The organism is Vibrio sp. 1-2 (7-a) (assembly GCF_013048515.1).
GTDB lineage: Bacteria > Pseudomonadota > Gammaproteobacteria > Enterobacterales > Vibrionaceae > Vibrio > Vibrio diabolicus.
This window is the reverse complement of record NZ_VHSQ01000001.1, coordinates 230,685-346,027: the sequence shown is the minus strand read 5'-3', so window position 1 is coordinate 346,027 and position 115,343 is coordinate 230,685. Positions and strand designations below refer to the sequence as shown.

Genomic DNA, 115,343 nt, shown 5'->3' with positions numbered 1-115,343 from the left:
ACAGTCAATCAAGACATAATCATAGTCTTGTGAGACCGCTTGTAGAGCTCGTTTTAAGATCAACCCCATCCCACTGCGATTCCCCATGACACGATCAAGCGTCGCAAGGGACATATGCGCGGGAATGATATCCATCCCTTCCAGTTTTGTCTCTAGGATTAACGGCCTCACCGTTTCACGAGAGAATGTCTTCAACTGGAATAAATCAAACAGGCTCGAAGTTACTGCGTCAGGATCATAACCAAGATAGGTAGTCAGTGATGCGTGAGGGTCAGTATCGACCATCAGTACGCGATGACCTTTTTGACTCAGCAAACCCGCTAATGTCACTGTTGAGGTGGTTTTACCCACGCCACCTTTCTGGTTAGCTACACTCCAAACAATCATGATGAATCCTACGCTAGGCCAACTTCCACCAACATGCGTTCAGCAATGCGGTCAAGCGGTAAATCTTCTGAAGAAATGCCTGCTTTAGCAACAGCTTGGGGCATACCATAAACAACACAACTTTCTTCATCTTGAGCCCAAATAGTTGAGCCTGCAGACTTCAACATACGAGCGCCTTCACGACCGTCTGCACCCATGCCAGTCAGCACTAAAGAGAGAACTTTGTCACCGTATACTTTGGCTGCAGAACCAAAAGTCACATCCACACATGGTTTGTAGTTCATGCGGTCGCCGCCATCAATGATACGAAGACGAGCAGCCCCCGCTCGACCATCCACCATCATTTGCTTACCACCTGGAGCAAGGTATGCCACACCAGGCTGTAAGACATCGCCGTCTTGAGCTTCTTTCACTTGAATCTTACACAAGGTATTCAAACGGCTGGCAAATGCAGCAGTAAAGGTTGCTGGCATATGTTGGATCAATACGATCGGATGCGGGTAGTTCATCGGTAAACGCGTCAGAATTTTTTGCAAAGCAACCGGACCACCAGTCGACGTGCCAATTGCGGTCAGTTGATACTTCTTACCGGAGGCTCGGAACTTTGCCGCAGCCGGTCGAGCAGGAGCTGGAGTCGCTGGCGAAGCCGTTCTTGAACCTAGTGGACGAGCTGCCGCACTGGTACTCGCAGCAGCGCGAGTGATTGGTCGACGCATAAAAGCGCGCTTCGAAGCAATCTGAATAACTCGTTGCTGAAGCAGTGATACCGCTTCTTCGCGGTTACGTGCGATGTCTTCAAACTTTTTCGGTAAGAAATCCAATGCGCCCGCATCTAGCGCATCAAGCGTGGCTTTCGCCCCGTCATGAGTCAGGGACGAAAACATTAGGATTGGCGTTGGAGCCGCTGCCATGATTTCACGCACAGCGGTAATGCCATCCATCACTGGCATTTCAATATCCATCGTGATGACGTCCGGTTTAAGAGATTTGGCTTTCTCAACCGCCTCTCTGCCATTTACCGCAACGTCAATCACTTCTAGGCGCGATTCTGAGTTGATGATTTCGCTCACGCGACGTCGAAAAAAACTCGAATCATCAACGACTAGTACTTTAATCGCCATCTTATTCCTTTTAATAACGTCAGCTTTGCTTAAAGGCGTGAAGCCGCAGCATATCGCTTAAGTAAATCAGGCACATCTAGAATTAATGCAATATGGCCATCGCTAGTGATTGTTGCACCAGCCATGCCCGGAGTGCCTTGCAATAGATTATCGAGTGGCTTAATAACCACTTCTTCTTGACCAATAAGCGTATCCACAACAAAACCAACGCGCTGGTTACCGATCTGTACAATAACCACATGACCGTGACCAGTACGCTCTTCGACGTTTTGTGATTTGGATGCTAACCAGTTCTGTAAGTAAAATAGCGGGATAGATTTTTCACGCACAATGATCGTCAACTGACCATCTACCACGTTTGTGCGACTCAGATCCAAGTGGAAAATTTCGCTCACCGATGCCAGTGGCAGCGCAAACGGATGACCGCCAACACCAACCATCAGTGTTGGTAGGATCGCAAGCGTCAGTGGTACTTTGATGGTGATCTTAGTGCCTTTACCTAGCTCAGAATCGATATCGATTGAACCATTTAAGGTGTTGATCGCCGTCTTAACCACATCCATGCCAACGCCACGGCCAGAGATGTCAGAAATTTTATCTTTACTTGAGAAACCTGGCGCAAAGATAAGGTTGAAGCACTCTTTGTCTGTTAAACGGGCCGCCGCATCTTCGTCCATCATGCCGCGCTTAACCGCGATACCACGCAGTTTGTTCGGGTCCATACCGCCGCCATCATCTACGATGGATAGCTCAATATGATCCCCTTCTTGCGATGCAGACAAAATCACTTTACCTGTGCGTGATTTACCTGCTTTCGCGCGGTCGTCTGGCATTTCAATACCGTGGTCAACCGAGTTACGAACCAAGTGAATCAATGGATCAGCCAATGCTTCTACAAGGTTTTTATCGAGATCGGTTTCTTCACCGCGCATTTCCAACACAATGTCTTTATTTAGGTTGCGCGCCAAGTCACGGACAACGCGTGGGAAACGGCCAAATACTTTCTTGATTGGCTGCATACGCGTTTTCATTACCGCGCCTTGCAGATCCGCCGTTACGACATCAAGGTTGGCGACCGCTTTGGACATTTCTTCATTGTCGCTGTTCAAACCAAGGCTTAATAGACGGTTTCGGACCAATACAAGCTCACCTACCATGTTCATGATGGTATCAAGCGTCGAGGTATCGACACGAACGGTTGCCTCGGCCTGAGGCTTTTTAACCGCTGGCGCTTTCGCCTCTTCTTTCACCGCGACAGGTTTAGATTCTGGTTTTGGTGCTGGAGCCGGAGTTGGCGCTGCTGGTGCTGGTGCTGGCTTAACCGCAGGCTCAGGTTTCGCAGGGCTTTCCTCTACGTTTGCTGATGCCGGCTTCGTTGCCATATCCAGTTCTTCTAGCGTAGGACCTTTGCCCGCACCATGTAGCTCATCGAGTAACTTTTCGAACTCTTCGTCCGTCATTAAGTCACTATCTTGATTTGCTGACGATGCAACTGGCGCAGCTGGTTCTGCCGCTTTAGGAGGTTCTACTGGTGCAGATGCTGCAGCCTCTGCCGCTGATGGACTTTTGCCGACGCCGTGAAGTTCGTCAAGTAGACGTTCAAATTCATCGTCAGTGATATCGCCACTTTCAACTGATGGCGCACTTGATTGAGGGGGCACTGATGGCGTTGTTGGTGTCGCAGGTTCTGAAGCGCCTGGAGCTGAGCCTTTACCATGAAGTTCATCCAGCAGCTTTTCGAATTCGTCTTGGGTAATTTCATCAACAGAGCCGACACTTGACGCTGGCGCGGCAGGTTCTTCAATAACAGGCTCAGGACTGACAGGTTCAGGAGTAACCACTGGCTCTTCAACCACGGTTGCAGCGACTTCATCTTCTGATTCAGGTTTACATAGACGATGAAGTTCTTCAAGAAGGGCAGGATCCGCTGCTTCCAATGGTTCACGATCTTGAACGGCTTGGAACTGGGTATTGACCGTATCCAACGCTTTTAGCATCGTATCCATTAAGTTTTGCGTGACCGTGCGTTGGCCGTTTCGTAAAACGTCGAACACGTTCTCCGCACCATGACAAGTATCGACTAGCTCTGCCAAAGACAGGAAGCCAGCACCGCCTTTTACGGTGTGAAACCCGCGGAAAATTGCATTAAGTAAGTCTTTGTCTTCTGGGTTATTTTCCAATTCAACCAACTGCTCAGAAAGCAGTTCGAGAATTTCCCCAGCCTCAATGAGAAAGTCCTGAAGAATATCTTCGTCTAAATCGTAGCTCATACGTTACCTTTAAAATCCAAGACTGGACAACAAGTCATCGACTTCGTCCTGCGATGAAACCGCATCTTCTCTCAGTTCTGGATGAAGAATCGGGCCTTCGGCTTCGCTTGTTTGTGTATTCTTTTTATCTGCCGGTTCTGACAAAACTTGAATGTGTTCTTCAGGTTTATTTCCAGAGAATACGGTTAGGATTTCCACTAAGCGGCCTTCTACTTCATTTACCAACGTAATTACGCGGCGAATAATTTGGCCAGTTAGGTCTTGGAAGTCTTGCGCCATGAGAATTTCGGTCAATTGACCACGCAACTCAGTGCTGTCACCTTCGACTTGAACTAATAGCTCGTCGATTCGGTGACAAAGTGCTTTGAATTCGCTTAATTCGATGCGCCCGTGCATGAGTTCATTCCATTGAGGACGAACTTTCTGAAGGCAATCATGCAGGTTGTCAGCGATAGGAAGGCAGCAGTCGACTGCATCCATCGTTTTGTTGGCTGCTAGCTCTGTCTTCTCGATCACATAATTAAGACGATCCCTTGCGTTAGGGATTTCGTCTTTCGCAATTTCGGTCATGCGCTGATCGAGACTGAACTGCTTGAGTGATTCGTGAAGGTCTCGAGTTAAGGCTCCAATTTCTTGCAGCATTGGATTCTCGGCACCTTCGTAGATCGAGGCAACAAGCATATTGGCTTGGTCTTGTTCCCCGTTTTCTAGCATTTGAACGAGTGACTTCGCCTGCTCTAGTGAGATCATTCTGAATAGACCCTTTTACGTTTAGTTCTTCTTATCACTTTAAAAACGCTAAACGAGTCATTTAATAGGTATTTAATAATTGGTATGAATGACTCGAATAACAAAGAGAAAAAGAGAGAGTTATAAACGCTCGAAAATTTTATCTAATTTTTCTTTTAATGTTGCAGCAGTAAATGGCTTAACAATGTAGCCGTTTACGCCTGCTTGAGCAGCTTCAATGATCTGCTCACGCTTCGCTTCAGCCGTGATCATTAGAACTGGCAAATGCTTAAGTTCTGCATCCGCGCGGATGTGTTTAAGCAAATCGATGCCTTGCATACCTGGCATGTTCCAGTCAGTTACAACAAAATCGAAGTCACCTTTTTTCAGCATTGGTAATGCGGTTAAACCATCGTCCGCTTCTTGAGTGTTATTGAAACCCAAGTCACGAAGCAGGTTTTTAACAATACGGCGCATTGTTGAGAAATCATCAACAATAAGGATCTTCATGTTTTTATTCAAAATTGCCTCCACTGAATCGTAAAATCAGTGTTTTTAGTCATTTTGTGTCCACGCACTGAGCTTGGTGCGCAAACGTTGCATCGCTTGACTCAGTATTTGACTTACGCGAGATTCGCTTACGCCTAACACATCGCCAATTTCTTTCAAATTGAGTTCTTCATCATAATAAAGCGAAAGTACCAAAGCTTCACGCTCTGGAAGCTGTTTTATTGATTCAACCAGTGCTTTTCGAAATGATTCGTCGGCAACCCCTTTGAACGGGTTACTGTCATCAGTTTCATCTGCAGGTGAAATCACATCATCAGAAACGCCTAAATCTTCAATACCGACTAATTTTGAGCAGTTGATATCGGTCAGAGCACTATGATATTGATCCAGTGTCATACCGAGATGCGTGGCTACTTCAGAATCAGTAGGATCTCTATTTAATTCGCCTTCCAGTTCCGCAATCGCTTGGTTAATCTCTCGATTATTTTTATGAACAGAACGCGGTACCCAATCGCCTTTGCGCATGTCATCTAACATTGCGCCACGAATACGGATACCTGCATAAGTTTCAAAGCTCGCACCTTTAGAACCATCATAATTCTGCTGAGCTTCGATAAGACCGATCATGCCGGCCTGAATTAAATCCTCTACCTGAACACTCGGCGGTAAACGGCCTAATAGGTGGTGAGCAATGCGCTTAACCAACACTGAGTAGCGCTCTATAAACGCTTGCTGGCTATTAAACTTGCCATGTTGGTCATAGGTTATCGCTTTATTCACCAAAAGGGTCCTCTGCGAATTCGGTACGATTTAGCAACCTTTCCACAAAAAATTCCAAGTGTCCACTTGGTGTTTTCGGTAGTGGCCACGTTAACGCTTTGTTTGCTAGTGAGCTGATAGCTAAAGCGGCAGGTGAGCGAGGGAACGCATCAACGACAATTTTTTGTCTTTTTACAGCCTGTCGTACTTTATCATCTAATGGAATACATGCTACGAGTTCAAGGCTGACATTCAAGAATCGCTCTGTGACTAGCGTCAACTTTGCAAACAATTCTCGCCCTTCACGGTAGCTTCTGACCATATTTGCTACAACTTTAAAGCGTTGGACCTGGTGTTCTTTACTTAACAGCTTAATTAACGCATATGCATCTGTGATTGAAGTTGGTTCATCACACACAACCACAACGACGTCTTGAGCTGCTCGCGAAAAACTGATTACCATGTCAGAAATGCCTGCGGCGGTATCTATCAGCAGGACGTCCATTTCGTCTTCAAGACTACCAAATGCTCGAATGAGTCCAGCATGTTGAGCGTGAGAAAGCTCAGTCATGCTCTGTGTGCCAGAAGTTGCAGGGATTATCTTTATACCATAAGGCCCTTCGACAATCGCATCTTTTAGCTCACATTCACCCGCTAAGACATGTCCTAGATTACGTTTTGCACGAATTCCGAGCATCACGTCCACATTGGCCAGACCTAAATCAGCGTCGAGAACCATCACCTTCTTGCCTTGGCGAGCCATACAAATCGCCAGACCCAGTGTTACGTTTGATTTCCCCACACCACCTTTGCCGCCAGTAACAGCAATCACTTTGGTCAACGATGGTTGTGTTAAGCGACGGAGGCCGCTTGCTTGATCGTGTATCATATTCTCAGTCATAGTAGTCCGCCGCCTTAGAGTCCTTCACTGTCACTATTCCAAAAGTGAGGTTCGTTCTCTGTCGACTTCTCTAACAGTTCATTTGCTTTCGCAAGCATATATTTTGGTTGCGCTATCACAATGTCTTCTGGCACGCGCTGACCATTAGCTATGTAAGCCACTGGCATTGCGTTTTGAATCACTACACTGATGAATTCGCCTAGACTTAATGACTCATCAAGCTTCGTCATAATACAACCCGAAAGTGGTATGCGTCGGAAGTGATCCAGCGTTTCTTGTAGAACGCGACGTTGTGCGGTAGCTGGCAAAACAAGGTAGCTGTGAATCACTTCTCCGCTCTCTTGCATTAGAGTATCGAGCTGCTCAGAAAGCCTGACATCTCGTTGCCCCATCCCTGCCGTATCGACCAAAATCAGTCTTCTGTTTCTTAGCTGATATATAACATCGGCTAACTCGTTAGAATCTTTAGCAACTCTTACGGGACAACCCATGATTCTTCCGTAAATTGAGAGCTGCTCATGTGCACCTATGCGATATGTATCTGTTGTCACAAGGGCTACATTGTCGGCACCGTATTCCATGGCGGCACGTGCTGCGAGCTTCGCAACGGTGGTTGTTTTCCCCACCCCCGTCGGACCTAACAGTGCAACCACACCACCACGTTTTAAAATGTCCTGTTTAGGAATATTGATTTGATCCGCCACCAGCGACAACAACGCTTTCCACGCTCGCGCTGGTTTTGTATCTTCCGGGATATAGCACGCCATTTGGTCTGCTAACTCCGGAGAAACGCCCATACGCTCTAAGCGCTTAATCAGCATTGCTCTGAGCGGCTCTCGACGTTCCACTTCCTGCCACATCAGGCCAGATACTTGATGCTCTAAAAGACGACGAATTGACGTCATCTCTTCGCGCATACTCTCCAGCTCATCTGCAGACTCTTCTCGCTCATCACTTGGACGGCGGCGATCATAGCGTGTCGGATCCAACTTCGGCGTTGGACGCTCAAATCGATTATCTTGTGCGATTAACTTCGCCAAAGGTGAATCTGGTTGATATGGCGCTGGCTTTTCTTGGTTGTAGCCGTCGCGATGCTTATTCTGGCGTTGCAATAAAGCAGAGAGCGAATCTTCATTTTCCGCTACATGATCGTCAGCATCTGCTGCACCACCACTATATTGCTTAAGCATGTTAGCGAATCGCTGCGTCATCGAGCCTGTTTTTTCGTTGTTACTGTTATTACTGTTCAGGCTAATTTTATCTTCATCTAAATGACGATCTTGATAACGATCTGCAGAAGACGATGACATTTGACGATGTTCGTTATAGCGATTCGATTGAGAAGCACCGCGATTTTGTTGTGACGCTGCGCTTGCTTGAGACGGGTTAGATTCACTATCTATCGCCGCAACAATCGCCACCCCACCAGCCACTTTCTTGTTTGACATGATCACCGCTTCCGCGCCTAACTCCTCTTTCACTTGGAGCAGCGCCGTTCTCATGTCTTTGGCAAAAAATCGCTTTATTTTCAAACTATGAATCCATTAATGATGCGTGAGATCAGTTACCCACGGCTTGCACAATTCTGATCTGTTTTTCATCCGGGATTTCTTGGTAAGACAGTACCCGGAGATTAGGTATTGTGTTCTTCACAAATTTCGCCAACGTCGAGCGTAATACACCGGAAGTAAGCAGAACGGCTGGCTCACCTTTCAATTCTTGTTCCTGTGTCGCTTGGCTTAGTGAAGACTGCAATCGTTCAGCGAGCCCCGGTTCAATCCCCGCGGATTCGCCTCCTGATGCTTGCATAGTTTGATGCAATATTTGTTCCAGCTCAGGTATCAAAGTAATCACTGGCAGCTCAGGCTCTATACCATTGATTTCTTGAACAATTAGACGTTTCAGACTAATTCGAACTGCTGCCGTCAATATGTCAGCTTCTTGACTCTTACTTGAGTACTCAGCCAAAGTTTGAACAATCGTGCGAATATCGCGGATTGGAATGGCCTCGTTTAACAAGTTTTGTAGGACTTTCACCACCACACCTAAAGGCAACTGATCAGGAACAAAGTTCTCAACCAACTTAGGCGCGCTGCGTCCTAACATTTCTAATAAATTCTCTACTTCTTCATGACCAATCAACTGCGATGCGTTATTAGTCAATAACTGGCTCAGGTGCGTCGCTAATACTGTCGATGAGTCAACAACCGTATACCCTAGCGCCTGAGCATGCTCACGCTGATCTTCGCGAATCCATACGGCTTCCAGTCCAAATGCAGGGTCAATGGTTGGCTCGCCATCAATCATGCCATACACCTGACCTGGGTTAATCGCTAGCTCTTGATCCGGACGAATCTCAGCTTCGCCGACCGCAACCCCCATTAATGTGATTCGATAGCTGTTTGGCGTCAGTTCAAGGTTGTCACGTATGTGAACCGCAGGGATTAAGAACCCAAAATCTTGCGATAGCTTTTTACGCACACCTTTTACGCGCTCTAACAGTTCTCCGCCTTGGTCTCGGTCCACTAGCGGAATCAAGCGGTAACCCACTTCAAGGCCAATAATATCGACTGGCTGGACGTCGTCCCAAGACAGTTCGCGTTGTGATGAAGGCTCTGCACCTTCGTCGGCTTTCGCTGGTAAAGCCGGTTCTTTCGCTTTCTGCTTTTGGCGTTTATCGATGAAATACGCCGCCGCGCCAGCTGCGACCGCCAGACTCAAAAACGCAAAGTGTGGCATGCCCGGTACGATGCCCATCACACCGAGAATAGCTGCGGTAATCATCAGTGCTTTTGGGTTGTCGAACATCTGGAAGACCAGCTGTTCACCCATGTCTTCATCGGTGTTTTGACGCGTCACCATCATCGCCGCTGCAATCGACAGCAATAGCGATGGAATCTGTGCAACTAGGCCGTCACCAATCGTCAGCAAAGTATAGATTTCAATTGCCTCACCGAAACCCAATCCATACTGCGCCATACCGATCGACAGACCGCCGATGATGTTGATAAACAGAATCAAAATACCGGCAATCGCGTCACCTTTTACGAACTTCGAGGCACCATCCATAGAGCCGTAGAAATCCGCTTCTTTGGTCACTTCAAAACGACGAACTCTTGCTTGTTCTTGGTCTATCAACCCGGCATTTAAGTCCGCATCAATCGCCATCTGCTTACCTGGCAACGCATCAAGGGTGAAGCGAGCACTTACCTCAGAGATACGACCCGCACCTTTGGTCACCACCATAAAGTTGATGATCATTAAGATAAGGAAAACCACTAAGCCGACCGCGTAGTTACCACCAATAACGACATTACCAAACGCTTCAATTACGTTACCTGCCGCGTTGCCGCCTTCATGACCATGCAGTAAGACGACACGTGTCGAGGCAACGTTCAGCGCCAAACGCAACAAGGTCGCGATCAGCAGTACCGTCGGAAAAGCGGCGAAGTCCAACGGACGACGTGTGTAAACGGTCACTAACAACACCACCATCGACAACGCGATGTTAAAGGTGAAGAACATATCCAGCAAAAAGGCTGGAATAGGCAGCACCACCATCGCTAAGGTGGCCAAAACCATCACCGGCGCGCCAATAGCTGGCATTTCACGCTGAGGGATTCGTGGCAATTTATCTGCAAATGGCAGGCTTAACTTCATACTACGAGAGATCTCAATCGATTGAAGCGTCACGTTAGCTCTTACTATTAATACGCGACCGCTTTGGCCTAAAAGTTTAGGTATGGTTGATAATTAAGGCGTTTTAAGCAAGCTATGTACCATAATTAACGCCAAAATAATGACTAAACACTCAAGTAGAGTTTAATATCTGATTCAATTAGCCTTTTTAGAATTAGGCTTCTTTTAGCATTAATGCCGGTGTTCTGGCGGGATTGGCAAATCGTAATCCTGAATTTTGGGGCGCTGACCACCTCGCTTTCGGTATTGCTTCAACTGGAATACAAATGCCAAAACCTGAGCCACCGCAGTAAATAATCCATCGGGGATCTCTTGTTCTAGCTCGGTAGTATGGTACAGCGCACGAGCAAGTGGCGGAGCAGGTACAATTGTGATGTCATGCTCTCGGGCGACTTCTCGAATCTTCATTGCCATGTGATCGGTGCCTTTAGCGATCACTACTGGCGCACGGTCTGTCTTCTGTTTATAACGAAGCGCAACCGAAAAGTGCTCTGGGTTGGTAACAATAACATCAGCCTGAGGAACGTCTGCCATCATACGACGTTGAGCCGCTTCTCTTTGCAGCATACGAATACGGCCTTTAACTTCCGGCTTACCCTCAGTCTCTTTGTATTCGTCTTTGACTTCTTGCTTGGTCATTTTTAACTGATCTGCGTGCTGCCAGATTTGAAATGGAATATCGATGGCAACCACGATCAACAGCGAACAGCTGATCAACAAGATAAAGTTCAGCAAAATATCTAAAGCATGGAAGATGTTTTGCGGATACACATCCATACTTAATTGAATCAGATCCGCCTGCGATGCTTGGATCAAATAGATCGCGACACCAGTAACCAAAACCACTTTAAGAATTGATTTGATCAACTCTACCCAGCTTTGCATTCCGACCATCCGCTTTAAACCGCTAAGCGGATTCATTTTCGACAGCTTTGGCATAGCGGCTTGAGCAGAAAAACTGATTCCTCCCACACCCGCAGCACCAATCATGGCGGCAGTAAACAATGTCGCTAGCACCAAAAATAGAGGGAACAACAAATCGGTCATCGCCCCTAAAGCAATGTCAAATAGCTTTGCCGTATCGAAAATCTCTTCTCGTTGAAGATCAAATAAACGGCTCATGATGGAAAACAATGAACGTGCTAACGCCTCGCCAAACCACATCAGTGAAATGGCGCCAACGATCAGTACAGATGCTGATGCAAGTTCTTTAGACCGAGCAACCTGCCCCTTTTCTCTGGCTTGTTGTAACCGTCGGGGCGTGGCTTCTTCGGTGCGTTCCTGACCGTCTGATTCTGCCAATTCTTAGCACTCCAAGCGAATGAGTCGACAAATCTGCGCCTCACCCACCGTCCAGAACATTTCATAATGACTGTAAAGGCCAGCCAGTATGTACCAACACAGTAATAGACCCACCATCAACGCAAATGCAAAACCAAGCGAAAAGATATTTAACTGTGGTGCAGCACGGGTCATTACACCAAACGACAAGTTAATGGTAAGTAGTGCAATAATGCCAGATAGAGACATACTCAGTGCCGTTTGGAACATAATACCAAGCCAGCCTGCCATTTCACGGAAATCAACCGCGTTGAGCGAGCCGGAACCAATCGGCAAGGTTTTAAAGCTGAACACTACCAGTTGCAGCATTTTCAAGTGCCCATCGGTGGCAAGGAAAAACATTGTCGTCAAAAACATGAATAGCTGACCAAGCAATGGCGTGTTCTGACCATTTGCGGGATCAACCATAGAAGCGAAACCCAAACTTGACTGCATACCCAATATTTGTCCCAACAAGACAAAGGTTTGAATCATAAATTGAGTGACCATGCCCATCGCAATACCGATGATCATTTGCTCGGCAATGGTCATAAAACCCCGAAACGAGAGCAACTCAATGTCTTGAGGCACTGCAGGGATCGCTGGCATGACTGCAAAAGTGATGGCTAACCCGAGGTAAAGGCGGATTCGTGGTGAGACAAATCGAGCCCCAGTTACCGTCATCACCATCAGCATGGAAGAGATACGAACGTAGGGCCAGAAATAGTTTGCGATCCAATCTAAGACAACGCTAGTGGGGTACTCCATAGGCGCCTCTAATAAAGCACCTGAGGTAAGCGCTCAATCAAGCCATAGAAATATTCCATCAACATTTGCGTCATCCAGTGACCAAATAGCATTAGAGCCAAAAGAGTGACTATCAAACGCGGCAAGAAGCTCAATGTTTGCTCGTTGATGGAAGTCGCAGCTTGGAAAATCGCAACAATAAGGCCGATAAGCAAACTTGGGATGATAATGGCGCAGACCATGATAAGCACCATCCAAAGTGCTTCACGGAAAAGCTCGACAAACATTTCTGGTGTCATGTCTTATCCTCTATCTGCGCTTATCTAAAGGGCGAAACTGCCCGCGAGTGTCGAAAGTATCAAGTTCCAACCATCGACCAATACGAACAGCATCAACTTGAACGGCAACGAAACAATCATTGGTGACAACATCATCATACCCATTGCCATCAGTACCGACGCTACCACGAGGTCAATAATCAAAAACGGCAAGAAGAGCATAAAGCCAATCTGGAATGCAGTTTTTAGCTCCGAGGTGATGAAAGCCGGAATCAACACCGCCATCGACACATCTTCTGGGTTCTCAACTTGCTCTCCTGACATGGTTACAAACGTCTCCAAGTCTTTGATTCGGGTCTGTTTAAGCATGAACGCTTTCATTGGCGCTTGTGCAGCATCAAATGCTTCTCGAGCCGTGACTTGCTCATTCAAATAAGGCTGAACGGCTTTATCGTTGATTTCGTTCAGGACAGGAGACATAACAAAAAAGGTCAAAAACAGCGCTATACCAATGATGACCTGATTAGACGGCGTTTGTTGCAACCCCATTGCCTGACGCAATATCGACATCACCACCACAATTCGAGTAAACGACGTCATTAAAATCACCATGGCAGGCAAGAAGCCAAGCATGGTCATTAACGCTAAAATTTGTAGCGTAACCGAGTAATCTTCACTGCCATCTGGGTTTGTGGTCATGGTAAACGCAGGGATTCCACCACCACTAGAAACGGACATAGCACGACTGGCGCCAGTATCACTTTGCATCGCCTGAACAGTGACGCTACTTCCATCGGCCAAGTTGTCAGGCAGAGCAGACTCCTCTGCCTCTGCAAACGAAAATGAAGAAAACAGCACGCCGACGAAAAGCAACAACGTGCTCAGGAGCAAACGAATCGGGTTACCCTTTGTCATGTTTTTTGATCAGTTGGCTAAATTGAGTCGCAAAAGCATTGGTCGCCAACTCTTCCTCTTTCAGTGGCTTATCTAACTTGGCTAACGTTTGGATTGATTGGCTGGTAATTCCAACCAAAAACTGCTCTTCACCCACTTGAACTACGGCGATTCTTTCTTTGGTGCCCACTGGCAACTGACTCACAATACGCAAGCCTTTTTGTTGTCCCATCGCCGGCACTTGCATACGTTTAAGTAGCCAAGCCAACAAAAGAATCACGCCGATCACAAGCACAAGCGAGCCCAGTGTCGTCGCAAGATCCAGGTTATTTGGTGCGGCAGCAAATGCATAAGGAGCACTCAGCATTAAGCTCAGTGCTCCGGTGATTTGCTTCAATCGCGTTTTGATTGAGCGGCTCATCTTAACGTAGCTTCTTAATTCGTTCAGTTTGGCTGATCACATCCGTCAAACGGATACCAAACTTATCGTTCACGACCACGACTTCGCCATGCGCAATCAGTGTACCGTTGACTAATACGTCCAATGACTCGCCCGCTAGACGATCCAACTCAACAACCGAACCTTGGTTCAACTGCAATAAGTTCCGAATGCTGATTTGTGAACGACCGACTTCCATCGAAATCGTCACCGGAATATCCATGATGGTGTCGAGTTTACGACGCTCATCTTCGGTAATTGGGCTTGAAGTGTCTTTTAGCTCTTCCAGTGGCGCGGCCAATACTTCATCTACGTCAACAGAAGGTGCAGACGGGTCTTCGCCAAGAGCGGCTGCCCATTCATCTGCTAGCTTTTGATCGTCACTTGGTTCCATTTTTCTATCCTGTGTTAAGCCTTATTTAATGCCAAAGCATGTCTGTTCAATAAGGTATCTTAATCGTCTATATCGTCTTCATTCTCAAGCTCAGACATGATGTCTTTGCCCAAGAAAGCTAAATCTGTTTTGACTACATGTGGGCGCTCAATTTCCTCAGAAATTTGCACCGCTAATTTGTCTTCCGAACGGCCCATTTTTACGCGATAGGTCGGCAGGTCTTCCACAAACATTGTCGCATGTTCTGGCATTTCAATCGGGATGATGTCACCCGGTTGCAATTCCATGAGGTCACGCAAAGAGATGTCTTTTTCAAGCAAGTTAACGCGGAAGTTAACCGGACAATCCATAATCTCTTCACGTAATGCTGAGCTCCAACGGACGTCTGTCTCCATCTTGTCGGACTGAACACCTGCGTCCAACAGTTCACGAATCGGCTCAACCATGGAGTAAGGCATAACGACATGAAAATCGCCGCCGCCACCATCGACCTCAATGTGGAAAGAACTCACGACAATCACTTCTGTCGGGCTGACAATGTTAGCCATACTTGGGTTTACTTCAGAGTCGAGATATTCGAACTCCACCCCCATCACTGGCGACCACGCTTCTTTGTAGTCTTCAAATACAATCTTCAGCAGCAGCTGAATGATACGGCGTTCCGTTGGGGTAAATTCGCGCCCTTCAATTTTGGCATGGAATCGACCATCCCCACCAAAGAAGTTTTCTACCAGAATAAAGACTAAGCGAGCCTCCATGGTGATCAACGCTGTACCTTTTAACGGACGAAAACGCACCATGTTCAAACTGGTTGGCACGTACAATGTGTTTTGGTATTCGCCAAACTTCATCATCTGCACGCCATTAATCGACACTTCTGCCGTTTTACGCAGCATATTAAACAGACTAATACGCATGTGTCGTGCAAAGCGCTCGTTGATAAGTTCGAGCGTCGGCATTCGACCACGTACAATCCTGTCTTGCGACGAGAAATCAAAATTAACGGCACCTTCGTTGTCGTTTTCTATCGGTTCATCGACGTCATCAACATCGTCAACCCCGTGCAATAGCGCATCAATTTCGTCTTGGCTTAATAGATCGGTCACGTTTTACCTATTGAATAACAAAATCTGTAAACAGTACTTTTTCAATCACTGGCTTACCGACCGCAGCGTTTAGCGCTGCTTTGATATCTTCGGAAGCACGATCGCGCAATTCCACTCGTCCCGTTGGAGAACGCAACTGATCAACCGTCGCCGAAGCAAACGTTGATAACAAAGAGCTCTCAATCAGTGGCGAATGGTACCGCGCCAACTCTTCATTCTCTGCGCCGCGAACCATTAACTGCGCTTTAATTTGTACCAGTCTGTCGCGACGGTCCCCAGTAACGTTAAATACAAATGCCTGAGGAAGATTCACGTAGGCAATGGGCGAGGCATCAGATGCCTTCGCTTGAACCTGTTGAGACGCTTCAGCCTGAGCTGGTTCATCAGAGCCCATGAGAAAGAATGCTGCTGCACCACCGCCAAGTAGCAATACCACAACAGCGATTATGATGATAAGTAACTTACCTTTTCCTTTCGGCGCATCGGCCCCTTGTAACTGTTCTTCTGCCATTGTTGTCTCTTATTGTTCTTTTAGGTTACCGAGATGCTTAAGGAAGTCGTTTGGTAACCTTGTATTATTGCCTTTAAACGGCCTGTTAAGCGTAAAAGCTAATTCCATCACGCTTTGAAGCCACATTCAAATCCAGATTGACGTCAGCATCAAAGCTCTCTTCTGATTGTCCAGAAAAACCGCTGCCTTGAGCGCTTTGACCATGTTGCTCAGCAGTATACCTACCTTGCTGCTGCCCGCTGTTTTGTTGCTGAACAGAAGAATCAGCCAATTGCATGCCCTGCTGCGCCAACATCTCTCTCAAGCGAGGAAGCGTCTGTTCAATGATGTCACGCGCTTGCGTGTTGTTCACCGTAAAATGCACATTAGCTACATCGTTGTTCATCGTCATACGAATTTGCATACGACCTAATTCTGGTGGATCAAGACGAATATCGAGGTTTTTTAGGTTCTTCGACATCATCATTTGCACTTTTTCCGCCACTTGCTCATTGGCTAGCTCTTTGGTCAGTTGCAACGGAAGCTGAGCTTGCTGCGCGGCATCAATACGCGCTTGTTGCTGCACGTTTGTTCCTTGTTGACCCGCCATCGCCTGAAGCTGCCCTGCTAAACCATGTTGAAGTTCTGGTTTATCTTGCTTATCCGCAGTCGCTTTAAGTGCACCAGCAACCAATGCGGCATTCACAACTTTCTGGTTAACCTCTCCATCCTTTACGCCTTGAAGCGCCGTCGGTAAATGAGCTGCGACGAACGCATCTGGCATCGGAGACAATGCGACTTTATCTGCACTCTGAACAGCTTGCGGCTGAGCTGATTGAGTCACCAAATGAAGGGCTTGCTGAGACATCCCCATAGGCGCAGCCTGGCGAGCCAAATGATGTTGTACTTGCTGCTCGGCGAGAACCTGTTTAACGTCAGTAGGAAGTGCAACAAACTGGGCAAGATCTTGCTCAGGAATATCGGCAATGACCGTCCCTTTTTTCAACCCTTCTATGATCTCAGTTTCTTGCTGAGTCAGTGGTTTTCCCTGCGCCAGTTTGGTATCTATGAGTTCGAGTTCATCCAAGGAAACACGCTGAAGCGCATCAATTTTAGAGCCATCCAACCCCACCTCCAGTGGCGATAGTTCACCGGCAACCTCATCACTGACCATGCCCTTCTCGGTTGGGTGACTGACTTGTTTAGCCATACCTTGCCAAGTAGCAAACTCAGACGAGAGCTTATCGACATCGATAGGTTGACCATTCTTATCTAAAATTGGCTCTAAGCGTTGCCCAGCCATTGCCTGCACTTGTTCAAGCGATTGAGCTGATGGCATGTCATTCAAAGCAAGTTCATCAATGTCTGTTGTTTGCTCGTTAAACGAGTGCTCTAAACCCGCTCGTTGAGGCAAAACTTTGCCACTATCGATGGATGCATTATTCGCTTTCAAGGTTTGATTCGCTTGTTCAATACGACCAAGCAGCTGTTGTCCTTCACCCATCGCGCTTTTTGCGCCATTAGCAGCTGAAGGGGCGTTCGAGAGTGAACCGACTTTCTCAGTGACATCAGCATCATTTTGCGAGTGCTCGCCTTGTTTGGCTTCCAGTAGGCTTGCTTCATCACTTTGAATGGTGTTCGCATGCTCTGTCAGCATGTCACCAGAGCGGCTTTGCTCTTGAATAGCAGTTTCTTGGCTTTCTTGCGCCAGCAACTCCTCGGCATCGTTACTGCTCGCTTGAGCCACGTCTGTGACCGCTTCTTGACTATCAGCTTTGCCAGACGAAAGCTTGTTAATCTCGGCACTGTTTTGGTCTTCACCGTTTAGTGATTTCGTTGCTACTTTTTCTGACTTTTGTGAACCTGAAAATGCATCCGTCAAGGTTTCCAAAAATCCCTTGTTCTCCGCGTTTTCTGTAGGTGCTTGTGCGGCAGAGTCAGACACTGACGTCTTGCTCGTCGCAGAAACATTGGACAAATTCACATTCATATAGAAATTCTCATTATCAGCAGCTTCGAGCGCTAGGCCGCTGCTAAATTGCACACGGTGGCAAATTTAGGTTATTGGGGTGATCATCTACAAAGTTATCTGCAAAAATTACGCCAATAACAAGCTCATTGCCGCAGTGACAAAACGAGTGTTATAAGTGGAAGCAACGTCAACTTTTAAGTATTAAAAGGCTTCACTCGACGGCTGTAAAGCAACGTTGAAAACTCGTCCATTTGCTTTTGTTCTCGTTTGGCTTCCGCAAGCTGTTTCTCTTTCTCACGCTTTTCGATCATCCACTCATAGGATTTGCGTTCTTTGCGTACTGTTAACCAGTATTCTTGACAGTTTTCTACCTGTTCTTTGAAATGACTTTCCGCTTGTTTCTGCTTAGATAACGTTTCGTCTAGCTGAGTGAGAAAGCGATTTAAATGCCCATATTCGCTTGCCGTTAAGCCAGCCTGGCCACGGTCGATAAGCTGTTGGCAATAATCAAGGCGATACTTTTCGATTTGCTCAACCTGACGGTAATAATCTTCAAGTTCAGAGCGCGCTTTGTTCAGCGCAAGTACGGCTTGATCTTCACGCTCTTTAGTCTGCTCAAGTAGGAACTCCATCGCATTGTTCATGCGCTATCACCCGCCCAAAATGTTTCTAAGCATGTTGACGCACATATCGTATGGCACCGATTCTTTCATGCTCTGCTGTAAGTATTCGTCTAACTTTGGCTTCAATGTAAATGCGCCATCGATAGCAGGATCGGTGCCCGGCTTGTACGCCCCAATCGAGACCAAATCTTGGTTCTTGCGGCAAATCGACAAGACCTGACGTACCGCTTTCGACATCAGAACATGTTCTTCAGTGGTGATTTGCGGCATAACACGGCTAACCGACTTTTCGACGTCAATCGCAGGATAATGGCCTGCATCCGCCATTTCACGGGACAGCACAATGTGACCATCAAGAATTGCCCGCGATGCATCCGCAATCGGGTCTTGTAAATCATCGCCCTCGGTCAACACGGTAAAGAACGCCGTAATTGAGCCTTGTTCGGCGCTTCCGTTACCCGCACGCTCAACCAAAGCAGGTAGCTTGGCGAACACAGATGGCGGATAGCCTTTTGTCGCTGGCGGCTCACCAACAGAAAGGGCGATTTCACGCTGTGCTTGCGCAAAACGCGTCAAGGAATCCATCAATAACAGAACGTCCAAACCTTGATCGCGAAAGTACTCGGCAATGGTTAAGGCGGTTTGACAGCCTTTCAAACGCATCAATGGTGATGCATCGGCAGGCGCAGCCACCACGACAGAGCGACGTCGTCCATCCTCACCTAAAATCTCTTCGATAAACTCTTTAACTTCGCGTCCACGCTCACCTATCAGACCGACCACAACAACTTGTGCGGTTGTACCTCGTGTCATCATGCCAAGCGTGACCGATTTACCCACACCAGAGCCGGCAAACAGACCGATACGCTGACCTTTACCTACCGTCAATAATCCGTTAATCGCTTTCAAGCCCACATCAAGTGGCTCTGAAATTGGCTTTCGAGCCAGCGGGTTGATTGGCTCAGCATTAAAAGAGGCGCGATGATCGGTATACAACGGGCCAAGTCCATCAAGCGGATTACCAACCCCGTCAATCACGCGGCCAAGCAACTCCATGCCAACAGGCAAGCCAGCGTCACTGGTTAATGGCGTCACTCTAGCGCCAGGCAAAATGCCCGTAATTTGCTCGCTTGGCATCAAAAATAGGTTATCACCTGAAAAACCGACGACCTCGGCTTCCATCTGACCGGACATGGTTTCCACTAAGCATAAACTGCCAATTGGCGCGCGACAGCCTGTCGCTTCCAACGTTAACCCAACCACTCGAACCAGTTTGCCAGAGGCAACTGGGCGCGTCGTTAAGCCTTCAACTTTGTAGTTTCTTAAACGGTCAGCCAATGTTTGCATGGATTACTCACCCTCTTGATGACGGTTTGCACCACAAAAACTGTGCAACACGCTTTTGACGCGCTCTTCCATACGGTAGTTAATGCTTGATTCACCTGCCTCAATCTGGACGTCGCCTCGATTGAGTGATGGCTCAGCAACCAACGTCCAGTTGCGGCAATCAAGGTCTTCTTCGCCGTAAGCTGAGCGAATAATCGCAACGTCTTCTGGATTCAGGTGCAAGGTAATGGGATGACCTGATATTGGCAGCGCTTCAACCGACTGCTTAACCGTGTCCAAAATAATCTGAGGGTTGGTTTGTACTTCGACATGCACGACTTCTTTTACTAAACAGAGCACCATGTCTACCAGCTGCTTTTCAACCTGAGCATTCATTAGCTCTAACGGCTGAGCAAACTGGTTCGCTAAGTTCATAAAGGTTTCGACTTGCTGCTGAATATATTCTTGACCTGCGGTCACGCCTTCGGCTTTTCCAAGCTCCAGCCCTTCAGCATGGCCCGCTTGCAGGCCTTCTTCTTTGCCTTTGTCGTAACCTTGCTTAAAGCCGGCTTCTTGACCTTGATACAAACCTTCCTGATAAGCACCTTGCTTGATCAGCTCTATCTGCTCTTCGGTTAGCTCAAGTGCTTGCTCTTCTTCTGGTTCTTCAAGATTCGGTACCCAACCCGGGTCATAGTTAAACGCGGTTTGTTTTGCTTGCTTGGCTTTGGGCTCGCCGTAATCAGGCAACCCCCAACGTTGTGGTTCGATCATCGAATCATCTTCATCAGGACGGATAAATCCACGTTTTCTTTCGCCAGCCATGGGTTACCTATTATGTATTCGATTAAGAAGTGAGGGCGCTCCGCAATAGGATAATCACGGAGCAATAGAGATTATAAGAATTCGTCCGCACCGCCAGACAACATGAGTTCGCCTGCATCGGCCATGCGACGAGCGATCGCCAGGATTTCTTTCTGTGCCGCTTCGACATCCGCCACGCGAACTGGCGGCATCGCTTCGATGTCATCACGCATCATCTCAGCCGCTCGTTTCGACATGTTCTTAAATACCTTCTCACGCAGAGAATCGTCGGCACCTTTAAGTGCTTTTTGCAACACGTCTTGTGGTACATCACGCAGCAATTTCTGAATACCTTGATCGTCCACTTCGACTAAGTTTTCGAAGACAAACATCAAGTCTTGAATTTGCGTCGCCATGTCTTCGTCTTGATCGCGAATCTGTTCCATCAATAAACCTTCGACGTTGTTGTCTAGATAGTTCATGATCTCCGCTGCCGCTTTCAGGCCGCCAATCTTGGCTGCTTGAGCGCCAGCTTGACCCGCGAACTGTTTCTCCATGATTTCGTTCAGCTCTGCCAGTGCCGATGGCTGAACTTCTTCAAGGTTGGCAATACGCATCATCAGGTCCAAACGCACGCGCTCAGGGAACTGAGACAAAATCTCCGCGGATTGGTCTGCTTCTAAATAAGACAATACGATGGTTTGGATCTGCGGGTGTTCGTTGACAATGATGCTCGCCACTTGTCGTGGGTCCATCCATTTCAGCGAATCCAAGCCTTTTGAACCCGTACCAAGTAGGATCTGGTCAACCAAATTGTTGGCTTTGTCTTCACCAAGAGCCGCCACCAGCGCATTACGCATGAAGTCTTCGCTGCCCATGCCGATGTTGGTGTATTTCTGGATGTCCTCCAAAAACGCACGGTGAACGGCCGACACCTTGTCTTGGCTGAGGTCTTTCGCCTTAGCCATCGCACTACCCACACGCTGGACCTGTTTTGGCTCTAGGTGACGAATAATGCCAGCGGCATCTTGTTCATTGAGGCTCAGTAGCAAAATTGCTGCTTTTTCTTCGCCAGTAATGGTTGAGACATCCAGCTCAACTGGCATTCCCGCGGCGTTGTCATCTTGAGGTACGATATCGTTAGCCATTGTCATTCATCCAGTTTTTCACTACTTGAGCAGCAAGTTCAGGTTCATTCGCCACCAGAGCGCGAACCGCTTTCAATACATCTTCATCTTTATGAAGGTTTGGCAAATCAATACTTGAACCAAACTCAAACAGTTCGCTGCTTTCAATGTCGCTGCCAATCAGGCTAGTTTCACCATCCGCACCAATCGGCAAGCCGTCTGGTCCGTACATTTCGTCTTCGTCATCACTGGTAGGGTTAAGCAATTTCTTCATTGCTGGACGAACCAATACCAATACGACAACGATGATCACCAATGCACTTGCGAACCAACGAACCCAGTCACTGAAGTTAGGGTGCTCCCAAATTGGTGGTTCTTCCAGCTGTTCAGCCTCAGGCTCTGCAAACTTCACACTCAGTACATTCAACAAATCACCACGGCCTTGGTCAAAACCGACCGTACCAATTAAGACTTGGCGAATAGCATTAATTTCCGATTCGGACATAGGGGTATAGGTCACTTCTCCCGTATCTGGGTTGACCTGACGACGGTCCTTAATCGCAACAGAAACTGTCTGACGAGCAACCGTCCCTGTCTGCTTACGCTCATGGCTGATGGTGGTATCAAGCTCAAAGTTACGCGTGGATTCTTTACGCACCGAACCCTGTCCCATGACAGAACCGTCTTTCATCTGAGCCACATCTTGCGGAATAGAGGCATCCGCTGGAGGCTGATTACTTAACGCCCCCGGAATACCCGCTACCATATTGCCGTTATTGTAATCTTCTAATGCGTACTCACTGCGGGTTGCAGGGGTATTGGGGTCAAAGCGTTTGCGAGTTTGTTCAACCGCGCTGAAATCCATTTGGATATCGACCTGCGCCGTGTAGTTGCCATAACCTAAAATAGGTAATAGCACTGAATCAATTTTTTCACGCAGCGCTTGTTCCTGGCTACGCTCTAATTCTTGCTCTTTGCGTCGCGCAGCAGAAGCAGGGTCTTGAGAGCCTGAACTGAGCAAACGACCATGCTGATCTGTGACGGTAATGCGGGAAGTTTTCATTCCCGGAACGGCACTCGCCACCATGTCGACGATAGAATCAACTTCTTGCTGTTTGAGGTTCGTACCAGTCGACAGTGTCAAAAATACGGACGCTGATGCTTCTTGGTTATGACGCACAAAAACACTGTGCTTTGGTAGCGCCAATAAGACTCGCGCTTTACGAACTTGCTTCATTTCCTCAATCGCTTGAGCCAACTGACGTTCTCGACTGAGTTTAAGGCGCTCTTGCTCTAAACGTTGTGATACGCCAAAGCCCATATCTTGCAGCAAAATATCATCGCCCGCCTCTGTGGCTTGGTTTACGCCCGAGCGAACCATGCCAAGTTTGATCGAGTTGTATTCGCTCGATTCAACAGAAATGGTATTACCATCAAGCTTGTAATTGATTTTTTGCTGGTCCAGATAATCCAAAACGGGGATCAACTCTTCGGTCTCATACGCTCCAAGCGGGCGCATCTCCGGCTCTTTGACCCAAAAGAACAGCATCACGATCAATGCAACACAGATGGAGATTGACAGCACAAGTACAACTTGACGAAGTAAATCAAGGTCACCCACTGCCATATCAAATTTTGACGCACTGCGCTCCTCTAGATCTGGATTTTGACTCTCCACATCTACGTCGGAACTTGCTACCAGTGCACCATCTGAGCCGCCTTCAGTGACGGTTAAATCTGTAGACTTGTCTGCCACACTTATTACCTAAATTACACTGGCATGTTCATGAGGTCTTTATACGCCTCAACGAGTTTATTGCGAATTTGAACCGTCGCATCAAAAGCGACACTAGACTTGTTACGAGCAATCATAACGTCAGAAAGGGAAACATCGGCATCACCACGATCAAAACGGGTTTGTAAGTCACCGGATGCTTTTTGAAGTGTGTTCACGTTATTGATGGCTTTAGTTAGGAGATCATTAAAATCTGCTCCAACTTTCGCCCCACTTGCAGTAGGAGCAGTATTGGTTGCTTCTACCATCATGGCGCGCATTTCTGCCTGAATACCATCAACTTTCATTAGCACCTCTAAGCCAAAAGATTGACTATTAACAAAACTGATTATTAACACAGCAATTAACGTGCCATAAGACATTAGTTAGCGGTTTGCTTACACTTTTTGTCTTATGGCGATTGCACATATTAATTTGGGATATCTATACCAGCATCACGCATTTTGGCAAGTTTGTAGCGCAAGGTTCGTGGGCTTATGCCCAGTTTCTCCGCCATTTCTTTGCGTCGGCCGTTACACTCCACCAAGGTTTCCAAAATAATGGCGTATTCTTGGTCACGCAGCTCGCTGCCCAAGCCCTCCCCGCCAGATACCGGACGGTTCACACTCTCAGGTTGAGCGACTGGCTTAACATTAGGTACAACCATCTCTGCATTTTGAACCACATGCTGCAAGCTGTTGGCATCTTGCCAATCCACCCCTTCTAGTAAGATGTGCTCAGCGTCGATATCACCATTCTCACTTAAGATAAGAGCTCGTTGCACCACGTTATCCAGCTCACGAACGTTACCTGGCCAAGGGTATTGCAGCAGTTTTTCTACCGCAACGGCTGAAAATTGAGGCACTGGCATCCCCATCTTGCTGCAATGACGCTCAGCAAGATGCTTGGCAAGTGGCGCAATATCGCCTTTGCGTTCGTTCAGTGCTGGCCACGCAATTGGGAACACATTCAGGCGGTAGTATAAATCTTCACGGAAGTTGCCTTCTGAGACGTACTGCTTGAGATCACGGTTACTGGTCGCAAGCACGCGTACATCCAGCTTGATGCTCTTACGACTGCCAAGGCGCTCCACTTCACGCTCTTGCAAAACACGTAATAGTTTCGCTTGCAGGTTTAAGTCCATTTCGCTGATTTCATCCAGCAAGATTGTGCCGCCTTGCGCTTGTTCAAACTTACCCGGACACGCTTGAACCGCGCCAGTGAACGCGCCTTTCTCATAACCAAATAGTGTCGCTTCCAGCATGTTGTCTGGAATCGCCGCACAGTTGATCGCAACGAATGGACCATCTTTACGGTTTGATGCGTTGTGAATATAACGCGACATCACTTCTTTACCTGAGCCACTCGGACCTAGCACCATAACATTCGCATCTGTACGTGCCACTTTATCGGCCAAAGCAAGTAGTCGCAGACTTTTTTCATCAGCCACGACCGCGTCACCATTGTCATCGCTTTTGATCGGTGCATATCGACTGACCATATTTAGCAACACTTCTGGTGCAAATGGTTTCGCCATGTAGTCAATCGCGCCATCTTTCATTGCCGACACGGCATCTTCAATGTTGGCGTACGCCGTCATTAACAGTACTGGTAAGTTAGGCCAATTCTGCTTGATATTTTTGAGCAGAGCCAACCCACCCATACCTGCCATTTGCACGTCAGAAACGACGATATCGACAGTATTCGATTTGAGTTTTAGTAGTGCGTCTTCCGCACAGTCAGCTTCTAACCACTCATACCCTGCCAGAGCCAGAGTATCCACTAGGGCTTCACGAAGACCTTCATCGTCTTCTACGATCAGCACTTTGCTTTGCGCCATTCTGATTCTCCAGTAATTGTTATTACCAGAAGCTGCTTATTGCGCTTCTGGTTGCACTCGCTCTAGCGGAATGCACATGGTAAAGCAGGCTCCATCACCCTGCTCTGAAATAAGTTCCAATCGACCGTCATGGGCACGGCAAACCATTTGAACAACAGCCAGCCCTAACCCGGTTCCTTGAGAACGCGTGGTAAAAAATGGCTCCATAATTTTGGCTTGTAGTTCTTCAGGTACACCCGGTCCGCTGTCTTGCACTGAAATGCGCAACTCGCCATTTACCGGGCGGAAAAAAATATCGACTTGCGACTCTTTACCAGACATCTGAATCGCATTCATGACAAGGTTGCTCAACGCGGATGCAATCGCATTCGCATTGCCTAGCAACTCAGTTTGTTCTTCTTCCACTTCTAGGCAGTAATCAATACCATTATTTTTTAGCGCGGTTTCGACCATCGGCTGATATTCCGCCACCAACTGAGCAATCGTAAATGGCTTAATGACTTTATTATCACCACCTTTAGCAAAAAGCAGCATATCATTAACCTGCTTTTCCAAATCGTGCAGTCGATCCATTAATTTGGTTTGAAAGCGATCCCTTGTCGCTGGTGGAAGGTTTGGCGCTCCCAAATTGGATGCATATAGCATAGCGCTCGATAGCGGCGTTCTTACCTGATGAGCAAGCGACGCTACCATACGCCCTAACGAAGACAAGCGTTGTAAATCACTCACACGAGCTTGAAGTAAGCGAGTTTCGGTTAAATCGGTAATCAGGATCAATTGACCTGTCGTAGAAGCCGAAATGGCTAATCGAACTTTACGACCATTCCGCAGGGAAACTTCGTGACCATCATCCTCACGAGGATCAAACACCGCCTGAATAATGTTGAACCATTTTTCATTAACCAGTGGAATCTCAAGAATTCGGTGCGCCTCTGGGTTTGCTTCACGCACTATGCCGTACGTGTCGAGCAGAATCACTCCGGCAGGCATCACATCAAGCACCTGCTTATAGCGCTCAACCTGATTTTCTACGGAATCTAAATGGGATTGGTTGGTGTTGTTATCCATTACTGCCTGTCGAAATATCGCCGCTAAAACTAAAATAGCTTGGTAAGCAATTAGCGTACCAAGCTATTTTTTATATTTATCATGACGTTAAGTCATCGACAATAAGTTGACACCCTCAGATAACGGTTTTTGGTGTCAGAAAAACGATGCTAAATAGCCCAAATGATTTAGATATCGTCTTAAATCTCAACGTTACCTAGCGTTGTAAGTTATACTTACGCATTTTTTCCACCAACGTTGTGCGTCGCATACCCAGCATATCAGCGGCTCGTGCCACGACCCCACCTTGTGCTTCTAACGCTTGGCTGATCATATTAACTTCTAAATCAGCCAACAGCTCTTTCAGATTTACACCTTCAGGCGGCAGCGCTTGCGGAGCGTTCATGCTGTGGTCAAGATCGTCTTGATCATCAAAACTAAAGTCTTCTGAGAAGATGTCTTGGAACACATCACGCTCTTGTTCTTCAACCGAAATAAACGGATTACTTTCTGGTTGGAACTCCGGGATATCACTGTAGCGATATTTGGTTGGTAAGTGGTTTACATCGACCAAGCTATTTGGGTACAGAATGATCATTCGCTCAACAAGGTTGGCTAACTCACGCACGTTACCCGGCCAGTTGTGCTCCATCAGTGAATTGATCGCACGAGGGGTAAAACAGATAGGCTGGCCACCCTCCGCCTCCAGACGCGTCATCAACTCTTGCAGCAGCAATGGAATATCTTGTTTGCGCTCTTTCAGCGCAGGCATCTCGATTGGAAACACGTTCAAACGATAGAACAAGTCTTCTCGGAACGTGCCTTCTTCAATCATACTTTCTAGATTACGGTGTGTTGCCGCGACAACTCGAACATTGACCTTGATGGTGCTATTGCCACCCACACGTTCGAAACAGCGCTCTTGTAATACGCGAAGTAGCTTCACTTGCATCGACATCGGCATATCGCCAATCTCATCAAGAAAGATCGTGCCACCGTCTGCGAGCTCAAATCGACCTTTACGTGCCGTTAACGCACCAGTAAACGCGCCTTTTTCGTGGCCAAACAATTCACTTTCTAGAAGCTCCGGTGGAATGGCACCACAGTTAATGGGCACAAAGGCACCACTGCTGTACGACGAATGATAGTGAATGTTACGCGCAACGACTTCTTTACCGGTACCAGATTCACCCAAGATCAACACGTTTGCCTCAGTGTCTGAGACTTGCTCGATCAGGTGACGAACTTCTTGAATACCTCTGCTTTGACCAACTAAGCTGCGAAAAAGTGTGTTTTTTCGTGCACTGGCAACGACATTGACCCCTTTTCGACCCAGAAAATCTTTGCAGTGGCGTAACGCCTCACTAAGCTGTGGGTAATTAAGAGGTAGTTCTAGCTCACCTACAAAATTTGGAAGATCATCCACGGGCAACGGAAATCGGCCCATGACTAAAAGTGGGATGTGGTAGGCGCTGTTTAAATGAGAGATAACCGTATTCGCCGCTTGACCTGCTGGAATGTTACCAACAATACAGCACGACCATACGCTAGACCAATCAACATCGCTGAGCTGATCAGAACTGACCGCTTCGCAATTTTCTCCAACAAATTCCAATATATTGCTTAAATTTAAACGACTTGATGCGTCATCATCAATTACAAGCAGCTTTGCCAAACCTTGCATAAGTAAGAATGATTGCCTTTATTTTAGGTGCGTTGCGGCCAAACCTTGATTTGCGCAATTGGGTGCTAAAAGAAGGCAGAACCACCACACTCAATTTACGATAGACAAAATAGGAAAATCAGCAACAAAAAAAGCCATTAGGGCTACTAATGGCTTCTATTTTATTTGAATATAAAAATAAGGCAACCAAGCAATAAAGAGGTGTGAGCTTGATAGAAACTTTGCTACACAACTCGTTGCGCAATTGACAAATATATTCCTCTAATATCTTAACGCGTTGTTTTGGTTATTAAATACCGACTTCAGCTGCTGTAAGATTATGAAACTCTGTAGGGATTTGGTCCCAAGCGGATTTGATCTCACGGATAATGTCGATAACGTCGTCGATCAGTTGAGGATCATTTTGATGGTTAGCAGCTGAAATTTGCGTGATCATAAACTCATAGAGTGAATCTAAGTTTGAAGCAATATCACCACCGTCATCCATCGATAGACAGCTACGTAGCGCAATGATGATGTCTAGCGCTTTACCTAAACGCTCACCTTTTGCTGGAATATTGCCTGCTTGCATGGCCGCTTTACCTTGAATAAGGCGCTCAATCGCACCAGCCATAAGCATTTGAATGACTTTGTGCGGAGAAGCCGCGCTTAGCTGGCTGTCGACTGATACCTTTTTGTATGCTTGCAAAGAACCGCGCATAGTAATCCTCTTTTAAATAAATTTTTTGTACTGCTGAAGCGAACGCTGGCCATAACGAAACTTATGAAGTTCTTTTCCGACCTTTGACGTTTCCGATTGCATCAGCTCGACAATTCTTTTGGTACGAGTAAGCAACGCTTGCCACTCTGCATCCTGCTTAACCAAAGGATTTTGATGAATAATTGGTAACAGGTTCTGCAATAACCGTTCCCTGATATCGACCAAGTGAAGAATTTCTTCAGTATTAAAGTCGACTTTTTCCAATTCTTGCGTAATTAGTTGATCTATATCACTAATATCTATGAGTTCTTTTTGCATTTATTAACCCAACGCACTCATTAAGGCACCTAACTGACCTTGCATTTTGCCAGTCGCATCTTGCATGGCGGTAAACTTCGCGTGAGTGCGCTTTTCTAGGCTTTCCATGCGGCGATCTAATGCCGCTTGATCATCACTCAAACGATAATTTTGTTCTGTGAGACTTTTTTCTCGAGTACGAATGCTGCCTGTAATGCCTGTAATACCATGAATCGCGTCTTCGACTCGTTTAGCAAAACCTGTGTTGCCACCGAAGAACTTTTCTAGCTCGTTGAAGTTGTTGTTCAACTGACGATCCAACATGTCATAGTTGATTTCTAAGGTACCTTGACGCGTGGTAGTAATGCCAAATTCAGTTAATGACTTTAGGTTTTCAGGCGCTTTATCAATTTGAGTGGAAAATACCGATTTTAATCGTGAGTCTGCGCTGCGTACGGTACTGTCACCCGACAACGGTCCTTTTTGACCAGTGACCGGATCCACACTCGCCAACGCTTGAGACGTTTGATAAAACGAGTTATACGCAGCCACAAAGTTTTCGATGTCGTTACGCACACTCTGACGATCGTATTCGACGCCAATTTCAGCAGGTGGCTTGTTCGGTTCTGATTTGCCTTTAAGCGTTAAATCAACACCTTCTATGGCTTCTTCAATCACATTGTTGTGACTAGAAAGCTTTGCTACTCCATCAAGCAGAACTTCTGAATCTTGCCCTGCTTGTACCTCTGTCATACCAAGGTATTCTTCAAAAGCAGATTGCGCTTTTGCGATTTTCGCTTCTGCTTCATCAATTTTGTCTAAACGTTCACGCTCTTGAGGATCCAGCTTAGCGCGATGAATTTGTTTCGCTTGCTCTTCGGTCAATTCACCACGTTCAACTTTTGCGTCTAGCGCTTGTTTTTCACTCGCAATTTTTTGCTCAATTTCTGCTTTTTCTTGCTCAAGAAGCTGCTTGGCCTCTTTCGTCGTAACGTAAGAGTCGGTTAATGTGCCTGATGCCGCATTACTCCAACCCGGTACATCTGGTGCCTTCTCTATTGCTTTCTCGTCGAGTTCGAGCTCTGGCTCTTCATAAGAATCCAGCAAAGTGCCTGACGCAGTTTCTGTCCACCCTGGAATTCGGTCTTCAGGGCGCAAACTCGCGCGTCGGTTGGCTTCATCAATCGCTTCCTGCCCAGCTTTAGCAGCTTCTGCACCCGCAGCAGAGATTGGCTCTTGGGAGCCATCATCTTGTCCATTTTCTGCCGCTTTTTGCTCTTCTGGAGGTAGAGGATTGCCGTTTGCATCCAGTTCCACTGGTTGCTCGGGGAATTGAAGAGGACCTAACACTTCTTCCGCCGCTGAACGAGCTTCTTCAAGCGCGTTAACACGGCCTTCAAGTGTTTGATATTCGAAATATTTTAGAGGGTTGCCTTTGTCGGCCTCCACACTGACTCTGATTTGATGATCCTTACCAGAGAGATTTGAGGCAAGGATAAGGCGTGGTCCTTCAACGTCGTTAATGAGAGATGCTCGAACACCGGGGTTGTCTTTTGAGCCGTTGATGCCGCGTACGACATCTGCGAGCTTGGAGCTCGAACGAACGTTCACGTTGAAGGTGTCATCACCAAGCGAAATCTGCAGCTTACCAGGGCCAAACTTTGCGTCTTCTGGCAGTACGTCAGAAGCGACTTTGTGGCTCTGGGCAAGCTGCAACACATCGATAGCATATTTGCCAGCGATAGCATCTGTGGTTGCCGTAGCAGATACGATATTGTCGTCTGTCGTTTCAACAGTACGAACGGCAAACGCTTTCTCTTGACGAAAGTTCGCCATGAGATTTTTCATCGTATCCAGTGATTCTCTGAGTCGCCCATAGGCACTGATACTGGCATTAATTGTCGTGCGCTCGTTGTCAATGCGTTGCTGCTTTGGTACGCGTTCGGCATCCACAATTTTGCTGACCATGGAATTGATATCCATGCCGCCAGACATCCCCAAAGGGCCTAAACTCATCAAATCACCTCTAAAAACGACTTACACTTTTTCAGTCAACAACCCGCTGTTGGCTGTGTGCTCAGCTAGGCGACGCAATACCACTAGCATTTCTTCATCAGGAATTTGACGAATCACGTCGCCCGTTTTGGCTTCGTAAATCGTCACCACATCTCTCCCGGATTCCTCATCCACTCGAAACGCGACTCCTTTGTTTATGGACGTCACAAACTCATTCATTTGCGCGACCAATTTTTCACGTTCTTCTTTGTTCAGCTCTTGACGGCTTTCTGCCATCTCGATCGCTGCTTGAACAGAGAAGTCGTATTCGGTGTCTTTCGCTTTTTGCGGCGAAACCTCACCATTTGAATTTGCTGGGCTAGACGTGCCTATATCATTGCCATTTTTATTTGCAAACTTTGTGCCACTTGGCGTGCCGTAAGGCTGGATGTTCGATGCGTAGGAGGATATATCCATTACAATCTCCCTTCCACCTTATGGGCTAACGATAGAACCTATCGCTTTGGTGCCCCAGCACTAAGGTATTTACCTCAGGCTGGGTCAACCACTTAGCCCAACAAGCTTAGCGCTGCAGATGGAGACTGCTTCGCTTGAGCCAGGATTGAAGTACTTGCTTGCTGAAGAATTTGCGACTTAGTCATCGCAGTGGTTTCTTTCGCGTAATCAGTATCTTTAATACGGCTGTTAGACGCATTAACGTTCTCGTTAATGTTGTCTAAGTTGCTGATTGCGTGGTTGAAGCGGTTTTGGAAAGCACCAAGTGACGCACGTTGGCTGTCTACTGACTTAAGCGCACCGTCGATAACAGCCACGGCTTCTTGAGAGCCTGCTACTGTTGTTACGTCGATGTCTTTCACTGTTACGTCTTTCGGGCCGCCAAAGCCGATCTCGTCCGCTAGGTTGCCAGAGAACTCAACATCACCTTGAACTTTTTGAGAAGAAGCAAATACTTGTAGCTTGCCATCTTCACCAACAGACGCTTTTACATCATCGTTTTGACCGTTGATGTACGTTGCTAGCTGCTCAATGTCGTCGCCTTGTTTTGCGCTGATCGATAGCTCTTTCTCTTCACCTTGTTTATTGGTGTAGCTCATTTTGAACTCAGTTTTCTCACCAACAGTCCAAGATGCATCTTTACCCTCTTCTGCTGCGTAGCTCTTGCCACCCATTGCAGAAGTGTCTGAGCGCAAGCTACCCATAGAAAGCATCACTGCTTCACCTGAGTCTGCACCGATTTGGAAAGATTGCGTACCGTATGTACCGTTCAGCAACTTGTTACCACCGAAAGAGGTAGTTTCAGCAATACGGTTTAGCTCGTCATTTAGCGCTGTTACTTCTTCTTGGATCGCAACACGTTCTGCTTTTGAGTTAGAACCGTTCGCAGATTGAAGCGATAGGTCACGCATACGTTGTAGGATGTTGGTAGATTCATTCATTGCACCTTCAGCAACCTGTGCAATAGAAATACCGTCGTTTGCGTTTTTCACCGCCATGTCTAGGCCACGGCTTTGTGCATTCAAGCGGTTTGAAATCTGTAGACCTGCAGCATCGTCTTTCGCGCTATTGATTTTATAACCCGAAGACAAACGCTCCATTGATTTTTGTTGACCGTCAGCTGCCTGGTTTAGGTAACGCTGTGCAGTCATCGCAGAAACGTTAGTATTAACGTTAATCGCCATAATTGATCTCCTTAAGGCTTTAGTGAATGTACCGTCGTGTCTCTCACCTCACTTAGGTACATCTCATTTCTCTCAATCCCTTTAACGGCGACCGATGAATATCCTTTAGAAGAAATTTTCAATTTTTTGCGATTATTTTCTTTGGCTTACTGAAATGTGATGAAGCTCTAATGTCGTGATTCGCAGAAATCCTGAGTCTCCAAAAGACAGAAAAAAACCCAGCCGCAGCTGGGTTTACTCGCTCATCTCTCACCACGAGCCAATGAGGTTCTCGTCTTAGGTTTGAAATTAACCTAGCAGACTTAGCGCTGAGTTTGGCGCTTGTTTCGCTTGCGCAAGGATTGAGCTTGACGCTTGCGATAGAATTTGTGACTTGGTCATTTGAGTCGTTTCTTTCGCGAAGTCAGTATCTTTGATACGGCTCTTCGACGCGTTCACGTTCTCGTTAATGTTGTCCAAGTTGCTGATTGCATGGTTGAAACGGTTCTGGAATGCACCCAGCTCTGCGCGGTGGCTGTCTACGTATTTCAGTGCCGCATCGATGATAGCCACAGATTCTTGTGCGCCACCTACTGAGGTTACGTCGATAGTATCTACCGTTACTTTTTTACCTTCGCCCAAACCTAGCTCGCCAGATAGGCCGCCTGAAAACTCGACTTCGCCTTCAACTTTGTTGTTGCCAGCAAAGATTTGCAGTTTACCGTCTTGGTCTACTGAGGCTTTCACTAGGTCAGTTTGACCGTTAATGTAAGTCGCAAGCTCTTCGATATCGTCACCCGCTTTTGCGCTGATGTTGATTTCTTGCTCTTGACCGTAGCTGTCCGTTAGGTTGATTTTTAGGTCGTTCTTACCTTCAGCAACGTTCCAGTCTTTACCTTTACCACTTTCAGCTTGGTAGCTCACACCGCCCATCATTTTGTTGTCTGAACGCATGTCTTTTAGCTCAAGCATCACGGCTTCACCGTTATCCGCACCGATTTGGAACGATTTCGCGCCGTGTGTGCCGTTTAGTAGCTTGTTACCACCGAAAGACGTGGTTTCTGCGATACGGTTTAGTTCGTCATTTAGCGCGGTCACTTCTTCTTGAATCGCCACACGCTCTGATTTCGAGTTTGAGCCGTTTGCTGATTGTAGAGACAAGTCACGCATACGTTGCAGGATGTTAGTTGTCTCATTCATTGCACCTTCAGCAGTTTGTGCAATCGAGATACCGTCGTTCGCGTTGCGAACCGCTACATCTAAACCACGGCTTTGTACGTTCAAACGGTTCGAGATTTGTAGACCCGCAGCGTCATCTTTTGCGCTGTTGATTTTAAAACCTGAAGACAAACGCTCCATAGAAGTTTGTTGAGCTGAGTTTGCGTTGTTTAGGTAACGCTGAGCGGTCATCGCTGATACGTTAGTGTTTACATTCACTGCCATGGTGATTTCTCCAATTGATTTTCCGGTGTAGCGGTTTCCGACGTCTCGGAAAACCAAGTAGTTCTCTCAAAGTTACTTTTATTAACGGCGCATGCCCTGTTTTCTTTAGAGAAAATTTTGGATTTTTTTGAAAATAATTCGTTTGGAGGGGTAATCGTGACAAAGCGGATAAAAAAGCAAAAAAACTTTCATTTTTCGCTAAAGCTTCTTTTCGAATTGTCGATACAGGCAGGTTTTGCGTTAAATTCGGGCAAGGCCGTTCATCAGCCAAGCAAGGTCAATGCTAGGTTTGGCGCTTGTTTTGCTTGTGCAAGAATAGAAGTACTGACCTGCTGCAAGATCTGCTGCTTCACCATTTGCGTGGTTTCTTTCGCGTAGTCAGTGTCTTGGATACGACTGTTGGAAGCGGCTAAGTTTTCGTGGATGTTATCGAGATTATTGATCGCGTGATTAAAGCGGTTTTGATACGCGCCTAACTCAGCACGATGGCTATCAACGTACTTCATCGCAGTATCTAGGACGGCCACGGCTTGTTGCGCACCACCGACAGACGTAATGTCGATGTTATCAACCGCATCGTAACCTTTTAGCTGTAACCCCAGTTCACTCGCTAAGTCACCTGAAAACGATAAAGTGCCTGAAGTTTCTTCTCCAGCCATAAATAGCTGTAACTGACCTTCTTCATTCACCGATGCCGTTACTTTGTCAGTTTGACCATTGATATAAGTCGCAAGCTCTTCGATATCATCGCCAGCTTTGGCATTAATTTGAATGGTTTCCGTCTCACCAAAACGATTCGTAAATGACATACTAAGATCATTCGCACCGTCTTTTACTTTCCAATCAGAGCTTGCACGTCCGTTTGCAATGTAACTAAAGCCGCCCATATCAATGCCATCACTGCGCATCGACTTTAATTCAACTTGCACAGCTTCACCTGACGCTGCACCGATTTGAAATGCCGACTTACCAAAGCTGCCATTGAGCAGTTTACGCCCACCAAAGGAGGTCGTTTCGGCAATGCGGTTTAGCTCATCGTTAAGTGCCGTCACTTCTTCTTGCAGTGCAGTGCGCTCCGCTTTGCTGTTTGAACCGTTAGCAGATTGAAGCGACAAATCACGCATACGTTGCATGATGTTAGTCACTTCATTCATCGCCCCTTCGGCGGTTTGCATTATAGAAATGCCGTCGTTCGCGTTACGTACCGCGACATCCAAACCGCGCATTTGCGATTGCAGACGGTTGGAGATTTGAAGACCTGCCGCGTCATCTTTTGCGCTGTTAATACGCTTCCCTGAAGACAAACGCTCCATGGATTGGTTCAGCATGTCAGTTGCACTGGTCAAATGACGTTGTGCGACAAGTGCTGCAACATTGGTATTAACGGTGATAGCCAAGAGACACAGACTCCAAATAAATTAAGGCTTTGGATACTTATCGACCAAATAATCGAAAGGTTTAGTCTTTTTTGAAAAAGTCTGTGGAATAGAAAAGAAGAAAATAAAAGCCCTCCAATTAGAGGGCTTAAGAAATGAAGTCTGAGAACTTACTTGATGGCTAGCTCTGCGAGCATTTCTTGCGAAGGCGCGAAGAAGTACGCACCAGTTACCGCTGTTGTGAAACGAAGCATTTGGTCTGTTTTACCATCTGTCACGCCGTACATACTTTCTAGCATCACTTTAATGTTATGAAGTGTATTGCAGTAAGAAATAAACAGCAGGCCATGAGGCCCTGTCACCGTCCCGTATGGCAAGCTATGACGAACAATCTTGAGACCTTTTCCTTCTTCTTTAATATCAACACGACCAACGTGTGATGCAGCAGGAACGTCTTCTAGCTCGATAGAATCTGGTTTGGTACGACCAATCACTTTTTCTTGCGCTTTGACATTCAAGCGATTCCAAGCGGCAAGGTTATGTTCGAAGCGTTGAGCCATGACATAACTACCTCCAGCAAATGGGCCCTCTTTTACTAGAGCCACATCAGCGCGAGCCTCCCCTTTCGGGTTTTCTGTCCCATCAATAAAGTCTGTCATATCACGAGCATCAAGGTAACGGTACCCATACGTTTCGTCCACAATGGTGACATCTTCTGCCGTCTCTTCTAGAAACTTACGCAGAACATAAAAGTGCAAGTCGTGACGAGTAGAGTGACAGTGAATCAGCACATCAACATCCGTTGCAGGCGCTACGATGTCTCCTTCGCCAAGTTGAGTAAAATCAATAAGCTCTTCTGGCGCGTCTACATTGAGGTGTTGCCAAAACGATTTTGTGAATGCGATAGAAAGGGTCAGCGCCGCGCCTAGCTGGGTAATATTTAACTCTTCCACTAACTTTGGTAGTGCTTTCAGCTTATCCAATACGTTTTCACGGTTTTGGTTCACTTTAAGTTGAGTGTACAGTGCAAATGGCCCTGCTTCTGGCACGATCGCCGTTTGAGCTTGTGACATTGAGGTTTCCTCTATACTTTGCCCCGGTGTGGGAAGTTATTGTTTTTAATTCTTCGAAGGCTGCTCTTCATTGCGCCCCAATTGTGGCACATGAAAACAGTCTTTTACCCATCTTCCATTTAGAAGATAGATCATAAACCAAGCTAACAAGGTAATGGTAAGGGCGTTTGCCCAGTTGAATACACCATGTTCCAGATACACATGATACATGGTCTGAGCCAGTTGGATACCGCACAAGATCAAAGTGATCTCTCGACCATAGCGAGTAATTCTGTTTACCCATCCTCTATCGGGGTGACGGAGCCCCATCAACCACATGAGAAGCAGGCTTGGAATGCCCATAGCCAAACCCAAATACAGCGTACTTGAGTCTGGGTAAACAATAGCGAGTAGCTTACTGCCACTATCACGACTTACGCCTGCCATCGCAAACACAACCCATGAACGCACAAGAAACATCCATCCAAACCATAAAATAATCGGCGCTTTTAAAAATCCATGGGCGTCATATTGGTCAAACGAGTAGCGCACAACATCTTCTTCTTAATGTGATAAAACGCCACTTTAACCTATCATTTCAGAGTTGCAAGCCAGCAAAGATGAGAACTAAAGTTCATTTCATCATCTTACACAGGTAAACTAAACAAAGATTTACAATGACGTTGATGAGAAACATGAAAAAAAGAACTCCAGCTACCCCAGCGCCTTCTCAAGAAACTCAAGCCGAAGCGATGAGAGTTGCCAAATCCACACAGAAACCGGGGCAAACCAAAGAGCAAACCAAGCTTATCGCTCAAGGTATCGAAAAAGGCATCGCTCAATATAAGAAGCAGCAAAAAGAGCGCAATCGTCAAGCCGATAAAGCAAAGAAAAAACAGCAACGTGAAAAGCAACGTCAGCATGAAGAAGCTATCGAACAAGACAACATCACCAACGATGTGCCAAACTATGCATCAAGCAAACTGCCTTGGATACTGCTCGCTCTGAGCTGGATTGGCTTTGCTGCTTACATAGTATTGGGGAAATAGCTGATGGGACGCCTGTTACTTGGACTTTTTGTCGTACTTCTCTCTGGTTGCACGATGCCTTCTCACCTTACTCATGCTCAAAGCCAAGATGTTCATATTCGCATTGACGCTCAGTTCAACCCTGATCGATGCGAATACAAAGGCGAAGTCACCGGAAGCGAGGGTCATTGGTATAACTACATTTTTATGACTAATGACGCGATGATGCAAGGCGCGATGAATGATTTAAAAAACAATGCCGCGGCTATCGATGCGGACACCGTTTTTATGGTCTCCCCACAAGATTTTATCACCTCATTTAGCGTGCTGGGCTCCGCTTACCGCTGCAATGGATGACGCCTGAATATGAAAAAAGCCAGCAATTGCTGGCTTATGCACGAAATCCAAGACTGCTAGCGATATCTCTCTCCCGCTCTAGAACCCATTGGCTATCAAAAGGCCCCCAATCTGAAAGTTGATAATAGCCGTCATTATGACGTCGGCCATCTTGAACGAATATGAGTTCAATGCCGATCCCAGGTAACGCCTTGAGTACATCTTGAATTGTACGACGAGGCCACCCCGTTTTTTCGATCAACTTTGGCACATTCGGCCTTTCTAGGTTTTCCACCAACAAGGCCAAATATAGCCGCCTTGCAAAAACAGGACTCAATTCCATTGACACCTCCTAAAATTGTGCTGATTCATTATTTCGTTTTTGCTCAGCGAGATGTTGCGTTTGATCAATAACTCGACTTTTCCATTTGATTTAGACGATTTTTTATTCGATTTATAGTGCATTCATCGTAAATAAGTTACGTAACATCAGTTATCTCAATCTATCTGAAAATATTTTCCACCGCATTTTGTCAGTTTGATTGCTTCTTGATAGGATGCTATAGCAGCCCAAATCACTTAAGTGCGTCTTAACCGCGCCAGTGAAAAATAGAACAAAGAAAAAAGGAAACACTATGTCGATTACCATGTTTGGTATTCCCAACTGCGATACGATCAAAAAAGCCAAAAAATGGTTAGAAGCTGAGGATATTAATTACGACTTCCATGACTACCGTAAGCAAGGCGTTGATGTAGCTATGGTAAGCGAATTTTGTCGCGCTTTAGGTTGGGAACAGGTGCTCAACAAACGTGGCACGACCTACCGCCAACTGACACAAGAACAGAAAGACACGCTTAACGAAGAAAACGCGATCGCTCTTTTGGTAGAAAATCCGGCGATGATCAAGCGCCCAATTTTAAAAGTGAATGATCAACTTCATATCGGTTTTAAAGCTGATCAATACGCTACCATTTTCAACTCTTAAATAAAGGAATACTCAAGGATGACAGACAGTCCAGTATTGGCACTTGCTAAAGATCTGATCAGTAGACAATCTGTAACGCCGGAAGACGCAGGTTGTCAGGATTTGATGATCGAGCGCTTAAAAGCACTCGGGTTTGAAATTGAAGTGATGGTGTTTGAAGATACCACGAACTTCTGGGCTCGACGTGGTTCAGAAGCGCCACTATTTGCGTTTGCTGGCCACACCGATGTGGTACCTGCTGGCAAACTGGAGCACTGGGATACACATCCGTTTGAACCAACGATTATTGATGGTTACCTACACGGTCGCGGTGCAGCGGACATGAAAGGGTCGCTAGCTGCTATGGTCGTTGCTGTCGAACGCTTCATTGCAGAGAACCCAGACCACAAAGGCTCAATCGGCTTTCTAATTACGTCGGATGAAGAAGGACCATTTATCAATGGTACCGTTCGTGTTGTAGAAACGTTGATGGCACGTGGCGAAAATATCGACATGTGTATCGTTGGTGAACCATCCAGTACCGAAGTAGTTGGCGATGTGGTGAAAAATGGACGTCGCGGTTCTATCACGGGCGATTTAACGGTAAAAGGAACACAAGGCCACGTGGCCTATCCTCACCTAGCCAATAACCCAGTGCACGAGTCTCTACTCGCGATTCATGAACTCGCAACAACCGAATGGGACAAAGGAAATGATTATTTCCCACCAACCAGCTTCCAGATCCCGAACGTATCGGCTGGCACTGGTGCGTCTAACGTCATTCCTGGCGAGTTCCATGTTCAGTTCAACCTACGTTTTAGTACTGAGCTTAACAATGACGCAATTGTTCAGCGTGTTACCGAAACATTGGACAAGCATGAGCTGGACTACGACCTAAAATGGACATTCAACGGTGACCCATTCCTGACCGATACGGGCGCACTGCTAGACGCAGTTGTAGCTGCTGTTGCCGAAGTGAATGATACGAAGCCAGCGCTACTTACAACTGGCGGTACTTCTGATGGTCGCTTTATCGCTCGAATGGGTGGTCAAGTCGTAGAGTTAGGCCCTGTTAATGCTACGATTCATAAAGTGAACGAATGCGTGAAAGTGGACGATCTAGAAAAGTTGACTGACATGTACGAGAACACGTTGAAACACCTGTTAGCGAAGTAATCAGCGAGAACACCATGACACCAGAGCAACTCACCGGCACCACAGATTCTCATCTGCAATCCACTTTAGTGGGTCAAAAAGCGTTTCTACTCCACCCTGAAGTAGCTGACGATCTGCTAAAGATGATCAAAGCGGCAACAGAAGCAGGTTTTAAAATGGAAATCGCCAGTGGTTTTCGTGACTTCAACCGCCAAAAAGCGATCTGGAACGGGAAGTTTTCTGGTGAGTTGCCAGTTCTCGACGTCAACTCCCGCCCTTTAAACAAAGCAGAGTTAAATGACGAAGAGAAGTTGATGGCCATTTTGCGCTGGTCGGCACTGCCTGGAGGAAGTCGTCATCATTGGGGTTGTGATTTTGATGTCTATGCGCGCAATTTATTGCCTACTGACACCAAACTCAAGCTGGAACCTTGGGAGTACATTGAAGGCCACCAGCAAGCGTTCTACCAATGGTTAAAAGCCAACCTTGGTCGATTCGGCTTCTTCTTCCCTTATCAGCAAGATTTAGGTGGCGTTTCGATTGAGCCTTGGCACATTAGCCACCGCACTGTCGGGCAACAGTGCCTCGCGCAATTGACGCCTGATGTGCTCAGAAACCAGCTGATTCAGCAAAATCAGACCGACAACATTGCAGGGATTGACGTCATACTGAATAATTTGGATAACGTCGTTGCCAAATTTATTCACAATATCACGCCGCCGGAGGCTCTATGATAGAAATACTCACCAATCCTTGGGTCATTATCATTGTAGTGTTGAGCGTGGTCATTGGTAACATTGCCGCACTCAAATACACCGCAAAAATGAAGTTTGGTCAGATGGATAAAAGCCGTAAGAACGATTTAGATAAGCTGAACACGTTGGATAAACAGCGCTCCGCTGACGAGGAAAGCAACAAAGACGAGCCTCGTTAGTTAAACACCTACTTTATCTCGACACGCCGAATATAGGCATCAAAAAAGGGACCACTGGGTCCCTTTTCAATTATTGTGTAAACGTATCGCGTTAAGTTCGCTTTGGTTACTGCTTCACCGTCGCAGCCAATACAGGCGCTAGTGATTTCAAAAACTCTTCTTCTACTGGCTTACCAGAGGAATCCGTAATATTGATAGACGTACGGTTGCCTAAATCACCAAGTAAGAATGTGTACTTACCAGCGTCTAACTCCACTGGTTTAACGCCGATATCGTTCCAGAATTCATCATCCGGAGACGCATATTTCGCAGTGATTGTGCCCTGAGACTGGCTACGCTCTTCAATCTTAAAGCCCATCTTAGGTAGAATATTAGGCAGACGTTGCCAAAGCATGTTGTATTGCGCACGCGCGACAATTACAGGAAGCCCGCTGCGGTCTTTACCCATTGTAATTGGGATCTGTTTAACCAACTCTTGCGCTTTACGTTGTGCTTCTTCACGTACTTCTTGATCGTAGCGAGCGGTTACCAAGTTCGTCATGAACACATTGTAGCGCTCACGGTTGGTCGCCGTTACTTCTTTCACTTGATTGCCTTCACGCCAGTCAATAAGACTCACTTTAAAGCCGTGTCGACCATTTGCTTCAGCACGTACGATCTCATATCGGCTACCAATTTCCAGCTCTTCGTCTGGCGAATCCCAAGTCACCCAACCTGTCTCGATGCGAGAATCTGTTTGGCTTTCAACTGGAATCTCGTTGGCCGCGACCATGTTTTGTACCGTTTGCCAAACCTTGTCTAGTTCATCTTTACGAAGTAGCCAAAGTGTCACTTCACCATCACTACTGCGGTCCAGACGTGCACCAGGAATAAGCTCTAGGACTTGTTGAGGTGGACGAATGTCGACATCTTTACCTACACCACCAGCATAGTTACCCTGAGGGATCTCATAGTTAGGGTAAAACTGAGGCTGTGCACCCTGTGGGACATTCCACTCACCCAAATTGGGGGAGTTCAAATACTCGAAGTCATCTTTTGCTTGACGACGTTGATTGGCACCACCTGAACAGGCAGTCAATACGAATACAGCTAATGAACTTAACACTAACTGGCTTGAAAGCTTCATCTATACTCCTAAAACACCGAGGGCGCTTTGGCCCCCAGTATGAACTTCAATCCTAGTAACTCAATCTTAATAGCTCAATTTTAATAAATACCGGCGTCGGTTAACGCCTGTTCAACGATCGGCTGCGATTTTTCAGAAAGTGTGGTTAAAGGAAGACGCAAACCACCTTCTTCAATTAAACCAAGCTTTTGCGCTGCCCATTTTACTGGGATAGGGCTTGCTTCAATGAAAAGGTTTTTGTGTAGAGTCATCAAGCGTTGGTTAATCGCTTCTGCTTCTTCGTACTTACCTTCACTTGCCAAATGGAACATGTCTGCCATATCTTTAGCTGCAATATTGTTCGTTACCGAGATAACACCATTGCCGCCAAGTTTCACAAAATCGAGACCCGTCGCATCATCGCCACTTAGTAAGATAAAATCTTCGCCACAAAGTTCACGGTGAATTGCAATTCGGTCCAAATCGCCCGTTGCATCTTTTAAAGCCACGATATTATCAAGCTTTGACAAGCGTGCCACTGTTTCTGGCTGCATATCAACAGCAGTACGGCCTGGTACGTTGTATAAAATTAGAGGCACATCACTCGCTTCAGCAATTGCCTTGTAGTGCAAGAACAAACCTTCTTGAGTTGGTTTGTTGTAATACGGTGTCACACTCAGGAAGCCAGCAATACCAGAATCAGCCAGTAATTTGCTAAATGTTACTGCCTCGTGGGTTGCATTTGCACCCGTGCCAGCAATCACAGGGATGCGACCGTCGGCAAACTCAACAGTTTTATTAACGACCTTTACATGCTCTTCAATGGTCAGTGTCGCTGACTCACCTGTTGTGCCTACCGCCACAATACCGTCTGTACCCGCTTCAACGTGGTACTCTACTAGCTTTTGCAGACTGTCAAAGTCTACTTCGCCATCTGCTTTGAATGGCGTAATCAGCGCTACGATACTTCCTGAAAACATGTTTATCTCCCTCATTTAACTCTTTCTGCATGGTACTGTAATGCGATTGAAAAACACAAGAGCGTAAACTCGCTTACAAAGTACAAATGAATGAATAATTATCAGTTGTTAGAGGTCTAGCAACTTAATTGCTCTATTTGGTTTGATTAGCGGCAATATTGATAATCGTGTTGGGCTTTCGAGTGACTTTAGAATCTATCAGTGATTTGGAAAATACTGAAGTGCACAAGCCAAGAAAATATACTCTTGGGTTGCGCTCGCCAAGTCAGACCTGAGTGAATAAAAAGACCAAACAATACGCAAGCACATCATGCAAACGTTTTATTCCCCCAACTCCCTCGTTTACTGCTTGCCTCCAATCGTTCACCTCAAGAGCCAACCTGCTTTTTTGTAAACTAAAAAAAGAACTGACTCGATATTTCTCCGCAATATCTGTGCTAACATCTCTCTATTGAAGAAAGGACAAGAAGCTCATTTATGAAGCAACATCTGGTACTTACAGCAGTTGGAACGGACCGTCCAGGCATTTGTAACCAAGTCGTACACCTCGTTACTCAAGCCGGTTGTAACATAGTCGATAGCCGTATCGCTATCTTTGGAAGTGAATTTACCCTGATCATGCTCCTAACTGGGAACGCCAGCAGTGTGACTCGAGTAGAGACGCAATTGCCCCTACTTGGCCAAGAGCATGACCTGATTACGATTATGAAGCGTACGTCGGCGCACGAATTGCTCGACAACAGCTACACAATGGAAGTGTTTATTGAGTCTGAAGACCGCCCAGGTCTGACTGAAAAGTTTACTAAGTTCTTCGCGGATCAACAGATTGGTTTGGACTCTCTTAGCGCCCAAACTATCAGTAAGTCGAAAATTCAACTTGATGCGGACCAATTCCACATTGCGATTACCGCATCAGTAAGTGCGGATTGTAACTTAATGCAATTACAAGAAGATTTCGATGAACTTTGTCAGTCGCTCAACGTACAAGGTTCTCTGAATTTCATTAAAAACACACTATAAAGTAAAGGAAATCACCATGAATACGCTGACAGCAGGCTCGCCAGCGCCAGCCTTCTCTTTGCTCGACCAAGACGGAAATACAGTTTCTCTCGAAGACTTTAAAGGCAAGAAAGTACTTTTCTACTTTTACCCTAAGGCGATGACGCCGGGTTGTACTACACAAGCAAAAGGTCTACGTGACATCAAAGCTGAATTAGATGCGCACAACGTGGTTGTACTTGGCGTAAGCATCGACCCTGTAAAACGCCTAGGCAAATTCATCGAGCGTGATGATTTAAACTTCACCCTACTTTCTGACGAAGATCATGCCGTTGCAGACCAATTTGGCGTTTGGGGCGAAAAGAAATTCATGGGTAAAGTATACGATGGTCTTCACCGCATTAGCTTTCTAATCAATGAAGAAGGCGTGATCGAACACGTGTTCAACAAGTTCAAAACTAAAGATCACCACGAAGTCGTATTAAATTACCTGAACGAAAACGCATAAGCGCGATCCGTTCTTCAAATAACAAGAAAGCCCAGCAAACTGCTGGGCTTTCTTTTGAGCATCGTACTTTGGTAACGCCTACTCTTGTTCGACTGGTTCGTTTTCTTCCGTACTTGGTAAGGCATGCCATACGGCTTTAACTAGTGTCGCCAACGGAATGGCGAAGAACACGCCCCAAAAACCCCACAAGCCACCGAAGACTAACACTGCCACAATGATGGCAACTGGGTGTAGATTTACCGCCTCAGAAAACAGAACAGGAACCAACACATTGCCATCCAGCGCTTGGATAATACCGTAAGCAAGCAGCAACCAATAAAACGGAGGCGCAAGGCCCCATTGGAACAGACCAACGATGGCGACAGGCACAGTTACAGCTGCTGCGCCGATATATGGAATTAACACAGATAGACCGACAGCTACGGCAAGCAGCGCCGAATAGCGAAGATCTAAAATGGCAAAAGTCACGTAACTCACGCCACCCACGATTAAAATCTCTAACACTTTACCGCGAATGTAATTTGATATCTGCTCGTTCATTTCATGCCAAACTTTATTCGCGAGTTTACGGTTTTTCGGCAAAACACCACTCGCGATTCTTAGCATCTCTTCTTTGTCCTTCAGTAAGAAGAAGATAAGTAGTGGCACTAAAATCAAGTATACCGCTAGCGTCGCAATACTGACTAATGACGCAAGTGAGCCTTTTACTACACTCTCACCAAGTCCCAACGCTTGGTTTTTGGCATTTGTCACCACGGTTTCTACAATTTCTAAGTTTGCTAACTCAGGATGACGTTCTGGTAGCGTGACAATAAACTTTTGTAACCCGTTGTACATGTTTGGAATATCGTTAATTAGATTACCGACCTGAGTCCAAATCGTCGGAACCAAACCAAACAAAGCGATCAACATCAATCCGACGAACATTAAGATCACGATGATGACCGACAAAGTGCGCGGCACGCCCATGCGACACATTTTTACGACTGGCCATTCAAGTAGATAAGCCAAAACGATCGCGACAAGCAATGGCGCAATCAAATGCCCAAAGAAGTAAATGGTGATAAAACCAAACAGCAAGATCGCGACGAGACTTACTGCATGAGGGTCTGAGAAACGTCGTTTATACCAACGACTAACCATTTCAAACATCTTATGCGGATTCCTTATTGAATACAGTCAATGTGTAGTGCTCTGATGTAGATTGGCAATCAACTGAGTACCCTTGGGCACTGAGATAGTTCACAATGTCTCGTTTAGAGCTGTTATCCACCACTTGAATAACAAGTTGATGATACTGCTGCGTTTCTCCTTGAAAGACTTCAGCAGCGTGACGCTTTGCAAGTAATAGTGCCATAGGGCAACGTTGTTCACGCAAATCAAGTAACATGGATTCCATTGTATTGCTCTGCACTTATGATAGGGTTGTATTGTAACGGCTTTTTGAGCTGGTGCTAGTACTTCTGACATGATTTAACCACATGCTGAAATGACTCGGATATAAAATAATTTACGAAACCAATTCATTTATTTCCGGTCTTATTGCTAGCTTATATCCTCGCGGATAACCAAAACGCATGTGGCGCTGTTGAGAGGTTCTCAGCCTCTAACCACATGCTTATGTATTTTGGAGAACCTTTTAAACGTATGTTAAAACGCACTCGCTCGCTAGTTTGCTTATGTCTTGCAGCTGCAATCAGTTCGCCGACAACCTATGCCAATAGCATTGACTTGCCAGACATTGGTACGGCTGCTGGTGGCACGCTCTCAATAGACCAAGAGTTGATTTACGGCGACGCCTATATGCGTATGCTCAGAGCCAGTAAACCTATCGTTAATGATCCTGTTATCAATGAATATATTGACGCTCTCGGGCACAGACTAGTAGCCAATGCGAACGATGTGAAAACGCCGTTTCACTTCTTTATGATTCGCGACCGCAATATTAACGCGTTCGCGTTTTTTGGTGGTTACGTAGCGTTGCACTCTGGGTTGTTTCTTCATGCACGTTCAGAAAGCGAGTTAGCCTCTGTTGTTGCTCACGAGATTGCGCACGTCACACAACGCCACCTTGCGCGCAGCATGGAAGAGCAAGCACGTCGCTCTCCGGCCACATTAGCTGCACTCGCTGGCGCATTACTGCTTTCGATTGCCTCACCAGAAGCGGGGATGGCTGCAATTACGGCGGCAACCGCAGGTAACATGCAAAGCCAAATCAACTACACTCGCGCGAATGAAAAAGAAGCGGATCGCTTTGGTATTTCAACACTGGCAAAAGCTGGTTTTGATGTTCAAGCAATGCCACGTTTTTTTGGCCGTCTTGCAGATGAATATCGTTATGCGAGTAAACCGCCGCCAATGCTACTGACTCACCCACTACCTGAAGATCGAATTACCGATAGCCGTGCGCGAGCAAGGACCTATCCACCAATGCGAGTTGTGCCTTCAATAGACTATCACCTAGCGCGTGCGCGCATTGTGGCGCGGTACGCCGGCATTGACGGACAAGCTGCTTTAGGCTGGTTTGAGCGAACTCAAAAGAAAGCCTCTGCGGACATCACACCTGCTTTTGACTATGGGCGAGCACTCGTACATTTAGACAGCAAACGCTTGTCTCAAGCGGAACCTATTTTGAAAAAGTTGCTGGAGCAGGACCCAAGTAACCCGTTCTACCTGGATGCTATGACGGATTTATATATCGAGAAGAAGCAGCCAGAAAAAGCAACCGAGATGCTCCGTAAAGCGTTATCTCGGAACCCTCAAAATAAAGTATTGACCATTAACTATGCCAATGCGCTACTTGAGGACAATAAAAACGATCAAGCCACGCGAGTTCTTCAAAGATACACTCATGATTATCCTGAAGATACAAATGGCTGGCACCTAATATCGAAGAGCTACCACGCGCTAGGACGTAGTGATGAAGAGTTGGCTGCGCGAGCGGAAATTTTGGCGTTGCGAGCAAACTGGAATAAAGCGATTCAATATTATAGTGAAGCAAGTAAAATGGCCAAGTTGGGCAGCTTAGAGCAAGCTCGATACGATGCCCGTATTGACCAACTCATGATCCAAAGAGATCGATTCATGGCATTACAATAACGAAATGGAGAAAACCATGTCAGTCGTGATTTATCACAACCCTCGTTGCTCAAAGAGTCGTCAAACACTTGAACTGCTTGAGCAAAATGGTGTTACACCGGAAGTCGTCAAATACCTAGACACACCACTTAACGTAGATGAGCTAAAAGCGCTGTACGCACAACTTGGCTTTTCATCTGTACGTGAAATGATGCGCACCAAAGAAAGCGAATACAAAGAACTTGGCCTAGGCGAAGACTCTGTTAGCGATGAGCAATTGTTCGAAGCAATGGCGAAAAATCCAAAATTATTTGAGCGTCCGGTGGTAGTTGCCAACGGCAAAGCGAAAATTGGTCGACCACCAGAGCAAGTGTTGGATATTCTATAAATGGATTGCCAGATCCTTATTTTGTATTTCAGCCGTCACGGCTCGACAAAACAACTGGCAAGACAGATAGCAAGAGGAGTCGAATCGACTCCTCAATGCCAAACAATTTTGCGTACAGTTGAAGAATTGTCACCTCACTCACACTCCCCTTCTGATCCAATTGTTACTCTAGAGGAACTGAAAACGTGCGACGGTCTAGCGTTTGGCAGTCCCGTCTGGTTTGGCAACATGGCTGCGCCTTTAAAGCACTTCTGGGATCAGACTACATCTTTATGGGTCAGTGGTGACTTAATCGATAAGCCAGCTTGTGTCTTTACCTCTTCCTCTTCGATGCATGGTGGTCAAGAAACAACGTTACAAAGCATGATGACCCCTTTGTTGCATCACGGGATGATGGTTTTGGGCATTCCTTATGCCGAACCAGAGTTACACACTACGCAGTCCGGAGGCACTCCGTATGGCGCCAGCAGTGTAGGCCATGAGGCAACTCTCAGCAGTGAAGAGATTCGTCTGGCACAACAATTAGGCAAAAGGCTGGCAACTGCAGCGTTAAAACTAAAAGTCTGTTAGTAAAATCAAGGATAGTTAATCGATGTCTGACTCTTTAGACCAAACACCACTCGGTACACAGGCTAAAACCTATCGTTACCTGGCTTTATTTGGCAACTTAGCCTTATTGGCCTGGGTCGCTATTTGGCAGCTTGCGTTGTCCCCTCACCCTCACCTCAGCAGCACAACACTTGCTATTGCTTGGTGTATTCCGCTATTACTTCCGTTGCCTGGTATTTTGGCCGGCAAGCCTTACACTCATGCTTGGGCTAACTTTGTTCTTATGCTGTATTTCTTGCATGCGCTGACCATCCTTTATGTGGATGGTGGAGAACGTTGGCTTGCGGCAGTAGAGTTGCTCCTGACTTCACTCGGTTTCGCTGGCAATATTTTGTTTGCTAGAGCGAGAGGCAAAGAGCTAGGTCTTAAGTTGAAGCGCCTCTCTCAAGTAGAAAAAGAAGAAAAAGCGAAATTCAATAAATAACGCCAATCGCAATCAATCACTGAGCATTGGTTCGAATACGAATTTAGAAAACAAAAAGAGTCGCTATTGCGACTCTTTTTTACGCTTACCACATTGGTGTTTGATCCTTGCGCTTCACGCTTGGAAAGCTATCAATGCGATTACGATGCCGAGCGCCACTCGTAGATCAAGTCATACTGTTCTCGGACAGGCTCCACAATCATCGGCTGAGTTGGTTGCGTTTCGTCCTTTGCTTCCGCCGCGATATCCGCAGGCACTTCAGACTGCACTTTTTCTACCATAGCTGTATCTTTAGCTTCATTCATCGGAGCAATTGGCTCTGCTTCTTGAGTTAAAGCTGGGGCATCAACTTCACCCAAAGGATCTTCAAAAACCATTAATTGAGAAATAGAAGAAGCTTCTTTCTCAAAAGCTTGTTGAGATGCCAAAAGATGGATGTTGAGCGTCAGCTCATCACCTTGGACACGCTTAATTTCCGTACCCGCAACCGAACTAAGTTGTTTTAACGCATTCTCTAAACGGAAGAAGTCCGTGGCAGACGTTACATTAAGGACTTTCACCGCCAACGCTTTTGAAGATTTTCCAGATACTACCACTGCGCTCTTACTCGCGTAGTAGTCAGCGATGCCATCAACCATCTCAGCAATGGCATTAGCGCCTGATGCGGAACCGTTACGCGGAGAGCGTTGTGCTTCAACAATTCTCATTGGTGATTGATCGTATAACGTCCAGCGAATTTGTTCACCCTGAGCGCGCACAACTAAAACGGCATCCGCTGGGTATCGCTGGCTGGCTTGGCCAATGGGCTCAATAAAGCCGCCCCAAAGATCAGAAACATTAACACCAGTTACATCATCAAAATCACCAACCGGGATCGTGATCGGCAAGCCTCTCGATTTCGCAGCACTGCGAAGTGCTACAACGTTTGAAGAGTCGGAATGCTCCCAAGCAATATTACGATCGTAGTCCTGCTCTTCCACCATCCAAACCAAAATATTGGCGCGATTTGGCGACCAAGATGGCAATTGTGCTTGTGTTAAAAGCGAGCTGATTTGGTCGCTGTTAAACAACATTTTTAAGCTCGCTTTTCCATCAACCTGCCCATAGCTCAGTTGGGAAATGTAACGCGCACTTGAACCAAGTGCCTTTTTAATCACTGGATTGCTTAAAGAGGATTGAGAACCGGTCGCTCGAACAATCACATCCTGCATACCTTGTTGACGAGCCAGAGACTCACCGTCGTTCTGCTCACTGTCGATAACCACTTCGGCACGATAGATATCCACCTGAGTTAATGCATATACTGGTAGGGACAACCAACCTATCAGTAAGAGAGCTAAATAGCGCATAGTTTTTATAATCCTCTGAACAAGAACCCGAATAATAAGCAACTATCAAATCTTGAGCAAGGTAAGTACTGAGTAAATTGTCTGTATTATGACCAGCTTTGTTAACTCGGGTCTCAACGAGCACTCTAGCGTTGTTTTTCATAATAAACTCATTGCTTATCCAGCTATCTCAACAAGTTAGACAGTTCATTTTTCATCGTCACGCAAGACTCGTAAAAGAGGCCAATTTGCAAGCAACTAACTCTCAAAAACGCTATTTATGGGAAAGATTCAATCGAAAGTTTGATCCATGCAACGTTGCAAACGATTGCAGGATGATAGTATTCGCCGGATTTGTCTGCGTATCTTGAAAATAGGGAATTATTATGAAAAACGCGTTACAAGGCGCTCAAATGCTCTTTGTCGCTTTTGGTGCTTTGGTGCTTGTGCCGCTTCTAACTGGCCTTGATCCAAATGTCGCCCTCTTTGGTGCCGGTGTCGGTACTCTCCTCTTCCAATTAATGACTAAACGTTCTGTTCCCATCTTCCTTGCCTCTTCTTTTGCGTTTATTGCTCCTATTATGTTCGGTATCCAAACTTGGGGTATCGGCGCAACGATGGGCGGCTTAATGGCAGCGGGCCTGGTTTATGTGGCTCTAGGGGCGATGATCAAAGTGCGTGGTGTTGGATTTATCCATAAAATTCTCCCGCCTGTTGTCGTGGGCCCTGTGATCATGGTGATTGGTCTTGGCCTTGCTCCAACAGCAGTGAACATGGCGGTAGGCAAAACCGGTGATGGTGCTGCACAGCTTGTTAATGGTGATGCTGCGATCATCATCTCGGCGGTCTCACTGCTCACAACCATTGTACTAAGCGTGTTTGCAAAAGGCTTTTTGAAGCTCGTTCCAATTGTCGGTGGTATTCTTGCAGGTTACTCTGTTTCTCTATTCTACGGGGTGGTTGATTTCACTCCAGTAACACAAGCGGCTTGGCTAGCTATGCCAAACTTCACCGCGCCAGAGTTCAACATAAACGCAATCTTGTTCATGATTCCTGTCGCTATCGCACCTGCGGTAGAGCACGTAGGTGACATGCTTGCTATCTCAAACGTTACAGGTAAAAACTACCTGAAAAAACCTGGCCTTCATCGCACAATCGCAGGTGACGGGGTGGCAACTATCGCAGCTTCGATGGTGGGTGCTCCACCAAACACCACTTACAGTGAAGTTACAGGAGCGGTAATGCTAACCAAAGCATTTAACCCTGTGATCATGACTTGGGCTGCGATCACTGCAATCGTACTTGCATTGGTAGGTAAGCTAGGCGCGGTTCTTCAAACGATTCCAGTACCTGTCATGGGCGGTATCATGATTCTGTTGTTCGGCTCTATCGCCACAGTAGGCCTCAACACACTGATCAAGAATAACGTTGATTTACATAAGTCTCGCAACCTAGTGATCGTCGCCGTAACACTTGTATTTGGTATTGGCGGTATGGCTTTCGGTATTGGCGAGTTCAGCCTACAAGGTGTGAGCCTATGCGGTATCGTGGCAATTATTCTTAACCTTGTGCTACCAAACGATTTAGGTGAAAACCACGTTGTAGATAACGCACAAATGGAAGAAGAGAACGCGAAATAGTGCGTCTGCGCTGCTTTACTGAGTGGCGCATTTTATTCTTCTCGTATTATAGATATAAAAAAGGCTTGGTTTTCACCAAGCCTTTGTTTTTTCTGTTCAGTCGTAGTAATACTTTAAAGAATTACTTAGTACCGAAGATCTTATCACCTGCATCACCTAGACCCGGTACGATGTAGCCTTTGTCATTTAGCTTCTCATCGATTGCCGCAGTGTATAGCTCCACATCTGGGTGTGCTTTTTCTAGCGCTTCAATACCTTCTGGTGCAGCAACAAGTACCAACACTTTGATTTGGTTACAACCTTTCTCTTTTAGAAGATCAATCGTAGCAATCATAGAACCACCCGTTGCAAGCATTGGGTCAACAACAAGCGCAATACGCTCATCGATGTTAGAAGCAAGCTTGTTGAAGTAAGGAACTGGCTCAAGTGTTTCTTCATCACGGTAAATACCAACAACACTGATACGTGCGCTTGGCATGTGCTCAAGAACACCGTCCATCATGCCTAGACCTGCACGTAGGATTGGTACTACGGTTACTTTTTTACCTTTAATTTGGTCTACTTCTACCGGACCGTTCCAACCATCAATGGTCACTTTTTCTGTTTCAAAGTCTGACGTTGCTTCGTAAGTAAGTAGGCTACCGACCTCAGTCGCTAACTCACGAAAACGTTTTGTGCTGATGTCACCTTCTCTCATTAGACCAATTTTATGTTTTACTAGAGGGTGCTTTACTTCAACAACTTTCATGTCCATCTCCGGCTATAGTTGGCAATATTTAAACAAACCTTCAGATTATACATGATTTTTACAGGGATATCAGGATAAATCACTAAAGAAAAAAACAGACGCAAACGTTTGCTATCTGTGTTTAAGCACTGTTAGAATAGCGCCGTTTTCATATCCAACTTAATACCGAGGACTTCCCTGTGAGTGGTAACAACTCTTCTCTTAGCTATAAAGACGCTGGTGTAGATATTGATGCAGGCAACGCGCTTGTGGATCGTATTAAGGGTGCGGTAAAACGTACTCGTCGCCCTGAAGTTATGGGTGGCATCGGTGGTTTTGGCGCGCTATGCGAATTGCCAACCAAATACAAACAACCTGTACTGGTTTCTGGTACTGATGGCGTAGGTACTAAGCTTCGCCTAGCACTGGATATGAACAAGCACGACACTATCGGCATCGACCTTGTTGCGATGTGTGTAAATGATCTTATCGTGCAAGGCGCAGAGCCACTGTTCTTCCTAGATTATTACGCAACAGGCAAACTAGACGTTGATACCGCAGCGGATGTTGTTTCAGGTATCGCGGAAGGCTGTATTCAAGCAGGTTGCGCCCTAATTGGTGGCGAAACTGCCGAGATGCCTGGCATGTATGAAGGCGAAGACTACGACGTTGCTGGTTTCTGTGTTGGCGTCGTCGAAAAAGAAGACGTGATCGACGGCACGAAAGTCGCTGCTGGTGATGCACTTATCGCTGTTGGCTCAAGCGGCCCACACTCAAACGGTTACTCCCTTATCCGTAAAATCTTAGAATTATCAGGTGCAGATAAGAACGAAGAACTAGCAGGTCGCACTATCGGTGAGCACCTACTAGAACCAACTAAGATTTACATCAAATCAGCACTTAAGATGATTGAGAAACACGACATCCATGCGATTTCTCATATCACTGGTGGTGGTTTCTGGGAAAACATCCCACGTGTGCTGCCTGAAGGCACAAAAGCAGTTATCGATGGTAACAGCTGGGAATGGCCAGTGATCTTCCAATGGCTACAAGAAAAAGGTAACGTGGAAACACACGAAATGTACCGTACCTTTAACTGTGGTGTTGGTCTAATCGTTGCACTACCTAAAGACCAAGCGGAAGCCGCGGTTGCTCTTCTTCAAGAAGAAGGTGAAAACGCATGGGTTATTGGTCAAATCGCGCAAGCTGAAGCGAACGAAGAGCAAGTTGAAATCCAATAATTTGCAAATCGAGCTCACAAGATAAAAAGAATGAGGACACTAGATGACTAGGTCCTCATTTTGCTATCTAGAACACTAAAAACCATTCTATTAGTAGGTAGTTTAGAAGCTACATAACTCCAACCTACCATACCAAGGCACTCTCGACATCATGAAAAACCATACCCTAAAAAACATTGTGGTCCTCATCTCGGGTAACGGAAGTAACCTGCAAGCTATCTTGGAAGCTTGCGAAGACAGCATGCCAAACGCACGAGTGGCAGCCGTGTTCTCTAACAAAGCTGATGCTTTTGGTTTAGAACGTGCAAAAAACTTTGATGTAGACGGTCACTTTGTCGACCCTAAAGCATTCGACTCGCGTGAAAGCTTTGATGCAGAGCTAATGAGTCAAATCGATGAATACCAACCAGACGTGATTATTCTGGCGGGCTACATGCGTATTCTGAGCAGCGAGTTTGTTTCTCATTACATGGGTAAGATGATCAATATCCACCCTTCTCTTCTACCAAAATATCCTGGGCTACACACACACCAGAGAGCAATTGATGCTGGCGACAAAGAACATGGTACGAGTGTGCACTTTGTAACGGAAGAACTTGATGGTGGCCCTGTCATACTGCAAGCAAAAGTTCCTGTGTTCGAAGACGATGATGCTAGTGTACTTGCAGCGCGTGTTCAGGCTCAGGAACACCGAATCTACCCTATGGTGGCCAAGTGGCTGGTAGACGAGCGGTTGATCATGAAGGATGGTAAAGCCTATTTAGATGGCGCAGAACTTGGCGCACACGGCTACGCCTCCGATGAGTAGTCCTGAATACTAAACTCCAAACACAAAAGAGCAGCCTGAGAGCTGCCTTTTGTTATTTTGAAACATATAAACTTGATTCAAGAAAGCCGTAGTGAGACTAGAAACCTAAAACCCAACATTCTAAAAAAATCCCATAACCACTTGAGTAACACGACACTCGGAAAGTAGATTCTGAATAGGGCTCGTTCCTCACCGTTCAGAATGACGTGGTGTTTTATGAGAAATTTCTATCAGTTACATCTTTCCGGCAAGCCTTAGCGAGACTAGGAAGCTAGAAAGTATGAAAGTTCACCAGTATCCGCATTCGGTTGAAAACGTATAAAAATAAAGCTCGCGATTAAGCGAGCTTTACGAGTAGTTCCCAATTAACCGCTATTCTAACGGCTCAGTTGGCGCCTGATTGCCCGGTTTCGCCGCTGCAAACGGCACATTCACCAGTTCAGAGGCATTGTTTTTCACTAGTTCACCTAGGTGAAACAAGCCGTACTCGCCAGGTTTCATCCGCTGCCAAGCTTCGTTACCCGTTAAAGGTTGAGTCGCGATCACAGAAACAATGTCATGTGGCGTTGTTTCTTCTTGGAAGTTAATTTCCACATCTTCATCAAGCAAAGCGGCTTTACCAAACGGTGCGCGTCTCGTGATCCAATACAAGTGATTGGTGCAATACGTCATTACATACTCACCATCACTCAGAAGCATGTTAAATACACCCTTCTCTCTTAGCTCATCACAACATTTAGCAACATATAAGAATACCGATTCCATATCCTTTGGCGGCTCAGGATATCGATCTTCCATTTGCTTCAGTAACCAACAAAAGGCCAGTTCACTATCTGTCTCACCGACAGGTCGGTGTCGACCCGTATGTAAGTCTTGATAGCCTGAGAGCTGACCGTTGTGCGCAAACGTCCAATACCTCCCCCACAGCTCACGTGTAAAAGGGTGAGTATTTTCTAAATTAACGCCGCCACGATTCGCCTGTCGGATATGGCTAACGACAGCGCGACTTTTGATGGGATAATTTTGCACTAACTCTGCAATTTGCGACTCACAACTTGGCTTGGGATCTTTGAAAGTTCGAAAACCTTTCCCTTCGTAGAAGGTAATTCCCCATCCGTCACGGTGTGGGCCAGTTCGACCTCCACGCTGCATGAGCCCGGTAAAACTGAAACAAATATCCGTCGGAACATTAGCGCTCATACCGAGCAATTCACACATGATTTAAAAAACTCCCTAACAACACAGCTCGAAAAGGTGGCTGTGAAACGACTATTCCATCTCTTTTTCAATCAACTGAATGATGATATGAATAATCTTAATATGAATTTCTTGAATACGGTCCGCATAACCAAAGTGTGGCACGCGGATTTCAATATCGGCAAGCCCTGCCATTTTGCCGCCATCTTTGCCTGTTAGCGCAATCGTCTTCATGCCTTTCGCTTGCGCCGCTTCAATCGCTTTCAGGATGTTACCAGAGTTACCTGAAGTCGACAGACCAAACAGTACGTCACCTTTTCGACCAACGGCTTCTACATAACGGGAAAACACGAAGTTATAACCAAAGTCATTACTCACGCAAGAAAGGTGGCTTGGATCTGAAATAGCAATACCAGCATAGCCAGGACGGTTTTCTCGGTAACGGCCTGTTAACTCTTCGGCAAAGTGCATCGAATCACAGTGAGAACCACCGTTACCACATGACAGTACTTTACCATCTTGCTTGAATGAGTCAGCAATCATTTTCGCCGCTGCTTCGATTTGCGCAATGTTATGGTCATCGCTTAAAAATTTGTTGAGCACTTCAGCAGCTTCGTTTAATTCACTTCTAATCAGATCATGGTACATAAGACGTTCTCTTTATTATTTCGGCTTCAGTCAGTCCTAGATTCACTGAGCAAATTGTTCTGATACCAATTTGGTATCGGACATTTCATAAACCTGAACTCGGGTTTGATTACTCTGAGTTTACCCACAAACGAGAATTAGTGTCGATAGTGAACCAACAGATTTAGATTGGTGATGGTAATAAACTTGTCAACTTGCTCATGAAACCATCACTCAAATCGCACTTTAGAACTTTAACTCTACTTAGATCACTTTTTATCCAATCTTATGTTTTACATTTCCTTAATATTTTGATTACACTTAAACCAACTGGTTAGACCTCTTACCTAACATACAGACGTACAACACTTATAAAGTCTGAAAAGGAAAATACATATGGACATCTTGCTCTCAATCATCACGATGACGGTCGTGCTAGGCATTACGCTCTACCACCGCATGTCTCTCGTGAAATCTATTAGTTTACTCACAGCAGCTATGTTAGCGCTTACAGTAACAGGCGCGGTTGGCGTTACTGGTTGGACGATTTACGTTCTTGCTGCCGCTGTATTCGCGGTTCCTGGCGTACGTCAGTCTTTGATAAGCCGCAAAGCATTAGCGCTTTTCAAGAAAGTGCTGCCAGCTATGTCTCAAACCGAAAAAGAAGCGTTAGACGCAGGTACCGTCTGGTGGGAAGCCGAACTATTTAAAGGCAAACCAGAGTGGCAAAAGCTACACGCGATTCAAGCACCTAAGTTAAGTGCGGAAGAACAAGCCTTTTTAGACGGCCCTGTGAATGAAGTGTGCGCCATGGTGAGCGATTTCCAAGTGACCCATGAACTCGCGGACTTACCGCCAGAAGTATGGCAATACCTGAAAGATCACAAATTCTTCGCCATGATCATTAAGAAAAAGTACGGTGGTCTGGAATTCTCAGCATACGCGCAATCACTAGTACTACAAAAACTAACGGGTGTTTCTGGCGTTCTATCGTCTACCGTTGGTGTTCCTAACTCTTTGGGTCCTGGTGAACTACTGCAACACTACGGTACTGAAGATCAGAAAAATCATTACTTACCGCGCCTAGCTGAAGGTAAGGAAATCCCTTGTTTCGCCCTGACAAGTCCAGAAGCGGGTTCTGACGCTGGATCTATTCCAGATTACGGTGTGGTCTGTAAAGGCGAATGGGAAGGAAAAGAAGTACTGGGTATGCGCCTGACTTGGAACAAGCGCTACATCACCCTAGCGCCAGTCGCAACGGTACTAGGCTTAGCATTTAAACTTCGCGATCCTGAAGGTTTGCTAGGCGACAAAGAAGATCTTGGCATCACTTGTGCGCTTATCCCAACTGATGTCAAAGGTGTTGAGATTGGTAACCGACACTTCCCGCTCAATGTACCATTCCAAAATGGTCCAACGCGCGGTAAAGACATCTTTGTTCCTATCGATTTCATTATCGGTGGTGAAAAAATGGCGGGCCAAGGTTGGCGTATGCTGGTTGAGTGTCTGTCGGTTGGACGTGGTATCACGCTACCTTCAAACTCAACAGGTGGCATCAAAACTGCGGCAATGGCAACGGGCGCTTACTCACGCATTCGTCGTCAGTTCAAACAACCTATCGGTCACATGGAAGGCGTAGAAGAGCCATTAGCGCGTCTAGGTGGTAATGCTTACGTGATGGATGCAGCAAGCAACTTAACCGTGGCAGGTATCGACTTAGGTGAAAAGCCATCAGTAATCTCAGCTATCGTGAAGTACCACTGTACTCATCGAGGTCAGCAAAGCATCATCGACGCAATGGACATCGTAGGCGGTAAAGGTATCTGTATGGGACCTTCTAACTTCCTAGCGCGTGGTTACCAAGGTGCGCCAATCGCGGTAACGGTTGAGGGTGCAAACATCCTAACTCGTTCAATGATCATCTTTGGTCAAGGTGCGATTCGCTGTCATCCATACGTTCTTGAAGAAATGAACGCAGCGTACTCTGATGCCAGTGACTCTGTAGAGAAGTTTGATAAAGCACTTGCTGGTCACGTGAGCTTTACAATGAGTAACCTCGTTCGCAGTATCTGGTTTGGTTTGAGCGACGGTTTAGGTTCTTCATCACCAACCAAAGATGCAACCAAGCGTTACTACCAACAATTGAACCGTTACAGCGCAAACCTTGCTCTGCTATCGGATATCTCAATGGCAGTGCTAGGTGGCTCTTTGAAGCGTAAAGAGCGTCTATCAGCGCGTCTTGGTGACATTCTAAGCCAGCTATATTTAAGCTCTGCGGCGTTGAAACGTTTCGAGCAAGATGGCCGCCCAGTCGAAGATTTACCACTAGTACACTGGGGTCTACAAGACAGTTTGAAACAAGCGGAAGTGGCGGTAGACGAATTCTTAGCAAACTTCCCGAACAAAGTGATTGGTCGTGCACTGCGCGTGTTAATCATGCCATTCGGTCGTGTACGCAAAGCGCCAAGTGATAAGCTAGACAGCAAAGTGGCGCGCATTCTACAAACGCCAAGTGCAACACGTTCACGCATTGGTCGCGGTCAGTACCTAGAGCCAACAGAACACAACGCAGCAGGTAAGATTGAGCTTGCGCTGTCAGTCATTCTTCAAGCAGAGCCAGTGTTCGACAAAGTATGTAAAGCGCAAGGCAAACGTCGTCCATTCCTACGTTTGGATATGATTGCTCAGGAAGGGCTAGAGCAAGGCTTTATCACGCAAGAAGAAGCCGACCTACTCAGAGAAGCGGAACAGCATCGTCTAGATACAATCAACGTTGACGACTTTGAGCCGGAATTGCTCGCCGCAAAGCCGCTATACCCTCAGATGGATAGCGTTGCCTAACTTTCTAATCTGAAACCATAAAACGGGAGTGACAACTCCCGTTTTTTTATTGCTACCAGAATAGCGTTCATAACACCTCACACCACGAAGAACCTCTGCGCAAGCGCAATAAAATCCACGCACTCCGCCCCTTCCCCCGATTTCCAGTGATAACTAACTCACAGACGTTCCAAGCAAGCGGTGTATACTTTTAAGTAACTCACTCACATATATGGTAAATCCGTTGGCTAAAATATTATTCGCACAGTGGTTCCCAGGGCTTGTTCAGCTTAAGCATTATCAAAAAGAATGGTTTGTTAACGACTTTAGAGCCGCCTTTTCTGTTGTCGCGGTTGCCCTGCCAGTTGCCATTGCTTATGCACAATTAACCGGGGTATCCGCAATTGTCGGTCTGTACTCGTGTGTACTGCCAATGTTGGTGTACGCCATGATGGGCACATCTCGACAACTCATTGTCGGACCCGATGCAGCAACTTGTGCAGTGATCGCTGCTGTTGTAACACCACTTGCCGCAGGTGATCCCACAAAACATTGGCAGTTAGTCATGACCATGACAGCGATGACTGGTATTTGGTGTGTACTGGCCAGTCGTTTCAAGTTAGGGGTGTTTGCAGATTTCCTTTCTCGCCCGATTCTTTTGGGTCTACTCAACGGTGTTGCTCTCACGATTATCGTTGGTCAGTTTGCCAAAGTGGTCGGTTTGAAATACGAACAACGTTATTTGCTGGAACGCTTATGGGAGGCTCCACAACGATTAACCGAGCTTCATTGGCCTACCGTAACTCTGAGTATCGTGACTGTTGTCGTTTATTTGCTCACCAAACGCTACCGACCAACGTGGCCTGCTGCCATGCTGGCGATACTCGTGACTACCGCGTCAGTTTGGTTTTTCCATTTACAAGAGATGGGCGTATCCGTAGTTGGGCTCACTCAAGGTGGTTTCCCTCAGTTTCAAACGCCGGAGTTTGAGCTAGGTGAAGTTCGTGAGCTAGTGGTCCCGGCGCTCAACCTTGCGATTGTCAGCTTTGTTAGCATGATGCTCACCGCGCGCAGTTTCGCCGCTAAAAACGGTTATGATATTGATGCAAATAAAGATTTTCAGGCGTTGGGCTTTGCCAACATTGCCTCAGCGTTTTCGCAAGGTTTCGCGATAAGCGGAGCTGACTCACGCACAGCGGTAAATGATGCAAATGGCGGTAAATCTCAATTAGTTTCGATTGTCGCCGCAATCACCATTGCCATTATTGCGGTATTTATTTATGAGCCTTTACAGTTTATTCCCATCGCATCACTTGGTGTCGTATTGATCATCGCATCCTTGTCGCTGCTCGATCTCAAAGCCATTTGGAAATTAAAATCTCGTGACAAAGATGCGTTCTATCTAGCAATCATCACTTTTATTTCTGTTTTGATCGTAGGCGTAATACCGGGGATCACTTTGGCGGTACTGCTAGGGCTGTTTCAATTTTTACGTATTGTCATGCGACCGAGTGATCAGCTACTTGGCTTGGATGAAAAAGGCACCATTCGGACCATCGACGACTCAGGAAAAGCTTCGCCTATTCCTGGAATGGTGATTTACCGCTTTAACTCGCCGCTGACATACTTCAACGCACCTTACTTTAAACGCAGAGTGTTAGAGCAAGTAGAACATCACAAAGACGCAAGTTGCGTTGTCATCGACGCCGTATCGAGCTTTACTCACTTGGATCTCAGTGTGATGGCAACACTGGCAGATATTCACAATACTTTAAAAAAGAGAGGCGTACGCTTAATCCTCGCAGGAAGGAAACGACGTCTTCGTCAATGGTGTGAGCTTACTGGTATCAGCACCAGTGAAGGAGGCATCTTACTGCGAGCTGATATGTACCTTGCCATTAAACTTAGTGGCTGTTACATCAGTGCTGTGGGTGAGGGACAAATTCCTACTGTTCAAAAAGAGCCTGATTTAGAGCAGCCACCCAAACCAATTCCAGAAGTGGCTTAAATAGAAATTTAATATAGAAAACAGGAAATTAAACTCCTGTTTTCTAGTGCTTATCTTCGCAGCTGAATACGTGTTATGCCTTTGGCTTAAACTTTTTTGTCATCCCTTGGCTTTTAGGAGCCACCAGCCTATAACCAAGCTTTTCGTAAAAAACTGGTTCATCAGCAATCATAGAAACGTAAGAGCCTTCAAGTGCAACAGAAGAAAGATAACCGTCGATGTATTCCATGACTTTTCTACCTAAACCGTTACCTTGATAATCAGAATCAACGGCAACGTCGACAATTTCGAAGTTACACGCCCCGTCACCAACAACCCGACCCATTGCAATGAGCTTTCCTTCATCCCGAACAGATACGCCATATAACGAATTGGGTAGGCCAATTTCAGCAGCTTTCAACGATTTGGGTGATAGCCCGGCTTTTATACGCATATCACAGTATTCTTTCGGGCTTGGCACATGCTCTTCATATCTTATTGTCATTATGTACTACTCCTTTGTATCACCTTGGAGCTTACATAACCAAACTGTATAAATAAACAGTTAAAATTGGAAAGATGTTCCCATTAAGCACACAAAGTATCGGGTCTGGAAAAGAAGCCACCGACAACTCTGACGCCATAATAGATATAAGTTGCTCTGAAGCTAGACATTCCTTTTTCTAAACATGTTTCTCTCAACAACATATCCGCATGCTTTCGAGCACTTTGAGGCAACACCTCTTCCCTCATGAGTTGGTAAAGAGCATCATGAACTAAAGAAGCTTTCATAATGTTTTTTGTGTCTAACGCCGGCCCACTAGCTCCATCCCATGCGTAGCCCTTTTTAATCGTTAACACGCCTTGTTTGGACAAACTAAGAAAAGGGCTGTCATACGCGTTACTCACTGAAATGTGAGTCTCAATTTTTTCTTCAGAATGGAGAGTGTATTTGTACTTCTGACGCTTTTTGTATTTCATCAGAGACCTCGCGTTTACTTATTCTTATTCATCACGCAGAGCTGAAATCTTATCTAAAAACCCTACAAGATCGGATCTTGTAATTATGGCGTACTACTAATTACAAATACCAACTCAATATAAATAGAACTCCATGCAATCAATAAAGCCAGAACGCCCCGACTTTATTGATTACGATTTAACCAAGCATCCTTATTCTGAAGGAAGTTTACTCAATTTTTTATGAATATCTTCTACAAAATTGGCTTGCTCACTTGGAGAAACCTCTAGAACATAATGAAAAAACGGACTTGTATGCTCAGTAATTTTATATTCTTCACTTAACAACTTAATTACTTGTTCATGATTAAACCGTGCCGAGACTAAGCCACTCTCGGTTTCTTGAGTTATAACTATATAGTGAGCGGTTGGAAAAACCGTGAACCTTCCTTCGACAGGAAACCAAGGAGCAAAAGAAACAATTTCGTCATCGATTATGTATGCTTGAGGTTTGCTAACATAAGTGTAAGGGTACTTTTCATCTAAATAGGGTCTTGCTGTATCAAACAAGCCATCGTAATAAGTTGGTATTTCTACTTTTTGGATTTTACTTAAGGGATCGAAAGTGAAAGTATCAAGTGATTTTACATTATTAGTTCCCGCATCTAGCTTATTAATACTATCACCAGTAGAAGAACAACCTACAATTATCACTGCACAAAAAAAAGCTAAAATTTTATTCATTATTTCTTTTATCTTTAGTTAATTATTTTGAAAGTTAGTCACATTAAAAACGTAACCAATTTAGAAGGTAAGAATGATATATTATTTATATGAAATCCCAAACATACATTTGAGTACAGTAAACTCAAATATTCATAATTTTTCCATTTTTCTTCTGCCACTTGGTAACTTGATACAAAAACGGAGCCGATTGGCTCCGTTTCTAGGTTTACGTGTTACTACTATTTCTTTGGCACTTCTAACTGCATCTCTGGCATGGCATCGCGCTTCGCTTTAATTTTGCGCCAGACTATCCATGCAATGATCACAATCAGCAGCATTATCACGTTACCCACCGCGATAATAATCATGCTGCGCTTACGCTCAGCCTCCCGCTCAGCGATAATTTGCTTTTCCATTTCAATACGGCGCTGCTCGGCTAATTCAGCTTCTTTTGCAATTCGAGCGGCTTCTAGATCAACGTCATCAACTACACTGAAAGTTTGCTCTGGAATAGGAAACACCAGTGGACGTTGCGTCGCAAAATCAGTGGCAAATATCTCGCCGCGCCATGCGTATTTACCAAGCTCAGCGTCATTATTGAGGTTCAGCGTGGTTCTCATTCCATCTTTAGAAACCTGGCCTTGGCTATAGCTAACAAAGCCATCGGGTGCATCTTGTTCCACCGTGACTGCGATTGAGCCTGGCGCGATCATACCTTGCTCACCACTCACCACTAATTGGTGTGGTTTGTCGGGATTGCGCGCCTGAATAAAAGTACGAGAAATTGGGTTCGGATAAACCAAGATGACTTGCTCTTGCGCTCGTAAGAATACGCCATTACCAGAGGTGATTCGCGCACGGTACTTACCGGGCTCAACATCTATTGGTAGTTGGACAGTGAACACACCATCCCCTGCTTTTTCATCCAAGCCGCGGCCATCATCAGCAAACTCACCCACAACCATCGGCACTGGACGTGCTTCTTTGATCAACTCATCTTCATTTTCGACAAACTTGGTAAATGTCACGCGTAGATTCACGCGGTCAAGGAAGTCGCGCAGTACAAGAGGTTTGTCGTCGGAGGTTAGGCGAGCTGTAAACTTAAGCGCTTCCCCATTATATAATCGGTTTGGGAACACATCCGTGCTGAGCTTTAAGTGAGAAATTAAGCGGATGTTATTTTTAGGAGTGACTTTCCCCACAGCCTGCCATGGGCCTGGCATAGGGTTGTCAACGGAGATAATATCGAGTGAGGCTTCTTGGTACCAACGTACATTGTCGTAGGCGTCCCAAGCATAGTACTTTTTACCGTCAGGGCGGACTAAAACAACTGGCTGAGAACTTTGCTCACGATAAACTAAAAAAGTGATCTGCTCGATGGTTGGATCCACTCGAAAGCGATTGTCTAACAAAGACATAGCAGATTCACTCGATGCACTCGAGAGACTACTCCATATCGCTAAAAACGCGACCAACAAAGCCCTCAGCATAGCTTCTCCTATTGATGCCAAATACAGTCGTTCACCAACTCTAATCTTTTTTGGTGAGCTTCTAGTTCATCGGCACTTGCGCGCAAAACCTTTAGCGCTTTTCTTCCTTCAATACGGCGAATGGTTTCTACCCCACCCTCTTGTTTATTCGCGTTAAACTCTAGACTCGTTTGACCACCCGTCATAAAGAGGTAAACGTCGGCTAGAATCTCCGCATCGAGCAAAGCTCCGTGGAGTGTACGGTGCGAGTTATCAATACCGTAGCGTTCACATAAGATATCAAGGTTGTTTCGCTTGCCAGGGAAGATTTTCTTCGCCATAGCAAGGGTATCGGTCACCTTGCAGTAGTCGTCCGTTTTGCCGATGTTGGGATCGAGCATGCCAAACTCGTAATCCATAAAGCCCGTATCGAAGGGTGCGTTGTGGGCAACAAGTTCTGCGCCTTTAATAAACTCAAGAAACTCTTGGTGCACGCTCGCGTATTCCGGTTTATCAACCAAGAATTCATCCGTAATACCGTGAACTTCAACCGCTTCTGGTTGGATTTCACGATCGGGTTTTAAATAAACGTGGAAGTGACGACCAGTCAGCTTACGGTTGATGATCTCCACGGCACCGATTTCAATAATGCGGTGTCCCATGTAGTGAGGACCACCCTCGCGGTTCATACCTGTGGTTTCGGTATCGAGAACGACAATGCGGTTATATTCAGAATTGCTGCTGGTATTCATAAGGTTATGTATGTCAGACTATGCTTTATTAAATGTTTCGGCTAATAGTACCAAAAAATATGACCAAACACGTTGAGATTTTCACTGACGGTTCTTGTTTAGGTAACCCAGGACCAGGTGGTTACGGCATTGTATTGCGTTACAAAGACGTAGAAAAGACGCTTTCCAAAGGCTACACGTTAACCACCAACAACCGTATGGAAATGTTGGCGGCTGTCGTCGCGCTGCAGACGTTAAAACAACCTTGCAAAGTCACTTTAACGACTGACAGTCAATATGTGCGCCAAGGTATTACTCAGTGGATCCATAACTGGAAGAAGCGTGGTTGGAAAACAGCGGATAAAAAACCCGTTAAGAATGCCGATTTATGGCAAGCTCTAGACAAAGAAACCGCACGCCATCAAGTTGAATGGCATTGGGTAAAAGGCCACGCGGGCCATCGTGAGAACGAAATTTGTGATGAGCTAGCCCGTACTGCTGCAGAAAACCCAACTGAGGAAGATACCGGTTACCAACCCTCTTAACGAGATTCTTTCCTCATAGTGTTACCCTCTCGATTCATAACCCCAAGTGGTGTGAGCTTTTTCTTCAAGCGCCAATGCGGTTTGATAGGCTTGAGAGGGTATGTTCGTTTCCGTGCCACAATGTAATACAAACTCCCTGCAGGTGACGCCCAATCACCGAGACTGTTTTCCAACCATGTCCACATCGTGCGGTAGCGCTTCATCGGAAACAGTGCGTAACGATCGCAATGAATCACTTGATAATTAAGTAACCCTAACCAGTCGTTGATGCGGTTCGACGTAAACATTCGTCCACTCCAAGGCAAATTATGTTTACGCCAAGGAAGCAAACTCGCTAATCCAGTCAAACTTAGTGGGTTAAATCCAGTGATTATCAAATAACCATCATCCATCATCACTCTATCGACTTCCCGTAGCAAACGGTGTGGATCGCTTGCATAGTCGAGCTGATGAGCGAGAATCACAACATCAAAGCTTTTTTCCAAAAAGGGCAATTCGTAACCATCTGCAATCACATTATGCAACGGGTTCTGGATATCTACGTTGACTTGGTGTTGAATGTTACAATTACAGCTGGTTAGCTCACAGCTCAACCCGCCCAGTTTGAGCATATGGTAACCGAAGAGTTTCGGACACCATTCATCAAGTCGGGTCTGGATTGACTCAAGCACCCACGGACCGTTGTTCATTGCTGACCAAGTCGACGGGTGTGGTATAGTTTTGTTGCTGAGTGCTGGTTTCATTAACCACCTGACTAAAATGGGTGACGGAGAACGAATCGTGTTAGAGATCAAAAGCATACCCGCATTTAATGATAATTACATCTGGCTGATACAAAATAGCGATAAGCGTTGCGCAGTCGTTGATCCGGGCGATGCGAAGCCAGTGTTAGAATACTTGCAGGCTAACGAATTAACTTTAGAAGCGATTTTAATTACGCACCACCACAACGATCACATTGGTGGCGTTCCAGACTTAGTGCGTGCCTTTCCTGAAGTCGCCGTTGTGGGCCCGAAATCTGAGCCAATTCCAACCCTAACCACCCCCATGGAAGAAGGCGACAAACTGGAGTTATTTGGCGAAATCTTTTTGGTGCTAGGTTTACCAGGCCATACCTTAGGTCATATCGGTTACGTTGGAGACGGAAAACTGTTTTGCGGTGACGTGTTGTTTTCCGCAGGCTGCGGTCGTATTTTTGAAGGTACGCCAGAGCAAATGTTTGAGTCACTAAACAAGCTAACGTCTCTACCAGAAGAAACTCAAGTCTTCTGCGCGCATGAATACACCGCGAGTAACGTGGCGTTTGCTTTAGCGGTTGAGCCTGATAATGAGCAGCTCCGTCAATATCGCGATGATGTAAACCGACTGCGAGCTCTAAACATTCCGACACTTCCAACAACAATACGCAAAGAAAAGTGGATTAATCCGTTCTTGCGAACCACCAATCCTGACGTGGTTCAATCTGTTGCTAGTCGCATTAAAAATAGCGATCCATGCTCGGTTTTTACTGCTTTGCGTGAGTGGAAGAACGAATTTTAACCACTTTCTGCTTGTAAGTTTGCAAGACCCCAGTATTATCAGGGGCTGATTTTTCGAGAAGCGCCACTGGCGCTTCTCTTACGTTTGGGGTTGATATAAATCTATTTGAATTTCTCCCCATTGCATAATTTAGAAGCTCTTTGCCTCTATTAATTAGTTAGTGTTTAAAAGATGTCTATTATCTTGCGACTGCCACGCACATTGTGTTGCGCGACAGGCAGGTGAAGATAAAAAGGCCCTAAATAGGCTGAATCCATGCGTTTGAAGTATACCTGGGCGTTGGCGTTGTTATTATCTGGCTGTCAATTGACTCAGTCAGACTCAACGTCTTCTACACCAGAAACCAATAAATCTGAGCAGACTGCAAAACAAAATGCAGCGAAGGCTCAACCGGGCAACACATCGTCTTTAGCAAAAAAATCCGCTAACGACGCGCCTAAAGTTCTTTCCCCTCAGGAACAAGAAGATGTATGGCAACGTATCGCCATGCAACTTGAAATGGATATCCCAAACCATAAGAAAGTGGACTACTACCGTACGTGGTATCTAAAGCACCCGAATCACCTTTACACGGTGTCTAAGCGTGCAACTCCTTTTCTATACATGATCACAAAACGTATCGAAGAGCGTGGACTTCCAATGGAGCTTGCTTTGCTTCCTGTGGTGGAAAGCTCATTCGATGCCTTTGCCTACTCACACGGTAGTGCAGCTGGATTGTGGCAATTTGTCCCTGGCACCGGAAAGATGATGGGACTAGAGCAAAACTACTGGTATGACGGTCGCCGAGATGTGGCAGCAGCAACGGATGCCGCGCTGGACTACCTTGTACAACTAAACGAGCGTTTTGATGGTAGCTGGGAGCATGCAATTGCCGCTTACAATAGTGGTGGTGGCCGTGTTTCTAGCGCAATTCGTAAGAATAAAAAGCTCGGTAAACCTATCGATTTCTTCTCATTGGACTTACCAAAAGAGACCAGCAGTTACGTTCCTAAGCTGCTAGCTTTGGCTGACGTCATCGCAAACCAAGACAAGTACGGACTTAATATTCCTGCGATTCCAAACAAACCTGTTCTAACGCTTGTCGATCCGAAAGAACAGCTTGATCTGGCCATTGCAGCAGATTATGCCGGCATTGGTGTGAAAGAGTTACAAAGTTACAACCCTGCATACAACCAATGGTCAACGGCGCCTGAAGGTCCGCACCAACTTTTGATTCCGGTAGAGAAAAAAGAGGCTTTTCTCACTAAGGTGGAGAAAAACCGTGGTAAAGGTATGAAGGTCGCTCGCTACAAGGTGAAGTCTGGTGACTCTTTAAGTGTGCTAGCTAATAAATACGGCACAACCACAAAAGTGATTCGACGTGCAAACGGTCTGTCGAATAACAATATTCGTATTGGCCAATACCTACTGATTCCGACGTCAACAAAAGACGATGCGAAATACGCACTAACGGCACAAAATCGATTAAGCAAGACTCAATCACGTGCTCGTGGACAACTCAAGCTCACTCATGTCGTTCAGTCTGGAGAAAGTTTGTGGTCAATCGCACGTGAAAATAAAGTGTCGTATAAATCGTTAGCAAAATGGAATGGCATGGGCCCTAAAGATCCATTGCGTGTTGGTCAAAAGCTCGTGATTTGGAAGGACTCAGACAAAGGTGCTGTGATTCGTACCGTTTTCTACAACGTTCGCTCCGGTGACACCATTAGCGGCATTGCAAGCAAGTTCAAAGTAAAAACGAACGACATCGTGAAATGGAACTCGCTACACAAGAAAAAATACTTACAACCAGGTCAAAAACTTAAGTTGTACGTTGACGTAACGAAGGTAAGTGTATGAACCCATCAAGCAACCCACTTGTGATGCTGTTGGACATTTTTCGTTCTCCAACATCTTGCTTTCTAGCACTTTACCAACGCGGCGGATGGGGATGGCAACCGTTCATCTTCTTGATGCTTAGTCCGTTTTTATTCTGGGGCGCTTACTTTTCGAATGTCGATTTCACGTGGCTCAGTGACCAACTTGCCGCGCAGTTTCAGCAAATCGACCCAAAGCAGATTGAGCTATTAGAGCCAAACACGCTAATGGCCAGTGCGATCATCAATGATGTATTCAATCGCTTTGCCACCTTACTGTTGCTTGCGCTTTGGTTCTTTCTTGCAACGAAGGCAAGCAAACAACAATATGGTTACTGGAAGTGGTTTGCCGCGTCGTGTGCAATCTTATTCCCAGCAGTATTGGGCGATATCGCAAGCTACGCGAGTCTGTTACTCAAGCATGGTCAGGTGATGACTTACGCAGCAGATTTAAACAGCCTCAATGGTCTATTAAAACTGCCGCTTACCAGCGAGTGGTCGCATTTTGCCAGCTCACTACCACTACTGCTGCCTTGGTATATTGTATTGGGCTACGGTGTTGTGCTTACTTGGACTGAGTTTGAACGTGGGCAAGCCTTGGTGATTGCAAGCCTGCCATGGGTATTCTTCTACGTTATTTGGGCGCTTTATATTGTGGTGACCTAAGCTAGTCATCTAACGTAAATGACAGTAACAATGGGTTATGATCGGAAGCGTCGCTCTGCGGCGCTTTCGCGTATTTGAGGGTCAGTCCTCGGTAAAATACGTGATCCAACGGTAATCCCGTTATAAACTGGACTCGATGATCAGGCGAGAACGTCACTTCTTGCAAGTCCGCGGCTTTTAAGGCCTGTCGCATCGCATTAACGCGAGATTCACTCCAACTATTGAAGTCTCCAGCGAATAGGATCGGCCCTGTATGATGCTTTAAAAGCATTTCAAGAGCCGTTAACTGAGAGACATACTCTTGCGTGCCAACCGTGAAGTTAATCGCATGTACATTCACCACAGCGAGTCTCTCGCCATTGCTTAATTGATATTGGCTGTATAGTGCAGACTTGGGTAAACGCAGCCAAGGCTCTTTAGACGTATAAGCACAGGCTTTTTCTGGTTGCCCTTGAGCGATACTAATCACACCCGCACCGCTGCCCAGCGCCTTAAAGGCACTCACTTGATTGCTGACCCAGTTGCCATCCACCAACCATTGCTTAAAAGATGGTGTCATGCTGGCTTCTTGCAATAACAGCAGCTGCTTATCAGCAGAGAATTCATTGAGTGCGCTTTGCCAATTAGTCCGGTTCTGTTTGTAGATATTCCAGACAAGTACATTGATTTCACCGCCCTGATCCAGAGCTTTTGAGCCGCTAAATTCGATACACCTAATATCCTGCGTCAGCTCTGAACCTGTTTGAGTAATGATTTGCGGCTGATCTGGTACGGTGAAAATAACCTGGAAGCCGACCAATACCGCCATAATAAGAAAAGCTAACGCCAGAAAAAAACGCTTAAACATACGACAAACCTGAATATACACACCCTAAAACTGGAACAACCAACCTCGGGTTATTGGATTTCACTGAAAGTAAAAAACAAAAAAGGAGCCACTTGGCTCCCTTTTAGCATAATAAATACGAGACAGGTAACAAGAAACCTTAGATCGCGTCTTCGTCTTCTTCACCAGTACGAATACGAACCACACGCTCAACATCAGTCACAAAGATTTTACCATCACCAATTTTGCCGGTTTGCGCGGTTTCAATGATCGTCTCTACGCATTTATCAGCCACATCTTCCGTTACAACGATTTCGAGCTTCACTTTAGGCAGAAAGTCCACCATGTACTCTGCACCACGGTAAAGCTCGGTGTGACCTTTTTGGCGACCAAAGCCTTTCACTTCAGAGACGGTCATCCCTGTAATGCCCACTTCAGCTAGCGCTTCTCGAACATCATCCAATTTAAATGGCTTGATAATCGCTTCAATTTTTTTCATGTTCATCCCTTAAGCTTCAATCGATTGCGCTTATTATCGTTTAGCGTTTCGCAACATTCAATGTTTGTCTCTGATCCACCAGCGAAAATCCAGATAGAGCAAATTAACATGGCGAATATCGTGAGTTGATAAAACCCCGATGAGGACTGCTCAATGCCCAATCGTCCAAGCTTTTTCAGACTCGCGTTTACTTCAAACTTGCGTAGTAAGCCGCTAGATTAGCGATGTCTTCATCAGACAACAGTGAAGCTTGAGCTTGCATAACAGCAGCAAGACCACCTGTTCGCTCTTTGTTTTTATAGGCTTTAATTGAACTGATAATGTATTGCTCGTTTTGCCCTTTCAGGTTTGGGTAACCCGGAATGACAGCAATGCCGTCGGCGCCATGACACGCAGCGCATACTCCTGCCTTTGCTTGACCTGCTGTGGCATCTCCCGCAGCTAGAGCCTGCCCACTGAGTATGGTTAGCGCCACCATTGCGCCCATGATTGTTTTCTTCATTGCTTCACCTAATCAATTATTATTTAAGGATTTTTATATTTTATAATCGACATTGTGGCATGAATTTTCATTACCTGCGCCAAATAAGTTCACAATCTTGACCATTAAACGCCTGATCAACGAACAGATCTGCCACAGCAACAACTCGGTCTTGATACATCAAAATCGGAATTTGACGACGCAGCCAGCTTGGCACATTGTATTCTTGGAACAACTTCTTCAGTTTTCGACTGTGATTACGCGTGGTTGGATGCGCTGATAAGCCTTCCGGATTAAAGGTCACGCGAAGCAATTCTGGCTGACTCGGAAGCGCAATCGTTGCGTTGCTAGAACTCGTCGTTAAGGTCAGCTCCCCTAGCCGCTCTGGAAGCGATAAAACGGTATCGACTTGAATCGTACTTTGCCACTCAGTGACGTCAGCGATTTCCGTTACCCAATAGAGACGATTTCGAAAACGGCGCACTTCACCTTGTTTAAGTTGTAGTTTGGGGTTGGCATCTTGCTGAGCTAATGCGACTTCATTCCAGATAAGATTAAGTTGTACCTGAGTCGGCATACTAGTATTAAGCTTAGCCAGCCACATACGAATCAAGCGCGCACGCGCTAATTCACTGTGCTTAGCCAGTTCTTCAATACTCAAACTTAGATCCGTTTGTAAAGCGCGTTCAAACACCGCGCTCAATAGTTCATCCAATAGCGCTTCTTGTTGAGCACATAAGCTTGCACTGCGCTGAACCGCTTGATGGATACTCGGCCAGCGACCAGACAATTCAGGAATAACACAATGACGAAGAAAGTTACGATCATAACGAGTATCTTGGTTGCTTTCGTCTTCCACCCACTCCAAGCCTAATTTAGTAGCCGCGTCTTCGATGGTCTTCCGCTTGATAGTAAGCAATGGTCGAACTAGGGATCCACCAGAAAACGGCATACTCTCCGCCATCGAAGATAACCCTTTTGGCCCGCTGCCTCGCTTAAGAGCAAGGAGAAAAGTCTCTAGTTGATCATCAGCATGTTGGCCGGTCAACAGTATATCGCCTTCTTGAATGTACTTAGTTAAGGCTTGATAGCGAGCTTCACGAGCAAGAAGTTCAATACTTTCACCATTGCTGATGTCTAAGCTCACTCGCTCAATCGAGCATGATATCCCCACTTGTTTTGCCCAAAGTAGGCATTTATCAGCCCAATCATCGGCATTCGAGCTCAAACCATGGTGCACATATACGGCGTGGCACTCTATCGAATGCGCTTGTTGATAGCGACGGAGTAATTCGAGTAAAAGACGTGAATCCACTCCTCCGCTAAACGCCAAGACAACCTTAGTGCCTGATTGATAGTAGCGGCCGAGAACTTGAGCAAAATGCGGGTAAAGCGATTCCATAAGCGATCCGATAGGTACAAAAAAGGGCTGGACTCTCATCCAACCCTTTCTATTTTAACTGTTATCACTTGAGATATCAGCTAACGCTTAATAGCAATCACCGAAATTAACAGTAACCGTAGCTCATTAGGCGCTGGTAACGACGTTCACGTAGCGTCTCTTCATCCAATTGCTCTAGATCTTCTAGTTGACGAAGTAGTGTCGCTTTCATATTCGCTGCCATTTGAACATGATCGCGATGAGCGCCGCCTAGTGGCTCTTCAATGATTTCATCGATCAGTTCAAGCTCTTTAAGACGAGGAGCAGTTAGACCCATCGCTTCTGCCGCTTGCGGTGCTTTGTCAGAATCACGCCATAAGATTGAAGCACAACCTTCAGGAGAGATTACTGAGTACGTAGAGTACTGAAGCATGTTCACGTAGTCGCCCACACCAATTGCTAGTGCGCCGCCTGAACCACCTTCACCAACAACGTTACAGATTACTGGCACTTTAAGACCAGACATCACTTTTAGGTTTTTCGCGATAGCTTCAGATTGACCACGTTCTTCTGCGCCCACACCTGGGTACGCGCCAGCCGTATCGATAAATGTGATGATCGGCATGTTGAAACGCTCAGCCATTTCCATCAAGCGTAGAGCCTTACGGTAGCCTTCTGGTTTCGGCATACCAAAGTTACGTTTCACCTTTTCTTTGGTCTCACGACCTTTTTGGTGACCAATGATCATCACAGGGCGGCCTTCAAGGCGAGCCATGCCACCCACAATCGCTTTGTCGTCTGCAAACGCGCGGTCACCCGCTAATTCATCAAACTCCTCAAAAGCGTGTTGGATGTAATCCAGCGTGTAAGGACGTAGTGGGTGACGAGCCAGTTGAGCTGTTTCCCATGCACCTAGGTCACTGAAGGTTTTTTTCTTCAGCTCTAAGCTTTTCTTCTCAAGCTGTTCGATTTCTTTATCCAGGTCAATCGCAGAATCACCACCGTGACGAGAGACATCACGTAATGCTTCAATTTTCGCTTCTAGTTCTGCAATTGGCTTTTCAAATTCAAGAAAGTTTAGGCTCATCTATGAATCCTTGTTTACTCAGCGTCTAACATATTGCGCTGAATTTTTAGTTAAATTCGAGTTCTACCTGGCTTTTGCCAAGCAACTGTTTTAAATCGTCGAGTAATGTATCACTTGGCGTAACTCGCCACTCGGTGCCCAATGTTAACCGCGCTCTGGCGTCGGCACGCTGGTAGTATACATTGACGGGTACGGTTCCGGCTTTGTGCGGTTCTAAAATACGGCTGAACTGCTCAAAAAACTGATCGTTGATCTGATTTGCATCTATCGATACCGACAAACCACGAGCGTATTTCTCGCGCGCACTGCCGAGATCCATAACTTCACGCGCCGACATTTTAAGGCCACCGTTGAAGTCATCAAAGCTGACCTGTCCAGAAACGACCAAAATTCTGTCTTTTTCGAGAAGTTCAGCGTATCGATCCAGTGCATCTGAGAACAACATCACTTCCATGCGACCACTTCGGTCATCCAGTGTCATAATGCCAATTCGTGTACCACGCTTAGTCGTCATTACACGAGCGGCAATAACCAGACCTGCCACCGTGACAGATTGGTCGCGGCGAGTGGGCGTTGCGTCTTTTAGTCGACAACTGGTGTATTTGTTTAGTTCCTTTACGTAGGCGTTAATTGGGTGCCCTGTCAAATATAGACCTAGGGTATCACGCTCGCCCTCTAACCACACTTTTTCTGGCCAAGGCGGAACCTGCGTATACTTATGCTCTACTTCTTCAGGTGCATCCGTTAGCACACCAAACATATCCGTTTGACCAAACGCTTCAGCTTGGTGATGTTGACTTGCTGCTTTTACCGCATCATTGAGTGACGCCATCATCGCCGCGCGGTGTGGGCCTAGTCGATCCAACGCGCCCGCGTAAATCAGCTTCTCTATCACTCGTTTATTGACGCGTTTTAGATCAACTCGAGCACAGAAATCAAATAGGTCTTTAAAGTGACCACCTTTATTTCTCGCCTCAAGAATCGCATCGATAGGACCCTCACCTACCCCTTTTATCGCACCAATACCGTAAACAATTGCGCCATTTTCATCAACATTAAAGCGATATAAGCCAGAGTTGATGTCTGGTGGCAGCACGGTGAGCTTCATACGGAAACACTCATCGACCAAGCCAACGACTTTTTCCGTGTTATCCATATCGGCTGTCATTACCGCAGCCATAAATTCGGCAGGGTAATGTGTTTTCAGCCAAAGAGTCTGATAAGAAACCAATGCATAAGCAGCAGAGTGCGATTTGTTAAAACCATAACCGGCGAACTTCTCTACCAAGTCGAAGATTTTCATCGCCAACTCGCCATCGATACCGTTCTTTATCGCACCTTCTTCAAAGATAGCACGTTGTTTTGCCATCTCTTCTGGCTTTTTCTTACCCATTGCACGACGAAGCATGTCCGCACCACCTAGCGTGTAACCTGCTAAGATCTGCGCAATCTGCATTACCTGCTCTTGGTACAGGATGATGCCGTAGGTTGGATCAAGCGTCTCTTTTAGCGACTCGTGTTGCCACTTTTCATCTGGATAAGAGATCGCTTCTCGACCATGTTTACGGTCGATAAAGTTATCTACCATGCCCGATTGCAAAGGACCCGGACGGAAGAGTGCTACCAATGCGATAATGTCTTCGAAACAGTCTGGCTGAAGTCGTTTGATCAGCTCTTTCATGCCTCGAGATTCAAGCTGGAATACTGCTGTCGTTTCAGAGTTTTGCAACAAACGGAAAGAGGCAGGGTCTTCTAACGGTATGGATTCAATTTGAACCGGTTCTTTCCCTTCTCGCTCTAGGCGTGGGTTAATCAGTCCTAACGCCCAGTCAATAATGGTTAAGGTACGTAAACCCAAGAAGTCAAACTTAACTAGGCCAGCGGTCTCAACATCGTTTTTATCAAATTGAGTAACCGGAAAGTGACCTTCAGCGTCTGCATAAATTGGCGCAAAATCGGTAATTGTTGTAGGTGAAATTACAACACCACCAGCGTGTTTACCGGCGTTTCGCGTACAGCCTTCCAAAATATGACACATGTCGATGAGTTCTTTAACTTCCTCATCGGCCTCATACAATTCAGGTAGTGCAGGTTCAGCTTTAAACGCTTTATCTAGCGTCATGCCTGGATCGGGCGGGATCAGCTTTGAAATACGATCAACAAAACCAAATGGGTGGCCCAATACGCGGCCAACGTCACGGATTACCGCTTTTGCCGCCATGGTACCAAACGTGATGATCTGAGACACCGCGTCACGACCGTACATTTCCGCAACGTGGTCAATAACCTGGTCACGTTTATCCATACAGAAATCGACGTCGAAATCGGGCATCGAGACACGTTCTGGGTTCAAGAAACGTTCGAACAGCAAGTCGTATTCTAATGGATCCAGATCGGTGATTTTTAATGCGTAAGCCACCAAAGAGCCGGCACCGGAACCACGTCCAGGACCTACAGGAATTCCATTATCTTTTGACCACTGGATGAACTCCATTACGATCAAGAAGTAACCAGGGAATCCCATTTGGTTGATAACATCTAGCTCTATCTGAAGACGTTCATCATATTCAGGGCGACGACGTTTCCTCTCTTCCTCATCTGGAAATAGGAACTCTAAACGCTCTTCCAAGCCCTCTCGGGATTTCATGACTAAGAACTCAGTCTCTTTCATCCCTTCGGTTGGGAAGGCTGGTAGGAAGTACTCCCCTAAGCGCACAGTCACGTTACAACGCTTCGCTATCTCGACACTGTTTTCTAACGCTTCAGGAATATCAGCAAACAGCTCGCACATTTCTTCTTCTGTACGAAGATATTGCTGCGGACTGTAGTTTTTTGGCCTGCGCGGATCTTCTAATGTGTAACCATCGTGAATCGCTACGCGTATTTCATGAGCATCAAATAGGTCTGGACTCAGGAATACAACTTCATTGGTCGCCACTACTGGCAAGTCTTGCTGCTCTGCCAATTCAACTGCAAAGTGAAGATAAGTTTCTTCATCTGGACGACCGGTACGAAGTAACTCAAGATAAAAGCGATCTGGAAAATGCTGTTTATAAAAATCAACACACCCTTGCACTATTTGACGGTTGCCTTTCAAAAGGCCGCGACCAATTTCCCCGCTTTTACCGCCGGATAATACAATCAGGCCTTCAGACATTTCAGCCAACCAGGCTTTATCAATCACAGGGTGGTGTTGAACATGTCCACGTAAGTACGCTTTTGATATCAATAACGTCAGGTTCTTATAACCCACATTATCCGCCGCAAGCAAAGTCACTTGAGTCAGCTCTTCACCAAACTCGTCCGACTGCATTTTAAAGTCAGCACCGATGATCGGTTTAACACCACTGCTATGTGCCGTACCGTAAAACTTCACCAAACCACATAGGTTGGTAAAGTCGGTCAACGCCATTGCGGGCATACCGAGCTCAGCAACTTTCTTTACGATTGGCGGAACTTTGTTGAGGCCATCCACCATCGAGAAGTCACTATGAACACGCAGGTGGATGAATTTGGGATCTGACATTAACAGGTACCGTGTAACTCTATTTTGTTGGGGATTCTAACCTAAAGAGGTTGGGTTTATAACACCAATTAGATCGTTTGATTATTCTATGCCTAACGCTTTTTTTACTGGCTTGAAACTCTTGCGGTGTTCACTGATCACTCCGTGTTGCTCAATCGCTTCAAAGTGCGCTTTAGTTGGGTAACCTTTGTGCTTCGCGAAGCCAAATTGTGGATGAAGTTTATCCAACTCTTCCATCTCTTGGTCACGCACGACTTTGGCAATAATTGAAGCCGCACTGATTTCGGCAACACGTAGATCGCCTTTTACTACAGCTTGAGCATCCATTGGCAGCTCCGGACAACGGTTACCATCAATCAACACCAAATCAGGTTGAACCTGTAACCCCGCCACTGCACGCTGCATCGCAACCATAGTCGCCTGCAAAATATTCAGTTGATCGATTTCTTCAGGAGAACAACGCCCGACCGCCCACGCCAATGCTTTTTCTTTGATTTCAGGAAGCAGCGCCATGCGTTTCTTTTCGGTCAATTTTTTCGAATCGTTCAACCCTTCAATAGGATTGTTAGGATCAAGGATAACCGCAGCGGTGACGACGTCTCCCACCAAAGGGCCACGTCCTACCTCGTCGACTCCGGCCACAAACTGATAACCTTGTGGATATTCAAACGGAGGGAGTTCAACTTTGGTTTTGGTCGCTTTTGGTTTAACAGCCATGATAAATCTCTATTTTTCAATCAGTTTTAGAACCGCGTTTGCGGCTTGTTGATCCGCATCTTTACGGATCCAATGATGCATTTCCGTAAACTTATCTAACATCGGTTTATTGTCGCTTTCCAATAAGCGAGAAACCTCAGTAAACAAATTGTCTGGTGTGCACTCATCTTGTAGATATTCTTTGACGAGCTCATCATCCGCCAAGATATTCGGCAATGACACATACTTCGTTTTCAATAGACGTTTAGCTAAGAAAGCGGTAAATGCATTCACACGATAACCCACCACCATTGGACGCTTGAGAAGCATACACTCCAACGCTACGGTACCAGAGGCCAGCATCACTGCATCGGATGCGGTGATGACGTTACGTGCGGTGTCATCAACTAACTTGAAGTCCAACTCTGGTGCGAGCTCTTTCCATGCTTGTTCAAACTGCTCACGGCGTTTTTGATTAACAAGTGCGACAACAAACCCCAGTTCTGGAAATTTTTTATGAAGTAACTTGCAGGTTTCAATAAATGGCTCAGAGAGCATTTTTAACTCGCTACCACGACTGCCTGGCAGGACAGCAAGCCACTTTTTATCTTGTTCTAAACCAAGCAACTCACGTGCAGGCGCTTGCTCTGATTCAAGTGGGATGGAATCAGCCAAGGTATGACCAATGAACTCGCAAGGTACATTAAATTTGTCGTAGAACGCTTTTTCAAAAGGAAGAAATGCTAACACCAAGTTCGTTGCCGCTTCTATTTTAAAGATGCGCTTCTGACGCCAAGCCCAAACAGACGGACTCACGTAATGAACGGTTTTAATGCCCGCTTGCTTGAGGTCAAGCTCCAGGCGTAAGTTGAAGTCAGGAGCATCGATCCCGATGAAAACATCAGGCGGATTCTGAGTAAAATACTGAACGAGCTCAGCTTTCACTTTAAGAAGTCTCGGTAAGCGGCCTAAAACCTCGACTAATCCCATCACCGCAAGCTCTTCCATATCAAACAGAGACTCGCAACCTTGGGCTATCATTTTCGGACCGCCAATGCCTACGAACTCAGCGTCTGGATATTGCTGCTTTACTGCTTTGATAAAGCCTTCACCTAGCGTATCGCCAGACAATTCTCCGGCAATGATGCCAATACGTAATGGTCTTTCCATATCTACTTCGCTATTTTTCCTGTGCGCTATGGATAACGGTTTGCCTTATCCATAAAACACAAAAAGATCGTAACCTCAAATTCGGTCACGATCTTTTTATTTATTGGTTCATTCGCCAATTAACGAATAATGCCACGTTCCGTCGTTTCCAGAATATCTGAGAAACGCTTCACAGCCGGCCACTCTTGAGCCATTTCAGCCAGAATAGGCTTCACTTCTTCTAGCGTCTTACCTGAACGATAGATTTCTTTATACGCTTTTTGCAGCGCACGAATCTCTGGTTTCTCAAAGCCGTTACGCTTCAAGCCAACAAGGTTCAAGCCGAAAGGAGTCGCGTGGTTACCTTGCGCGAGTACGTAAGCTGGGACATCTTGCACCACTGCTGAGCAGCCGCCAATGTACGCGTAGGCGCCCACTGTACAAAACGGATGAATCGCAGACAGTGCCATCACACCGGCATAATCTTCAACAGTAACGTGACCACCAAGAATCGAGTTATTACCGATATGAGTATGGTTACCAATAACAACATCGTGCGCAATGTGTGCATTCACACATAATAAGTTGTCATCACCAATGATCGTGGTTGCTTTGTCTTGCACTGTGCCGCGGTGAACTTGGACCGCTTCACGAATGACGTTACGATCACCGATAACCACAGTTGTGTCTTCACCACTATATTTTTTGTCTTGGTTTTCTTCGCCAATGACAGCATGAGGGAAAATACGGTTATCTTTGCCAATAGTCGTATGGCCTTTGATCACAACGTGAGACATCACTTCTGTGCCTTCACCAATTTCAACCGTAGAGGTGATGTACGTAAAAGGACCGACAGTTACGTTAGCACCAATTTTGGCGCCCTCTTCTACCACCGCTGCCGGGTGGATTTTAGCGGTTTCATGAATCATATTAAAACTCTCGACGAGCACACTTCAGTTCTGCAGAACATACCACTTCGCCGTCAACTTTTGCTACACCGCTAAATGCAGCAATGCCGCGACGTTCTTTCAGAAATTCTACCTCAATAACCAATTGGTCGCCCGGAACCACTGGTTTACGGAATTTCGCGCCGTCTACGCTTGCAAAGTAGTACAGTTCATTTTCTGTTGGTGCACCAAATGATTTAAATGCAAGTAAGCCTGTTGCCTGAGCCATTGCTTCTAAAATCAAAACACCTGGGAATACTGGTAGTTGAGGAAAGTGACCTGTGAACTGAGGTTCGTTAACCGACACGTTTTTAATCGCGTGAAGGTACTTCTCTTCTTGGAAGTCTATCACTCGGTCGATCAATAAGAATGGGTAGCGATGAGGTAGTAGCTCTTGAATTTCAGAGATGTTCATCGTTTTCTTTTCAGTAGTCAAAGTCGTCTTCCTATATCAATTTTTTGCCGCCAAGATGGCAAACGTGGCAACAGGTCGTAAAGCCGAATCGCTTTGCAATATACTAGCAAAATACGCACCATCTTGGAGTTAAATCTACTTAGAGCGCGTCATTATAGAAGAAAAAGACCCGCATTTCGCGAGTCTTCGTACAGAATATGGAACTAGAGCCTGTTAGCTTTCACGTTAAATACAGAGCGAAAGATAACTTGTTCTAAATTTCTTCTTTCTGTTCCAGCTGCTTTTCAACCGCTTTCAGGCGCTTATTCATCTCATCAATACGGTGAACTCGAGTTGCAGTTTTACGCCACTCTCTGTTCGTTTGTAGTGGAATACCTGATGAGTAAAGGCCTTTTTCTTCGATACTGCGCATTACCATGCCCATACCTGTAATCGCCACACCATCTGCGATAGTGATATGGCCATTCAGAACAGACGCGCCGCCAATCTGGCAGTACTTACCAATTTTTGTACTGCCCGCGACAATAGTACCACCAGGCATCACGGTACCATATCCGATCTGCACGTTGTGCGCGATTTGAAGTTGGTTATCCAGAATGACATTGTCTTCAATGATAGTATCTTCGAGTGCACCGCGGTCAATCGTAGTACAAGCACCAATCTCAACGCGGTTACCGATACGCACTGAACCAAGCTGAGGAATTTTAATCCACTCGCCTTTGTCATTCGCATAACCGAAGCCATCAGAGCCAATGACGGTGCCCGATTGAACAAGACAGTCATCACCCAATGACACTTCATGATAGATAGTGACATTAGCCCAAAGCTTGGTGTTATTCCCTAGCTTGGCGTTCTTACCGATAAAACAACCAGCGCCCACGCTTACGTTATCGCCGAGTTCCACGCCCGTTTCAATCACGGCGTTAGCGCCGATTGTAACGTTCTCACCCATCTTAACGTCAGCGGCAATCACAGCACTTGGTGCAATATCGTCTGCCGGTTTTGGTGTGGTATCCATCGCTTGGACCACACGAGCAAATGCGACATAAGGGTCCGAAACCACTAGCGCGTTTCCAACGCATTGCTCTTTATGCTCAGCCTTTACCATAACAACGGTAGCTTGGCACTCAGAAAGGTGTTTTGCGTATTTTGGGTTAGACAAGAAGGTTACATCACCTTCTTGTGCTTTATCCATTGGGGCAACACGGCTTACAACGAGAGACTCGTCACCAAACAGCTCACCCCCGGTAATTGTCGCCAATTCGGCTAATGTTAATGTCTTCATAACTTCTTATTTTAGAGCTTTAATTACGTCTTCAGAGATATTGTATTCTGGCTTGCCGTACTGCAAAGCAGAGATATCAATCACAAGATCGTAACCATTTTTGTCTGCGACTTTCTTAACTGCATCTTGAATCGTTTTGAAAAGCTTCGCTTTTTCTTCAGCTTCACGACGCGCACTTGCTTTTTCAAGTGCTTGTGCTTTCACTTTGTACTCGCTGTCTAGCTTCGCGATATCGATACGTAGCTTTTCAACTTCGTCTTGACCCAAAAGCTCGCCGTCACGTTGTAGCTTCTCAATCTTTGTTTTAGCTTGTGCTTGGATTGACTTCAGTTCATCAGCTTTGCTTTTGAAGTCTTTCTGCATTTTTTGTAGTACAACTTCACGTTGAGGAAGAGCTTGGAAAACTTGAGCTGTATTTACATAAGCAATTTTCTGTGCAGCTTCTGCCGCATTTGCAAACATTGAAGAGCTCAGTACAAGAAGGCCAATCCCAGCCGCTTTGATCATTTTATTCAAAATATTTTCCTCTTTAGAAAGTTCTACCGATAGTGAATGTGAAGAACTCTTCATCATCGCCATCAAATTTCTTAATTGGTTTCGCTAGTGAGAATACTAGTGGCCCCATTGGAGACATCCACTGCAACGCCGCACCGTAAGAAGAGCGGTAGTTGGTTGGATCTGAGTAATCGTAGTAGTAACGGTCACCATATTCCGCACCTGAATCGCGGTAGTCAAACTCCGTATCCCAAACACTTGCCATATCAAAGAAGATACTGGTACGAATTTGGTTTTGTACTTCTTCTGATGCAAATGGTGTTGGGACAATCAACTCAACACTTGCTAGCGCTACGGCGTTACCACCAACAGAGTCATCTGTTGCTGTATCTGCGCCATTGTTTGAACCAGATGTATCACGGTAAACCGCTTTAGGACCAACAGAGTTTGAGCCAAAGCCACGAAGCGATGTAAAGCCACCTGCGTAGTAGTTTTCGTAGAATGGGAACAAGTTATCGTTACCATCTGTTTGACCGTAACCATTACCGTAACCTAAGCGGCCACGGAACAAGAGGGTAAACTCGTGCTTTTTAGTCAATGGCACATACTGACGAACATCGTACTGCATTTTGAAGTATTGAACGTCAGAGCCAGGTACGGTCATTTTATAGAATGCACGCTGATGGTTACCTGCCGTAGGGAAGTAGCCACGGTTTAAGTTATTACGTGTCCAAGAGATATTGAAATCGAAGTCGTTCGTGTTCAACGCTCCACTAGAATCAATGTTGTCTGCTTGTGCTCGTAAGAACTGCTCTACCTGCAAGTAAGGCGACAAGTTACCGATCTTGTTGTGCGTATAACCGACACCGAATTCAAAACGGTTCAGCTCATCGAATGGGAAGCCCCACGTTAAGCTCGCACCATAGCTTTCGTTGGTATAGTCAACGATATTAGCTTCTTTCGCTTCAAATTCGTTGTAGAAGACCTTACCACCTAAGCTAACACCGTCTAAGTTCCAGTACGGGTCTCGGTAATCTAGACTGATGTTTTTCTGGTAGTCATTCATCATCGCGTTGATACCAACACGGTTACCGCTACCAATAAAGTTATCTTGTTGCAGGCCAACCTGGAAGCTCACACCCGATTCTGTACCGTAGCCAACACCGAAGTTAACGCTACCAGAGTTCGCTTCTTTGACAGAGTAAACTAGGTCAACTTGATCATCACTACCAGGAACTCGAACCGTCTGTACTTCAACATTTTCAAAGTAGCCCAAACGGTTTAGACGAGTTTTACCCGTTTCAATCGATTTCGAGTTTAACCAACTGCCTTCCATCTGACGCATTTCACGACGAAGGACTTCATCTTTGGTTGAGTTGTTACCCGTGAAGCGGATATCACGAACGTAAATTCGGTTACCTGGATCGACGTTAACGACCAAAGATACTTCTTGATTCTCATCGTCAAACTCAGGAATGGTATTCACTTGAGGATAAGCGTAGCCGGACTCACCAAGCACACGTTTAATACCCTCTTCCATTGAAGTGACCAACGAGCCGTTATACGTCTCATTGTCTTCAAATGGTACAAGTCGTTCGAACGTCGCTTCCTCACCAATCAAATCACCACGGAACTTTACGTCCTTGACGGTATAAACCTCTCCCTCTTCTAAGCCAAGAGTAATGTATACCCCTTTCTTGTCAGGAGAGATTGCAACTTGTGTCGAATCAACGTTAAATTTTAAGTAACCGCGGTCCAGATAGAATGATTTGAGCGCTTCAATATCACCTGCAAGCACTTGTTTTTGGTACTTTTCGTCAGACAGGAAATTCCACCACGGCACATCAACATTCAAGTTAAAACGAGAAAGAAGGTCCTCATCGCTGAAAACTTCATTGCCGATAAAATTAATTTGCTGAATTTTTGCCGACACGCCTTCAGTAAAGACAAACTTTAGGTCAGAACGGTTACGTGGCAGTGGAGTCACCACCGCTTTTACTGTGGCGTTGTATTTACCTACGCTGTAGTAAAAGTCTTCTAAGCCTTTTTCAATGTTGCTTAGCGTGGTGCGGTCAAGCGCTTCGCCTTCACGAACACCAGATGCGTTCAGGTTTTCTTGTAGCTGCTCGTCCTTGATTGCTTTGTTACCAGAAAATGAGATGCTGGCAATGGTAGGACGCTCTTTGACTTGAACCATCAGAACGCCGCCGTCACGTAACACTTTCACATCTTCAAAGTTACCAGATGCATACAGTGCACGGATAATCTCTGCAACATCGCCTTGGCCAATGGTATCACCGACACGTACAGGCATTTTCAACAACGCAGCACCCAGTGCTACACGCTGCAATCCATCGATTTCAATATCTTGAACTACGAAGTTCTCTGCTCCATTTGCAGATACACTGGTCGCCAGTAAACTTGCAAATAGAATTCGCTTAATCGCCATACTTGTTCTAATTATTCCTTGCTACTGCTTTTGTCTCTGAACTATCACAGACGAGTAAAATCATTAAATAGCGCTAACGCCATGAGCGAGAAGATGATCGCACCACCAATTCTAAAGCCCATTTCCTGCACTCTCTCAGGAACGGGACGTCGAATGACTGCTTCAATTGCAAAAAATAACAAATGACCGCCATCCAACATTGGTAAAGGAACGAGATTAATAATACCTAGGTTAACACTAATTAGAGCGAGAAAACCTAAAAAGTAGACCAAGCCATAATCAGCCGTCGCACCTGCGCCTTTGGCTATTGATATTGGACCACTCAGATTATTCAGACCAACGTCACCAACAATCAATTTCTTAAGCATGCTGATTGTCAAGCCAATGACTTGGCCGGTTTTGTCTACCGCCTTACCTACTGACTCGAATACACCAAACTGAAGGTCGAAGCGATAACTTTCTGGCCATTCTGCGACTTTAGGTGCAATACCTGCAAAACCAACGACTTCTTTGTTAGCTAGCTCACGGCTACCAGGCGTCAGCGTTAATGTTTGCTCATAGCCCTGACGCAATACCGTTAATTCAATCGGTGTATCAGGATTAGAGCGAACCGCTTCAACAACCTGCTTCCACTCCGTGACGCGTTGTTCATCAATAGCGACAATCTCATCACCTGGAAGCACACCTGCTTTTTCCGCCGCTCCACCTTGCGAAACCTGTTCGATAACGCGATACACCTCCGGTGTATACGGCGCAAAACCTAAGGACTGCATCGCAGACTGAGTTTCAGGGTCGAACTCCCATTCGCGCAGATCGAGCGTTTTCGTTACTTCTGAACCAACTTCATTCGCTGACGTCAGTGTTACTGTCATCAAATCATCGCCAATATGAGAAATCAATCCCATATTTACCGATTCCCAATCCGAAGTTTTGATACCAGATATCGATTTAAGTTCCATTCCTGATTCAATTCCGGCTTCTGCGACGATCGAATTGGGCGTAACTTCACCAATTACTGGCTTAACTGCTGGGATACCAATAAGAAATACGAGCCAATAGGCGAAAATTGCGAAAAGGAAGTTAAAGATAGGGCCTGCCGCAACAATAGAGGTTCGCTTCCATAGCGGCTTCTTATCAAACGCTAAGTGCTTCTCATGTTCTGGCACCTCATCGACACGGCTATCAACCATTTTTACATAGCCGCCGAGAGGGATCATTGAGATGCTGTACTCCGTTCCGTCTTTGCCTACCTTACTCCAGATAGACTTGCCGAAACCGATTGAAAACTTTTCAACTTTCACGCCGCAACGGCGAGCAACCCAAAAGTGTCCAAACTCGTGCACAGCGACAAGAATGCCCAGTGCGACGATAAAAGAAATGAGATTCCACAATATACCAGTCATCAGCTACGCTCGCGTATGGTTTCTAGGGCAATAGTTCGTGCCATTCTATCTAGCTCTAACAAGCTTTCCAAGCTATTCGCATTCTCAGCTTTGCAGCTTGCATTGATTTTGTTCAACACAGACTCATTGATGCGAGCGATATCCGTAAAACCTAGGCTGTTATTTAAAAATGCATCAACAGCAACTTCATTCGCTGCATTCAGTGCCGTTGTTGCATGTTGACCTTCATAACAAGCGTCAATTGCTAGTTTTAAACATGGGTAACGAGCAAAATCAGGTTGCAAAAACGTCAATTCGCCAATTTGCGTGAAGTCTAGTGGCTTAACCCCAGCTTCAACTCTTGATGGGTATGACATAGTCAGTGCAATAGGGGTCGCCATATCCGGCTCACCCATTTGTGCCAAAACCGAACCATCGCGGTATTGAACCATTGAATGAATAACAGACTGCGGATGAATAATAACCTTTAGTTGCTCGCGAGCCGCATTAAACAACCATTTAGCTTCGATATACTCTAAGCCTTTGTTCATCATCGTGGCTGAGTCAACGGAAATCTTTGGTCCCATCGACCAGTTCGGATGGGCGATCGCCTGCTCAGGAGTCACCTTTTCCAGTTCTGCGGTATCAGTGTAACGGAAAGGACCACCAGAACCAGTCAGCAAAATATGAGAAATGCCATGTTCTTGTAAATTACAACGACCTAGATTGGTTTGTACTTGCTGTGGTAAACATTGGAAAATGGCGTTGTGTTCACTGTCGACGGGAAGTAGCTCTGCGCCAAATTCTTCTACAGCATCAATAAATAGCTGGCCTGACATGACCAGTGCTTCTTTATTTGCCAACAAGACTCGCTTACCTGCTTTCACAGCAGCCATGGTAGGCAGTAGACCAGCCGCTCCGACAATAGCAGCCATTACACTGTCGACCTCGTCCAGCGAAGCTATATGACATAGCGCATCAGTACCACCTAGCACTTCGGTACCTGGCGAAACCGAGTGTAGCTCAGCTTGAAGTTGAGACGCCGCAGCTTTATCTGCCATGACCGCATATTTAGGTTGCCACTGACGACATAGACCGATCATCTTTTCAACGTTAGTGCTTGCCGCTAAGGCAACGACAGAAAACAGATCTGGGTTTTGTTCGACCACTTTAAGCGTGCTTGCACCAATTGATCCAGTAGCACCAAGAATCGTTAACTTTTGCATGTTGTAAGACCGTTAGAAAGCTCAGGAGCGACGACGCCGCTCCTGATAAATTAGAATACGTAGTAAAGAAGAGCAAAAACTGGGAATGCTGCGGTTAGGCTGTCGATACGATCTAGCACACCACCGTGCCCTGGGATAATGTTACTGCTGTCTTTAATGCCTGAGACACGTTTGAACATACTTTCAACCAGATCACCAAGCACTGAAATAACGACAGTAACCAGCGTAATCAGCACCATATGGACAGGGCTAGTGAACTGGATATCGAACCAATCAGCAAATGCCCACGCTACGATTAATGCTGTGATAATGCCACCAATTAGCCCTTCAATGGTTTTATTGGGGCTTACATGAGGAGCCATCTTACGTTTGCCTAAGCTTTTGCCTGCAAAGTAGGCGCCGCTATCTGCAGCCCATACCAAGAAACAAACGTATAACACGAGCTTTGCTCCGTGGTATGGATCTACCGTAATGTCATGAGCTCTAAGAATAACTACACTCCAAAGGAATGGAATTAATGTCAGAAAACCAAACACATGGCGTAAAACAAAATTATTTTGCCAAGATTTCGTCGTTTTGGGATAAGTAATCGCCATTAAGCTAGCAATAATCCACCAAACAAAACCAAGGCCCAGCACAACATAATGAGGCGTTGCTAAATGGTTGAGGCTATGTGCGTCAGGCGAAATATATAGAAAACTAAGTCCGGTAACAATGACTGCCGGAACGAGGGCAGCAAAGCGAGAGTTGCTTCCTGTAAATTGAGTCCACTCCCAAAAACCTAATAGGGTAATTGCAGTTAAAGCGGCAATAAAGCCCATTAGGGGTAATTTAAAAATGCCTAAAATAACCAGGGGAGCTAAAATTAGTGCTGTTATTATTCTCTGTTTCAAACTAACTAGTCCTTATTGAGCTGCCATCAATGCCTTTATTTGTTCCCCTGTACAGCCAAAACGACGCTCTCGATTGATAAACCAAGTTACAGCTTCAACTAAGCTGTCTTCGTCGAATTCCGGCCAATACTCGGGTGTAAAGTACATTTCTGCATAAGCCATTTGCCACAACATAAAGTTGCTGATGCGACACTCTCCACTGGTACGAATCAAAAGATCCACTTCAGGTAAGTCTGCCATGGTCAAATGCTCAGTGATTAGCTGCTCATTGATATCCTCTACACGAATCTCACCGTTACGTGCTTTTAACGCTAACGTTTTGGCCGCTTCTGTGATGTCCCACTTACCGCCATAATTGGCTGCAATGTTGATCACCATCCCCGTGTTACCTGCCGTTAGATTTTCAGCTTCTACAATCTTCTTTTGTAGACGCTCACTAAATCGATTGGTATCACCGATCACGCGCAACCGTAAATTATTTTTGTGTAGTTTTTTTACTTCACTAGACAGGACCGTGATAAACAGTTCCATCAAAAGACCCACTTCTTCCTCCGGACGACGCCAGTTTTCACTACTAAAAGCAAATAGCGTCATGGCTTTAATGCCAAGCTTTGAAGCAGCAGCCACGGTCTTACGAACGGCATTAACGCCTTTTTTGTGACCAAATACGCGAGGTTTTCCTTTGGACTTAGCCCAACGGCCATTACCGTCCATAATGATGGCAATATGCTTAGGAAGGGAATCAGAGAAGGCTTGAGAATTTTGCATAGGGAGTTAATTGAGTTCCATCAGTTGGATAGACTAACATAAAAAAACGCTGAGCTGTGAGCACAGCGTTTTCCAACAGTGATGTGTGTGGGAGTATTAAACTTCCATCAACTCTTTTTCTTTTGCAGCAAGAACTTCATCGATCTTCTTAACTGCAACGTCTGTTAGCTTTTGAATTTCGTCTTGTGCTTTACGATCTTCATCTTCAGAGATTTCTTTATCTTTTAGAAGCGCTTTTAGATCGTTGTTTGCGTCACGACGGATGTTACGAACCGCAACACGACCACCTTCAGCTTCACCACGAACAATCTTAACTAGGTCTTTACGACGCTCTTCCGTTAGTGGTGGAAGTGGAACACGGATGATAGTACCAGCAGACATAGGATTTAGACCAAGATCAGACGTCATGATCGCTTTTTCTACTTTCGGAGTCAGCTCTTTATCGAAAACCGTGATTGCAAGTGTACGCGCATCTTCAGCAATAACGTTTGCTACTTGGTTTAGAGGTGTTGCTGCACCGTAGTATTCTACAGAAATACCAGATAGTAGGCTTGGGTGTGCACGACCTGTACGAATTTTAGAAAGGTTGTTCTTAAGCGCTTCAACGCTTTTATCCATGCGCTCTTGCGCGTCTTTTTTGATTTCGTTAATCACAGTTTCACCTTAAAAATGTCATCTTTCCTGAAGAAAGCCTAAAACGGTTGAGCAAAGCAAACGCCACCCTAACGCTTTGGGTGGCACCTTGGGACAAGCTTATTCGTTGATTAGCGTGCCTTCTGCTTCGCCCATAACCACGCGACGTAGTGCGCCTGGCTTGTTCATGTTAAATACGCGGATTGGCATTTTGTGGTCACGAGCTAGCGTAAACGCCGCCAAGTCCATCACTTTCAGCTCTTTATCCAGAACTTCTGCGTAAGATAGCTTATCATACAGCTCTGCGTCTGGGTTTGCTACAGGGTCAGCAGTAAATACACCATCAACTTTCGTCGCTTTTAGTACAACATCCGCTTCGATTTCAATACCACGTAGGCAAGCAGCAGAATCCGTTGTAAAGAACGGGTTACCCGTACCAGCAGAGAAGATGACAACACGGCCTTGGCGAAGCTCACGGATCGCATCAGCCCAATTATAGTCGTCACATACGCCTTTTAGAGGAATGGCAGACATAACGCGCGCATTCACGTATGCACGGTGAAGAGCATCGCGCATCGCTAGGCCATTCATTACTGTAGCAAGCATACCCATGTGGTCACCAACTACGCGGTTCATACCAGCTTCAGCAAGGCCTGCACCACGGAACAAGTTACCGCCACCGATAACTACACCAACCTGAACACCCAGTTCAACCAGTTCTTTAACTTCTTGTGCCATGCGATCAAGGACCGCAGGATCAATACCAAAACCGTCTTCACCTTGAAGAGCTTCACCACTCAGTTTTAATAGAATACGTTGATACGCTGGTTTAGGGTTCGTAGTCATGGAGTTTACCTTCCAAAGAGAGTTGTTGATTAACAGTCATGAATAGACACAAATTCAGTTATGGCTATTCATCACGGCTAATCGTTCACTGCTCATAAAAAGACCGCAGCCAAGGCTACGGTCTAATCTTTATACAGTCTCTAAGGATTAACCTTTTTGAGCTGCAGCAACTTCTTCAGCGAAGCTCATTTCTTCTTTCTTCTCGATACCTTCACCTACTTCTAGGCGAACGAATGTAGAAACTGAAGCGCCTTTTTCTTTCAGCATTTCACCTACAGTTTTCTTAGGTTCCATGATGAAAGCTTGACCTGTTAGAGAGATCTCGCCAGTGAATTTCTTCATGCGGCCAACAACCATCTTCTCAGCGATTTCAGCAGGCTTGCCTTCGTTCATTGCGATTTCAACTTGAACCGCTTTCTCTTTTTCTACTACGTCAGCTGGTACGTCTTCTGGGTTAACGAACTCAGGCTTAGAAGCAGCAACGTGCATTGCAACGTGCTTAAGAGTTTCTGCGTCGCCTTCACCAGCAACAACAACACCGATTTTCTCACCGTGACGGTAAGAAGCAATTGCAGTGCCTTGAACGTATTCTACGCGACGGATAGTGATGTTTTCACCGATTTTAGCTACAAGAGCTACACGTGCGTCTTCGAATTGTGCTTGTAGCTCTTCAACAGTCGCTTTTGAAGCTAGAGCTGCAGCTGCAACTTCTTCTGCGAATGCAGTGAAGTTACCGTCTTTAGCAACGAAGTCAGTTTGGCAGTTAACTTCAAGAAGAACAGCAACGCCGTTTTCTTCTTTGATGATGATTGCGCCTTCAGCTGCAACGTTACCAGCTTTCTTAGCTGCTTTCGCTGCGCCAGATTTACGCATGTTTTCAATTGCTAGTTCGATGTCAGCGTTTGCTTCTACAAGCGCTTTCTTACATTCCATCATGCCAGCGCCAGTACGCTCGCGAAGTTCTTTAACTAGAGCAGCAGTTACAGTTGCCATTCTGTATTCCTCGTTTGATTCGAAATAAGGTAAAAAACAGGGGCCTAACATTGTCGGCCCCCATTGCTAACTATAACTTAGTTTATGCTACACAAAGGTTTCACATAGACCAAGTGTGACACAGAGCCGCTATTATTCAGCTTCTACGAAACCGTCTTTTTCAGCAACTGCAGCTACGTCTTTGTTACGACCTTCAGATACTGCTGAAGCAGCAGCGTTCAGGTATAGCTGTACAGCGCGGATCGCGTCGTCGTTACCTGGGATTACGTAGTCAACGCCGTCTGGGTTAGAGTTAGTATCTACCACAGCGTATACTGGAATACCTAGGTTGTTAGCTTCTTTAATTGCAATGTGTTCGTGATCAGCGTCGATTACGAATAGAGCGTCTGGTAGGCCGCCCATGTCTTTGATACCACCAAGAGATTTCTCTAGCTTCTCCATTTCGCGAGTACGCATTAGAGCTTCTTTCTTAGTTAGTTTGTCAAAAGTACCGTCTTGAGATTGAGTCTCTAGATCTTTTAGACGCTTGATAGACTGACGAACTGTTTTGTAGTTTGTAAGCATACCGCCTAACCAGCGGTTGTTTACGTAAAACTGGTTGCTTGCGATTGCAGCTTCTTTAACAGCTTCAGATGCAGCGCGCTTAGTACCTACGAATAGAACTTTACCTTTCTTCTCGCCAACTTTAGCTAGTTCAGCTAGAGCGTCGTTGAACATTGGTACAGTTTTTTCTAGGTTGATGATATGAACTTTGTTACGAGCGCCAAAGATGAATGGCTTCATTTTTGGGTTCCAGTAACGAGTCTGGTGACCGAAGTGAACACCAGCTTTTAGCATATCGCGCATTGATACAGTTGCCATTTTAAATTCCTCTATGGGGTTAGGCCTCCACATTCCCCATAACTCCGACCAAGCTTCTGCTCAGCACCCCGGAATATGTGACGGAATGTGTGTGATTTAAAGATAAAAGGTTATTCGGATGAAGCTTGCTTCGCCGCTTAGCTTTGCTAAACGAAGAGAACAGTCCTCTATTCCGGCGCGCTTTATACCATATTTTAGCTCACTGTGGCTAGTAAAAATTATTTCTTCACCGTGCCACTTTCTCCTATTTATAAGCAAAACTTTAAACATACGATCGAATTAAGAATGATGCATATTCCTATCTAACTTGGGTTAACGCCCCGATGTCTGATAGAATGCGGCCATTCGCACGTTTACGTGCTTAGGAATAAGTAGAGAAAGCCAATGTCAATCAAGATTAAAACTGCTGAAGAAATAGAACGCATGCGCATTGCGGGCAAGCTGGCCGCAGAGATTCTAGAAATGATCGAACCACACATCAAAGTTGGTGTGACGACAGAAGAGTTGAACAAAATCTGTCATGAGTACGCTCTAGAAAAAGGCGCATACTCTGCTCCGCTTGATTACCATGGTTTCCCTAAGTCGATTTGTACTTCAATCAACCATATCGTATGCCACGGTATTCCAGCAGAAAAAGACGAAATCGGTAGCAACGGTCAAATGAAGCCAGCGGTACTAAAAGATGGCGACATCTTAAACGTTGATATTACCGTAATCGTTCCAAATGACGAAAATGCGGATCTGAGCGTGCGTCCTCAAGGTTACCATGGTGACACTTCTAAGATGTTCCTAGTCGGTGATGTTTCACCTGCAAACAAACGTCTATGCATGGTTGCTCAAGAAGCACTGTATGTTGGTATGCGTACCGTTAAGCCAGGTTCAACAGTTGGTGACATCGGTACAGCTATCGAGAAATACATCAAAGAGAACAACAAAAACAACCCTCGCAACAAGTTTTCTATTGTGAAAGACTTCTGTGGCCACGGTATCGGCGATGAGTTCCATGAAGAACCACAAGTGGTTCATTACAAGAACAAAGACCGCCGCGTACTAAAAGAAGGCATGTGCTTTACTATTGAGCCGATGATTAACGCAGGTAAATTTGGTTGCTCTGTTGACGCTCAAGACGATTGGACCGTTTACACAGGCGACGGCAAGAACTCTGCGCAATGGGAACATACCATTGTTGTAACAAAAGAAGGTTGTGAAGTACTGACGCTTCGTAGCGACGATACGATTCCTCGCCTAATGAAAAACGCGTAAAGCTTACGACCACTCGTTGTTTACTATATCCCTGCTTCGGCGGGGATATTTTTTATCTGCCACAAATTTGTTAGATTGTAACTAGATTAGCTTGCACGGATGGCAAATATGACACTTCAGTCCCCTCTTACCTTTTCCGATGAACAAATCAATATCGGAGAACTCAAACAAGAGTTAGAGAAATTTAGCTCCGATCAAAACCAAGAGTTTCTCAATCATCATCCGGTAACAAGCTTGGTTTTAGCCAGAGCAGAATACATGGATCTGCTTCTGAATCGTTTGTGGCAACATTTTGGCTTCAAAGATATTTACAACATTTCCCTAGTTGCCGTGGGTGGCTATGGGCGTGGCGAGCTGCATCCGCTCTCCGATATCGATATTTTGATTCTGTCGAACAATAAGCTACCGACCGCGCTAGAAGCAAAAATCAGCGAATTCATTACGCTGTTGTGGGATTTAAAACTCGAGGTCGGACACGCAGTTCGCACCGTTAACGAATGTGCGGAAATTGGTAAAGCCGATTTGACTGTCGCGACAAACCTTCAAGAAGCGCGACTGCTGTGTGGCAGCGAGGACACCTTTCAGGCACTGAAGAAAGTTGTATTATCAGACTCCTTTTGGCCAAGTGAAACGTTTTATCGCGCTAAAATTCAAGAGCAGAGAGAACGCCATGCACGTTACCACGACACGACCTACAACTTAGAACCGGACATTAAATCGACCCCTGGCGGGCTGCGCGATATTCATACATTAAGCTGGGTCGCTCGACGTCACTTTGGTGCGACTTCATTGTTGGAAATGAGCCGATACGGATTTTTAACTGACGCAGAATACCGAGAATTAGTTGAATGTCAGGACTTCCTTTGGCGAGTGCGTTTCGCTCTGCACATGGAGCTTCGCCGCTATGACAACCGCTTGACCTTTGCTCATCAAGCACAAGTTGCGGAAAATCTAGGCTACGTCGGAGAAGGCAACCGAGGCGTAGAAATGATGATGAAAGAGTTCTACCGCACGCTTCGTCGTGTGGCAGAGCTCAATAAGATGCTACTCAAACTATTTGACCAAGCGATCATTAATGGTGGTGCGACAGAAAGTGCCGAGATTCTCGATGCAGACTTCCAACGTCGTGGCTCTTTGATTGAAGCGCGGAAACCCGCATTGTTTCAAGCTCGCCCAGAAACTATTCTGGATATGTTCTTACATATCGCGAACGACTCAACCATTGAAGGGGTGAGCCCACCAACACTACGTCAGCTGCGCACCGCGCGCCGTCGACTCAACAAATTTTTGCACACCATTCCTGCTGCGCGTGAAAAGTTCATGGCGTTATGTCGTCACCCTAATGCTCTGCATAAAGCATTCAGCCTAATGCACCGATTAGGGGTTATGGCGGCCTATTTACCGCAATGGAGCCAAATTGTTGGTCAAATGCAGTTTGACTTATTCCACGCCTACACGGTTGATGAGCACAGTATTCGCTTACTGAAACACATTAATACCTTTAGTGACCCAGAAAATCATGCGAAGCACCCTATTTGTTGTGACGTCTACCCACGGATGCAAAAGAAAGAACTGCTGATTATTGCCGCTATTTTCCACGATATCGGTAAAGGACGTGGCGGCGATCACTCTGTTATAGGCGAAGGTGAGGCTTACGACTTCTGTATTGAGCACGGCTTATCAAAGCCCGAGGCCAAACTTGTCGCTTGGTTGGTAAGGCATCATCTATTAATGTCCGTCACCGCACAGCGCCGAGACATTTATGATCCCGATGTAATTACCGAATTTGCCAAAAAAGTCAGAGACGAAGAATCTCTCGATTATCTTGTGTGCCTGACAGTTGCAGATATTTGTGCAACCAACCCAGAACTTTGGAATGCTTGGAAACGAACCTTACTCGCAGAGCTGTATTACTCTACACAACGTGCTTTACGTAGAGGGCTAGAGAATCCTGTCGATGTGCGTGAGCGAATTCGCCACAACCAACAAATGGCCTCTGCAATGCTGCGCAAAGAGGGGTTTGCCGCGCGCGAAATTGAAGTATTGTGGCAACGCTTCAAAGCTGACTATTTCCTTCGTCATACCCATACGCAAATCGCGTGGCACTGCGAACACTTACTTCGCATGGAAGATCCGACTAAGCCTTTGGTGTTGATCAGTAAAAAAGCCACTCGTGGCGGCACTGAGGTGTTTGTATACACGAAAGACCAGCCTGCTTTATTTGCGACGGTCGTGGCGGAGTTAGATAGGCGTAATTTTAATGTACACGACGCGCAAATCATGACCAGCAAAGATGGGCACGTGATTGATACCTTTATGGTGCTCGATCAACATGGCGAAGCGATTGATGAGTCTCGTCACGCCGCGGTGATTAAGCACCTCACCCATGTACTAGAGGCGGGCCGACCGACCAAGATTAAAACACGCCGTACTCCGAACAAACTTCAGCACTTTAATGTGAAAACCAAAGTCGACTTCTTACCAACCAAAGGTAAAAAGCACACTTTAATGGAGTTTGTCGCGCTAGACACACCAGGGCTGTTGGCCAAAGTAGGCCGTACGTTTGCTGATTTAAATATCAACCTTCATGGTGCAAAAATCACCACCATTGGTGAGCGAGCAGAAGACTTGTTTATTTTAACCAGTGATGCAGGGGGAAGATTAAGTGAAGAACAACAGGATGAGCTAAGAGAGAGATTGATCGAAAAGTTATCTGATGAGGTCGCTGCTTAGACCAAACCTGCCAATCTTTTCGGTTCAGGGCGAGAGCGATCTTGCCCACAAGTTAAGCATTTTGGCTAAATATCAGCTATCTAGCTCATACATAGGCTGCTACAGTTATATCAATATCAATTCGATGTAATAGAGGTAGCCTATGTATCCCCACCTCACTGGTTTGGGTATTCACGACCCTAAGCAGATTGAACGTTATTCCCTACGCCAAGAAGCACACAAAGACGTGCTCAAGATCTATTTCCACAAGCAAAAAGGCGAGCTGTTCGCCAAAAGCGTTAAATTCAAATACCCGCGCCAAATCAAAAATGTTCTTGTGGACAGTGGCAGTCACAAATATAAAGAAGTAACGGAAATCAACCGTAACCTCACATTGGTCATTGATGAACTGAATAAAATCACTAAGCCAACGAAACAACCTGAGGTTGATGTAAAAGAGAAAATTCTTTCAGACCTTCGTCATTTAGAAAAAGTCGTTTCGAGCAAGATCGCAGAGATCGAAGCAGATCTCGAAAAACTCAAGTAAAACGTTAAGTCTTAAATACTAAAAAAAGGGTTAGCATTGATGCTAACCCTTTTTATTTGTACCCAATCATTATCTAGATCTAACTAATCCCATTATCGGTTGATCATTGATTCATCCCACTCAAATCGAGTAAACAATTGCTGCCAAGTCTCATCAATATTGGCCTTCATGACAATCTCTTGATCGGTAAATGGATGGACAAACCGTAACTCTGAAGCGTGCAGTAGCAAACGATGAGAGTCAAACTCTGTGCGATAAAGCTTGTTGTGCTTGCCATCTCCGTGCGTTGTATCACCCACAATAGGATGACGTAGATGCGCCATATGACGACGAAGTTGGTGCTTACGCCCCGTTTTAGGTTTCATCTCAACTAAGCAATAACGCGTTGTAGGAAATTTACCCGTCGAATAGGGAACTTCCACTTTAGCCAACGGTTTATATTCCGTCACCGCTTCTTGCGCTTCTTTTTCTTGTGAAGCGAACTTATCCGCAATCTTGTCTAACTCGACTTTGAGCGCGTAATCTAAGACGCCCTCTTCCTCAATCCAACCGCGTACTATCGCGTGGTATGTCTTTTCCATTTTATGTTCAGCAAACATCGGCATGACTTGTGATGCGACTTCACTCGACAACGCAAACACGAGCACACCCGATGTTGGACGGTCCAGACGATGCAGTGGGAAAACATGCTGACCAATTTGATCGCGCAAAGTTTGCATGACAAATTGAGTTTCATGCTTATCTAACCAACTGCGGTGCACCAGCATGCCAGCAGGCTTGTTGACCGCTACAAAATATTCATCCTGATAAACGATCTCCAGCTCAACTGGTGCTGAAGATCGCGCTATTTTTTGTTCTAGCATTCGTTTACTTACACAGTTCGTCAATGGTTCGGATTGTAACAAGCAGCTCTGCTAACTGCGGTTCCTGCTTCCACGCTTCTGAAAAATAGGGCTCGAGAGAAAACCCTCTTGGCAATGGTTGGTTGTTTTCCACTAGCACGTGCATTCTGTCTATAAAGATCCACTGCAACCACTCATGAGGATGCAGTGTATCAATCGCAAATGGCTCCACGCTTTGTAAAGCTTGCTCTGAAGGCATAGTGTGTTGCCACAACTTATGTTCTTTGAGCTGCGCTTCAAGTTGGTGAAGTAAGTCGACCAATTGAGTATTTGTTACCATTAATTCTATCTCGAACCTTGAATTAGCCGAGAATGATACCATTTCTTGTGAAAAGAACGTTAGGACGTCGTATTTAATGGAAAACATTCAAACCCTCACTCAACTGTTGAACAACAGCCGCTGTGATTATCAAATCTTCGATCTTGGTCGTCGTATAAAAACCATCGCTAAGAAAGAGTTTGCCGATGTAGAAAAAGGTCAAGCACCGTACCCATTCCCAATGCAGCGTAGAGCACACCTTGCCATCGCTTATTGGAATGAACAAAAGCAACCTTGGATTTGGTTTCTAAAGTTTGAATTGGACGAGCGCGGTTTGTTAAAGCAAGCGGATATCGGCAATTTCATTAAATACGTAGTGGAAGCCATGGGAACACGCCTCAATGATGATATCACTGAAGAGCAACAGCAAAAGCTGTCTAATAACCCATATACGTTCAAACCTTCCGAAGACAAAATGGCCGTGTTTCATAGCCAGGTCCGCGCGAACCTCGATCTTCCTACCAGCCAATATTATGAGCACACTCAGCATTACTTTTCAGGTGGCTTAGGCTGGGATAATTGGCAAACCGTAGGTCTGCAAGGGATCACCGACATGGCCGCTCGTTTGGACAAAGAGCAAAACGGGGTAATGATACGCAAAGCGTTGAACCACCTACCGAATGAACCACTTTATGCTCTGTTGGGTGCGCTTGAGCATGTAAAGTTACAAGAGCGTTTAGCTGAGCGTATCGCCGACAAAGCACAACAAGAAATCGCAAGTAGCGAACCGGATCTCTTCCTACTTTCAGCACTTATTCGAGCTTTGGCTGGCGCACCAACAGCCATTGCCTCTCCAGTGTTAGAAGCGATATTACATAGCCCTCGTTTAAGCCATCAGGAAGTACTGATTGGCGTGGCTGGCCGAGCTTGGCACTTACTAGCCAATGAAAAGGTAGCAGAACAGTTTTTGCTGCGTTTAGCTCAAACTGGTAATCAAGCTCTATTTAATCAGTTATTTGCCGATTTAGTGATGCTACCTGAGTTAAGAATGGTGCTATTGCCCCTGTTACATTCAAATCCATCTGAAGAACTAGCAAAGGCGCTAGTAAGCTTACAACAAGCAACAAAGGGATAATAAAGGTTCAGGGATGATTGGTGATCTTTTAGCAATTTTAGGGCTATGCTTTTTCTGTTATCTGTTTTGGCAACAACGTCGTCAAGCCGAACTCGCAAAAGTGGCAATCACGCGTAAATGTGAGCAATTGGATCTCCAATTAATCAGCATCGCCTTTGGTGCCCACAAACTAAAAACGCCAGACGGAGTCTGGCGTTGGCATACGGTGTATCAATTTGAGTTTTCATCTCTTGGTGACGATTGCTACCAAGGGGAGTTAACCATGGTCGGTTTCAGGCCGCAGAACTTTCACCTACCACCGCATCGCTTGTAAATTCCATTTCAAAGTAAGGACCATATAGATCCTTACTTTCTTTTGTTTCAACAAATCCCAGTTTTTTCAGCACCGCCATAGAAGCTTGATGGTTGCTATTCACATTAGCTTTCACCTTATGTAGCCCCAGCTCACGGCACGCCTTGGGGAAAAACGCTTTTAGAGCTTCTGTCGCTAACCCTTTACCCCAATAAGATTTATCAAAAATAAACCCTAACTCAGGCTCGGAATCGAGATGGGAAATGAACACGTGCCCCATATAGTCACGACTGGTGCTCTCTAGCACCGCCATACTATAAATATTTTCATCATCCAGTATTTTCTCAAACATCTGTTTGGCAGACGCGACAGTATACGGACCGTTCATTTCAGCACGGTTTTTCACACAGCAATTCAGCATGACGAACTCTAGTTGCAACGACTCATTGTAGGGTAGAAGAAGCATTCTTCTGGTTACTATGGCCACATCTGTTCCTTGATTACAACAAACTTTATTTATCCGCAGATCGCAAACTCGATGAGCTTGAATATGCTCAATAACTGCGGGGCATAACACCTTGTAGAGAAGCCGAAAGTTAAACCAACTGATTGGAAAGGATATTGATCTGGATTGTTTTTTATTAAGTGTTATTAGGAATTTATAAATTTTGTGACACTGATATACCCAAGTCACCTCGAGGTGCTTAATTCAACGAGAACGACTAGGTATCTTTTTATATAAGAAAGACCCCGACACATAAGTATCGGGGTCATGGTCTTACTCGCAGCAGTCCGGCTACTAAAAGTGCTCCATGCATCATCCATAATAGTGGCTGATTCCGTCAGCTTATTCCTTACGTCGCCGTCCTAGCGGTGTCCTTATCATCCTGATAGCTAACATTCCCCGTTAGCACACATCACTTGTTCCTTGAGCGGTGTCCCTTGCATCTTCCTGACGCTGTCCATAACCTCTATCCTAGAGGGGTCCATTGTCTATCCTTAGTCATCAACATCCTATTGATGATAGTGTCCATACAATGTCCTACGCTCCATGCTTGATTAATCATCCTGACCAACCAAATCGTCTTCCTGACGATAACCAAATCCTTGGTGCTTTCCTGTTCCATGTCTGCTTCCTGCTGACAACTCTCAATTTACGCCTTTCCTAAAAATTGACAATCTATACTAGATAAATATTTATACTCCACATTGGTTAAATAGTTGTTAAATCATTATTTATCAATAACTTGATGTTTGTAATTTCTATTTTTCCGCTCACGAAATCGTTTTCTCTCACAACCCATGTAAGAGATCTCTCACACCACACATTCCAAATTGCTATTCGCCAAATTAGGGGACTCAACGTATGATGATAGATATATCGTTGTTAAGGATTAAAAATGTTAACTCAAGACGTTACTAAAGAATTAGAAGCGGTAATGGAACAACTGCAACAACAAGGAAAAGAACCAACCGTAGCGTTAGTAAAAGCACGCTTGAAAACGCCCGTCCCAATGCCTGCATTAATCACCGCAATAAAAAGTTGGAAAAGTGCTCAGCGTGTTCCCAAGGTTGAAGTCGCAGCGCAAGCGCATACCGATAATGATCGTCTTGCAGCGCTAGAAAGCACGGTGAAAAAACTAGTCGCTCGCATTGAAGAGCTAGAAGCCAAGCTAAGTGAGAAGTCATCATGAAGTTATGGGTAGATGCAGACGCGTGTCCGAAAGTCATCCGCGAAACCATTGTGCGTGCCGCCGAACGCACGGGGATTGAATGTACGTTTGTCGCCAACCACGTTGTCCCGGTGCCCAAAAGAGACAACATCCACTCGCTGCAAGTTCCAGCTGGATTTGACATCGCTGACAACGAAATCGTTAAGCGTGTGGAGGCCAACGATTTGGTGATCACATCAGATATTCCGCTTGCAGATGAGGTCATCTCTAAAGGCGCTCAAGCCCTCAGTTCACGTGGCGAGCTTTATACGAAAGACACCATCAAAGCACGTCTAAATATCCGCGACTTCATGGAAACCATGCGTTCAAGCGGAATTCAGACTGGTGGTCCCGCTGCGCTTTCCCAAACCGATCGCCGCGAATTTGCGAACCATTTAGATCGTATTTTGGCTAAATTTAGGAAGTAATCCTCACTCTATTCATATTGAGCCAGCAAATCAAAGCCTGGCTCATTCCTGAAAATTCATTTTCAGCATTGCACCCAAAGCGTGCTCTTACTCCCATTTGTTTTGTTCTGTTTATTTTTCATCTCGCTCGCCATAGCTTCAATATGCAACGTGGTTTATTTTGAACGACGTTTTTAATAAATGTATAGAGAATAATGGGCTTTAACATCGTTTCTAGTGGAAGCTACCTGCCAACGAATCAATGGTCAGATCGAGAGATGGATCGCTTCCTAAAATTGGCGCCAGGGACCTGCCGAAATAAATTCGACGTTGAATATCGTCATGTAGCCAATACAAAAGAGACCGCTATTTACATGGCGGTGCAGGCGATAGAGCAGTGCTTAGGAAACATACATACCCTGAGCTCCGTTAATCTCCTTATCTACGCCAGTGGCACTCACCACCAGTCTCTGCCCTACGACGCCTCAGCGGTTCTCGCCGCGTTAGACGCTCCAACATGGCTAGAAAGCTTTGATTTGAACAGCACCTGCTTATCATTTCTCTCTGCGCTTGATCTTGCTCAGAGTCTATTCTTCGCAAAACGGTACCGTCGGATTCTCATTGTCACCAGCGAACTCGCTACTGGCATCACACTGAATCGAAATTTTACGCTCAAACCAGAAGTTGCAACCCTATTCGCAGACGGTGCCGCCGCATTTTTGCTCGAAGAACACAACGGTGATGGATTGCTCACCAGTCACTTTGAAACGCATCATACCGGGTATTCATTTTGTCAAATTAAGGGCGGAGGTAGTCATGTCAACCCTCACACCTCAGAGCATCAAGCCTATTTAAAAAGCTGCCAGTTTGAGATGGAGGGCAAAGCACTCTTTAAACATGTGCGTAAAACCTTACCGGCGTTTCTAAAAAAAGGCTTTGACGCCTCTCCGGTAACACTCAGCGATATTGATTATTTTCTTCCACATCAAGCCAGTGCGCACGGATTAAAAAAACTGCCATCACTCACCGGGTTACCAACCGAGAAAACAGTTAATCACTTTTCGACTTTGGGAAACCAAGTCGCCGCCTCACTCCCGATTAACTTACACTGGCTGCGTAATCAGCCAGAAACAGCAGGAAAACATGTGTTATTAGCTGGTACCGCTGCCGGGTTATCACTAGGGATGGGAGTGTTAAAACTATGAAGATATTAGTCACTGGTGGCAGTGGGATGTTGGGTAGCGCAATTCTAAGAATGTTTCACCAGCAACATGAACTGCATTTTACAGCGCGAAATACAGTCATCGCTAAACAACTCGCTGAGCAATTCGATGTTATCCCACATTTAGTCGATTTGAGAGACCACTCTGCTGTTCATGCGGTATGCCAAGACATGGATGCAATCATCCATTGTGCCGCTCTCTCAAGCCCATGGGGCAAGTGGGAAGCGTTTTATCAAGCCAATGTAGATGCCACCAAAAACCTCGTCAATGCGGCTAATACGCATCAAATCTCGCGTTTTATCCATATTTCCTCCACCAGCGTCTACTTTGACCATCAAGACCGTTGGAATATTCGAGAAACCGACGCCATTGCTTCACACTGGTGTAATGATTACGCACACACCAAATACCTATCTGAACTTGAAGCCATAAAAGGCCAAAGCAAAGCGATCATTTTAAGACCGCGTGGCATTTTTGGTCCCAACGATCGCGCGATTATCCCAAGAGTGCTTAAGGCGATAAAAAACAACACTCTGCTTCTGCCATCGGGTAGAAACCCAGTGGTTGATCTAACTTATGTCGACAACGTTGCCCATGCGGCGATGCTCGCTTGCACTCAGGCAGACCGGCTTCAGCATGGTGATGTCTTCAATATTTCCAACAACGAACCAATGCCAATTGAGACTGTTCTACAAGCTTTATGTGTGGGGTTGAACCTAAAAGTAACGTTACAATCATTACCATACGGTGTGGTATCACCATTATTAAAGCTCAGTGAGCAAATACGAAGGCGCTTACCACATCAGCCAGAGCCAAGGCTCACTTCATACAGCGCAGGATTGTTTAACTATCATCAAACTCTGGATATCAGCAAGGCGATAAAAAACCTGAATTACCAACCGCTTTTTTCAATTCAAGAAGGAATACAGCAGTATGCAAACTGGTCTAAAAATAAAAATCTTTGAGGCTGGACACTGCGTACACCCAGGCTTTGTTGTCAAACCAGGCTCTGGTATAAAGCCTAGAGCATTTCCTGCAGCCGTTGCGTTAATTCAGCACCCGACACAAGGCAACATCCTGTTTGACACGGGATATCACGAGCACTTTTTTAGCGCGACTCGTTCCTTCCCTGAACGTTTTTATGCTTGGACAACACCTTGCCGCTATCAACAAGAACATGGGATTGTTGCGCAGTTAGCAAAAGAAAATCTCAAACCTCATGATATTGAGCATTTAGTGCTCTCCCACTTTCACGCTGATCACATTGCCGCCGTGTCTGAGTTTTCTCACTCTCAATTGCATTGCCAACAAAAAGGGGTAGATGCGATTACTAAAAGTGGTCGAATTGGAGGCGTAAGAAAAGGCTACCTAAAAGCTCTGCTCCCTCCACAACTAGAATCTAACTTCATCATTCATGGTGATTTTTCTGTGCCAATCAGCCAAATTCTTCCTCAGTGCCAAGGGGTTAACTTGCTCTGTAAAGACATGTTCGACGATGGACTTATTTATATGGTTAGCTTGCCAGGCCATGCAGCTGGCCAAGTGGGCCTATTAGTTAAAAGAGAACGAGGTTGGCTGTTCTTACTCGCCGATGCATGTTGGTTAATTGAGAGCTTGAGTGAAAATATCGATCAGCATTGGCTGGCGAACATGCTTTGCGATGACACAAAGGCCTATAAAAACACCCTCTCCGAATTGAGAAGTTGCTACCAACAAACCCACCACGTTGTTCGCTTCGTACCTTCACATTGTCAGGAAACTATCCAGCAGCTAATCAAAGAAGGATGGATTAAGTGAGAACGCTTATCTCAGAATTCTGGCGAACCCGCTACCGCCCTTTCGGCTCAAGGGAACAAGTCGAAACGTGGCAGCAACAACATTTAACGCAACATCTGGATTGGGTATGCCGTCATTCACCGTATTACCGCTCTTTTCAAGGTGCACCACTCAGTGATTTCCCTATCATGAATAAGCAAACCATGATGGAGAACCTTTCAGAGTTAAATACGAAGGGCTTAGATGCTGAACAGTTAATGCAACAGGCACTCAAAGCAGAGCAGTCACGCAACTTTGCCGCTTCGAAAGTTGGCGATGTTACGGTTGGGCTTTCTTCGGGCACATCAGGCATGCGCGGGTTGTTTCTTGCTGACAAGCAGGAAACACAACTGTGGGCCGGCAATATATTGGCTCGCCTTTTGCCCAACCTATGGCAAAAGCACCGAATTGCACTAGCCTTGCGAGCCAACAGCCCACTGTATAAATCCGTCGCGAAAGGGCCTGTCACATTCTTTTATGCCGATTTAACCAAACCTTACCAAGAATGGATAAAAGAGCTGGATGAGTTCCAACCCACGCTTTTGGTTGGTAGTGCGCAAGCTCTTCAGCTCTGCGCCCATTTCAGCGGTCAATTTGGTCAACCCGCAATTCAACCACAACGGATCATTTCTGGGGCAGAGGTTCTAACCGAGAGTGACCGTCATTATATTTCTCAACGGTTCGACAGCGAGCTCCATGAAGTCTATCAATGTACTGAAGGTTTTCTTGCATGTACTGATCAGCATGGCCAAATGCGCTGGAATCAAGATGTTGTTTATATCGAAAAACACTGGCTGAATACCGAACGTACTCACTACAGCCCAATCATTACCGATTTTCGTCGTAAAACTCAGCCAATTATTCGTTATCAGCTCGACGATATTATTGAGAATAAACAGGATAATGGCGTATTTGAACCTCTTGGCGCGATTGCCGGACGATGTGGTGATCGCCTCACGCTAAACGCAAACCACGTCCCAGTGACGGTGTTACCAGATCTCATCTACCGCGCTATAACACTATCAGCCCAAAGTCGCGTGGATTACCGAATCACCCAAACAGAGTCACAAACCATTCAAATTGAAGCGGATGTTCACCACCATCGGGTTATACATCAAGCCTTAATAACACTGTTTGACCAATTGCGGCTTGATCCTGTCAGATTTAGTTACCGCCCTGCGCCTATTTGGACGCCAATGAATAAACAACGACGTGTGGTGAACATATGCGGGTCTTAATCACCGGATCCCGAGCACCAGTTGCACTAGAGTGGGCAACCATGTGTATGCATCATGGGCATGAAGTAATTCTCACCGATTCGCTAAAAAAGCCTCTGGGATCATTTTTGCGAGGCATCGAGTCTTATATACCCACCGCTTCACCTCGATTTGCATTTCCCACCTATCAACAGCAGATCCTAAAAATCATTACTCAGATGCGTATTGATATGGTGATACCCACTTGTGAAGAAGTGTATTACTTGGCTCATGTTGCCAAACAATGCCCAAAAGTAGATTTTTTTCTGCCCAATGTGGGACTACTCAATGCCCTGCACAACAAGTTGACCGTCTTTGAACAGCTTCAAGGTTTGCCAGAAATTACACTTCCAAAAACTCGTTTGGTCACTGATAAAAGTGAGATTGAAATTAATAAGAGAACCGTTCTAAAGCCAGTTTACTCTCGGTTTGGCGGGCAAGTCATAAGAGATGTGACGACTCAGTCTATTTCTGCCGCCACGATATCGCCCCTTTACCCTTGGGTTCAGCAACAAAAAATCCATGGGACTCCGGTGTGTAACTATGCCATTTTTGAACATGGTGACCTTAAAGCACACCAAGCTTATGTGCCGAAATACTGTGTAAACGGCTCGGCCGCCAGTGCTTTTCAGCCGATCTCATGCGAACGACTAGATACATTTATCGCAGCTTTTGGTAAACGTCATACTTATCATGGGCAAGTGTCGTTTGACTTCATCAAATCACAAGATGAACTCTACGTGATTGAATGTAACCCAAGAGCCACCAGTGGTTTGCACCTACTCTCGTCTCGATGCAAACAACTGCTTCCTAATATGGAGTTTACCAGTCCTTCCAAGCAGCGATTGCATCATTTAGGGCCAATAACACTCATCACAGAAGGTGGATTATCCCTGTTCAAGGCTCGAACTTGGCAAGATTGGTGGTCTGGAGTGAATGTGATGCAACAGCATAACTTACCGGTCGGGAGCCAAATCCGGAGTGTGTTTGAATTACTCCGGTTAGCTAGGCAGAACAAGGCGAAATGGAGCGCCGCTTCTACCGTTGATATTGAGTGGAATGGAGAAGCGTTGCGATCATGACACTTTCCTCTCAAGAATGGCATCAAACCTTTATCACTCTTATGCAGTCGAATCCTATTGATGAATGCACAGCAAGCTTTGGTTGCTACTATATCGATGATGTTGCCATTCCCTACTCCGTAACACCAAAAATACCAAACAACTGTTATGCCGTGTCCCCTATGACACTGCTTAGTGGCTACGCCGAAGAAGAGCTTCACAAAGTCAAAAATGTGGCTGTTCGATGGGTATGTAAGCTACTTATTAATATGACTAAACCAATCTTATCATTGGCTGGATTGGATCAAGTCCAAACACTCAACAATCAGTGCTTGTCCTCCAATATGTATAGCGAACAATGGGAATCCTTAAACCTTGATGAACTGCGTCGCATGGCACTCGATCAATACCCCACCTTTCCCTTGGTGCTTCGCTCCCTCAACCAACTTCAGCACTCACACTTAATTCAGCGATTAGAACAGCAACAATGGCAAAGCTTGGTAACACGACAAGTGTATTTACTTGAGGATTGGCAAGCATTCAGCTTCAACCGAGATTTAACGAAAGACTTCAAGCTGTTTAATGATAAAGATTGGCAGTTTAAGCCACTGGCTACTGATGAAGAGTTTCAGCGCGCCAAAGTGTTATATGACATGCTTTACCTTGATAAATACAGCCGGAATAACATCCAGTTTTCAACCCAATATTTAAAGCAGGCTAGCCAGAATAACTTAGTGCATTTAGTGGGACTATTTTATCAAGGAGAGATGCTGGCTACGTTAGGCATAGTAGAAATTGATAACGACATGACTTGCCCAATTTTTGGCTACGATACCAATAAGCCGCAGAGTTTTGCGCTGTATAGAAGAATATCTGCTTATACCATCCGCCACGCAATGATATGCCAGCGTCGCTTTAATATGAGCTCAGGGGCTCCAGCTTTTAAACGCAACCGAAAAGCCCTGCCAGAAATTGAATTTAGCTATGTTTATATTGCGCACTTACCTTGGTACAAACGCGTAATTTGGCAAAGCTTGTGCTGGCTCACTCAGCACTTTTATCGCCCTTTGTTGATGCGTTTTCAGCTATAAAACGACATCGATAGCCAAGCAAGCCTGCGTGCACACAATCTGGATCGATAAAAAAAGCCTGCGACGTTCGCAGGCTTTTGTAATGGAGCTGTGTGAGGTAACCGTTTTTTACGGTGTGTAGTATGTTGCTGCGCCAGGGCCTACTGGTAAACCAAATACGAATACCCATAGATAGAACAACACACTCCAACCGACAATGAAGCAGATTGAGTAAGGTAGCATGGTCGCGATCAGCGTACCGATACCTAAGTTCTTCATGTAACGAGTTGCTACGGCAAGAATCAAACCAAAGTAGCTCATCATTGGAGTAATAATGTTTGTCGTCGAGTCACCAATTCGGTAAGCAGCCTGAATCGTTTCCGGTGCATAACCAACAAGCATCAACATAGGAACAAAAATCGGTGCCGTCACTGCCCACTGTGCCGATGCTGAACCAATCATTAGGTTGATAAAGCCACACATGAGGATGAAGGCAAAGAACAACATTGGGCCAGTTAAGCCAATTTCTTGCAAGAAGCTAGCGCCAGCAACTGCGAATACCTGACCGAAGTTAGTCCATTTAAAGAAAGCAACGAACTGAGCAGCAAAGAAAACTAATACAATGTACATGCCCATAGAAGACATCGATTTCGCCATTGCATCAATTACATCGCGATCCGTCTTCATCGTGCCAACAACTTTACCAAACACAAAGCCTGGGATAGCAAAGAACACAAAGATGAATGCCACGATACTTTTCAGGAATGGAGAACCTGCAATTGTACCTGCATCAGAACGTAAGATGCCGTCAGCTGGAACAACCGTCCAAGCAAGCAACGCGGAAACAACCAGTACAGCAACACCTGCTAGTTTTAGACCTTTCTTCTCAATGTCTGTTAAGCCGCCCATTTTGTCGTTCGACAAATCTTCTGAGGCTTCTTCTTCACTGTATTTGCCAAGCTTTGGCTCAACAATTTTTTCAGTAACAAACGCACCAGTGATTGCAATGAAGAACGTCGAAACAAACATGAAGTACCAGTTAACTTCTGGACCAACAGTGTAAGTTGGGTCAATCATTTGCGCTGCTGTTTCAGTAATACCTGACAGTAGCGGGTCAACCGTACCGATAAGTAGGTTTGCTGAATAACCACCAGATACACCAGCGAATGCCGCAGCAAGGCCTGCAAGTGGGTGACGACCTAGAGAATGGAACAGCATTGCTGCCAGTGGAATAAGTACCACATACCCCAGCTCTGATGCCGTATTTGAAATGATACCAGCGAAAACAACAGTCACTGTTACCATGCGTTGAGATGCGCCCATGACCAAGCCACGCATAGCTGCAGATAGCAAACCAGAGTACTCGGCAATAGCAACACCCAACATCGCAACCAAAACCGTGCCTAAAGGCGCAAAGCCAACAAAGTTTTTCACTAAATTGGTAACGATAAGTTCGAGTCCATCAGCGTTAAGTAAGCTGACGACATGAATCATGCCATCTGCGGCACGACCTTTTGCGCCCTCAGGACGAGGGTCTACAACGGAAACTTCGAAGTATCCTGCAATGCCCGACATCACCAGAATGGCTAAACAGAAAATGGCAAATAGTGTGATCGGGTGAGGTAATAAGTTCCCCAAATATTCGACAGTATCCAAAAAGCGCGTAAACAGCGGCTTCTTAGGCGAGTTTTGTTTAATTGAATCAGATGAACTCATCTGTTCCCTCCTTGTTTTTATTCCTGTGCAAATGTGACAAAAATGTCAAAAAAGCGAGCGAAGGGTACTTGAGTAGAAGGTTAAAGAAAAGCCCTAAATGTTACAAACTGTGACCATTAGAGAGTTTTATAACCAATAACAAACAAAAATGTAGATATTTCATCCATGTAAAACAGTTAAGTCAAAATTATCAATTAAACAAAACCATAAGCCAGAAATATGCAGAACGATTACTTCTGCACTGCTTTAAACCTCGGATTCGCCTTACAAATGACATATAGACGCCCTCTTCGTTTTACGACCTGGCAATCCGGATGACGACTTTTTGCACTTTTTAATGATTTTACTACCTTCATGATTTATTCCTTTTCGCTCTTAAATTGACCAAAACGACGGTTGAAGTTCGCAATACGACCTTCTGTTTGAACCACTCGCTGTTTACCGGTGTAGTACGGATGGGATGCTGACGACACATCTAACGTAAAGTAAGGGTAGGTTTTGCCATCTTTCCATTCGATGGTTCTCTCTGTTTTCAACGTAGAACCAACAACGAAGTATTCATCTACGCTGGTGTCGTGGAACACCACTGGACGATATTCAGGGTGGATTCCTGGTTTCATAATACTTTTCCTCTCAATTGAAATGTTATGTTATAACGTTTTAATTAGTAATCATTATCAACAAGAAAAGCAAGAGAAATTTGTGATACTTTTCATCTCAATGAATTCTTAAAGATGTCCACCATGTATTCCATTGAACCCATCGGTGTCATTGAGACACCGTACAAAGAAAAGTTTGCAGTACCGCGCCAGCCTCGCTTAGTACCAACAGCAAAAGCACGCGTAAAACTGTTAGGCGCAGCGAATAGCCCTGAAGCAGTGCGTGGGCTAGAACAGTTCTCTCACGTTTGGCTGTTATTTTTGTTTGATCAAAATCTGGAAGCAGGTTGGAAGCCAACCGTCCGTCCACCACGACTAGGCGGCAATGAACGAATAGGTGTCTTTGCCTCACGCTCGACTTTCCGCCCAAACGGAATCGGAATGTCAGCCGTTGAAGTAAAAGGAGTCACTAAGCAAGGCGATCAAATCTATCTTGATTTAGGCAGTGTAGATCTCGTAGATGGCACACCGATTGTGGACATTAAGCCCTATATACCCTATTCAGATTCTATTCCAGAAGCACAAGGCGGATACGCAGACCAAGAACCAGAAAAGTCACAAGTCACCTTTTCTGCTCAAGCATTAGCAACGATAGAAAATCGATCCGATACTGACTATGTAAGATCAGTCATTGAACAAGTTCTGGCACAAGATCCTCGTCCTGCATACAAGAAAAGCAAGCCGGACGACAAAGAATATGCGGTAAATTTGTTCGACTTGAACGTAAAGTTCACAGCAACAAGCAACTTAATAACGGTTACCGCTATTGAAAGCTTTTGACAAACGCAATTGGCTGATATTATAGACGGCTAATAAATTTCCCTTTCGGGAACTCCCATACTCCAGCTTATTCAAGCTTGAGTATCTAACTTAAATAAACGGATAAATTTAATGCGTACCAGTAATTATCTTCTTTCTACTCTGAAGGAGACTCCAAACGACGCAGAAGTAGTGAGCCACCAGCTCATGCTACGTGCAGGTATGATCCGTAAGCTGGCTTCAGGTCTATACACCTGGCTACCTACTGGTCTACGTGTACTGCGTAAAGTCGAAAACATCGTTCGTCAAGAAATCGACAATGCAGGCGCAGTCGAAACTTTGATGCCCGTTGTTCAGCCGTTTGAACTATGGGAAGAGACAGGCCGCAGCGAAAAGATGGGTCCTGAGCTACTTCGCTTTACTGACCGTCATGTTCGTCCGTTTGTACTTAGCCCAACCGCTGAAGAAGTGATCACTAGCCTTGTTCGCAATGAAGTGAGCTCTTACAAACAGCTTCCGCTAAACCTGTACCAAATCCAAACCAAATTCCGTGACGAACGTCGTCCACGCTTCGGTGTAATGCGTTCACGTGAATTCTCAATGATGGATGCGTACAGCTTTGACATTGATAAAGACGGCCTACAAAAGTCATACGACGCAATGCACGATGCTTACTGCAAAGCATTCGATCGCATGGGCCTGGATTACCGTCCTGTACTAGCAGATAGCGGTGCTATCGGTGGTAGCGGCTCTCAAGAGTTCCACGTACTGGCTGAAAGTGGCGAAGACATCATCGCATTCTCTACCGAGTCAGATTACGCGGCAAACATCGAAAAAGCAGAAGCACTAGCTCCAGCCTCTGAAGCAGCGGCACCAACGCAAGAAATGACGTTGGTAGATACGCCAAACGCAAAAACAATCGCTGAATTGGTTGAACAGTTCGAGCTGCCAATTGAAAAAACAGTGAAAACTTTGTTTGTGAAAGCGTCTGACGAGGTTGATGCACCAATCATCGCGCTTATCATTCGTGGCGATCATGAACTGAACGAAGTGAAAGCAGAGAACCTTCCTCAAGTTGCAGCTCCACTGGAAATGGCATCTGAAGAAGAAATTCGTGAGCTTATCGGTGCTGGTCCTGGTTCTCTAGGCCCTGTTGGCCTTAAACTGCCGTTCATCGTTGACCGCAGCGTAGCGGTAATGAGTGATTTCGGTGCGGGCGCGAACATCGATGGCAAACACTACTTCGGCATTAACTGGGGTCGTGACGCAGAGCTTGGTCAAGTTGAAGACCTACGCAACGTGGTTGAAGGCGATCCAAGCCCATGTGGTAAAGGCACTATCCAGCTTAAGCGTGGTATCGAAGTTGGCCATATCTTCCAACTTGGCAACGCTTACTCCGCAGCGATGAACTGTGGTGTACTTGGTCCTGATGGTAAGAACGTCATCCTAGAAATGGGCTGTTACGGCATCGGTATCACTCGCGTCGTAGCGGCTGCTATTGAGCAAAACCATGACAAATACGGCATCATCTGGCCAGATGCAATCGCACCATTCCAGGTTGCGATCGTTCCAATGAACATGCACAAGTCAGAAGAAGTAAAAGAAGCCGCTGAGAAGTTGTACGCTGAGCTAACGGCAATGGGCATCGAAGTCCTATTTGACGACCGTAAAGAACGCCCAGGTGTAATGTTCTCTGACATGGAGCTTATTGGTGTACCGCATACCATTATTATCGGTGACCGCTCAATGAAAGAAGGCAACTTCGAATACAAGAACCGTGCTACTGGTGAGAAAACGCCAGTCGCAATGACTGATATTATCGAGCACGTAAAGGCTCAACTAAAGTAAGCACTCGACGGTTCTCATTTGAAATAATTTCAAAATAATTAGTAAGGGTTGACTTCGGTCAGCCCTTTTTTATTACTGGGCAACCTTACTACTCCCCTTTAGATCTATTCACTTTGTTAATCTTTGGTTCAGCTTCTTGCTATTAAACTGATTTCATCATCTAAAGGAGGTCAGTTATGGATTTAAAAAGTCTTCTAAACCAAGCACTCAAATCAGACTTACTCAAGCAAGGGGCTGATGCGTTAGGTAAACAAACTAACAACATCAAATCCTCATCAAACTCAAGTAGCCTGAAAACGCTAGGAGCAGGTGCCGTTGGCGGAGGCCTTATCGGTATGCTGATGGGCTCGAAGAAAAGTAAAAAAATGACCAAGAAAATAGGCTCGGGCGCATTAAAAGTCGGTGGCGCTGCTGCGCTTGGAGCATTAGCCTACAAAGTTTATAACGACTGGCAAGCCAAACAGTCCGGTCAAGGTGTTCATGAGACCTTTGACCCCGATGACAGCAAACACAGTGTACTAATTTTAAAAGCAATGATTGGAGCCGCAAAAGCCGATGGCCATGTCGATGAAGAGGAAATGGCCCGCATCGAGCAAGCCCTCGCGGATATGGGCGCAGATGAGCACGTACGTCAACTCGTTCAGCAAGAACTAAACAAACCGCTCGATCCTGCTGAAATTGCTAATCAGGCGACCTCTCCTCAACAAGCGTCAGAAATTTATCTCGCGTCTTTGATTGTTGCTGATGAGCAAAACTTCATGGAAAAAGCGTATTTGCAAGAACTGGCAAAACAGCTTCAGCTTTCACCAGAAGTCACTCAGCAGTTAGAAGTACAAGTGCAGTGATTAAATCTCGCTCAAGCAACTCCTCAACTTGAGCCAAAACAACTCTGCACTTTGAGTTTCAAATCTGCTGTGTGTATATTGAGATAAGTTATCATTTAGTGGAAAGAAAACATGCAAGTATACGGCTGTTGTGAACTGGTTCGTGAGCTTTATGCTCAAATTGGTAGTGGCGATCAAGCTTACATTCCTCAGGCAATTTCATGTGCTGTTAAAGCGCTGAACGATGTTGCGGCGGATGAGTCTCTGCCTAAAGAAGTGCGTGAAAAAGCGGCATTTGCTGCGGCAAACCTACTGATTTCAGATTTTGAGGATAAGTAATGAATCTAGCGAACTTTGAATCCATGGATCCTGTCATGCTCATGAGCATTGTAAATATGAAGCTACGCGACGACTTCGGTGGTGACTTAGATAAACTGGTAGCTTTCTTCGATATCGATCGCACAGCACTAGAAGCAAAACTGGCTTCTGCTGGTTTTGACTTTCTTCCAGAAGCAGGACAATTCCGTTAACCCGCAGCAATCACCGCGGGTAACTGAAACGGGGAATAACCAACATGAAAAAGGGCTTGATGATCACTCATCAAGCCCTTCTCTTTTGTCCAATAGACGTTTCGATTAGCCGAATGAAGCCCAGATGACCGTAGCCACAAGAATTGGACATACAAACTTCACATACGCTGGCCATAACTTACCAAACCAACCTTGCGTAAACTCCGGGCAACCTTGCTCAAGCTCTTTGATTTTTGAGTTGCGATTCCATACCCAACCACCAAATAAGCAGAATAAGAGCGCAGCGGTTGGTTGTAGATACTGAGTAGCAACCGTCGCGACCATACCAAACAGAGCGCCAAAGTTATAAACAATCA

At 45.7% G+C, this 115,343-nt stretch carries 118 protein-coding genes (2 of these 118 cut by a window edge); 39 read left to right on the top strand and 79 right to left on the bottom strand.

The features are described 5' to 3' along the window. The 36 genes from FKN08_RS01540 to FKN08_RS01365 form a co-directional block, all read right to left on the bottom strand. Positions 1 to 387, bottom strand: the beginning of a protein-coding gene (locus FKN08_RS01540) for a ParA family protein (RefSeq protein WP_006741712.1). It extends 393 nt beyond the left edge of the window; the window shows 387 of its 780 coding nt (coding positions 1-387); it begins with the start codon at positions 385 to 387; its stop codon lies beyond the left edge, outside the window. Between the two features lie 8 nt (positions 388 to 395). Further along, positions 396 to 1,508 (bottom strand): chemotaxis response regulator protein-glutamate methylesterase, encoded by a 1,113-nt coding sequence (locus FKN08_RS01535; RefSeq protein WP_047008842.1) that lies wholly within the window; start codon positions 1,506 to 1,508, stop codon positions 396 to 398. A gap of 29 nt (positions 1,509 to 1,537) precedes the next feature. Beyond that, entirely contained in the window at positions 1,538 to 3,778 is a 2,241-nt protein-coding gene (locus tag FKN08_RS01530; RefSeq protein ID WP_074191671.1) for a chemotaxis protein CheA, read from the bottom strand. Positions 3,779 to 3,787: 9 nt separating this feature from the next. After that, positions 3,788 to 4,528, bottom strand: a complete 741-nt coding sequence (locus tag FKN08_RS01525; RefSeq protein WP_006741709.1) for a protein phosphatase CheZ — start codon at positions 4,526 to 4,528, stop codon at positions 3,788 to 3,790. A gap of 120 nt (positions 4,529 to 4,648) precedes the next feature. Beyond that, complete coding sequence (gene cheY / locus FKN08_RS01520; protein WP_017635949.1) at positions 4,649 to 5,017, bottom strand: chemotaxis response regulator CheY; 369 nt, start codon at positions 5,015 to 5,017, stop codon at positions 4,649 to 4,651. 45 nt (positions 5,018 to 5,062) lie between these two features. Then, positions 5,063 to 5,797, bottom strand: coding sequence for an RNA polymerase sigma factor FliA (locus FKN08_RS01515; protein WP_048625854.1), 735 nt, complete (start codon positions 5,795 to 5,797; stop codon positions 5,063 to 5,065). Beyond that, on the bottom strand, positions 5,790 to 6,677 hold the full coding sequence (locus FKN08_RS01510; RefSeq protein ID WP_005380498.1) for a MinD/ParA family protein: 888 nt from the start codon (positions 6,675 to 6,677) through the stop codon (positions 5,790 to 5,792). Before FKN08_RS01510 ends, FKN08_RS01515 begins: the two co-directional genes overlap by 8 nt. 14 nt (positions 6,678 to 6,691) lie before the next feature. Next, positions 6,692 to 8,209: a flagellar biosynthesis protein FlhF gene (gene flhF / locus FKN08_RS01505; RefSeq protein ID WP_012841533.1), complete on the bottom strand. Its 1,518-nt coding sequence runs from the start codon at positions 8,207 to 8,209 to the stop codon at positions 6,692 to 6,694. A gap of 28 nt (positions 8,210 to 8,237) precedes the next feature. After that, positions 8,238 to 10,337, bottom strand: a complete 2,100-nt coding sequence (flhA, locus tag FKN08_RS01500; protein ID WP_041853026.1) for a flagellar biosynthesis protein FlhA — start codon at positions 10,335 to 10,337, stop codon at positions 8,238 to 8,240. Between the two features lie 210 nt (positions 10,338 to 10,547). Continuing rightward, on the bottom strand, positions 10,548 to 11,678 hold the full coding sequence (gene flhB / locus FKN08_RS01495; protein ID WP_006741705.1) for a flagellar biosynthesis protein FlhB: 1,131 nt from the start codon (positions 11,676 to 11,678) through the stop codon (positions 10,548 to 10,550). Between the two features lie 3 nt (positions 11,679 to 11,681). Further along, on the bottom strand, positions 11,682 to 12,464 hold the full coding sequence (fliR, locus tag FKN08_RS01490) for a flagellar biosynthetic protein FliR (protein ID WP_005384463.1): 783 nt from the start codon (positions 12,462 to 12,464) through the stop codon (positions 11,682 to 11,684). A gap of 8 nt (positions 12,465 to 12,472) precedes the next feature. Continuing rightward, complete coding sequence (gene fliQ, locus FKN08_RS01485) at positions 12,473 to 12,742, bottom strand: flagellar biosynthesis protein FliQ (protein ID WP_012841532.1); 270 nt, start codon at positions 12,740 to 12,742, stop codon at positions 12,473 to 12,475. 24 nt (positions 12,743 to 12,766) lie between these two features. Further along, positions 12,767 to 13,636 carry a flagellar type III secretion system pore protein FliP gene (fliP, locus tag FKN08_RS01480; RefSeq protein WP_006741704.1) on the bottom strand — a complete coding sequence of 290 codons (870 nt, stop codon included), beginning with the start codon at positions 13,634 to 13,636 and terminating at the stop codon, positions 12,767 to 12,769. Continuing rightward, on the bottom strand, positions 13,623 to 14,036 hold the full coding sequence (gene fliO, locus FKN08_RS01475) for a flagellar biosynthetic protein FliO (RefSeq protein ID WP_012841531.1): 414 nt from the start codon (positions 14,034 to 14,036) through the stop codon (positions 13,623 to 13,625). The genes fliP and fliO overlap by 14 nt, the downstream gene beginning before the upstream one ends. 1 nt (position 14,037) lies before the next feature. Then, on the bottom strand, positions 14,038 to 14,448 hold the full coding sequence (gene fliN, locus FKN08_RS01470; protein ID WP_012841530.1) for a flagellar motor switch protein FliN: 411 nt from the start codon (positions 14,446 to 14,448) through the stop codon (positions 14,038 to 14,040). 59 nt (positions 14,449 to 14,507) lie between these two features. Continuing rightward, positions 14,508 to 15,554, bottom strand: a complete 1,047-nt coding sequence (gene fliM / locus FKN08_RS01465) for a flagellar motor switch protein FliM (protein WP_006741703.1) — start codon at positions 15,552 to 15,554, stop codon at positions 14,508 to 14,510. A gap of 7 nt (positions 15,555 to 15,561) precedes the next feature. Next, positions 15,562 to 16,065, bottom strand: a complete 504-nt coding sequence (gene fliL, locus FKN08_RS01460) for a flagellar basal body-associated protein FliL (RefSeq protein WP_012841529.1) — start codon at positions 16,063 to 16,065, stop codon at positions 15,562 to 15,564. 85 nt (positions 16,066 to 16,150) lie between these two features. Beyond that, entirely contained in the window at positions 16,151 to 18,034 is a 1,884-nt protein-coding gene (locus FKN08_RS01455) for a flagellar hook-length control protein FliK (protein ID WP_170891118.1), read from the bottom strand. Between the two features lie 176 nt (positions 18,035 to 18,210). After that, positions 18,211 to 18,660 (bottom strand): flagellar export protein FliJ, encoded by a 450-nt coding sequence (fliJ, locus tag FKN08_RS01450; RefSeq protein ID WP_170891116.1) that lies wholly within the window; start codon positions 18,658 to 18,660, stop codon positions 18,211 to 18,213. A 6-nt stretch (positions 18,661 to 18,666) separates the two neighbouring features. After that, positions 18,667 to 19,986: a flagellar protein export ATPase FliI gene (gene fliI / locus FKN08_RS01445; RefSeq protein WP_170891114.1), complete on the bottom strand. Its 1,320-nt coding sequence runs from the start codon at positions 19,984 to 19,986 to the stop codon at positions 18,667 to 18,669. A gap of 3 nt (positions 19,987 to 19,989) precedes the next feature. Further along, positions 19,990 to 20,790, bottom strand: a complete 801-nt coding sequence (fliH, locus tag FKN08_RS01440; RefSeq protein ID WP_006741700.1) for a flagellar assembly protein FliH — start codon at positions 20,788 to 20,790, stop codon at positions 19,990 to 19,992. A gap of 71 nt (positions 20,791 to 20,861) precedes the next feature. Further along, complete coding sequence (gene fliG, locus FKN08_RS01435) at positions 20,862 to 21,917, bottom strand: flagellar motor switch protein FliG (protein WP_012841526.1); 1,056 nt, start codon at positions 21,915 to 21,917, stop codon at positions 20,862 to 20,864. Next, the gene (gene fliF, locus FKN08_RS01430) at positions 21,910 to 23,652 is read right to left on the bottom strand and encodes a flagellar basal-body MS-ring/collar protein FliF (RefSeq protein ID WP_006741698.1); all 1,743 of its coding nucleotides are present in this window, start codon (positions 23,650 to 23,652) and stop codon (positions 21,910 to 21,912) included. Before fliF ends, fliG begins: the two co-directional genes overlap by 8 nt. Before the next feature lie 14 nt (positions 23,653 to 23,666). Next, a complete protein-coding gene (gene fliE / locus FKN08_RS01425; RefSeq protein WP_012841525.1) occupies positions 23,667 to 23,978 on the bottom strand; it encodes a flagellar hook-basal body complex protein FliE in 312 nt (103 codons plus the stop codon). A gap of 122 nt (positions 23,979 to 24,100) precedes the next feature. Continuing rightward, positions 24,101 to 25,510: a sigma-54 dependent transcriptional regulator gene (locus tag FKN08_RS01420; protein ID WP_046875536.1), complete on the bottom strand. Its 1,410-nt coding sequence runs from the start codon at positions 25,508 to 25,510 to the stop codon at positions 24,101 to 24,103. A 36-nt stretch (positions 25,511 to 25,546) separates the two neighbouring features. Then, entirely contained in the window at positions 25,547 to 26,578 is a 1,032-nt protein-coding gene (locus FKN08_RS01415) for an ATP-binding protein (RefSeq protein WP_046875535.1), read from the bottom strand. A gap of 196 nt (positions 26,579 to 26,774) precedes the next feature. Beyond that, on the bottom strand, positions 26,775 to 28,241 hold the full coding sequence (locus FKN08_RS01410; protein WP_006741695.1) for a sigma-54 dependent transcriptional regulator: 1,467 nt from the start codon (positions 28,239 to 28,241) through the stop codon (positions 26,775 to 26,777). 289 nt (positions 28,242 to 28,530) lie between these two features. Continuing rightward, positions 28,531 to 28,941, bottom strand: a complete 411-nt coding sequence (gene fliS / locus FKN08_RS01405; RefSeq protein ID WP_012841524.1) for a flagellar export chaperone FliS — start codon at positions 28,939 to 28,941, stop codon at positions 28,531 to 28,533. Between the two features lie 12 nt (positions 28,942 to 28,953). After that, positions 28,954 to 29,259, bottom strand: coding sequence for a flagellar protein FliT (locus FKN08_RS01400; RefSeq protein WP_046875534.1), 306 nt, complete (start codon positions 29,257 to 29,259; stop codon positions 28,954 to 28,956). Between the two features lie 3 nt (positions 29,260 to 29,262). Then, on the bottom strand, positions 29,263 to 31,254 hold the full coding sequence (gene fliD / locus FKN08_RS01395) for a flagellar filament capping protein FliD (RefSeq protein ID WP_170891112.1): 1,992 nt from the start codon (positions 31,252 to 31,254) through the stop codon (positions 29,263 to 29,265). 21 nt (positions 31,255 to 31,275) lie between these two features. Continuing rightward, positions 31,276 to 31,710, bottom strand: a complete 435-nt coding sequence (flaG, locus tag FKN08_RS01390; protein ID WP_047008849.1) for a flagellar protein FlaG — start codon at positions 31,708 to 31,710, stop codon at positions 31,276 to 31,278. A 92-nt stretch (positions 31,711 to 31,802) separates the two neighbouring features. Beyond that, positions 31,803 to 32,933: a flagellin gene (locus tag FKN08_RS01385; RefSeq protein WP_006741693.1), complete on the bottom strand. Its 1,131-nt coding sequence runs from the start codon at positions 32,931 to 32,933 to the stop codon at positions 31,803 to 31,805. Positions 32,934 to 33,221: 288 nt separating this feature from the next. Then, the gene (locus FKN08_RS01380) at positions 33,222 to 34,355 is read right to left on the bottom strand and encodes a flagellin (RefSeq protein WP_005393103.1); all 1,134 of its coding nucleotides are present in this window, start codon (positions 34,353 to 34,355) and stop codon (positions 33,222 to 33,224) included. Positions 34,356 to 34,618: 263 nt separating this feature from the next. After that, positions 34,619 to 35,752 carry a flagellin gene (locus tag FKN08_RS01375; protein WP_046875529.1) on the bottom strand — a complete coding sequence of 378 codons (1,134 nt, stop codon included), beginning with the start codon at positions 35,750 to 35,752 and terminating at the stop codon, positions 34,619 to 34,621. A 149-nt stretch (positions 35,753 to 35,901) separates the two neighbouring features. Continuing rightward, entirely contained in the window at positions 35,902 to 36,804 is a 903-nt protein-coding gene (locus FKN08_RS01370) for a Dyp-type peroxidase (protein ID WP_170891110.1), read from the bottom strand. Between the two features lie 45 nt (positions 36,805 to 36,849). After that, entirely contained in the window at positions 36,850 to 37,335 is a 486-nt protein-coding gene (locus FKN08_RS01365) for a DUF2919 domain-containing protein (RefSeq protein ID WP_170891108.1), read from the bottom strand. 143 nt (positions 37,336 to 37,478) lie between these two features. On the opposite strand from FKN08_RS01365, the gene FKN08_RS01360 reads away from it, so the two are divergent. Together FKN08_RS01360 and FKN08_RS01355 are read left to right on the top strand one after the other, a co-directional pair. Next, positions 37,479 to 37,832 (top strand): DUF2956 domain-containing protein, encoded by a 354-nt coding sequence (locus FKN08_RS01360; RefSeq protein WP_170891106.1) that lies wholly within the window; start codon positions 37,479 to 37,481, stop codon positions 37,830 to 37,832. Positions 37,833 to 37,835: 3 nt separating this feature from the next. After that, positions 37,836 to 38,168 carry a DUF4156 domain-containing protein gene (locus tag FKN08_RS01355; protein ID WP_170891104.1) on the top strand — a complete coding sequence of 111 codons (333 nt, stop codon included), beginning with the start codon at positions 37,836 to 37,838 and terminating at the stop codon, positions 38,166 to 38,168. A 34-nt stretch (positions 38,169 to 38,202) separates the two neighbouring features. Here the strand turns inward: FKN08_RS01355 and FKN08_RS01350 are convergent, their stop codons facing one another. Then, a complete protein-coding gene (locus FKN08_RS01350; protein WP_005380433.1) occupies positions 38,203 to 38,490 on the bottom strand; it encodes a helix-turn-helix domain-containing protein in 288 nt (95 codons plus the stop codon). Positions 38,491 to 38,782: 292 nt separating this feature from the next. On the opposite strand from FKN08_RS01350, the gene FKN08_RS01345 reads away from it, so the two are divergent. Genes FKN08_RS01345 through FKN08_RS01330 form a run of 4 tightly spaced genes read left to right on the top strand, consistent with a single transcriptional unit; the run spans position 38,783 to position 41,201 of the window. Next, the gene (locus tag FKN08_RS01345; RefSeq protein ID WP_074191682.1) at positions 38,783 to 39,133 is read left to right on the top strand and encodes an ArsC family reductase; all 351 of its coding nucleotides are present in this window, start codon (positions 38,783 to 38,785) and stop codon (positions 39,131 to 39,133) included. A gap of 18 nt (positions 39,134 to 39,151) precedes the next feature. Then, positions 39,152 to 40,288, top strand: a complete 1,137-nt coding sequence (dapE, locus tag FKN08_RS01340; protein ID WP_006741689.1) for a succinyl-diaminopimelate desuccinylase — start codon at positions 39,152 to 39,154, stop codon at positions 40,286 to 40,288. A gap of 14 nt (positions 40,289 to 40,302) precedes the next feature. Then, complete coding sequence (locus tag FKN08_RS01335; protein WP_145473581.1) at positions 40,303 to 41,001, top strand: M15 family metallopeptidase; 699 nt, start codon at positions 40,303 to 40,305, stop codon at positions 40,999 to 41,001. Further along, positions 40,998 to 41,201 carry a DUF2897 family protein gene (locus FKN08_RS01330; protein WP_012841517.1) on the top strand — a complete coding sequence of 68 codons (204 nt, stop codon included), beginning with the start codon at positions 40,998 to 41,000 and terminating at the stop codon, positions 41,199 to 41,201. The genes FKN08_RS01335 and FKN08_RS01330 overlap by 4 nt, the downstream gene beginning before the upstream one ends. A 106-nt stretch (positions 41,202 to 41,307) precedes the next feature. Here FKN08_RS01330 and bamC read toward each other — a convergent pair whose 3' ends face one another. Both bamC and dapA read right to left on the bottom strand, forming a co-directional pair. Beyond that, a complete protein-coding gene (gene bamC, locus FKN08_RS01325) occupies positions 41,308 to 42,327 on the bottom strand; it encodes an outer membrane protein assembly factor BamC (protein ID WP_006741687.1) in 1,020 nt (339 codons plus the stop codon). Positions 42,328 to 42,407: 80 nt separating this feature from the next. After that, on the bottom strand, positions 42,408 to 43,286 hold the full coding sequence (gene dapA / locus FKN08_RS01320) for a 4-hydroxy-tetrahydrodipicolinate synthase (protein ID WP_012841516.1): 879 nt from the start codon (positions 43,284 to 43,286) through the stop codon (positions 42,408 to 42,410). Positions 43,287 to 43,763: 477 nt separating this feature from the next. Here dapA and FKN08_RS01315 point away from each other — a divergent pair, with 477 nt between their 5' ends. Together FKN08_RS01315 and bcp are read left to right on the top strand one after the other, a co-directional pair. Continuing rightward, positions 43,764 to 44,306 (top strand): glycine cleavage system protein R, encoded by a 543-nt coding sequence (locus FKN08_RS01315; protein WP_012841515.1) that lies wholly within the window; start codon positions 43,764 to 43,766, stop codon positions 44,304 to 44,306. A gap of 16 nt (positions 44,307 to 44,322) precedes the next feature. Further along, entirely contained in the window at positions 44,323 to 44,793 is a 471-nt protein-coding gene (gene bcp, locus FKN08_RS01310) for a thioredoxin-dependent thiol peroxidase (RefSeq protein ID WP_005380418.1), read from the top strand. Positions 44,794 to 44,871: 78 nt separating this feature from the next. Here bcp and FKN08_RS01305 read toward each other — a convergent pair whose 3' ends face one another. Both FKN08_RS01305 and FKN08_RS01300 read right to left on the bottom strand, forming a co-directional pair. Further along, positions 44,872 to 45,945 (bottom strand): AI-2E family transporter, encoded by a 1,074-nt coding sequence (locus tag FKN08_RS01305; RefSeq protein WP_006741685.1) that lies wholly within the window; start codon positions 45,943 to 45,945, stop codon positions 44,872 to 44,874. A 1-nt stretch (position 45,946) separates the two neighbouring features. Beyond that, a complete protein-coding gene (locus FKN08_RS01300) occupies positions 45,947 to 46,183 on the bottom strand; it encodes a sulfurtransferase TusA family protein (RefSeq protein WP_046875522.1) in 237 nt (78 codons plus the stop codon). A 257-nt stretch (positions 46,184 to 46,440) separates the two neighbouring features. Here FKN08_RS01300 and FKN08_RS01295 point away from each other — a divergent pair, with 257 nt between their 5' ends. Genes FKN08_RS01295 through FKN08_RS01280 form a run of 4 tightly spaced genes read left to right on the top strand, consistent with a single transcriptional unit; the run spans position 46,441 to position 49,292 of the window. After that, positions 46,441 to 47,892, top strand: coding sequence for a M48 family metallopeptidase (locus FKN08_RS01295; protein ID WP_012841513.1), 1,452 nt, complete (start codon positions 46,441 to 46,443; stop codon positions 47,890 to 47,892). 16 nt (positions 47,893 to 47,908) lie between these two features. Then, a complete protein-coding gene (arsC, locus tag FKN08_RS01290; protein WP_005380410.1) occupies positions 47,909 to 48,259 on the top strand; it encodes an arsenate reductase (glutaredoxin) in 351 nt (116 codons plus the stop codon). Continuing rightward, positions 48,260 to 48,829 carry an NAD(P)H:quinone oxidoreductase gene (wrbA, locus tag FKN08_RS01285; protein ID WP_170891102.1) on the top strand — a complete coding sequence of 190 codons (570 nt, stop codon included), beginning with the start codon at positions 48,260 to 48,262 and terminating at the stop codon, positions 48,827 to 48,829. A gap of 22 nt (positions 48,830 to 48,851) precedes the next feature. Continuing rightward, positions 48,852 to 49,292, top strand: a complete 441-nt coding sequence (locus FKN08_RS01280; protein WP_012841511.1) for a DUF2069 domain-containing protein — start codon at positions 48,852 to 48,854, stop codon at positions 49,290 to 49,292. 140 nt (positions 49,293 to 49,432) lie between these two features. Here the strand turns inward: FKN08_RS01280 and FKN08_RS01275 are convergent, their stop codons facing one another. Next, positions 49,433 to 50,641 (bottom strand): DUF2066 domain-containing protein, encoded by a 1,209-nt coding sequence (locus tag FKN08_RS01275; protein WP_170891100.1) that lies wholly within the window; start codon positions 50,639 to 50,641, stop codon positions 49,433 to 49,435. A 365-nt stretch (positions 50,642 to 51,006) separates the two neighbouring features. Between FKN08_RS01275 and FKN08_RS01270 the strand changes: the two genes are divergently transcribed. Beyond that, on the top strand, positions 51,007 to 52,260 hold the full coding sequence (locus FKN08_RS01270; RefSeq protein WP_047008859.1) for a uracil-xanthine permease family protein: 1,254 nt from the start codon (positions 51,007 to 51,009) through the stop codon (positions 52,258 to 52,260). A 121-nt stretch (positions 52,261 to 52,381) separates the two neighbouring features. Here FKN08_RS01270 and upp read toward each other — a convergent pair whose 3' ends face one another. Continuing rightward, positions 52,382 to 53,008, bottom strand: coding sequence for a uracil phosphoribosyltransferase (gene upp / locus FKN08_RS01265; protein WP_041852906.1), 627 nt, complete (start codon positions 53,006 to 53,008; stop codon positions 52,382 to 52,384). Positions 53,009 to 53,187: 179 nt separating this feature from the next. Between upp and purM the strand changes: the two genes are divergently transcribed. Together purM and purN are read left to right on the top strand one after the other, a co-directional pair. After that, on the top strand, positions 53,188 to 54,228 hold the full coding sequence (gene purM / locus FKN08_RS01260) for a phosphoribosylformylglycinamidine cyclo-ligase (RefSeq protein ID WP_170891098.1): 1,041 nt from the start codon (positions 53,188 to 53,190) through the stop codon (positions 54,226 to 54,228). A 151-nt stretch (positions 54,229 to 54,379) separates the two neighbouring features. Then, a complete protein-coding gene (gene purN, locus FKN08_RS01255; protein ID WP_170891097.1) occupies positions 54,380 to 55,036 on the top strand; it encodes a phosphoribosylglycinamide formyltransferase in 657 nt (218 codons plus the stop codon). A gap of 372 nt (positions 55,037 to 55,408) precedes the next feature. On the opposite strand, the gene FKN08_RS01250 is transcribed toward purN, so the two are convergent. Together FKN08_RS01250 and lpcA are read right to left on the bottom strand one after the other, a co-directional pair. Beyond that, on the bottom strand, positions 55,409 to 56,254 hold the full coding sequence (locus tag FKN08_RS01250; RefSeq protein WP_006741678.1) for a class II glutamine amidotransferase: 846 nt from the start codon (positions 56,252 to 56,254) through the stop codon (positions 55,409 to 55,411). A gap of 51 nt (positions 56,255 to 56,305) precedes the next feature. Continuing rightward, positions 56,306 to 56,881: a D-sedoheptulose 7-phosphate isomerase gene (gene lpcA / locus FKN08_RS01245; protein WP_170891095.1), complete on the bottom strand. Its 576-nt coding sequence runs from the start codon at positions 56,879 to 56,881 to the stop codon at positions 56,306 to 56,308. Positions 56,882 to 57,256: 375 nt separating this feature from the next. Between lpcA and fadE the strand changes: the two genes are divergently transcribed. Together fadE and FKN08_RS01235 are read left to right on the top strand one after the other, a co-directional pair. Beyond that, a complete protein-coding gene (gene fadE / locus FKN08_RS01240; protein ID WP_170891093.1) occupies positions 57,257 to 59,701 on the top strand; it encodes an acyl-CoA dehydrogenase FadE in 2,445 nt (814 codons plus the stop codon). A 211-nt stretch (positions 59,702 to 59,912) separates the two neighbouring features. Beyond that, complete coding sequence (locus tag FKN08_RS01235; RefSeq protein WP_170891092.1) at positions 59,913 to 61,688, top strand: SulP family inorganic anion transporter; 1,776 nt, start codon at positions 59,913 to 59,915, stop codon at positions 61,686 to 61,688. A gap of 73 nt (positions 61,689 to 61,761) precedes the next feature. Here FKN08_RS01235 and FKN08_RS01230 read toward each other — a convergent pair whose 3' ends face one another. The 5 genes from FKN08_RS01230 to dnaQ form a co-directional block, all read right to left on the bottom strand. Continuing rightward, complete coding sequence (locus FKN08_RS01230) at positions 61,762 to 62,172, bottom strand: GNAT family N-acetyltransferase (RefSeq protein ID WP_005391824.1); 411 nt, start codon at positions 62,170 to 62,172, stop codon at positions 61,762 to 61,764. An 83-nt stretch (positions 62,173 to 62,255) separates the two neighbouring features. After that, complete coding sequence (locus FKN08_RS01225; protein ID WP_164666266.1) at positions 62,256 to 62,648, bottom strand: DUF1353 domain-containing protein; 393 nt, start codon at positions 62,646 to 62,648, stop codon at positions 62,256 to 62,258. Positions 62,649 to 62,840: 192 nt separating this feature from the next. Then, a complete protein-coding gene (locus FKN08_RS01220; protein ID WP_047008866.1) occupies positions 62,841 to 63,371 on the bottom strand; it encodes a hypothetical protein in 531 nt (176 codons plus the stop codon). Positions 63,372 to 63,592: 221 nt separating this feature from the next. Then, positions 63,593 to 64,843, bottom strand: coding sequence for a TIGR03503 family protein (locus tag FKN08_RS01215; RefSeq protein ID WP_048625878.1), 1,251 nt, complete (start codon positions 64,841 to 64,843; stop codon positions 63,593 to 63,595). Positions 64,844 to 64,851: 8 nt separating this feature from the next. Next, a complete protein-coding gene (dnaQ, locus tag FKN08_RS01210) occupies positions 64,852 to 65,574 on the bottom strand; it encodes a DNA polymerase III subunit epsilon (RefSeq protein WP_005380385.1) in 723 nt (240 codons plus the stop codon). Positions 65,575 to 65,633: 59 nt separating this feature from the next. Here dnaQ and rnhA point away from each other — a divergent pair, with 59 nt between their 5' ends. Further along, a complete protein-coding gene (gene rnhA / locus FKN08_RS01205) occupies positions 65,634 to 66,098 on the top strand; it encodes a ribonuclease HI (protein ID WP_012841509.1) in 465 nt (154 codons plus the stop codon). Here rnhA and FKN08_RS01200 read toward each other — a convergent pair. Continuing rightward, positions 66,095 to 66,841 carry a class I SAM-dependent methyltransferase gene (locus tag FKN08_RS01200; protein ID WP_012841508.1) on the bottom strand — a complete coding sequence of 249 codons (747 nt, stop codon included), beginning with the start codon at positions 66,839 to 66,841 and terminating at the stop codon, positions 66,095 to 66,097. The genes rnhA and FKN08_RS01200 overlap by 4 nt on opposite strands. Positions 66,842 to 66,878: 37 nt before the next feature. Between FKN08_RS01200 and gloB the strand changes: the two genes are divergently transcribed. The 3 genes from gloB (at position 66,879) to FKN08_RS01185 (ending at position 70,159) form a co-directional block, all read left to right on the top strand. Further along, the gene (gloB, locus tag FKN08_RS01195; RefSeq protein WP_006741673.1) at positions 66,879 to 67,637 is read left to right on the top strand and encodes a hydroxyacylglutathione hydrolase; all 759 of its coding nucleotides are present in this window, start codon (positions 66,879 to 66,881) and stop codon (positions 67,635 to 67,637) included. Positions 67,638 to 67,892: 255 nt separating this feature from the next. Next, the gene (locus tag FKN08_RS01190) at positions 67,893 to 69,476 is read left to right on the top strand and encodes a LysM peptidoglycan-binding domain-containing protein (protein ID WP_134647190.1); all 1,584 of its coding nucleotides are present in this window, start codon (positions 67,893 to 67,895) and stop codon (positions 69,474 to 69,476) included. Next, the gene (locus FKN08_RS01185) at positions 69,473 to 70,159 is read left to right on the top strand and encodes a YIP1 family protein (protein ID WP_046875508.1); all 687 of its coding nucleotides are present in this window, start codon (positions 69,473 to 69,475) and stop codon (positions 70,157 to 70,159) included. Before FKN08_RS01190 ends, FKN08_RS01185 begins: the two co-directional genes overlap by 4 nt. A 1-nt stretch (position 70,160) precedes the next feature. Here the strand turns inward: FKN08_RS01185 and FKN08_RS01180 are convergent, their stop codons facing one another. From FKN08_RS01180 to rpsB, 21 genes are all read right to left on the bottom strand, one after another. Then, the gene (locus FKN08_RS01180; protein ID WP_053809794.1) at positions 70,161 to 71,006 is read right to left on the bottom strand and encodes an endonuclease/exonuclease/phosphatase family protein; all 846 of its coding nucleotides are present in this window, start codon (positions 71,004 to 71,006) and stop codon (positions 70,161 to 70,163) included. Between the two features lie 139 nt (positions 71,007 to 71,145). Then, positions 71,146 to 71,484, bottom strand: a complete 339-nt coding sequence (gene glnB / locus FKN08_RS01175; protein ID WP_005436810.1) for a nitrogen regulatory protein P-II — start codon at positions 71,482 to 71,484, stop codon at positions 71,146 to 71,148. Positions 71,485 to 71,671: 187 nt separating this feature from the next. Next, complete coding sequence (locus FKN08_RS01170; RefSeq protein ID WP_139060409.1) at positions 71,672 to 71,986, bottom strand: cytochrome c; 315 nt, start codon at positions 71,984 to 71,986, stop codon at positions 71,672 to 71,674. A gap of 70 nt (positions 71,987 to 72,056) precedes the next feature. After that, positions 72,057 to 73,367, bottom strand: a complete 1,311-nt coding sequence (gene tilS / locus FKN08_RS01165; protein ID WP_139060410.1) for a tRNA lysidine(34) synthetase TilS — start codon at positions 73,365 to 73,367, stop codon at positions 72,057 to 72,059. Positions 73,368 to 73,473: 106 nt separating this feature from the next. Further along, the gene (gene accA / locus FKN08_RS01160; protein WP_005380365.1) at positions 73,474 to 74,433 is read right to left on the bottom strand and encodes an acetyl-CoA carboxylase carboxyl transferase subunit alpha; all 960 of its coding nucleotides are present in this window, start codon (positions 74,431 to 74,433) and stop codon (positions 73,474 to 73,476) included. 46 nt (positions 74,434 to 74,479) lie between these two features. Next, positions 74,480 to 77,959: a DNA polymerase III subunit alpha gene (gene dnaE, locus FKN08_RS01155; protein WP_170891089.1), complete on the bottom strand. Its 3,480-nt coding sequence runs from the start codon at positions 77,957 to 77,959 to the stop codon at positions 74,480 to 74,482. A gap of 81 nt (positions 77,960 to 78,040) precedes the next feature. After that, positions 78,041 to 78,676, bottom strand: coding sequence for a ribonuclease HII (gene rnhB, locus FKN08_RS01150; protein ID WP_167426315.1), 636 nt, complete (start codon positions 78,674 to 78,676; stop codon positions 78,041 to 78,043). Between the two features lie 9 nt (positions 78,677 to 78,685). After that, positions 78,686 to 79,825: a lipid-A-disaccharide synthase gene (lpxB, locus tag FKN08_RS01145; protein WP_006741666.1), complete on the bottom strand. Its 1,140-nt coding sequence runs from the start codon at positions 79,823 to 79,825 to the stop codon at positions 78,686 to 78,688. Between the two features lie 119 nt (positions 79,826 to 79,944). Further along, entirely contained in the window at positions 79,945 to 80,733 is a 789-nt protein-coding gene (gene lpxA, locus FKN08_RS01140; RefSeq protein WP_145473568.1) for an acyl-ACP--UDP-N-acetylglucosamine O-acyltransferase, read from the bottom strand. Between the two features lies 1 nt (position 80,734). Then, positions 80,735 to 81,187 (bottom strand): 3-hydroxyacyl-ACP dehydratase FabZ, encoded by a 453-nt coding sequence (gene fabZ / locus FKN08_RS01135; RefSeq protein WP_005380349.1) that lies wholly within the window; start codon positions 81,185 to 81,187, stop codon positions 80,735 to 80,737. A 232-nt stretch (positions 81,188 to 81,419) separates the two neighbouring features. Beyond that, positions 81,420 to 82,451 (bottom strand): UDP-3-O-(3-hydroxymyristoyl)glucosamine N-acyltransferase, encoded by a 1,032-nt coding sequence (gene lpxD, locus FKN08_RS01130; RefSeq protein ID WP_065645509.1) that lies wholly within the window; start codon positions 82,449 to 82,451, stop codon positions 81,420 to 81,422. 6 nt (positions 82,452 to 82,457) lie between these two features. After that, entirely contained in the window at positions 82,458 to 82,967 is a 510-nt protein-coding gene (locus FKN08_RS01125; protein ID WP_005391804.1) for an OmpH family outer membrane protein, read from the bottom strand. Between the two features lie 13 nt (positions 82,968 to 82,980). Next, complete coding sequence (bamA, locus tag FKN08_RS01120; protein WP_006741664.1) at positions 82,981 to 85,395, bottom strand: outer membrane protein assembly factor BamA; 2,415 nt, start codon at positions 85,393 to 85,395, stop codon at positions 82,981 to 82,983. Positions 85,396 to 85,439: 44 nt separating this feature from the next. Beyond that, positions 85,440 to 86,798 carry a sigma E protease regulator RseP gene (gene rseP, locus FKN08_RS01115; protein WP_170891087.1) on the bottom strand — a complete coding sequence of 453 codons (1,359 nt, stop codon included), beginning with the start codon at positions 86,796 to 86,798 and terminating at the stop codon, positions 85,440 to 85,442. Beyond that, positions 86,798 to 88,003: a 1-deoxy-D-xylulose-5-phosphate reductoisomerase gene (ispC, locus tag FKN08_RS01110; RefSeq protein WP_170891085.1), complete on the bottom strand. Its 1,206-nt coding sequence runs from the start codon at positions 88,001 to 88,003 to the stop codon at positions 86,798 to 86,800. The genes rseP and ispC overlap by 1 nt, the downstream gene beginning before the upstream one ends. Positions 88,004 to 88,053: 50 nt before the next feature. Further along, complete coding sequence (locus FKN08_RS01105; RefSeq protein WP_046875500.1) at positions 88,054 to 88,896, bottom strand: phosphatidate cytidylyltransferase; 843 nt, start codon at positions 88,894 to 88,896, stop codon at positions 88,054 to 88,056. Positions 88,897 to 88,908: 12 nt separating this feature from the next. Next, entirely contained in the window at positions 88,909 to 89,664 is a 756-nt protein-coding gene (locus tag FKN08_RS01100) for an isoprenyl transferase (RefSeq protein ID WP_170891083.1), read from the bottom strand. A 96-nt stretch (positions 89,665 to 89,760) separates the two neighbouring features. Continuing rightward, the gene (gene frr, locus FKN08_RS01095; protein ID WP_005380330.1) at positions 89,761 to 90,318 is read right to left on the bottom strand and encodes a ribosome recycling factor; all 558 of its coding nucleotides are present in this window, start codon (positions 90,316 to 90,318) and stop codon (positions 89,761 to 89,763) included. Positions 90,319 to 90,417: 99 nt separating this feature from the next. Then, the gene (gene pyrH / locus FKN08_RS01090) at positions 90,418 to 91,143 is read right to left on the bottom strand and encodes a UMP kinase (protein ID WP_005380329.1); all 726 of its coding nucleotides are present in this window, start codon (positions 91,141 to 91,143) and stop codon (positions 90,418 to 90,420) included. A 147-nt stretch (positions 91,144 to 91,290) separates the two neighbouring features. Further along, the gene (gene tsf / locus FKN08_RS01085; RefSeq protein ID WP_012841502.1) at positions 91,291 to 92,136 is read right to left on the bottom strand and encodes a translation elongation factor Ts; all 846 of its coding nucleotides are present in this window, start codon (positions 92,134 to 92,136) and stop codon (positions 91,291 to 91,293) included. Between the two features lie 132 nt (positions 92,137 to 92,268). After that, positions 92,269 to 92,997 carry a 30S ribosomal protein S2 gene (gene rpsB, locus FKN08_RS01080; protein ID WP_012841501.1) on the bottom strand — a complete coding sequence of 243 codons (729 nt, stop codon included), beginning with the start codon at positions 92,995 to 92,997 and terminating at the stop codon, positions 92,269 to 92,271. A 384-nt stretch (positions 92,998 to 93,381) separates the two neighbouring features. On the opposite strand from rpsB, the gene map reads away from it, so the two are divergent. The 3 genes from map to FKN08_RS01065 all read left to right on the top strand — a co-directional run bounded on the left by map (position 93,382) and on the right by FKN08_RS01065 (position 97,519). Next, a complete protein-coding gene (gene map / locus FKN08_RS01075) occupies positions 93,382 to 94,260 on the top strand; it encodes a type I methionyl aminopeptidase (RefSeq protein ID WP_005380326.1) in 879 nt (292 codons plus the stop codon). Between the two features lie 108 nt (positions 94,261 to 94,368). Further along, entirely contained in the window at positions 94,369 to 96,993 is a 2,625-nt protein-coding gene (glnD, locus tag FKN08_RS01070) for a bifunctional uridylyltransferase/uridylyl-removing protein GlnD (protein ID WP_012841500.1), read from the top strand. A 142-nt stretch (positions 96,994 to 97,135) separates the two neighbouring features. Further along, positions 97,136 to 97,519, top strand: coding sequence for a DUF3461 family protein (locus FKN08_RS01065; RefSeq protein ID WP_005380322.1), 384 nt, complete (start codon positions 97,136 to 97,138; stop codon positions 97,517 to 97,519). Positions 97,520 to 97,611: 92 nt separating this feature from the next. Here FKN08_RS01065 and truC read toward each other — a convergent pair whose 3' ends face one another. Both truC and FKN08_RS01055 read right to left on the bottom strand, forming a co-directional pair. After that, complete coding sequence (gene truC, locus FKN08_RS01060) at positions 97,612 to 98,382, bottom strand: tRNA pseudouridine(65) synthase TruC (protein ID WP_170891081.1); 771 nt, start codon at positions 98,380 to 98,382, stop codon at positions 97,612 to 97,614. Positions 98,383 to 98,386: 4 nt separating this feature from the next. Further along, a complete protein-coding gene (locus tag FKN08_RS01055) occupies positions 98,387 to 98,701 on the bottom strand; it encodes a YqcC family protein (RefSeq protein WP_170891079.1) in 315 nt (104 codons plus the stop codon). 76 nt (positions 98,702 to 98,777) lie between these two features. Between FKN08_RS01055 and FKN08_RS01050 the strand changes: the two genes are divergently transcribed. Beyond that, entirely contained in the window at positions 98,778 to 99,815 is a 1,038-nt protein-coding gene (locus FKN08_RS01050) for a DUF3549 family protein (RefSeq protein ID WP_170891078.1), read from the top strand. 13 nt (positions 99,816 to 99,828) lie between these two features. After that, a complete protein-coding gene (locus tag FKN08_RS01045) occupies positions 99,829 to 100,128 on the top strand; it encodes a DUF3301 domain-containing protein (protein ID WP_012841498.1) in 300 nt (99 codons plus the stop codon). Here FKN08_RS01045 and FKN08_RS01040 read toward each other — a convergent pair. Beyond that, positions 100,088 to 100,573 carry a GNAT family N-acetyltransferase gene (locus FKN08_RS01040; RefSeq protein ID WP_170891678.1) on the bottom strand — a complete coding sequence of 162 codons (486 nt, stop codon included), beginning with the start codon at positions 100,571 to 100,573 and terminating at the stop codon, positions 100,088 to 100,090. The two genes, FKN08_RS01045 and FKN08_RS01040, sit on opposite strands and share 41 nt — an antisense overlap. Before the next feature lie 934 nt (positions 100,574 to 101,507). Here FKN08_RS01040 and FKN08_RS01035 point away from each other — a divergent pair. The 8 genes from FKN08_RS01035 to FKN08_RS01000 all read left to right on the top strand — a co-directional run bounded on the left by FKN08_RS01035 (position 101,508) and on the right by FKN08_RS01000 (position 108,672). Next, positions 101,508 to 101,801 (top strand): hypothetical protein, encoded by a 294-nt coding sequence (locus tag FKN08_RS01035; protein ID WP_012841496.1) that lies wholly within the window; start codon positions 101,508 to 101,510, stop codon positions 101,799 to 101,801. Further along, complete coding sequence (locus tag FKN08_RS01030; RefSeq protein WP_012841495.1) at positions 101,798 to 102,247, top strand: YaiI/YqxD family protein; 450 nt, start codon at positions 101,798 to 101,800, stop codon at positions 102,245 to 102,247. Before FKN08_RS01035 ends, FKN08_RS01030 begins: the two co-directional genes overlap by 4 nt. A gap of 194 nt (positions 102,248 to 102,441) precedes the next feature. Beyond that, positions 102,442 to 103,431, top strand: coding sequence for a ketoacyl-ACP synthase III (locus FKN08_RS01025; protein WP_170891076.1), 990 nt, complete (start codon positions 102,442 to 102,444; stop codon positions 103,429 to 103,431). Next, positions 103,428 to 104,414 (top strand): NAD(P)-dependent oxidoreductase, encoded by a 987-nt coding sequence (locus FKN08_RS01020; RefSeq protein ID WP_170891074.1) that lies wholly within the window; start codon positions 103,428 to 103,430, stop codon positions 104,412 to 104,414. Before FKN08_RS01025 ends, FKN08_RS01020 begins: the two co-directional genes overlap by 4 nt. Then, a complete protein-coding gene (locus FKN08_RS01015; protein WP_170891072.1) occupies positions 104,383 to 105,246 on the top strand; it encodes an MBL fold metallo-hydrolase in 864 nt (287 codons plus the stop codon). Before FKN08_RS01020 ends, FKN08_RS01015 begins: the two co-directional genes overlap by 32 nt. Continuing rightward, positions 105,243 to 106,502, top strand: a complete 1,260-nt coding sequence (locus FKN08_RS01010; RefSeq protein ID WP_170891070.1) for a F390 synthetase-related protein — start codon at positions 105,243 to 105,245, stop codon at positions 106,500 to 106,502. Before FKN08_RS01015 ends, FKN08_RS01010 begins: the two co-directional genes overlap by 4 nt. Next, positions 106,490 to 107,602 carry an ATP-grasp domain-containing protein gene (locus FKN08_RS01005; protein WP_053809805.1) on the top strand — a complete coding sequence of 371 codons (1,113 nt, stop codon included), beginning with the start codon at positions 106,490 to 106,492 and terminating at the stop codon, positions 107,600 to 107,602. The genes FKN08_RS01010 and FKN08_RS01005 overlap by 13 nt, the downstream gene beginning before the upstream one ends. Continuing rightward, positions 107,599 to 108,672, top strand: a complete 1,074-nt coding sequence (locus FKN08_RS01000) for a hypothetical protein (protein WP_053809806.1) — start codon at positions 107,599 to 107,601, stop codon at positions 108,670 to 108,672. The genes FKN08_RS01005 and FKN08_RS01000 overlap by 4 nt, the downstream gene beginning before the upstream one ends. Before the next feature lie 108 nt (positions 108,673 to 108,780). On the opposite strand, the gene FKN08_RS00995 is transcribed toward FKN08_RS01000, so the two are convergent. The 3 genes from FKN08_RS00995 to FKN08_RS00985 form a co-directional block, all read right to left on the bottom strand. Then, positions 108,781 to 110,367, bottom strand: a complete 1,587-nt coding sequence (locus FKN08_RS00995; RefSeq protein ID WP_006742541.1) for an AbgT family transporter — start codon at positions 110,365 to 110,367, stop codon at positions 108,781 to 108,783. A gap of 230 nt (positions 110,368 to 110,597) precedes the next feature. Further along, a complete protein-coding gene (gene ykgO, locus FKN08_RS00990) occupies positions 110,598 to 110,723 on the bottom strand; it encodes a type B 50S ribosomal protein L36 (protein WP_074191703.1) in 126 nt (41 codons plus the stop codon). Between the two features lie 3 nt (positions 110,724 to 110,726). After that, on the bottom strand, positions 110,727 to 110,987 hold the full coding sequence (locus tag FKN08_RS00985; RefSeq protein ID WP_012841491.1) for a type B 50S ribosomal protein L31: 261 nt from the start codon (positions 110,985 to 110,987) through the stop codon (positions 110,727 to 110,729). Between the two features lie 123 nt (positions 110,988 to 111,110). Here FKN08_RS00985 and tsaA point away from each other — a divergent pair, with 123 nt between their 5' ends. The 5 genes from tsaA to FKN08_RS00960 all read left to right on the top strand — a co-directional run bounded on the left by tsaA (position 111,111) and on the right by FKN08_RS00960 (position 114,987). Further along, positions 111,111 to 111,806, top strand: a complete 696-nt coding sequence (gene tsaA, locus FKN08_RS00980; RefSeq protein ID WP_170891068.1) for a tRNA (N6-threonylcarbamoyladenosine(37)-N6)-methyltransferase TrmO — start codon at positions 111,111 to 111,113, stop codon at positions 111,804 to 111,806. Positions 111,807 to 111,917: 111 nt separating this feature from the next. Beyond that, positions 111,918 to 113,633, top strand: coding sequence for a proline--tRNA ligase (locus FKN08_RS00975; protein ID WP_046874977.1), 1,716 nt, complete (start codon positions 111,918 to 111,920; stop codon positions 113,631 to 113,633). A gap of 176 nt (positions 113,634 to 113,809) precedes the next feature. Next, positions 113,810 to 114,478, top strand: coding sequence for a tellurite resistance TerB family protein (locus FKN08_RS00970; RefSeq protein ID WP_164666282.1), 669 nt, complete (start codon positions 113,810 to 113,812; stop codon positions 114,476 to 114,478). Between the two features lie 111 nt (positions 114,479 to 114,589). Next, a complete protein-coding gene (locus FKN08_RS00965) occupies positions 114,590 to 114,796 on the top strand; it encodes a YaeP family protein (protein ID WP_005391765.1) in 207 nt (68 codons plus the stop codon). Then, positions 114,796 to 114,987, top strand: coding sequence for a DUF4250 domain-containing protein (locus FKN08_RS00960; protein WP_012841490.1), 192 nt, complete (start codon positions 114,796 to 114,798; stop codon positions 114,985 to 114,987). Before FKN08_RS00965 ends, FKN08_RS00960 begins: the two co-directional genes overlap by 1 nt. Before the next feature lie 105 nt (positions 114,988 to 115,092). Here FKN08_RS00960 and FKN08_RS00955 read toward each other — a convergent pair whose 3' ends face one another. After that, positions 115,093 to 115,343 carry the final stretch of a sodium-dependent transporter gene (locus tag FKN08_RS00955; RefSeq protein WP_046874979.1) on the bottom strand. 1,114 nt of this gene lie beyond the right edge of the window, so 251 of the gene's 1,365 nt are visible here — the last part of the coding sequence; its start codon lies off the right edge, out of view; the stop codon is at positions 115,093 to 115,095.

What these genes read in the sequence shown, in the direction of transcription:
- FKN08_RS01535 (WP_047008842.1), bottom strand. Translation starts at nt 1,508, where the DNA reads ATGGCGATTAAAGTACTAGTCGTTGATGATTCGAGTTTTTTTCGACGT.
- FKN08_RS01530 (WP_074191671.1), bottom strand. Translation starts at nt 3,778, where the DNA reads ATGAGCTACGATTTAGACGAAGATATTCTTCAGGACTTTCTCATTGAG.
- FKN08_RS01525 (WP_006741709.1), bottom strand. Translation starts at nt 4,528, where the DNA reads ATGATCTCACTAGAGCAGGCGAAGTCACTCGTTCAAATGCTAGAAAAC.
- cheY (WP_017635949.1), bottom strand. Translation starts at nt 5,017, where the DNA reads ATGAAGATCCTTATTGTTGATGATTTCTCAACAATGCGCCGTATTGTT.
- FKN08_RS01510 (WP_005380498.1), bottom strand. Translation starts at nt 6,677, where the DNA reads ATGACTGAGAATATGATACACGATCAAGCAAGCGGCCTCCGTCGCTTA.
- flhA (WP_041853026.1), bottom strand. Translation starts at nt 10,337, where the DNA reads ATGAAGTTAAGCCTGCCATTTGCAGATAAATTGCCACGAATCCCTCAG.
- fliR (WP_005384463.1), bottom strand. Translation starts at nt 12,464, where the DNA reads ATGGAGTACCCCACTAGCGTTGTCTTAGATTGGATCGCAAACTATTTC.
- fliQ (WP_012841532.1), bottom strand. Translation starts at nt 12,742, where the DNA reads ATGACACCAGAAATGTTTGTCGAGCTTTTCCGTGAAGCACTTTGGATG.
- fliP (WP_006741704.1), bottom strand. Translation starts at nt 13,636, where the DNA reads ATGACAAAGGGTAACCCGATTCGTTTGCTCCTGAGCACGTTGTTGCTT.
- fliO (WP_012841531.1), bottom strand. Translation starts at nt 14,036, where the DNA reads ATGAGCCGCTCAATCAAAACGCGATTGAAGCAAATCACCGGAGCACTG.
- fliN (WP_012841530.1), bottom strand. Translation starts at nt 14,448, where the DNA reads ATGGAACCAAGTGACGATCAAAAGCTAGCAGATGAATGGGCAGCCGCT.
- fliL (WP_012841529.1), bottom strand. Translation starts at nt 16,065, where the DNA reads ATGGCAGAAGAACAGTTACAAGGGGCCGATGCGCCGAAAGGAAAAGGT.
- FKN08_RS01455 (WP_170891118.1), bottom strand. Translation starts at nt 18,034, where the DNA reads ATGAATGTGAATTTGTCCAATGTTTCTGCGACGAGCAAGACGTCAGTG.
- fliJ (WP_170891116.1), bottom strand. Translation starts at nt 18,660, where the DNA reads ATGAACAATGCGATGGAGTTCCTACTTGAGCAGACTAAAGAGCGTGAA.
- fliI (WP_170891114.1), bottom strand. Translation starts at nt 19,986, where the DNA reads ATGCAAACATTGGCTGACCGTTTAAGAAACTACAAAGTTGAAGGCTTA.
- fliH (WP_006741700.1), bottom strand. Translation starts at nt 20,790, where the DNA reads ATGGCTGGCGAAAGAAAACGTGGATTTATCCGTCCTGATGAAGATGAT.
- fliG (WP_012841526.1), bottom strand. Translation starts at nt 21,917, where the DNA reads ATGGCTAACGATATCGTACCTCAAGATGACAACGCCGCGGGAATGCCA.
- fliE (WP_012841525.1), bottom strand. Translation starts at nt 23,978, where the DNA reads ATGAAAGTTGATGGTATTCAGGCAGAAATGCGCGCCATGATGGTAGAA.
- FKN08_RS01420 (WP_046875536.1), bottom strand. Translation starts at nt 25,510, where the DNA reads ATGGCGCAAAGCAAAGTGCTGATCGTAGAAGACGATGAAGGTCTTCGT.
- FKN08_RS01415 (WP_046875535.1), bottom strand. Translation starts at nt 26,578, where the DNA reads ATGGATAACAACACCAACCAATCCCATTTAGATTCCGTAGAAAATCAG.
- FKN08_RS01410 (WP_006741695.1), bottom strand. Translation starts at nt 28,241, where the DNA reads ATGCAAGGTTTGGCAAAGCTGCTTGTAATTGATGATGACGCATCAAGT.
- fliS (WP_012841524.1), bottom strand. Translation starts at nt 28,941, where the DNA reads ATGCGCGGTTCTTTGCAAGCATACAAAAAGGTATCAGTCGACAGCCAG.
- FKN08_RS01400 (WP_046875534.1), bottom strand. Translation starts at nt 29,259, where the DNA reads ATGCAAAAAGAACTCATAGATATTAGTGATATAGATCAACTAATTACG.
- fliD (WP_170891112.1), bottom strand. Translation starts at nt 31,254, where the DNA reads ATGAGTTTAGGCCCTTTGGGGATGTCTGGCGGCATGGATATCAATTCC.
- flaG (WP_047008849.1), bottom strand. Translation starts at nt 31,710, where the DNA reads ATGGATATATCCTCCTACGCATCGAACATCCAGCCTTACGGCACGCCA.
- FKN08_RS01385 (WP_006741693.1), bottom strand. Translation starts at nt 32,933, where the DNA reads ATGGCGATTAACGTTAATACTAACGTTTCTGCGATGACTGCACAGCGT.
- FKN08_RS01380 (WP_005393103.1), bottom strand. Translation starts at nt 34,355, where the DNA reads ATGGCAGTGAATGTAAACACTAACGTATCAGCGATGACCGCTCAGCGT.
- FKN08_RS01370 (WP_170891110.1), bottom strand. Translation starts at nt 36,804, where the DNA reads ATGTCACAAGCTCAAACGGCGATCGTGCCAGAAGCAGGGCCATTTGCA.
- FKN08_RS01360 (WP_170891106.1), top strand. Translation starts at nt 37,479, where the DNA reads ATGAAAAAAAGAACTCCAGCTACCCCAGCGCCTTCTCAAGAAACTCAA.
- FKN08_RS01355 (WP_170891104.1), top strand. Translation starts at nt 37,836, where the DNA reads ATGGGACGCCTGTTACTTGGACTTTTTGTCGTACTTCTCTCTGGTTGC.
- FKN08_RS01350 (WP_005380433.1), bottom strand. Translation starts at nt 38,490, where the DNA reads ATGGAATTGAGTCCTGTTTTTGCAAGGCGGCTATATTTGGCCTTGTTG.
- FKN08_RS01345 (WP_074191682.1), top strand. Translation starts at nt 38,783, where the DNA reads ATGTCGATTACCATGTTTGGTATTCCCAACTGCGATACGATCAAAAAA.
- dapE (WP_006741689.1), top strand. Translation starts at nt 39,152, where the DNA reads ATGACAGACAGTCCAGTATTGGCACTTGCTAAAGATCTGATCAGTAGA.
- FKN08_RS01335 (WP_145473581.1), top strand. Translation starts at nt 40,303, where the DNA reads ATGACACCAGAGCAACTCACCGGCACCACAGATTCTCATCTGCAATCC.
- FKN08_RS01330 (WP_012841517.1), top strand. Translation starts at nt 40,998, where the DNA reads ATGATAGAAATACTCACCAATCCTTGGGTCATTATCATTGTAGTGTTG.
- bamC (WP_006741687.1), bottom strand. Translation starts at nt 42,327, where the DNA reads ATGAAGCTTTCAAGCCAGTTAGTGTTAAGTTCATTAGCTGTATTCGTA.
- dapA (WP_012841516.1), bottom strand. Translation starts at nt 43,286, where the DNA reads ATGTTTTCAGGAAGTATCGTAGCGCTGATTACGCCATTCAAAGCAGAT.
- FKN08_RS01315 (WP_012841515.1), top strand. Translation starts at nt 43,764, where the DNA reads ATGAAGCAACATCTGGTACTTACAGCAGTTGGAACGGACCGTCCAGGC.
- bcp (WP_005380418.1), top strand. Translation starts at nt 44,323, where the DNA reads ATGAATACGCTGACAGCAGGCTCGCCAGCGCCAGCCTTCTCTTTGCTC.
- FKN08_RS01305 (WP_006741685.1), bottom strand. Translation starts at nt 45,945, where the DNA reads ATGTTTGAAATGGTTAGTCGTTGGTATAAACGACGTTTCTCAGACCCT.
- FKN08_RS01300 (WP_046875522.1), bottom strand. Translation starts at nt 46,183, where the DNA reads ATGTTACTTGATTTGCGTGAACAACGTTGCCCTATGGCACTATTACTT.
- FKN08_RS01295 (WP_012841513.1), top strand. Translation starts at nt 46,441, where the DNA reads ATGTTAAAACGCACTCGCTCGCTAGTTTGCTTATGTCTTGCAGCTGCA.
- arsC (WP_005380410.1), top strand. Translation starts at nt 47,909, where the DNA reads ATGTCAGTCGTGATTTATCACAACCCTCGTTGCTCAAAGAGTCGTCAA.
- wrbA (WP_170891102.1), top strand. Translation starts at nt 48,260, where the DNA reads ATGGATTGCCAGATCCTTATTTTGTATTTCAGCCGTCACGGCTCGACA.
- FKN08_RS01280 (WP_012841511.1), top strand. Translation starts at nt 48,852, where the DNA reads ATGTCTGACTCTTTAGACCAAACACCACTCGGTACACAGGCTAAAACC.
- FKN08_RS01275 (WP_170891100.1), bottom strand. Translation starts at nt 50,641, where the DNA reads ATGCGCTATTTAGCTCTCTTACTGATAGGTTGGTTGTCCCTACCAGTA.
- FKN08_RS01270 (WP_047008859.1), top strand. Translation starts at nt 51,007, where the DNA reads ATGAAAAACGCGTTACAAGGCGCTCAAATGCTCTTTGTCGCTTTTGGT.
- upp (WP_041852906.1), bottom strand. Translation starts at nt 53,008, where the DNA reads ATGAAAGTTGTTGAAGTAAAGCACCCTCTAGTAAAACATAAAATTGGT.
- purN (WP_170891097.1), top strand. Translation starts at nt 54,380, where the DNA reads ATGAAAAACCATACCCTAAAAAACATTGTGGTCCTCATCTCGGGTAAC.
- FKN08_RS01250 (WP_006741678.1), bottom strand. Translation starts at nt 56,254, where the DNA reads ATGTGTGAATTGCTCGGTATGAGCGCTAATGTTCCGACGGATATTTGT.
- lpcA (WP_170891095.1), bottom strand. Translation starts at nt 56,881, where the DNA reads ATGTACCATGATCTGATTAGAAGTGAATTAAACGAAGCTGCTGAAGTG.
- fadE (WP_170891093.1), top strand. Translation starts at nt 57,257, where the DNA reads ATGGACATCTTGCTCTCAATCATCACGATGACGGTCGTGCTAGGCATT.
- FKN08_RS01235 (WP_170891092.1), top strand. Translation starts at nt 59,913, where the DNA reads ATGGTAAATCCGTTGGCTAAAATATTATTCGCACAGTGGTTCCCAGGG.
- FKN08_RS01230 (WP_005391824.1), bottom strand. Translation starts at nt 62,172, where the DNA reads ATGACAATAAGATATGAAGAGCATGTGCCAAGCCCGAAAGAATACTGT.
- FKN08_RS01225 (WP_164666266.1), bottom strand. Translation starts at nt 62,648, where the DNA reads ATGAAATACAAAAAGCGTCAGAAGTACAAATACACTCTCCATTCTGAA.
- FKN08_RS01220 (WP_047008866.1), bottom strand. Translation starts at nt 63,371, where the DNA reads ATGAATAAAATTTTAGCTTTTTTTTGTGCAGTGATAATTGTAGGTTGT.
- FKN08_RS01215 (WP_048625878.1), bottom strand. Translation starts at nt 64,843, where the DNA reads ATGCTGAGGGCTTTGTTGGTCGCGTTTTTAGCGATATGGAGTAGTCTC.
- dnaQ (WP_005380385.1), bottom strand. Translation starts at nt 65,574, where the DNA reads ATGAATACCAGCAGCAATTCTGAATATAACCGCATTGTCGTTCTCGAT.
- rnhA (WP_012841509.1), top strand. Translation starts at nt 65,634, where the DNA reads ATGACCAAACACGTTGAGATTTTCACTGACGGTTCTTGTTTAGGTAAC.
- FKN08_RS01200 (WP_012841508.1), bottom strand. Translation starts at nt 66,841, where the DNA reads ATGAAACCAGCACTCAGCAACAAAACTATACCACACCCGTCGACTTGG.
- FKN08_RS01190 (WP_134647190.1), top strand. Translation starts at nt 67,893, where the DNA reads ATGCGTTTGAAGTATACCTGGGCGTTGGCGTTGTTATTATCTGGCTGT.
- FKN08_RS01185 (WP_046875508.1), top strand. Translation starts at nt 69,473, where the DNA reads ATGAACCCATCAAGCAACCCACTTGTGATGCTGTTGGACATTTTTCGT.
- FKN08_RS01180 (WP_053809794.1), bottom strand. Translation starts at nt 71,006, where the DNA reads ATGTTTAAGCGTTTTTTTCTGGCGTTAGCTTTTCTTATTATGGCGGTA.
- glnB (WP_005436810.1), bottom strand. Translation starts at nt 71,484, where the DNA reads ATGAAAAAAATTGAAGCGATTATCAAGCCATTTAAATTGGATGATGTT.
- FKN08_RS01170 (WP_139060409.1), bottom strand. Translation starts at nt 71,986, where the DNA reads ATGAAGAAAACAATCATGGGCGCAATGGTGGCGCTAACCATACTCAGT.
- tilS (WP_139060410.1), bottom strand. Translation starts at nt 73,367, where the DNA reads ATGGAATCGCTTTACCCGCATTTTGCTCAAGTTCTCGGCCGCTACTAT.
- accA (WP_005380365.1), bottom strand. Translation starts at nt 74,433, where the DNA reads ATGAGCCTAAACTTTCTTGAATTTGAAAAGCCAATTGCAGAACTAGAA.
- dnaE (WP_170891089.1), bottom strand. Translation starts at nt 77,959, where the DNA reads ATGTCAGATCCCAAATTCATCCACCTGCGTGTTCATAGTGACTTCTCG.
- rnhB (WP_167426315.1), bottom strand. Translation starts at nt 78,676, where the DNA reads ATGGCTGTTAAACCAAAAGCGACCAAAACCAAAGTTGAACTCCCTCCG.
- lpxB (WP_006741666.1), bottom strand. Translation starts at nt 79,825, where the DNA reads ATGGAAAGACCATTACGTATTGGCATCATTGCCGGAGAATTGTCTGGC.
- lpxA (WP_145473568.1), bottom strand. Translation starts at nt 80,733, where the DNA reads ATGATTCATGAAACCGCTAAAATCCACCCGGCAGCGGTGGTAGAAGAG.
- lpxD (WP_065645509.1), bottom strand. Translation starts at nt 82,451, where the DNA reads ATGAAGACATTAACATTAGCCGAATTGGCGACAATTACCGGGGGTGAG.
- bamA (WP_006741664.1), bottom strand. Translation starts at nt 85,395, where the DNA reads ATGGCGATTAAGCGAATTCTATTTGCAAGTTTACTGGCGACCAGTGTA.
- rseP (WP_170891087.1), bottom strand. Translation starts at nt 86,798, where the DNA reads ATGACTGGTATATTGTGGAATCTCATTTCTTTTATCGTCGCACTGGGC.
- ispC (WP_170891085.1), bottom strand. Translation starts at nt 88,003, where the DNA reads ATGCAAAAGTTAACGATTCTTGGTGCTACTGGATCAATTGGTGCAAGC.
- FKN08_RS01100 (WP_170891083.1), bottom strand. Translation starts at nt 89,664, where the DNA reads ATGCAAAATTCTCAAGCCTTCTCTGATTCCCTTCCTAAGCATATTGCC.
- pyrH (WP_005380329.1), bottom strand. Translation starts at nt 91,143, where the DNA reads ATGACTACGAACCCTAAACCAGCGTATCAACGTATTCTATTAAAACTG.
- tsf (WP_012841502.1), bottom strand. Translation starts at nt 92,136, where the DNA reads ATGGCAACTGTAACTGCTGCTCTAGTTAAAGAACTTCGCGAGCGTACT.
- rpsB (WP_012841501.1), bottom strand. Translation starts at nt 92,997, where the DNA reads ATGGCAACTGTATCAATGCGCGATATGCTAAAAGCTGGTGTTCACTTC.
- map (WP_005380326.1), top strand. Translation starts at nt 93,382, where the DNA reads ATGTCAATCAAGATTAAAACTGCTGAAGAAATAGAACGCATGCGCATT.
- glnD (WP_012841500.1), top strand. Translation starts at nt 94,369, where the DNA reads ATGACACTTCAGTCCCCTCTTACCTTTTCCGATGAACAAATCAATATC.
- FKN08_RS01065 (WP_005380322.1), top strand. Translation starts at nt 97,136, where the DNA reads ATGTATCCCCACCTCACTGGTTTGGGTATTCACGACCCTAAGCAGATT.
- truC (WP_170891081.1), bottom strand. Translation starts at nt 98,382, where the DNA reads ATGCTAGAACAAAAAATAGCGCGATCTTCAGCACCAGTTGAGCTGGAG.
- FKN08_RS01055 (WP_170891079.1), bottom strand. Translation starts at nt 98,701, where the DNA reads ATGGTAACAAATACTCAATTGGTCGACTTACTTCACCAACTTGAAGCG.
- FKN08_RS01050 (WP_170891078.1), top strand. Translation starts at nt 98,778, where the DNA reads ATGGAAAACATTCAAACCCTCACTCAACTGTTGAACAACAGCCGCTGT.
- FKN08_RS01045 (WP_012841498.1), top strand. Translation starts at nt 99,829, where the DNA reads ATGATTGGTGATCTTTTAGCAATTTTAGGGCTATGCTTTTTCTGTTAT.
- FKN08_RS01040 (WP_170891678.1), bottom strand. Translation starts at nt 100,573, where the DNA reads ATGCTTCTTCTACCCTACAATGAGTCGTTGCAACTAGAGTTCGTCATG.
- FKN08_RS01035 (WP_012841496.1), top strand. Translation starts at nt 101,508, where the DNA reads ATGTTAACTCAAGACGTTACTAAAGAATTAGAAGCGGTAATGGAACAA.
- FKN08_RS01030 (WP_012841495.1), top strand. Translation starts at nt 101,798, where the DNA reads ATGAAGTTATGGGTAGATGCAGACGCGTGTCCGAAAGTCATCCGCGAA.
- FKN08_RS01025 (WP_170891076.1), top strand. Translation starts at nt 102,442, where the DNA reads ATGGGCTTTAACATCGTTTCTAGTGGAAGCTACCTGCCAACGAATCAA.
- FKN08_RS01020 (WP_170891074.1), top strand. Translation starts at nt 103,428, where the DNA reads ATGAAGATATTAGTCACTGGTGGCAGTGGGATGTTGGGTAGCGCAATT.
- FKN08_RS01015 (WP_170891072.1), top strand. Translation starts at nt 104,383, where the DNA reads ATGCAAACTGGTCTAAAAATAAAAATCTTTGAGGCTGGACACTGCGTA.
- FKN08_RS01005 (WP_053809805.1), top strand. Translation starts at nt 106,490, where the DNA reads ATGCGGGTCTTAATCACCGGATCCCGAGCACCAGTTGCACTAGAGTGG.
- FKN08_RS01000 (WP_053809806.1), top strand. Translation starts at nt 107,599, where the DNA reads ATGACACTTTCCTCTCAAGAATGGCATCAAACCTTTATCACTCTTATG.
- FKN08_RS00995 (WP_006742541.1), bottom strand. Translation starts at nt 110,367, where the DNA reads ATGAGTTCATCTGATTCAATTAAACAAAACTCGCCTAAGAAGCCGCTG.
- ykgO (WP_074191703.1), bottom strand. Translation starts at nt 110,723, where the DNA reads ATGAAGGTAGTAAAATCATTAAAAAGTGCAAAAAGTCGTCATCCGGAT.
- FKN08_RS00985 (WP_012841491.1), bottom strand. Translation starts at nt 110,987, where the DNA reads ATGAAACCAGGAATCCACCCTGAATATCGTCCAGTGGTGTTCCACGAC.
- tsaA (WP_170891068.1), top strand. Translation starts at nt 111,111, where the DNA reads ATGTATTCCATTGAACCCATCGGTGTCATTGAGACACCGTACAAAGAA.
- FKN08_RS00975 (WP_046874977.1), top strand. Translation starts at nt 111,918, where the DNA reads ATGCGTACCAGTAATTATCTTCTTTCTACTCTGAAGGAGACTCCAAAC.
- FKN08_RS00970 (WP_164666282.1), top strand. Translation starts at nt 113,810, where the DNA reads ATGGATTTAAAAAGTCTTCTAAACCAAGCACTCAAATCAGACTTACTC.
- FKN08_RS00965 (WP_005391765.1), top strand. Translation starts at nt 114,590, where the DNA reads ATGCAAGTATACGGCTGTTGTGAACTGGTTCGTGAGCTTTATGCTCAA.
- FKN08_RS00960 (WP_012841490.1), top strand. Translation starts at nt 114,796, where the DNA reads ATGAATCTAGCGAACTTTGAATCCATGGATCCTGTCATGCTCATGAGC.